Below are 113,779 nucleotides of genomic sequence, written 5' to 3'. Positions count from 1 at the left end.
ACCCTACGTTAAGTTACTCGTGGGTAACTTAGGGTGTGAGTTTCTGCATCGGTTGATCCGGTCGCGGGTGTGATATGGACAACCGCTAACGTCGGAGCAATGAGCGAGGCCGTGAGTCCTGTTGAAAACCCCACCGATCCCTTGCCTTTGACCGGTGAGCGGACGGTGCCCGGCATCGCCGAGGAGAACTACTGGTTCCGGCGGCACGAGATCGCCTACGTGCGCATGCTGGAGCACTGCACGGGCAAGGCCGTGCTCGAGGCCGGCAGCGGAGAAGGCTACGGCGCCAATATGATCGCCGACGTCGCCGCGCAGGTCACCGGCCTGGACTACGACGACAGCGCGGTCGCGCACGTGCGCGCCAAGTACCCGCGGGTGCGGATGGTGCAGGGCAATCTGGCCGCGCTGCCGCTCGACGACGCCTCGGTCGACATCGTGGTGAACTTCCAAGTGATCGAGCATCTTTGGGACCAGGCGCAGTTCCTGCGCGAATGCCTGCGGGTGCTGCGGCCCGGCGGCAAGCTGCTGATCTCCACCCCCAATCGGATCACCTTCTCCCCCGGGCGCGATACGCCGCTCAACCCTTTCCACACGCGTGAGCTGAATGCCGCCGAGATGACCGAACTTCTCGTCGAGGCCGGTTTCACCGTGGAACTGATGGCCGGCATCTTCCATGGGCCCGAACTCGTAGCGCTGGACGCGAAGTGGGGCGGGTCGATCATCGACGCGCAGATCGAGCGGGCGCTGGCGGGCGAGCCGTGGCCGGCGGAGCTGGCGGCGGACGTGGCCGCGGTGCGCATCGACGATTTCGAACTGGTCGCCGACACCGAGCGGGATATCGACGCCAGCCTGGATCTGCTGGCCATCGCGGTGAAGCCGTGACGGACCAGCTTTCCCCGGTGCCGGGCCAGTTCACGCTGGTCCTGCACTCACATCTGCCGTGGCTGGCCCACCACGGGCGCTGGCCGGTCGGCGAGGAGTGGCTGTACCAGTCGTGGGCGGCGTCCTACCTGCCCGTGGCGAAGGTGTTGAGAACCCTTGCGGCCGAGGGCCGTTCGCACCTGATCAGCCTGGGGATCACGCCGGTGCTGGCGGCGCAGCTGGATGATCCGCACTGCCTGAAGGGCATGCACCACTGGCTGGGCAACTGGCGGCTGCGCGCCGACGAGGCGTCCATGGCGGGCAATACCGCACTCGGCGGGCACGAACACCGGCTCGCCGCAACGGCTCTCGACGATTTCGAGACGCGCTGGATGCACGGGGCCTCGCCGGTGTGGCGCGAGCTCATCGACGCCGAGGCCATCGAATTGCTGGGCGGGCCGCTGTCGCATCCGTTCCAGCCGCTGCTGGATCCGCGGCTGCGCGAGTACGAACTGACCGAGGGGCTGGCCGACGCGCGGGCCCGATGGGGGCACACGCCCTCCGGCATCTGGGCCCCCGAGTGCGGGTTCACGCCCGGGATGGAACGGACCTACGACAAGGTCGGCATCTCGCACTTCATGGTGGACGGTCCCGCGCTGCGCGGCGACACCACGCTCGGGCGGCCGGTGTGGGATTCGGATGTGGTGGCCTTCGGCCGCGACCTGACGGTCAGCTACCGGGTGTGGTCGCCGAAATCCGGGTACCCGGGGCAGCCCTTCTACCGTGATTTCCATCACTACGATCACGCCACCGGACTGAAACCGGCCCGCGTCACCGGCAAGACCGTCGCGGGCCCCGACAAGGCCCCCTACGATCCCGAACTCGCCGCCGCGGCCATCGAGAAGGACGTCGCGGACTTCGTGGCGACGGTGCGGGAGCGGCTGATCTCGGAGTCGGAACGGATCGGCCGCCCGGCCCTGGTGGTGGCCGCGTTCGACACCGAACTGTTCGGGCACTGGTGGCACGAGGGCCCGCAATGGCTCGAACAGGTGCTGCGCGCACTGCCCGAGGCGGGGGTCACCGTCGGCACGCTCGCCGATGCGCGGGCCCGTGGCTACGTGGGCGAACGCGTCGAATTGGCCGACTCCTCCTGGGGTTCGGGCAAGGACTGGCGGGTGTGGGCCGGGGACCAGGTCGCCGATCTGGTCGAGCTCAACGCCGAGGTGGTGCGGCTGGCCCTGGACACCCTCGACAAGATGCGGGTGGACGCCGGATCGATGCACAACGACCGATTCGGGCTCCGCGACACGGTTGCCGACCAGCTGCTGCGGGAGGCGATCCTCGCCGTCTCCAGCGACTGGGCATTCATGGTGTCCAAGGATTCCGCGGCCGGATACGCGCGTGACCGCGCCCATGAACACGCCCACGCCGTGCGCGAGATCGCCGCGGCGGTGGCGGCCGGGCAACTCGCCAAAGCGGGGCAGTTGGCGGCAGGATGGTACGCGGCCGACGGACTCTTCCCCGCGCTCGATGCGCGCAGGCTCGGCCCCGCTTCAGAAGGACCCGCATGAAGATCTTGATGGTGTCGTGGGAGTACCCACCCGTCGTAGTCGGTGGGCTGGGCCGCCACGTGCATCACCTTGCCGTCGAACTGGCCGCCGCCGGGCACGAAGTCGTCGTGCTGGCGCGCCGTCCGATGGGCACCGACGCCACCACCCACCCGACGCACTCCTTCATCGAGGACGGCGTGCTGGTGGTGGCGGTCGCCGAGGATCCGCCGGCCTTCGATTTCGGCGAGGACATGCTGGCCTGGACGCTGGCCATGGGCCACGCCATGGTGCGGGCCGGCATCGCGCTGAACAAACCCGGCATCGGCGAGGGCTGGACACCGGACGTGGTGCACGCGCACGACTGGCTGGTCGCGCACCCGGCCATCACGCTGGCCGAGTATTACGACGTGCCACTGGTTTCCACCATTCACGCGACCGAGGCGGGCCGGCACAGCGGCTGGGTGTCGGGACGGGTGAATCGGCAGGTGCACTCGGTGGAGTGGTGGCTGGCGCACGAATCCGACGCGCTCATCACCTGTTCGGAGTCCATGAAGGACGAGGTGCACCGGCTCTACGGCGCCGAACGGGTGCCGATGACGGTGATCCGCAACGGTATCGACGTGGGCGCGTGGACCTTCCGTGAGCGCGCGCCCCGCTCCGGCCCGCCGCGGCTGCTGTACGTGGGCCGGCTGGAATACGAGAAGGGCATCCAGGACGCGATTGCCGCGCTGCCGCGCATCCGCAAGGCGCACCCGGGCACGACCCTGACGGTGGCCGGTATCGGCACCCAATTCGATTGGCTGCGTGAGCGGGCCCGCGCGCACCGGGTGGCGCGGGCGGTCAACTTCGTCGGCAAGCTCGACCACACCGATCTGCTCGGCTGGCTGCACAGCGCCGATGCCATCGTGCTGCCCAGCCGCTACGAGCCCTTCGGCATCGTCGCACTGGAGGCGGCAGCCGCGGGCACCCCGCTGGTCACCTCCACCGCCGGTGGGCTCGGCGACCTGGTCACCGACGGCGTCACCGGCGCCTCGTTCGAACCGGCCGACGTGAACGGCGTTGCGGACGCGGTGATCTCGGTGCTGGACGACCCCACCGCCGCCCAGGATCGCGCCTGGTCCGCTCGCGAGCGGCTGACCGCCGACTTCGCCTGGGACGTGGTCGCCCAGGAGACCGCCCTGGTCTACCAGTCGGCCAAGCGCCGGGTCCGGACACCGCTGGGCCGTCCCGTGATCGTGGAACGCCCGCTCCCCGAACGCGACCCGAACCAGCCGTACTGAGCCCCTCGGCTCGAATTCACCTGGGACATCCCTGCGCCCCGAATTGGAACGAGTTCTAATTCGGGGTCAGCGGACGCTCGCCCCCGGCAGCGGGTCAGTCGAACGGGCAGCCCGGATTCGGCGCATCCTCGGACAGTGGACTGCCCGCGGGCAGGACGTAGAGCACATCGAGGATCTGCGGCTCGGTGCCCAGATTCCGCTCGAGATGCACATTCCCCGCCCCGGCCCGCTCCACGAACGTGGTACCCGGCCCGCCGGTCTGATCCACCGCACAGTCCGACCCGTAATGGCTCAGCTCCCCCTGCCGCACCAGCGCGTACAACGTCCCATCGTGGTAATGCCACCCGGTGGAACCGCCTGGCGCCACGGTGATTTCGCGCAGAATGTAGTCCATACCGCCGATGGTGGTCTGCGAGAGGATCACCGCGCTGATGCCGCTGGATGGCGTCGCATGAGCATTCGCGGCGAGCGATCCCACCAGCGCGACGGACGCCACACCGGTCAGCACAGCTCGAAATCCGAGAGTCACCGGCCCACGGTATCGCGCCCCACGACGGCCCGCAGAACGAAATGTCTTAGGCGTCCATCTTTTTGAGGGCCTTCTGGACCGTCAGGAAGGTCCGGGTGGTGATGTCCTTGCCGTAGGCCTTCCCGACGACGGCCATGAAACTCGTGGTACTGGGGTCGGTGTTGTCGATGACCGAGAGCAGGGCGCGGCAGGGCTTGTCGAAGCGGACGAGGCGGACGGTGGATTCGCCCTCGGGGAATTCGGGCAGGGACTTCGGGATGTCGCGGACGAAGGTGACCGTCAGGTAGGTCTCGCGGCAGTGGGTGAGGCCGGCGAAGGGGTCGGAGTCGACGAGGGCCTGGAGCTGGGCGTGGGTCCGGATCAGGGTGCCGCCGGGAATGCCCAGTTCGGAGGTGAGGGCCTGCTGGATCTTGGCTTCCAGGGCCGGGACATCCGAGTCGTCGGACCGGAAGACGACATTGCCGCTGGTGAGCAGGGTGCTCACCTTCTCGAAGCCGAGGCCCTCGAAGACGCCGCGCAGCTTCTCACTGCGCATATTGGGGTTGGTGGGCATGATCCCGCGCAGAAAGGCGGCGTAGCGGTGCATGCGCCTGAACGTACCGGGCGGGCATGACAAAGGCCGGGCATCGCGGCCCGGCCTCGGTGCGCTGATCTATCAGGCGGTGATTTGTCAGGACGCGGTGGCGCCGCTCTTCTTGCGTTCGATATCGGCGAGGGCGGCCAGGTGGGCGGCGCGCTTCTCGGCGGCGGAGTCCCAGGCGTCCTTGCGGTTCTTGACCACCTTGGCGGGGGCGCCGACGGCGATGGAGTAGTCGGGGACGTCGCCCTTGACCACGGCGTGGGCGCCGAGCACGCAGCCGCGGCCGACCCGGGTCGAGCGCAGCACGGTGACCTTGGCGGCGATCCAGGTGTCGGGGCCGATGCGCACCGGGGACTTCACGATGCCCTGGTCCTTGATGGGCAGGTTGATGTCGTCGGTGACATGGTCGAAGTCGCAGATGTAGCACCAGTCGGCGACCAGGGTGGATTCGCCGATCTCGATATCGAGGTAGGTGTTGACGACATTGTCCTTGCCGAACACCACCTTGTCGCCGATGCGCAGCGAACCCTCGTGGCAGCGAATGGCATTCCCGTCGCCGATGTGCACCCAGCGGCCGATCTCCAGCCGGCCGAGTTCCGGGGTGGCGTGGATTTCGACCCTGCGGCCCAGGAAGACCATGCCGCGCAACACCACGTGCGGATTGGCCATCTTGAACTTGAACAGCCGGTAGTAGCGCACCAGATACCAGGGCGTGTAGGCGCGATTGGCGAGAACCCACTTGAGGGACGCAGGGGTGAGGAAACGCGCCTGCTCCGGATCACGGCGGCGCGACCCCCGCCAACGCGAGCGCAACGGTGCGCCCCACATGCTCGTCACGAACTACTCCCTGTGTTCACCGGTCGTTTCAACGAGGGTATCCGCCCCCCTCACAGGGCGTGAAAGTAGGCTGTGCTCCGGCTGTAGCGGCCCGGCGAGAAACTACAGACTTCCGTACTGGCAGAAGGGACACCAGCAGGTGCGAAACGGCAGGCGGCGGACCGGACGTGAACGACGCACCCGCACCGGGGCGAAGGTGCTGGCCCTGGCGAGCGCCGGGCTGTTCACGCTGACCGCGTGCGCGTACGGCAGCACCAAGGTCGACGATATCGGCGTAGGCCCGGGCAAGGGGTGGCCGCTGGCCTTCCGCGACGCCCACAACAGCGGGTCGAGTCCGGTCACCGGGTCGCGGAAGCTGGCGCTGAATTGGTCTCGGCCCGTGGGCGGTCCGGTCGCGCAGCCGGTGACCATCGGCGGCGACGGGCAGCTGTACGTCACGACCCGCGCCAGTGCCTGCAATATTGCCTCGTTCCAGATGCCGACCGGGCGCAAGCGGTTCTGCAATCCGATGGGTCCCAGCGCCGTCGACGGCGGCTCCGCGGTGGACGGCGTCGGCAATGTGTACGTCGGCGACGACGGCGCGGTGAACTCCTTCAACAATCTCGGGCAGCCGCGCTGGCGCACCCAGGCCGCCGGGACACCGGTGTCAGTGCAGTTCACCGGTGACGGAAATGTCCTGTCGGTGACCCAGTCCGGGCAGGTGGACGTGCTCAGCCGGCAGACCGGCGATCGGCAGGTGTCCACCTTCCAGCTGCTCGGCGAGCCCGACTTCCTCAGCAACCCGTCACTGAGCCGGCCGCCGGACCGGCAGGGCCTGGAGGACTGCGCGACCGGCGGGCCGCAGTGCCCGATCGCGAATGTGTCGGCGGTGGACCAGAAGTCGGGGCGCTTCTACGCGACGGTGTGGAAGCCGGGCGACAAGGCGGCCGCACTGATCGCACTCACCTACGGCGGCAAGGACGTTCACGTCGACTGGACCGCGCAGCTGCTCGAAGAGGGCAGCGCCACCAGCCCGGCGCTGTCGGCCGACGGGTCCACGGTGTACGTCGGCGACAACACCAACCGGCTGATGGCCGTGGACGCCGCCACCGGGCACGCCAAATGGGTGCAGGATCTGGGTTTCCCGGCGCGCGGCGGCATCTCGGTGGCCGACGGGCTGCTGGTCCCCGCCGGCGACGAGGGGCATCTGGTCGCGCTGCGCGACAGGGGGAGCAGCGCCGAGATCGCCTGGGAGCGTAAGGATCTGGAGCTGCGTGGGCGGCCGGTGCAGACGGCGGGCGGGACCGGGTACACGGTCGCGCCGATCGGCGACAAGCTGACGCTGGTCACCTTCGACACGAAGACCGGCGCCACGGTGCAGTCGAACGAGCTGCCCGGCGCGGAGGGCACGACCGTGGCCACCGCCGTGGGCGATCAGGGCGAGGTCGTGGTGACCACCCGCATCGGCGAGCTGTTCGTCTTCAAACCCGAGAAGTGACGACGCTTCGAACCCGAGAAGCCATGGCAGCGGGCGAGGTGGATACCGGCACGGTCGGCGGCAAGTTCACCGATGTGATGGACGATCAATTCGTCGACCTGCTGGACACGACCATGCTCGAGACCTCACCGGTCGCCGGACGGCTCATGGCGATCCTGGCAGAGCGGGGCTGGAAGGGCTGGACCCGGGTCGAGCGGGTGCCGCCGCACCCGTGACAGGCCGGGCTACCGCAGGGTCAGCGCGAACGCGTCGACGTTCGCCGCGACGCGCTGCAGCAGATCGAGCAGCGTGCGGTAATCGTCGGCGCTGAGGCCCTCGGTCGCCGCCGTGCGTTGAATCCCGATGCGCTCCAGCAGTTTCGCGTGCGCGCCTACGCCCTCGAGGGTGAGGGCGTAGGCGCCCGCGGCATCGCGAACGACCCAGCCGCGGTCGAGCAGTGTGCCGACATATGGTGCGGCCGTAGGGTCCTGGGCGTTCAGGAACGGCGAGAGGGCTACATCGAGCCCGGTCGCGTCGAGTGCGCCACCGGAGAGGGTGTGCATGATCTGCCAGTGGCGGCGCAGCAGGCCCTCGGTGACGAGCAGGGCGGCGAAGTTCTCCTCGAGGGTCTTGTCGATGTGCTTGAACCAGTAGCCGATCGGCTTCGGGGTGTCGGTCATGGCATTTTCCAATCAGTTGTCACATTACATATACATGTACTTTAGCAAGTAATTGTACGATGGCAAGGGTGAAGGACAACGACCCCGCGATCGTCGCCATCGAGCGCGCCATGGTGGCCATCCGACGCAGCCAGACCCGGCGTGCGCTCAATAGATTCGCGGCCCGCGGCGGCGGACCGGCCGTCGATCCGACCCTCTTCGGCGTGCTCGACGCGGTCGAGGCGCGCGACGGGGAGGCCACCGTCACCGACATCGCGACCGTGCTGGGCGTGGATCAGCCCCGCGCCAGCCGCCTGGTGGCGCGCGCGGTCACCGAGGGCCTGCTGGAACGTCGCGCCGACCAGCACGACGCGCGCCGCATCCACCTGCACCTGACGCCCGCCGCGCAGACCGCGCTGAACCGCGCCCACGCCAACCGCCAGGCCGTCTTCGCCGAGGCGACCGCGGCCTGGAGCGAGCGCGACCGCACCGAATTCGCCCGGCTGCTCACCAGATTCGTCGCCGACTTCGGCGCCGTCACCGACCGTTAGCGATCAGTCCGGCCGCACCGAATCGAGCAGGGTGGCCGCACGCTCGAGCATGGACATGAGCGCCTCGCGCTCGGCATCGGTGAACTCCGCGGCCAGCGCGCGTTCGACCGGGACCGCCCGCTTGTCGGCGGCGTGCATGACGGCGCGGCCCTCCTCGGTGAGCCGGGTCTCGAGCACATTGCGGTGCCAGGCGTGCGGCGTGCGCTCGATGAGGCCGCGCTCGCGCAGATTGGTGAGCACCGTGTTCATGGTGGGCGGCGTGACGCCACAGCGCCGGGCCAGCTCGGCCGCCGAAATGCCCGGGTTCTCACTCAGCACGTAGAGGGCCGCGTACTGCGGAATCGTCACGCCCGCGGGCTTGAGGGCGGCGTTCTTCGCACCCATCAGCGCCTGCTCGGCGCGCTTGATGAAGGTCCCCAGGCGTTCTTCGACCGGCATCGACGTCACCCCGGCATGATAGCTCATGCAGTTGTTCGAACCTTGACGATCATTAGAGTTCTAATCTATCTTCGCTCTCGCACTCGGATGTCATCTCTATCCACCGGGATCGAAAGGCACGAACCATGTCCCACCCGATTCGCCGCTGGGCCGCGCCCGCGGTGACGGCGGCGCTGCTGCTGGCGTCGGCGGCGTGCAGCACCGGCGACGCGGCGACGCCGGGCGCCGCGCCCGACCCCAACGCACCGGCGCCCGACCGCATCACCACCGCGTACGACCTGCCCGAGCGCGCGTATCCGGAGAGCATCACCGTCGATCCGCGTACCGGCGACGTGTACGCGAGCTCGTTCCTCACCGGCGCGATCTACCGGGCCACGCCGGGCACGACCGCGGCCGAGACCTTCCTGGCCGCGGGCGCGGACGGACGCCGCACCGCCAACGGCGTGAAGGTCGATGCCGCCGGGCGGCTCTGGGTGATCGACCACACGGCGGGAATCACGGTGTACGACACCGGGACTCGCGCCCTGCTCGCCCGCTTCGACGTCCCGGCCGCCGGGCAGCCGTTCGTCAACGATCTGGCCATCACCCCGGACGGCAGCGTCTATGTCACCGACAGCGTGCGGAACGTGGTCTACCGCATCGGACCGGACCAGCTCGCCGACGCGCTCGCGCACGACGGGCACGGCGGCGAACTGCGGGTCTACCTCGACCTCGGCGCGGTCAAGCACCCGGCCGCGCGGAATCCCATGACCCTCAACGGCATTGCCGCCGACGACGCGGGCCGGTATCTGATCGTGGTCGACATGACCAACGGCGACCTCTACCGGGTCTCGACCGGACCGCAGCCGACCGTGCAACGGATCGAGCGCACCGGCGGCGACGCGCTCGACGGCGACGGCCTGGAACTGCGCGGCGACACCCTGTGGGTGGTGCACAACAAGGGGAACGCCGTGTCCCGCTGGCGGCTCGGCGACGACGGCGCGAAAGCCGAACTGCAGCACCGCGTCACCGACCCCGCGCTCGACATCCCCACCTCGATCGTGCACACCGGCGGCCACGCGCTGGTCACGGTCTCCCAGTTCGACAAGAACGGCCCCTACGGCGACGGCGTCCCCGCCGGCTTCCGCATCGTCGAGATCTCCCAACTCTGAAGGAGCACACCGTGACCCACCCCGTCATTCCCGAGAAGTACACCGACCTGCTGACCCGCCCGCTGTTCGCGCACCTGGCCACCCTGAATCCGGACGGCACCCCGCAGGTCACCCCGGTCTGGCAGATCTGGGACGGCGAGTTCCTGCGCTTCACCACGACCACGACTCGCGCCAAGCACCGCAATACGTGTCGCGACCCGCACGTGGCGGTGAGCATCAACGATCCCGAGGCTCCCTACCGCTACCTCGAGGTGCGCGGCGTCATCGAGCGCATCGACGCCGACCCCGAGGGCGAGTTCTTCGACGTCCTGGCGCAGCGGTACGGCCTGGCCTACGACAAGCCGGTCGGCGACCATCCGCACCGCGTCGTCCTCGTCATGCGGCCCACCCACGTCAGCTATCAGGGCTGAAACAGCGCGAGCTACCGGGGCGGAGACGCCGCGTCAGGGCGTGGCGCAGAGGAAAACCGTTGCCGCCCGGCCGATCCGGGTGACGACCAGCGTATGTGGCTGGGAGCCTCGTGGTTTGAGCCGGGCACGGAGCGCATCCGGGTCGATATCGACCCCGCGCGCGAGGATCTCCAACGGACCGCAGTCGCGACGATGCAACTCGGCCCGTAGCGGCTTCTCCCGGAATTCCATCCGATCGAACACCCGGAACCCCCGCACACCCTCCGGAACCCGGTCACCGGTCAGGTACGCGATGCGCGGATCCAGCTGCCACAGTCCGTGTTTCGCGGCGTAGTGCCGCACCAGCCCCGCACGGACGACCGCCCCGTCCGGGTCGATGATCCACTCCCCCGGCTCACGCTCGGGGATATCGTCCGGGTCGGCATCGGTGAGTGTCCAGGGCGCGGCAGTCGACGAGAGCACGGTCGCACGACGGGTCACACCCGGCTCCGCCAAACCCGGTGACCACAGACAGGCTTCCCGCACCGCCCCGTCGAGCGAGACGACTTCGATCTCCCCCGCCCACCCGAGCTTGTCGAAATCCAGTCCGGGAGCACACTTCACGGCCAGCAGCCGCCCGGCATACGCCGCCAGCAGATCCGGCAACGGCGGCTGCAGCTTCGCCGGATCATGCGTCCGCCGCCCATCCGCCCGCCGCGCCGGATCGGCGATCACGACCTCAGCGGTACTGCACGGCACCAGCGCATCCGCCTTGACCAGCACCACATTTCGCGTATCCGCTCCGGCGCTCGCCGCAGCGGATACGCTGCCGATCGTCGACGAGGCGCCACGTCCCTGCCCAGCGACGCTTGCCTCCCCGGGGTGGATCGCATCGCCGTCCGAGCGGGAATTCACCAGCGGCACACCGAGATTGTGCCGAGCCATCGCGAGACGTACGTCGTCGAGGTCGCTGCCGATCACGGCGGGGCAGACCTCGGCCAGGGCGGCCAATTCCGCGCCGATGGAGCAGGTGACATCGTGGACCGTACGGCCGGCCAAGCGCTGTGCGCGGTGGCGAGCTACGGCCGACGGGGTGGCCTGCTGGAGGGCGTCGTCGGTGAAGAGCCACTCTCCCACGCCGTCGAGTTTGGCTGTCGCGCGGCGGCGCAGGCGGACCGTTTCCACGAGGGCGGGGGCGTGGTCGCCGTGGTCACGGCGGAGGCGCTCGAGGTCCTTCAGGAGCGAGGCGGGGGTGAGCGCGAAATCGCCTACCTCGGCCAGGGCTGCCGCGCCGGCCGGACTGGCGAGGTAGGCGATGTCAGCGCGAGAGAAGGCGTAGCCCACGGGGATTCGTGGACCGGCCTACTTGGCGGAGGCGCCGGGCTTCACGCCGGTGATCATGGCGTTGTAGAAGAACTGGCGGGGCACCACGTGGCGCAGCACCTTCTCGTCGAGGGCCGAGAACGCCAGCCACGCCTTGTACTGGGCCATGCGGTAGCGCCAGGTCAGCTTCTCGTCCGGGACGGCGGCCTCGAAGGTGCGCACCGGCCAGCCCCACAGGGCGGCGGCGAATTCCTCGGTCTTGGCCTGCACCTCGACGGCGCCGGCGCCGCGGGCCATGCGCTCGAGGTCGGACGGGTCGAAGGTGTGCAGGTCGACGACGGCCTCGAGGGCGGCGGCGCGGGAGGACTCGTCGAGCTCCTCCTGCGGACGGCGCCAGTCGCTGAGGAACGGCAGCTTGGTGATCTCGGTGGTGATCTTCCAGGTGACCTGGCCCAGCTTGCGGGCGTAGAGGTTGCCGATGGTGGTCGGCTCACCCGCGAACACGAACCGGCCGCCCGGCTTCAGCACGCGCAGGCACTCCTTGAGCGCCAGCTCCACATCCGGGATGTGGTGCAGCACGGCGTGGCCCACGACGAGGTCGAAGGTGTCGTCCTCGTAGGGGATGGTCTCGGCGTCGGCGACCCGGCCGTCCACGTCCAGGCCCAGATTCTGGCCATTGCGGGTGGCGACCTTGACCATGCCCGGGGACAGATCGGTGACCGACCCGCGCTTGGCGACGCCCGCCTGCATCAGGTTCAGCAGGAAGAAGCCGGTGCCGCAGCCGAGTTCGAGGGCCCGGTCGTAGGGCAGCTCGGCGCTCGGGGCGACGGCGTCGAAGCGGCCGCGCGCGTACTCGATGCAGCGTTCGTCGTAGGAGATGGACCACTTGTCGTCGTAGGTCTCGGCTTCCCAGTCGTGATACAGGACCTGGGCGAGCTTGTTGTCGCTATACGCGGCCTGGACCTCCGCCTCGGTGGCGTGCGGGTTCGGCGCGGGGTCTTCAGGACCAACTGTCATGCAGGGCAGCCTAATGAATACCCCGGTGAACGGTGTTATCGGGCTGCTTAACGGCCGGTGAACCGGGCCGCATCCGGACCGTCGACCAAATAAGAACGTGTTCCAACCTGCTGATCTTCGGTGCCGAACAGATCCGCCCACTCGCGACGCGCCCGATCATGGCCGTGCGTGCCCGCCTCGAACACCCGCTTGGCAGCGGCCAGGGCCGCGCGCGGACCGTCGGTGAACTGCTTCGCCCACCGCAGGGCGGCGGCGAACACGTCGTCGGGCGCGACCACCTCGTCGACCAGCCCGAGCGCCGCGGCCTCCTCCGGATCCACGAACCGGCCGCTGTATACCAGATCCTTGGCGTGCGAGGGGCCGATCAGCAGGCTCAACCGGCGGATACCGGCCAGCGGGATCAGCCCGGCCTTGATCTGCGGCAGGCCCAGCTTCACGTTGTCGCCGATGACGCGGCGGTCCGCGGCCAGGGCCAGCTCCAGCCCCGCGCCGAGGGCGTATCCGCTGATGGCGGCCACGGTCGGCTGCGGCAGCCGGGCCAGGCAGCCCAGCGCCGACTGGAAGTCGCCGGCCATGGCCTGCGCCTGCTCGGGGGTGAGCCGGGCCAGTTCGGCCAGTTCGTCACCGGCGGAGAACACCCGCTCGTCGCCGTAGACCACCACGGCCGCGATCGACGCGTCGGCCGCGAGCTCCTCGGCGGCCGCCGCCACCTCCAGCGCCACCTGGAGATCGATCAGATTCATCGGCGGGCGTGCGATGCGGAGCACGGCGACATGCTCCGCCACACCCCGGTCCACGGTCACGAATTCGGCCACAGCCGATCACCCTACTTCGGACCCCGGGCACCGGGACGCTCCGCCCGGGCAGGCACTACTCGGGTCGCTGCGAACCGCGGATACGCGAATTGTCGGGCAGCTCGGCGAAGTAGCGGTCGGCGTGCGGGAACGCCAGCGCCGGACCGCCGCCCGACGGGTCGTACACCGGCATGATCGGGGTGATGTCCCGGCCGGCCGCGAGAATCTCGGCGGTGGAGGCGAATTCGTTCAGCGCCGCGAGCTGGGTCCAGGTCGGCGGCAGCAGCACGTCCACGCCCTCGCGCCAGCGGCCGATGGCCTCGGCGGGGGTGCACCAGGCGACCACCTCGGCCTCGGAGGTGGCGCCGTCGGCGAGCTGCCCCTCCGGCAGCACCGCGACGAAGAAGCGGGTGTCGTAGCGGCGCGGCTCGATCACCGGGGTGATCCAGTTGTCCCACGGGCGCAGCAGGTCGGCGCGCAGCACCAGGTGCTCGCGGGTGAGGAATTCGGCGAACGACAGCTCGCGGCGTTCCAGCTGCCCGCGCGCTTCGGCGTAGACCGCGGTGTCGCTGACGACGCTGTCGGCGGTCGGTCCCGCCAGCAGCACCCCGCACTCCTCGAAGGTCTCGCGCACCGCCGCGCAGACCAGCGCCTGGGCCCGGCCGGCGTCGATGCCGAATCGCTCGGCCCACCAGGCGGGTTCGGGTCCGGCCCAGTCCAGCGCGATGGACGCGTCGGACGGGTCGACGCCGCCGCCGGGGAAGACGGTCATGCCGGCCGCGAAGGCCATGCCACCCACTCGACGCTGCAGGAACACCTCGGGCCCGTGCGCACCGTCGCGCACCAGCATGACCGTGGACGCGTCCTTGACGGGCGCGGCCGCGGGCTGGGATTCGGACTGGGCCATTGCTTCGCTCACCTTTCGCACCATAACCGTTGCCCCGGCTAAGCGATACCACGCGCTGCGGGTTCGCCGGTCACTCGGTCACACGGACTGATGGTCAGTCGGTCACACGAACTGATCCGGTGCGGGTTTCGATGACGGCCCGATCGGCGTCATCGCGCCGGGTCCAGGTGCCCTCCACCTTGCCGGCGCGATAGTCCTGCACCTGACTGATCACCGCGCCGGTGTCGTCGGTCCAGGTAACCAGGAAGATGCCGGCCGCAATGGGCGCGACCGCGACCGGCGTGCTCGACCGGCGCCCGGTGTCGGCGGCGATAGAGGTCAGGGTGCGCCCGTCCGCCGAGAAGACAACGGTTCCGCCCGCGCCGCTCTCATAGCTGAGCTGCACCGTCCTACCGTTCAGGTCCGACGGGACCGTGGCCCGGCCCAGGGTCTCCGCGGCGTGCGAATTCGAAACCCGCTGGGCGGCCGGTGGATCGGCCACGCAGCCGGTGGCGACGACCGCGATGGCCAGAATCGTGATGGCGCCGATGCTCCGGCCCACAGCCAGCTCCCTCCATCCGCGGCAGTTGCGGACAGTTTGCCCGGCGGTGGCGGCGGATGCAATCGCAGCGCGCCGCGGTTCGCGAGACAGGTTGCGGGAGGCAGCTTTCAGCGGTTGCGGTGCCGCCCGAAGCGCTGGCTGCGGCGCGCGAAGTAGCGCCCCTCGATACGGTCCAGCTGAATCGACTGGCGGAACGCGTCACTCAGGTTCTCGGAGGTCAGCACATCGGTGAGCAGACCCTGCGCGACCACACTGCCCTCATTGAGGAGCATGCCGTGGGTGAAGCCCGGCGGAATCTCCTCCACGTGGTGGGTGACCAGCACGGTGGCGGGCGCATCCGGATCGGCGGCCAGATCGCCGAGCCGCTCGACCAGCTCCTCACGCCCGCCCAGATCCAGTCCGGCGGCCGGTTCGTCGAGCAGCAGCAGTTCCGGATCGGTCATGAGCGCCCGGGCGATGAGCACCCGCTTGCGCTCCCCCTCCGACAGCGTCCCGTAGGCGCGATCGGAAAGGTGTTCCGCGCCCAGGCTTTCCAGAATGTCGACGGCCCGGTCGGTGTCCATGTCGTCGTAGTTCTCCCGCCAGCGGCCCATCACCGCGTACCCGGCTGAGACCACCAGGTCGGCGACCTTCTCGTCGAGCGGCACCCGGCTGGCGATGGCGGCCGAGGACAGGCCGATGCGCGGGCGGAGCTCGTTGATGTCGACCCGGCCCAGGGTCTCGCCGAGCAGGTTGGCGACCCCGGAGGTGGGGTGCATCTCGGCGGCGGCCATGCGCAGCAGCGAGGTCTTGCCGGCGCCGTTGGGGCCGAGCACGACCCAGCGCTCGTCCAGTTCCACCTGCCAGGTGACCGGACCGACCAGGGTATGTCCGGAACGTCGGACGGTGACGTCGCTGAAATCGATGAGCAGATCGGGATCCGGTTGCGGCACGGGGTCCATCTTGGCCCACCGCCCTGGACGCTCGTCAACGTGGTGGGAAAACTCGGTGCGTGTCCTCTCCGGAATTGCGATGGCGATAAGCGATTTCGTGTGCGCCACCATCGAATTCCGATGGTTCGCGCTCCGGGCCCGCCAACCCGCGGTCCCGCGCATCCGCCCGGGTGGACCGGAACATGCGCGCCAGAATGAGTGCCGCCGGGACCGAGAGCGCCGCCCACACGATGAGAACAACCAGCAGTGTTGTCATTTCGGTGGTTTCCTTTCGAGGAAACGTGAATCGATCCTTGCCGACCCGTCCCGGGAAGTCGATATGCACTGCCCATATAGGTCAGTGCGCCGACCATCCGGTTTCGCTAGTGCGACATCCGCACTACGCCACCGCGATCACGGTCGTCGACCCCGGTGCCACCTCGGTGAAACCGGCATCGCGCACCGCCACCGCGCTGCCCTCGGCCACCCCCCGCTGCAACTCCGCCCAGCGGCCCGGATCGGCCTCCGCGACGGTGCACCGGAATCCCTGTGCGGCCCACGCATACGCCCGCTGCACCGGCAGAGCGCCTGCCAGCAACATACTGGCATGCCCTACCTGCGCCGCGGCCTTCCCTACAGTCATACCCAGTTCCGCGTTCACCCATAGCACCGGAGATTCCGGATCGATTGCGATCTCCTCCTCGACGGGCAGCTCGGTGCCGCTGATCTGGAGGCGCCGGATGCGCGGATCCACCTCGCCGACCGGTCCCGGCACCAGCGCCCGCGCCTGCGCACCCGCGAAATCGACTGTGACACCGTCGACTTCCTGCGCCGCCAGCCACTGCGCCCCGCGCGCCCGCCGCGCCACCTTGCGAATACGCGAGCGTTTCCAGGTCAGATAGCGCTCCTCCCACGCCCCATCGGGCCCGACCCGCTCATCGAGGCACAGCGCCACCACCGCCGAGGCGGCGGCTGCCAGAAGTGCGCTGCGCGCCGGTGGATCGTTCTTCGGAATGTGCAGCACCATCTGCATGGCCTGTACCAGCGCCGGGTCCGCCGGATCGCCTCCGCCGCCATACCCCCGCGCCAATTCCGCGTGCCTGGCCACGAAACCGGCATCGATGGTGGATCCGACGCTCGACACAACCACTCCTACACAACTGTTCGGGCTAATGAACCGTCAGGTTCAGGGTGAAGCTCTTGGCCGGCTCCACACCCTGTTCCCAGGCTCGCTTGTATTCCAGGCTCAATCGGGTGGAACCCGCCGCGACCGCCACGAAATTCGACACCGATGTGCCGCCGACCCCGACCTTGCCGTCCGGATTCGGGTCCTGTTCGTATTCCGGCGAGCCGTTCTGCTTCACCACGTTCTGATCCAGACCGCCCAGCATCCAGGCGTATCCGGTGGTCGGGTTGGCCTCGAGGGTGACGATCAGTCCCTGACCGACCGCGAGACTCACGTCCTTGCCGTCGGAGTCGGCGCCGACGCGCACCGGCTCGTGCTCGGACGAGGTCGAATTGCCGCAGCCGGCCAGCGCCAGCGCGGCCATCACCACTGCCAGCGGCATACGCACGCGCACGGACTCTCCTTCGATCGTGACCGGACTCCCCGACCACGGTACCGAGAGCGGAGCTGCGAGTGCCGCAACCGAATTGGACGCGTTGCGGGTCTCAGCCGAGCGCCTCAGCGCGGCAGCGGCACCCGGCGGATGCCGCCGTCGCGGGCATCGGCCGCCTCGACCTCGTCGCGGGTGACGCCCAGGATGAACAGCACCGCGTCCAGGAACGGATGCGACAGCGCCGCGTCGGCGACCTCGCGCAGCGCGGGCTTGGCATTGAACGCGATGCCCAGCCCGGCGGCATTGAGCATGTCGATGTCATTGGCGCCGTCGCCGACCGCGACGGTCTGATCCATGGCCACCCCGGTCTCGGCCGCGAATCGGCGCAGCGCAACGGCTTTCGCCTCCCGGTCCACGATCTCCCCGACCACCGCGCCGGTCAGCTTGCCGTCACGGATCTCGAGGGTGTTGGCCTGTACGAAGTCCAGTTCCAGCTCGTGCGCCAGCGGCTCGATGACCTGACGGAAACCGCCGGACACCACGCCGCAGCGGAAACCCAGGCGGCGCAGGGTGCGAATGGTGGTACGGGCGCCAGGGGTCAGCTCGATCCGCTCGGCGACCTCGTCGATGACCGAGGCGTCCAGCCCGGCCAGCGTCGCCACCCGCTGACGCAGGGATTCGGAGAAGTCGATCTCGCCGCGCATGGCCGCCTCGGTGACCCTGCGGACCTCCTCCTCCACACCGGCGTGCGCGGCCAGCATCTCGATGACCTCGCCCTGGATCAGGGTGGAGTCCACGTCGAAGACGATGAGCCGCTTGGCCCGTCGCGCCAGGCCGGCCTTCTCGACGGCGACGTCCACGCTCTCCTTGGCGGCGACCGTGGCCAGCGCGGTGCGCAGCTCGGTCTCGGCGTCCGCGTCGGCGGTGGGGACGGTGACCATGAGTTCAAGGCCGGTGACCGGATAGTCGGCGATGCCGCGAATGGAGTCGATGTTCACCCGCTGCGCGGCCAGCTTGCGCGCGATGGCGCTGAAGGCACGGGCAGTGACCGGCGAACCCAGCACCACGACCGCGTGGGTGGACAGCTTGGCACCCGAGACAGCGCTCGCCCCGATCTCCACGTCGACATCCATGCCGATGGAGGCCATGGCGTCCTCGAGCTGATCCTGCAGCGCTTCGGGATCGGTGGGACACGACACCAGCACGCCCAGGGTGAGCCGGCCGCGAATCACGACCTGCTCCACATCCAGCAGACTGACCGCGCTATTGGCCAGGGCGGCCAGCAGTACCGATGTGACGCCCGGCTTGTCGGGTCCGGTGACCGTGACCAGAACCGTCGTGTCAGCGCTCCGCCTCCCCGCGCTTGCACTCAATTCGATAACTCCGTTCCATGCGACTGCCTGTCCCGCCCGGCATGCGGCGGCAGCTCATTCTGTCAGGTCGGCGCGAACGAGACAGCGCCGACCGCCGCCGACGGTGGCGGGCATCACGCCACCCGAGGTCAGCGACCGGGCCGCCGGAGGTCAGGGCGACCGCCGACCGAGAGTCGGTGCGTCAGCGACCGAGCAGGCGTGCGGCGCCGGAACACATTTCGGTCAGCACGTCGGCGACCGGGCGCACCGCGGTGACCAGGCCGACGCCCTGGCCCGCGTCGACCGGGGCGATACGCGGGTCGTCGGCGGCATTGGCGGTGGTCAGCTCGGACCGCGCGGCGGTGTCACCGGCCAGCTCGCCGAGGTGGTCGTGCCAGCGCGCGGTGAAGTCGTTGCGCAGCACCCGGGCCGGAAAGCGCTGCGGCCAGGGCAGTTCCATGCCGACGTCGAAGGTCCGGGTCACGATGGTGTCGGTGTCCTCGGCCGCGAGCAGGGCCCGCCGGCCGCCCGGCGACAGCAGCGATTCGGCACAGGCGGCCAGGGCGGTCCCCAGCCACACTCCCGAGGCTCCGGCGGCCAGCATCGCGGCGATCCCGCGCGCCGACCCGATTCCGCCGGCGGCCAGCACCGGACCCGGCACCACGTCGAGCACGGCCTCCAGCAGCGGCAGCGTCGCCAGTTCGGGAGCGCCGTGCCCACCGCCCTCCAGACCGCGTGCCACCAGGACATCGATGCCGGCATCGCGCGCACGCCAGGCATCGTCGACGGTGTAAACCTGTGTCGCCGTGCGGATTCCGGCGGCGCGAGCCCGGTCGGCCCACGACAGGTCGGACCCGAAGCTCACCGACAGCAGCGCGGGTGCGGCCGCGAGGGCGAGCTCGAACAGCCCGGGACGGGCGGCCATCACCCAATCCACCAGACCGATCCCGACGGGACCGGCAGCGTCGGCGACGTACGGCAGTTCCCGCTCGAGGGCCTCCACCGACCCACCACTCCCCATCCCGATCATGCCCAGGCCACCCGCCGCCGCGACTGCCGCCGCCAGCCTGCCACCGGCGACCCCGCCCATCGGCGCGTTCACCACCGGCAGCCGCAGCCCCAGCTCACGCGACCACTCGGTGGACAGTCCCGTTTCCGACATCGCTCCCGGATCCTCCATCAGCCAATGTTGCATCGTGGGCCTGTATAAGGAGAGTCGCCCTGCAAACAACGCGGCACCCGTCGTCAGACGGGTGCCGCGTTGGTGTTCAGGTGCCTGAGACTAGCTGGAAATCTTCTCCAGCTCCTTGACGGTGTGGGACTTGGAGCCCCAGCCGACATGGGCCTCGGCGCGCATGCGCTCGACCATGTGCGGGTAGTGCAGCTCGAACGCGGGACGCTCGGAGCGGATGCGCGGCAGCTCGTAGAAGTTGTGCCGCGGCGGCGGGCAGGAGGTCGCCCATTCGAGGGAGTTGCCGTAGCCCCACGGGTCGTCCACGGTCACGACCTCGCCGTAGCGGTAGGACTTGAAGACGTTCCAGATGAACGGCAGCATCGACGAACCCAGGATGAAGGCACCGATCGTGGAGATGGTGTTCAGGGTGGTGAAGCCGTCCGAGGGCAGGTAGTCGGCGTAGCGACGCGGCATACCCATGTTGCCCAGCCAGTGCTGCACCAGGAACGTGGTGTGGAAGCCGACGAAGGTGGCCCAGAAGTGCCACTTGCCGAGGCGCTCGTCCATCATGCGGCCGGTCATCTTCGGGAACCAGAAGTAGATGCCCGCGAAGGTGGCGAACACGATGGTGCCGAAGAGCACGTAGTGGAAGTGCGCGACCACGAAGTAGGTGTCGGACACGTGGAAGTCCAGCGGCGGCGAGGCCAGGATGACACCCGACAGACCACCGAAGAGGAAGGTCACCAGGAAGCCGACCGACCAGAGCATCGGGGTCTCGAAGGTGAGCTGACCGCGCCACATGGTGCCGATCCAGTTGAAGAACTTCACACCGGTCGGAACCGCGATGAGGAAGGTCATGAACGAGAAGTACGGCAGCAGCACGGCACCGGTGGCGTACATGTGGTGCGCCCACACCGCGATGGACAGCGCCGCGATACCCAGCGTCGCGTAGACCAGCGTGGTGTAACCGAAGATTGGCTTACGGCTGAAGACCGGGAAGATCTCCGACACGATGCCGAAGAACGGCAGCGCGATGATGTACACCTCGGGGTGGCCGAAGTACCAGAACAGGTGCTGGTAGAGCAGCACGCCGCCATTGGCCGGGTCGTAGATGTGGCCGCCCAGGTGGCGGTCGTAGGCCAGGCCGAACAGGGCCGCGGTGAGCAGCGGGAAGGCCAGCAGCACCAGCACCGAGGTGACGGCGATGTTCCAGGTGAAGATCGGCATCCGGAACATGGTCATACCCGGGCAGCGCAGGCAGACCACGGTGGTGAGCATGTTGACGCCACCGAGGATGGTGCCCAGACCGGAGACGGCCAGACCCAGGATCCACAGGTCGCCGCCGACGCCCGGGGAGTGGACGATGTCCGACAGCGGGGCGTAGGCGGTCCAGCCGAAGTCGGCCGCGCCACCGGGGGTGATGAAGCCGGCGGTCGCCATGGTGCCGCCGAACAGGTACAGCCAGTAGCTGAACGCGTTCAGACGCGGGAAGGCGACGTCAGGGGCGCCGATCTGCAGCGGCAGGATGATGTTGGCGAAGCCGAACACGATCGCGGTCGCGTAGAAGAGCAGCATGATCGTGCCGTGCATGGTGAACAGCTGGTTGAACTGCTCCGGCGACAGGAACTGCATGCCCGGGCGGGCCAGCTCGGCGCGCATGAGCAGCGCCATGATGCCGCCGACCATGAAGAAGGACATGGCCGTCACCAGGTACATGACGCCGAGAACCTTCGGGTCCGTCGTGGTGACCATCTTGTAGATGAACGATCCCTTCGGACCCGTCCTTTGAGGATAGGGCCGAGCCGCCTCCACAAGGCTGGCCGGCCGCGGTTCTACGGCAGTCACGAAACCTCCACAGGTATGCCATCGTTCGTACGCTGCTTCCGGCGTCCGGTTCGGCATATGACGAACGACGGTGGCTTGCGCTGTGACAGATCGTAAACCGTGTGCCGACAGCGCTCGCTCCGGGTCCTACTCTGTGTCGTAATTGGGAGTCGCCGGGCACGGCTGTAGGCTGCCCCGCATGCCGGTGCGCGAGTCCGCTTCCACCCGAAACACCTTCGCCTCCACCTTCTCCCCCCTGGTCGCTCCCCATTGGCGATCTTTGCGGCATTTGCGCAGTGTGGGATTGGTCTCGGCGGCCACGCTGCTGACGGTGGGCCTCGTCGCGGGATGCGGCAAGACCGATGACAACTCCGCCTCGATCGTGCGCACCACGACGAATATCGCGGGTGCGGGCGTGGTCGGGATCGAGCGCGACACCTCCAAGGCGTGCCCGCTGCCGTCCAGCCCGGACTCGGCCGCGGGCACGAAGACCGTCGCCCATGCCGCGGGCACCTCGGAGGTGCCGGCCGACCCCAAGCGCATCGTGGTGCTCGCCACGTCCGCCTTGGACGCCACCTGCGCGCTGGGGCTGTGGGAGCGCGTGGTCGGCGCGGCCACGCTGGCCGGTCCCGCGCCGCAGCCCGGTTACCTGGGCACCGGCGTCGTCGATATTCCCTCGGTCGGCCTGATGGGCAACCCGGATCCGGCGAAGATCGCGGAGCTGAAGCCGGATCTGATCATCGGCCCGGCCTCCGACAGCTCGCACTACGACGCTCTGAAGGGCATCGCCCCGACGGTGCTGGTCGGTGCGGAGAACGGCTGGCAGGCCACCTTCACCGGTTTCGCGGAGGCCATGGACCGCAAGACCGCCGGGGTCAAGGCGCTCGACGACTACCGCACGGCCGCCAAGGACGCGGGCGTCGCCGCCAATGCCGCCCTCACCCAGGCGTCGGTGATCCGCTTCGAGCCCAATGTCATTCAGGTGCAGGGCGGCAACAGCTTCGCCGCGCAGGTGCTGGGTGACGCGGGCGTGCAGCGGCCGCAGCCGCAGCGCGGGGACTCCTTCGACGTGACCAGCCTGAGCAGCCAGGACGCCCGCAACCGGATCGAGGGCGACCTCATCTTCCTCATGTTCGACGGCAAGGACGGCCTCGACTACGGCAAGTCGATCATGAAGGGCGACAACTGGAAACAGCTCGCCGCGGTGAGCGACCGCCGCGAGTTCGCCGTCGACGACACCATCTGGCACGGCAGCGGCATCACCGCCGCCCGGGCCCTGCTCGACGACGTCCGCAACAACCTCAACGGATACGTCACGGACTGAGCGCTCCCGCCTCCCCGGACCTTCAGCGCGCGGCCGAGAGCCGTGAACCGTTGGGCACGCGTGCCGGCGGTTGGGGAGCAAACCGATTCTGGCCGTACCCGACGAGTTACCCCGAACGTTGCGAAATCAGTTGCTACGGTTGGCAAACGGCTCCGAGAAACTTTCGCTCGGGGCCGTTTGCCATGTCTGCCTGTGGGGAACACCCGTGATCACGAAAAGTTCACGATCTCGCTGGTGAACTTGGCGGTCGGTGCTCGGCCGGGTGGCGACTTCCCCGCGTCATCGGGTCGAGCGCCGTGACTTGTCAGAACTCCCAGTCTTCGTCTTCGGTGTTGACGGCCTTGCCGATGACGTAGCTGGAGCCGGAGCCGGAGAAGAAGTCGTGGTTCTCGTCGGCGTTGGGCGAGAGGGCCGAGAGGATGGCCGGATTGACGTCGCACTCGTCCTTGGGGAACAGGCCCTCGTAGCCGAGGTTCATCAGGGCCTTGTTGGCGTTGTAGCGCAGGAACTTCTTGACGTCCTCGGTGAGGCCGACCTCGTCGTAGAGGTCCTGGGTGTACTCGACCTCGTTCTCGTACAGCTCGAACAGCAGCTCGAAGGTGTATGCCTTGAGCTCCTCGCGCTCGGCCTCGGAGACCAGTTCGAGGCCCTTCTGGTACTTGTAGCCGATGTAGTAGCCGTGCACGGCCTCATCGCGAATGATCAGGCGGATCATGTCGGCGGTGTTGGTGAGCTTGGCCCGCGAGGACCAGTGCATGGGCAGGTAGAAGCCGGAGTAGAAGAGGAACGACTCCAGCAGGGTGGAGGCGACCTTGCGCTTGAGCGGGTCCTCGCCGTTGTAGTACTCCAGCACGATCTCGGCCTTGCGCTGCAGGTTCCGGTTCTCCTCGGACCAGCGGAAGGCCTCGTCGATCTCGCGGGTGGAGCACAGCGTGGAGAAGATGGAGCTGTAGCTCTTGGCGTGCACCGACTCCATGAAGGCGATATTGGTGAGCACCGCCTCCTCGTGCGGGGTCAGCGCGTCCGGGATGAGGCTGACCGCGCCGACCGTGCCCTGGATGGTGTCGAGCAGGGTGAGGCCGGTGAAGACCCGCATGGTGAGTTGCTTCTCATTGGCGGTCAACGTGTTCCAGGACGGGATGTCATTGGAGACCGGGACCTTTTCCGGCAACCAGAAGTTGCCGGTGAGCCGATCCCAGACCTCGGCATCCTTCTCGTCCTGCACGCGGTTCCAGTTGATCGCCGTCACCCGATCGATCAGTTTCACGCCCGCTCACACACCCTTCTCAGCTCACCGGACCCTGCGGAATTCCCTTACCCTGAACACTACTACTGGTAGGTGACATCCCCATGCAGCACAAGAAGTTGTGTCTTCACGTGTCCTCACACTGTCCTGCGAGAATGCGAAAAGGGGATGGGCAAGCACGCCACCGACTGCAGAAAATTACAGCTGTGCAATCCGTCACAGCGACCCGGGGTCGGCGTGTCCGAACCGCCCCCGGTTTGCCGATCAGATGCCCAGCACCACTTTCGCAGTCGTGAAATAGATGACCAGCCCGGTCGCGTCCACCAGCGTGGTCACCATGGGCGCGGAGATGACGGCCGGGTCGATGCGCAGTTTCTTGGCCAGCAGCGGCATGGTTCCGCCGATGGTCGCCGCCCAGGCGCAGATGATCACCAGCGCGATGCCCACCACCACGGCGATCTTCACGCCCACGAACAGCGTGCCGATCACCATGCCGACCGCGGCCAGCATGCAGCCCAGCAGCAGCCCGACCCGGCATTCCCGCCAGATCACGGCGAACAGGTCCGAGACCCGGACCTCGCCGACCGCGAGCGCGCGCACGCAGGTGGTCGCGGCCTGGGCGCCCGCATTGCCGCCGGAGCCGATGAGCAGGGGGATGAACAGCGCCAGGTGCGCGGCCTGCTCGAGGGTCGGCTCGAAGAAGTTGGTGACGGTGACGGTCAGGGTCGCGGCGACCAGCAGCAGCATCAGCCACAGGGCGCGGTAGCGGGCCAGCTGGAACACGCCCGCGGCCATGTAGTGCCCGGACCACGGGGTGGTGCCGGCCTGCCGGGCCATGTCCTCGGAGTCGGCGGCCTCGATGACCTCGACGGCGTCGTCGATGGTGAGCAGGCCCACCAGGCGGTCCTCGCTGTCCACCACCGGCAGGTTGATCAGGTTGGCGCCCTGCATGAGCCGGGCCGCCCGCTCCGCCGAGTCGGTGGCGCGCACCGAGACCGGTTCGGCCACAACCAGATCCGCGATCATGGCGTCCGGTGAGCCGAGCACCAGATCACGCAGTTCGACCACCCCGATCAGGCGGCGGCCCGCGTCCACGACCGGCAGCGTGTAGACGGTCTCGGCGGTGCCGCCCTTGGTCCGGACGGTCTGCAGCGCCTCGGTGACGGGCAGATTCCGCGGCAGCGCAACGACTTCCGGCGTCATGTAGAACCCGACCGACCCCTCCGGGTAGCCGAGCAGGGTGGCGGTCATCCGCCGCTCGCGCGGGCTGAGCCCCGCCAGTACCTTCTTGGCCACCTTGGCCGGCGCCTCGCGCAGCATGCGGGCGCGGTCATCGGGGTCCATGTCCTCGACGAGGTCCCGGAAGCTCTGATCGCGCAGGCCGGACAGGATCTGCTGCTGGTCGACGGGCTCGAGTTCCTCGAAAACGGCCAGCGCGCGGTCCTTGTCGAGCAGCCGGAAGGCCATACCGGCGGTGACCGCGTCCATGCGGGCCAGCTGCTCGGCGATGACGTGCGGCGGGTGGTTGTCGAGCCACTCCACGGCGGGGGTGAGGTGGCGGCGGTCGACGATGTCGCACAGCGAATCCCCTTCGGGGCGGCGCACATCGGAGACGACAGGGTGCAGGTCGGTCTGCGTCATGGCGGAGTCCTCGGCCGGACGGCGAGTAAAAGAGTGGATGGGAGGCACCGGGGCACACCGCGGGCACCGCACCCACCGCCGCAGCGAAGCTAAGGACGAATTCGGGGGGCGATGCCACACGGCCTTCGACTGGGAGGTTCGCCGCGCATGCACCTCACCCCCTCTCGGTAGCCGCTGACAGAAACAACCGCGTTCAGGATACAGCGGGTTGCCTGCGGCCCTCGACCTGGCGGGCGGTTCCGTGAGAGGGTCGGAAGCCGGTGGTAGCGCGCCGGTTTGCCGTCGGATCATTTTCCGATCATTTTTCGCCGATCCGGTCGCCGCAGCCGTTGGGCAGGCGTCCGAGATGCCCTACTCTCTGCCTCTGTGCGTGTTTTGGTGCTAGAGGACGACCACCAGCTCTGCCGTGAGGTGACCGATGGGTTGCGCTCGGCCGGGTTCGCGGTGGACCTCGCCCAGAGCATCGCCGACGCGGATTTCAAGATCGCCATCAATCGCTACGACTGCCTGGTGGTGGATCGCGGACTGCCCGATGGCGACGGCCTGGACCTGGTCGCCGGGGCGCGCAGCGCCGGGCACACGGTGCCCGCGCTCATGCTCACCGGCCGCGACGGGCTCGACGATCGGCTGGCCGGTTTCGAGCACGGCGCCGACGACTACCTGACCAAACCCTTCGCGCTGCCGGAGCTGGTGATGCGGGTGCGGGCGCTGTGCCGCCGCCGCGAACAGCCCACTGCGTCGCGAATCGCGGTGGCGGACATCGATATCGACCTGATGCGCCGCCGGGTCACCCGCGCCGGCATCATGCTGATGCTCACCCCCAAGGAGTTCGCGGTGCTCGAGCTCATGGCGACCCGGCGCGGCAGCGTGGTGACCCGCACCGATCTCATCGAGTGCTGCTGGGACGAAATGGCCGAGCCCGCTTCGAATGTGGTGGACGCGGTGGTGGCGAAGCTGCGCCGCAAGCTCGGCGAGCCGAGCGTGATCGAGACCGTGCGGGGTACGGGATTCCTCATCGGCGGCGGGATCTCGTGAGCGCGCACCGCTCCCCCGCCGTGGCCCGGCTGAAACGGGCCCGCTGGATCATGACCGCACTGGTCACCGTGATCACCGCGACGGCTGTACTGGTGTTCGGCTTCGTGGCCGCCTCCATCGACGCGCACGCGCGCCAGACCCGCGCGCAGGATCAGGCCGAGCAGGTGGCGGGTGGGCTGGCCCGGGCCATTCAGCACGACGACAAGCAGGTGCTGGACCTGTCCACCGTCATCGACGACGAGCTGGCCAAGGGGTCGACGGCGGTCGTGGTGACGGTGCGCAAACCGGGCGAGCCGTGGAAGCAGGCGCACACCTATCAGCGTTCGCTCATGCCCGACGACACCCAGATTTCCACGCTCGCAACGCAAACCGAGGATCACGCCGACGGCCTGCTCTATCAGGGCAGCCGGTTCGCGGGCACCGACATCACCGGCCGCTCGGTGACGGTGGCGGGCGCCCCGGTGTTCTGGAACGACTGGGACAGCATCGTGGTCATCCTGGCTGGGACCGAGTCCATGGCAGACGCCGGGGCGCATCGAATCCTGGTGTGGGAGTTGATCGCCGGCGGTGGCCTGCTGGTCCTGCTGTCGGCGGCGGCCACCTTCCTGCTGTCGGGGCGCAGCCAGCGGCAGGCGTTGCGCATGCTGGACGAGCACGAGCAGTTCCTCGGCGATGCCGCGCACGAATTGCGTACGCCGCTCACCACATTGAAGCTGCTCACCGAATCCCGGCCCAAGCCCGAGGAGGTGCAGCAGACGCTGGCCGAGGCGCGCCGGCTCGCGGATCGGATGGCGCGCCTGGTGACCGGGCTGCTGGCCCGCGCCCGCATGCAGTCCGGCATCGCCGAACCCGAGCGCACCCTGCTGCGGCTGGACCAGCTGGCCGAGGCGGTGGCCGAGGAGGCCGCCGACGAGCGCATCGTGGTGACCGCGCACCCGAGCGTGGTGGTGGGCGATCCGCAGCTGCTGAGCCTGGCGATCCGGAACATGCTGGAGAACGGGCTGACCCACGGCGCGGTGAACCGGGCCGCGCCGGTCGAGGTGCACGTGGCGGAGGGGCGGGTCAGCATTCGCGACCATGGCCCGGGCGTCGATCCGGTCATGTCGGCCAGCCCGTTCAACCGCGGCGCGGCCGGGCGCAGCGGGCGCAATGGCATCGGGCTGGCGCTGGTCGCCTGGGTGGCGCAGGCGCACGGCGGCAATGCCTCCATCGAGCCCGCCGTCGGCGGCGGCACCATCGCCACGCTGTGGCTGCCGCCCGCCGACATCACGGTGGGCAGTCCGGTCGCCGCACACCGGTAGCGAAACCCGGTGCGCGGACGGGGTTCACTCGGCGTCGAGCGGCTTGCGACCGCTGATCGGACGCCAGAGGCCGATGAGCGCGACCATGATCACCAGGGCCACGGTGATGACGGTGAACACCGCGCCGGGCCCGCGGCGGTCCAGCAGCGGCAGCAGCAGGAACGGCTGCACGGCCGTGCCCAGCTTGGACAGTGAACAGGTGGTGCCCGACGCGGTGCCGCGCACGCTGGTCGGGAAGGACTCCGGCAGACAGGCGTGGATGGCGTCGGAGAACACATTGCCGGCCAGCGTGAACAACCTGCCCGATACCAGGATCAGCGGCACGGCGGTGGCGAAACCGAAGACCAGGCCGAACACCGCCATCAGGGCGGCGCTGCCCATCACCAGGTATTTCCGTTCCCCGCGCTCCATCAGCGGAATGGCCGGCAGCGAGCCCAGCACGGGACCCAGCGGCAGTTCGTCCAGTCGCACCGGCGGACCGGTCCGGGCATCGCGGGCGTCACCGAATGTGGTCATTGCCCACACTCAACATTTCACCGGGCGGACGGCCATGGTTGCGCGCACGATATATGGGTGGACGTGACGGGAGCGGGACTGCAATCACTGACCATGGTGCGGCACGGCCAGAGCACCGTCAATGCGGCGCCGTACACCGGGGCGGAGGAATTCATCACGGGCACACGGGATGCCGACGTGCCGCTGACCGAGCTGGGCGCGGCGCAGGCGGCGGCGGCCGGGAGACGGCTGGCCGGGTTCGATCCTGGCTTCGACCTGGTGCTCTGCTCGCCGTATCTGCGCACCCGCGAGACGGCCCGCATCGCGCTCGTTTTCCTGTCGACGCTGCCCGTGCACTTCGACGAGCGGATCCGGGACCGGGAGCCCGGGGTGCTGTTCGGGCTCACCAGAATCGGCATTCAGCGCCGCTACCCGGACGAATTCCGGGAGATGCAGCGCTCGGGCGGCTTCTACCATCGCCCGCCGGGCGGCGAATCCTGGCCCGACGTCGCACTGCGGCTGCGGGCCGTGCTCCGCGAAATGCACGGCCATGTACTGGTTTTCACCCATGACATCGCAATCGTGCTGACCCGCTACATCTTCGGGGATCTGAGCGAGGCCGAGATCAGCGCCCAGACCAGTGCCCAGGTCCGCAATGCGTCCATAACCCGTTGGGAGCGGGGCGATTCCGGGATGCGGCTCACCTCGTACAACGACACCAGTCACCTGGGCTGATCACCGCCCCGGGCATGTCCACCCGGGCTGACAGGATTCCGTGCCGAGGTGGAGTCGGATAGATCACCCCGGTGGCGCTCTCACGCCTCGGGCGTGCGCCCGTTTCACCCGCGTATCCACGCGAATTGCCCCGCGTCGACGCTGCCCGGCAGTCATGCGGAGCCGGCCTGGCGCATGTGAGAAGTCACAAGAGCGCCGAAAGCGCATTACTGTGCCTCACAGGAGGGATCGATCCAGCCGCTGGTATCCGCGGCATGCGTTAGCGTTTCAGGTCCCGGAAGGGGCACAACCCGGGGGTGGAAGGGAGTCACGGATGTCCGTGGGAATTCCGGCCCAGGCGGGGCTCACCGTGTCGGGCAACCCGATATCGTCGCCGCTCAAGGATGTGCGCGGGCTCGCGCAGCACATGGTGGGGCATTTCGTCGAAACCGTCGCGCCGTGCGGGACGCTGCCCGGCGACGCCATTCACGGCGACGTCACCGCCATCACCCGCACCTGCCTGGAGCTGGCGGTGGGCATGCTGGACGGGCGCGACATTCCGGAGAAGACCAAGCGTTTGGAGGAGGCCGCCGCGCAGTGGGCGCGGGAGGGCATTCCGATCGACACCATCCACCACGCCATCCACGAGGGCTTCAAGATCGGGTCGGAGCTGGTGATGGCCAATGCGATGGCCGGGCACGTGCGCCGCGAGGACGACGCCGGCGATGTCACGCTGGTCATCGCGGCCGCCGACATGGACAGCATCATGGGCGGGGCCAAACTCGTGGTGGAACTGCTGGACCGGATGACCTCCGCGGTGGCCATGGCCTATGTGCGGGAGCTGCGGTCGGTGGTGAGCGAACACCACACCGCCGTGCACACGCTCACCTCCGCGCTGCTGGGCGGGCACAGCACCTCCACCATGGCGCGCGAATGCGGGATCGAGATCGCCGAGACGTATCACGTACTGGCGCTGGCGATTCCCGAACATCCCGAGGAGCACTCCACCACCGTGGACGGTGCGGTGGTGGCACGGCGCAAGCTGCGCCGGGTACAGGCCGAACTGGCCCACCGGTATCCCGACCGGGTGCTGTCGCTGCTGAGCGTGGACGGCGGCACGCTACTGGTGCCGGTCACGGCACTCGCGGACGAGCAGCTGGACGAACTGGTCGAGCAACTGTCGCGGGCAGCCCGGGTGCCGATCACCGCGACGCTGGTTTCCGCTGCGCCGCAACAGATTCCGGATGCGGCCGACCATGCGCACGAGCTGCTCGACATCGTGCACCGGCTGCGGCTGGTGCGCGGGCTGTTCCGGTTCGACGAACTGGCGCTGGAATATCAGCTCACCCGGCCGGGACCGGGCCGCGATCATCTGGGGTCGCTGCTGGATCCGCTCGACGAGCACGCCGAGCTGCTGGAGACGCTGCAGTCGCACATCAGCAACAACCTGAACCGGCAGCGCACGGCGCGCATGCTGCACGTGCACACCAATACCGTGGACTACCGGCTCAAGCGGATAGGACAGCTGACCGGGTTCGATCCCACCCAGGCGTCGGGGCTGTGGTACCTGCGCTCGGCGCTGGTGGCCCGCACCTATCAGGCGGCGGGCTGCTGACCTGCGGCGGTCGGCCGGCCCGCCGGTAATCGGCCGGAGGGTTCATCGCCGGGCTGGTGGTCGGCGGGGGCGACGTAGAAGGGGTCCGGATCCACAATGGGCACCGTGATCGTTTGTGACCGCGTGTCCAGTCTGGGGTGCCGACATTTCTGTTCCAACGCGTAACAACTACCCTCGCGCGGCGCTTGTGACATTTCCAAGGTCGAACCGGAACACGTTCCCGTGCAAAACAATCCGGTTACTTTCGGTTACAGAGACGCGCAGCCGCCGCAGGTGTCGGCTCGCGCGTCTCCCCGCCACTATTCGAGGAGCAGCACGCATGGCCGGCATCACCGAAGGCAAGGTTCTGTTCGACAGCAGCGGGGAGGCGCTCACCCATCGTGTCACCGTGTACCTGGGCGGGCCCGACGAAGGGGCCGAGCTCACCATGGAATACGCGGCCACCTGGAAAGAGGCGTCGGACTTCACCGTGGCGGCCGTGCACGCCGGACTCGCCGTGACGGTGGACAGCCGGATCCGGCCGGGACTGCGCCGACTGCCACGCTACGGATTCCGGCACTGAGATACCGTGCGCCCCACATGCATTCGGGCGGTGCGATTACCGCCCGGAGGGCGGGGCGAACGCGGTGGCGAGGGTATCCCAGGCCGGGCCCAGCTCGGCGGAGAAGTCCTCCCAGGCGTGAATTCCGGTCGGCTCGTAGTGCACGGTGGCGGGAATTCGCAAGTCGCTCAGTCGATTCGCGAAATGCTCGGTGCAGACGCGGGCGCCGGCCTCCAGCACCACGCCGCCCCCGGCGGCCTCCAGGGCGGCCGGGATGTCGGGCGACTTCAGCACCTGGGCCAGATCGGGCAGGCCCGGGAGACCGGAGGCGGCCGACAGGTAGATCACGGTGCCGCGCAGGGCTTCCGCCCAGACGGTGCTGTCGTGGATCAGCCAGTCGAAGGTGCCGGGCGGGCCCCACAGGTTCATGATGTTGCCGCCGCGTGAGGCGACGGTGAGCGCGGTGATCGCACTGCCGGAAGGGTCGATGGTCGAGTAGCAGCCGCTCAATCCGGCGACGGCGCGGTAGAAGCCGGGGTGACGGTGGGCGAGCATCATCGCGCCCTGCGCACCCATCGAGACGCCCGCGATGGCCCGGCGGCCGTCGGAGTGCAGATAGGGCTCGATGGCGCCGGGTAGCTCGGCGGTCAGGAAGGTCTCCCAGCGGTTCCAGCCGAGCGCGGCGTCGGCATGCAGCCAGTCGGTGTACATGCTGCCGGTCGCGCCCGCGGGCAGGACCACGTCGACGGGCTTGTCCGCGAAGAATTCCGCCGCATGCCCCTTGGTCAGCCAGTCGGATACGCCCTCGGCGTCCACCCCGTCCAGCAGATAGAGGGTGGGCCGGGGGCCCGCGCCGGAGCCGTGCAGCACATCGAGGGCGACGTTGCGGCCCATGGCAGCCGAGGTGACCTCCACCCGCTCCCAGTTCGGGCCGAACTGATGCACCCGGGTCACATCGGCCGGGGACGCGGCCCGGTACGGCATTCCGGCATGGGCGGTCACGCCCAGCGGCGGGCACGCGAGTATCGCCAGCGCCACCGCGACCCCGGCGGCGGCCCGGGACCTCACGACTCCGCTCCCATATCGGGATTCATCCGAATCATGTTGTGCGACAAGCTAACTCCTCACGCAGGGCGTGATATCCGAAGAACCCACCGAGCGGGTGCGAGGTTGGCCGCTCGGTGGGTCTTCATCCGATGGGAGTGCAGTTACGACTGCACCGGCAGTACATGTCTCGAACAAGCAGTCCTCGGCATGCGGGGGCAGGAGAGGACTTCTTACTCACCTCCAAAAACGGGAGTCCTGATGCGATTCCGATTCCGGCATCGACCGCGCAGTTCGGTGATTCGATACCCGAATCACGGCGAGCCTAACCAGGCTCGAACCGTGATCGGCAGGGCGCGAGCCACGTTCTGGAGAGTTCACAACACTGGGCGGCGCGGTCGTGGGATCGGCCACAGCAGCGGTTATCCCCGCCGCGTCGCCTGCTCGTCAATCCCCCGAAACGCGTTGTCAACCAGCCGTTTTCACCTCGAGAATCACGTTGACCAGCACATTGCCGCCGGGCTAGGTTCGTACCGGATTGTTTGGTCTAGACCATATGGACCGCTACCCGAGCCGGCTTCGATGCAATCGAGAGGAAGATCACGCGTGCAGTCGATGGGATATCCGATCCTGGCGGTCTCCGTCTTCCTGCACGCGGGCTGGAACGTCGCCCTGGGCCGGCTCCGCCGTAGCGACCGGCCCATCTCCTCCACCGCCGACATGCTCATCGCGGGCGGCCTGCTCTTCCTCCCGATCGCCGTGGCCACCTGGCACTTCGAGCTCTACGCCCTCCCCTTCGCCGCCGCCTCGATCTGCTTCAGCACCATCTACTTCGCACTGCTCGAGCAGGCCTACGCCACCGCCCCGGTCGGCGAGGTCTACCCGATCGTGCGCGGCAGTTCCCCGGTCCTGGTCGTCACCGCCTCCGCCATCCTCGGGACGACCATCGGATGGACCCGCTGGCTGGGCGTGGCCTTCATCGCCTCCGGCGTCCTGCTGATCGCTCTCTCCCGAGCCCGGCCGGCCGCTCCGGGCATCACCGGCGGCCGCCGATCCGTCTTGTGGGGTCTCACAATCGGCTGCTGCGTAGCCTCCTACACACTCTTCGACGGTGTGGGCGTTCATCACGCCGCACCCATTCCCTACCTCGTCACGGTCATGGGCGGCTCCGGAATTGCCCTGAAGGTCAAGGACATAGCCCGCGGCGACCACGCCGGCTCGCTCTCCCTGCGCTCGCTTCCCCTCACCGCCATGGGTGGTGCGGCAATGCTCGGAGCCTTCGGTCTGACACTGATCGCCATGACCCAGCTGCCGGTGGCGGTCGTGGCCAGCGTTCGAGAATCCAGCATTGTCGTTGGCGCGATTCTCAGCCGAATCCTGCTCGACGAAAGGATTTCTCGACAAGGTGCGATCGGGATCGCAAGTGTATTAACAGGAACGGTGGTCATTGGATTACCGGCTTGAAAATAGGCGCCGGGGGTTTAACGAATTATATTGCGATACTGGATAATTCGGATTCTTTGAATGATCTTCGGGCGGTAGAATGGGGGTATGGATTGGGGCGGGCAGATCATCGACGACATCACCGCGGTGGACGCGGTCGGTGTGGTGGGTGACGCGCTCGATGTGCTGATTCAGGATCCGCTGGGACCGATCGGTGACGACGACCTGCTGGATGTGATGCGGGAATGGGAAAGCCACCGCCGTCGCATGGCCGCGTTCGAACACAAACTGATTCGTGAGGTCGAGAACCGGAACCTGCCAGAAAAAGCGGGCGTGAGGCCGACTTCGACATTCCTGGCTCAAACCCTGCGCCTGGGACACGCCGAAGCCCGCGCACGGTGCAACGCCGCGCAGTTGCTGGGTGTGCGCCAAGAAGCCGGTCGGGTGTTGGAGCCGTCGCTGACCTGGACCGCTGCCATGCAGGAAATCGGTTTGGTGTCGGTGGATTCGGCACGCATGATCGGCAAGATCATGGACCGGATCCCCGAGAGTGTCGACGCCGACCTGCGCGACCGCGCCGAGTTCCAGCTGGCACACTTCGCAACCCAATCCACCGTCGACGACCTGCCCAAGATCGGGGACCGCATCCTGGGCTACCTCGACCCCGACGGCGCCCTCACCAAAGACCTCGACCGGCAACGCCGCCGCGGCATCACCCTGTCCAAGCAGGGCGTGGACGGCATGTCCACCATGACCGCCGACCTCACCCCCACCGCACGAGCCTTGCTCGATCCGATCTTCGCCGACCTGGCCCGGCCCGGCATGTGCAACCCCGCCGACCCCGAAAGCCCCTGGAACACCAACGAACTCGACACGGACGCGTTGGAAGCGGCCGCCAAGCGTGACACCCGCACCCCCGCGCAACGCAACCATGACGCGCTGGTGGCGTTCCTGCGCCCGGAAATGGGCCCGACCAAACTCGGCAAGCACCGCGGCCTACCGGGCGAGTTCAAGGGGTCGTCGCAACACCGGCTTGTTGTAGTGAGAGTAGCTGTTGGTCAAGGGCTTCGGCGGGAGTCTTCCAGCCGAGTGTCTTGCGGGGTCGGCTGTTGAGGGCTGCGGCGACAGCAGCGAGATCGCCGGCGGTGTGTCTGCTCAGGTCGGTTCCCTTCGGGAAGTATTGGCGCAGAATCCCATTGGTGTTTTCGTTGGTGCCGCGCTGCCAGGGGCTGTGCGGACCGACGTAAAGGTTCAAAATGGTGGGGGCTGGAACGGGAGTTCGGCCTCGCAAGCTCGGCCCCCTCTCCCCTCCAGGCATCTTTGTCGTTTGTCTCTTTGGGTTTTGGTTCTTTGGCTTTGTCTTCTGGTCCTTTGTCTTTCAGCACTTCCCGAACCAGTCGAGGCTCTGCCCGTGCGGGCGCGTATACGCCATCGGAACGCCGTTCGATGCAAGTACTAAATGCACGTCTGCCGGTCCAGCCGGGAGCACATCGGTGCCGAAATCAACAACTCCCGGCGGCTCATTGGTAATCCACTCACATGGAAGCTCTCGCATCATGGCCGGGAAAGCCGCACGATCGGCGCGGGCCAGATAGAGCAGGACAGCACTACCGAAAACGATGACGGGTATATCGGAGGGAGCCTCGTGGACCAGGTCCGCCAGGGCATTGCTGAGATCGCCCCGCACCAGATGCGGCGGGTTCTCCCGAGCGATGGCGGCGGCATTGCGCAAGCGGTCCAGGCGGTTTCGCTGTTCGGGCCAGACTAGAGATTCCAGCCAACGCATGTCCTCGGGATCCCGGACATCGAGCGGGTTGAGGTCGATACCCGCGCGGTGCACGACGTTCGGTAGTTCGGTGGGCAGTGGCGGGTTGCCGGTGGTGGCGCATGGCAGGACGACGGTGGAGCGCCCGTCTCGAGGGTCGAGGGTGGGGCGGTCGTCGTAGGTGTAGCTGTACCGGTCGGGGTACAGGCACAGTCCGGCAGAGGCACCGAATTCTATGAGCGCCACTGGATCCGAGCCATGCCGGGCGAGCAGCGGCAGCAGCGTCGCGGTCCGGCCCACCTCGTTGGTCTGGGTGCGACGGGCCATGGCGACATCCCGGACCCCGGGCCAGTTGGTGATCAGGAAGTCCTTGAACTCCTCGAACGGCCCCACCGTCACGCCCAGGTAGCGGGCCGCGCCGAGGATCAGGTTGGGCTGGCGCTTGTGCACGGGCAGGGTGTCGATGAGGGCGAGAAGCTCGGTATCCCCGGCGATTCCGAGGCACCAGTGCTCGTAGCAGGGCGAGTAGCCCCGCACCTCCTTCTCTGCGAATGCCCGGTATCGATCGGCGGTTTCCATTCGGCCTCCCCCACATCGGCTTTCACGAAAAAGGGCGTCCGCGGCAGTTGCCGGGACGCCCTTATCGATAGCACCTGTCAGAGCATGCAGCTCACGCAGCCCTCGACTTCGGTTCCTTCCAGGGCCATCTGGCGGATGCGGATGTAGTACAGGGTCTTGATGCCCTTGCGCCAGGCGTAGATCTGGGCCCGGTTGACGTCGCGGGTGGTGGCGCTGTCCTTGAAGAACAGGGTCAGGGACAGGCCCTGGTCGACGTGCTGCGTCGCCGCGGCATAGGTGTCGATGATCTTCTCGTAGCCGATGTCGTAGGCGTCCTCGAAGTATTCGAGGTTGTCGTTGGTCAGGTAGGGGGCCGGGTAGTAGACGCGGCCGATCTTGCCTTCCTTGCGGATCTCGATCTTGGACGCCACCGGGTGGATGGAGCTGGTGGAGTGGTTGATGTAGGAGATCGAGCCGGTCGGCGGGACCGCCTGCAGGTTCTGGTTGTAGATGCCGTGCTCCATGACCGACGCCTTCAGCGCGCGCCAGTCGTCCTGGGTGGGGATGTGGACGCCGGCGTCGGCGAAGATCTGGGCGACGCGGTCGGTCTTGGGCTCCCACGCCTGGTCGGTGTACTTGTCGAAGAACTCGCCGCTGGCGTACTTCGAGTCGGCGAAACCGCCGAACGCCGAACCCCGCTCCATCGCAATCAGATTCGAGGCGCGGATCGCGTGGTAGGCGATCGTGTAGAAGTAGATATTGGTGAAGTCCACGCCCTCTTCGGAGCCGTAGTGGACCCGCTCGCGCGCCAGGTAGCCGTGCAGGTTCATCTGGCCCAGGCCGATGGCGTGGGACTCGTTGTTGCCCTGCTCGATCGAGGGCACCGAATAGATGTGGGTCTGGTCCGACACCGCGGTCAGCGCGCGAATCGCGACCTCGACCGACTTGCCGAGGTCCGGCGAGTCCATGGTCTTGGCGATGTTCAGCGAACCCAGGTTGCACGAGATGTCCTTGCCCACCTTGGCGTAGGACAGATCGTCGTTGAACTCCGACGCGGTGGAGACCTGCAGGATCTCCGAGCACAGGTTGGAGTGGGTGATCTTGCCCGCGATCGGGTTGGCCCGGTTCACGGTGTCCTCGTACATGATGTACGGGTAGCCCGACTCGAACTGCAGCTCGGCGATGGTCTGGAAGAACTCGCGAGCCTTGATCTTGGACTTGCGGATCCGCTTGTCGTCGACCATCTCGTAGTACTTCTCGGTCACATTGATGTCGGCGAACGGCACGCCGTAGATGCGCTCCACGTCGTACGGCGAGAACAGGTACATGTCCTCGTTCTTCTTCGCCAGCTCGAAGGTGATGTCCGGAATCACCACACCCAGCGACAGCGTCTTGATACGGATCTTCTCGTCCGCATTCTCCCGCTTGGTGTCCAGGAACCGGTAGATGTCGGGGTGGTGCGCGTGCAGGTACACCGCGCCCGCGCCCTGCCGCGCACCCAACTGGTTGGCGTAGGAGAACGAGTCCTCCAGCAGCTTCATGATCGGGATGACACCGGAGGACTGGTTCTCGATCTTCTTGATCGGCGCACCGGCCTCACGAATATTGCTGAGCAACAGGGCAACACCGCCGCCGCGCTTGGACAGCTGCAGGGCGGAGTTGATGGAGCGGCCGATCGACTCCATATTGTCTTCGATGCGGAGCAGGAAACAGGACACCGGCTCGCCGCGCTGCTGCTTGCCCGAGTTGAGGAAGGTGGGGGTGGCCGGCTGGAAGCGGCCGTCCATGATCTCCTCGACCAGCTCGCGCGCCAGGGTCTCGTCACCGGCGGCCAGGGCCAGGGCCACCATGCACACGCGGTCCTCGAAACGCTCCAGGTAGCGCTTGCCGTCGAAGGTCTTCAGCGTGTACGAGGTGTAGTACTTGAACGCGCCGAGGAAGGTCGGGAACCGGAACTTCTTGGCGTACGCCTGCTTGAACAGCTGCTTGACGAACTCACGGGAGTACTGGTCGAGCACCTCGGTCTCGTAGTAGTTCTCGCGCACCAGGTAGTCGAGCTTCTCCTCCAGATTGTGGAAGAAGACCGTGTTCTGGTTGACGTGCTGCAGGAAGTACTGGTGCGCGGCTTCCCGGTCCTTGTCGAATTGGATCTCGCCGTTGGGGCCGTACAGGTTCAGCATCGCGTTGAGGGCGTGATAGTCCAGTCCCTCGGTCGCGGAGTCGCCGCTGACCGGGCGCTCTACGCGGGCAGTCTTTCCGACCGGTGCTGTTGTCGTTGCCAAAACAATCCCAATCCCTCTCGGACGCGCTCGACGTCCTCGGCAGTTCCCATGAGTTCGAAGCGATACAGGTACGGGACCCCTGCCTTACGTGAGATCACTTCTCCCGCATAGCAGTACGTATCGCCGAAGTTCGTGTTGCCGCTCGCGATCACGCCGCGCAGCAGGGCGCGGTTGTGCGGGTCGTTGAGGAACTTGGCCACCTGGCGCGGCACGAATTCCCTGTCGGATCGCTGCCCACCCAAAACGTGCCGACCACCCCCGTAGGTGGGGACGATCAGCACGAAGGGTTGGTCGACGCGAAGCGAGTCGGCGGTGTGAAGCGGTATGCGAACGGCGGGCAGGCCCAGTCGTTCGACAAAGCGGTGCGTGTTCTCCGAAGCGCTCGAGAAGTAGACCAGATTCGGTGTCGCGCTGGACATCTCGGCCATCTCCCCTCCTTTCGATTCGGACGAACCTGCAGGAGGCCGCCGGCCCTGACCGGCGGCGCGGCGTCAGGCGACGGCGACGATGTCGGCCAGAGCCTTGATGCGGTCCGGACGGAAGCCGGACCAGTGATCGTCACCGGCGACGACGACGGGGGCCTGCAGGTAGCCCAGGGCCATGACGTAGTCGCGGGCTTCGGGGTTCTCGGAGATGTCGATGACGCTGTAGTCGACACCAGCCTTGTCGAGGGCGCGGTACGTGGCGTTGCACTGGACACAAGCGGGCTTGGTGTAAACGGTGATGGTCATTGGTATCCCCTTCTCCTTAGCCTTTGATCTGTCTGCAGTGCACGGCTCAAACAAGATCCACGTAGTAAGTGCGCAAACCCCTGGAAGTGGAACCGAAGCCCCTGGTCGCTCGGTGAACTTCGAGGTGTTCACCTAGTGGCCTTCCAGCTCCCAAGACACTACACCTAGTGGCCGACAGATTCATACAACACGACATGTTGCGACTCACAAAGGTGAAATTCCGGTGTCGTAAGTACCTGGACACTCGATTCGCAACTCGACACGACTGCGACGCACATCACAATTTCGGCATTCAGTTCATTTCCAGCAAACACACCATCACCGCTGATCAACACCCATCCCACGAGTCACAGCAGACTCGACGACCACCCGGTTTGCCACCCCGCCGAGTCCTGCCCCCAACTCCAGGGTCCCCCGGTCCGCTCGGCATGTCGCGGCGTTTCGCCCGCTCTACCGGATGGTGAAGGACGTGCCGTCGATCGGACCGGGCGTCAGCAACCGATTGGTGGCCGCGATCCCGTAGGCCTCGGCGTCGTAGGCCGCCAGGGGCAGACCGTCGATGGTGATGTCGGTGAAGGTGATCGGTTCGAAACCGGGCAACGCGCCGCTGAGATGGCCCTCGACGATGATCTCCGCGGTGTGGGCGGGCACGGAAGAGGCGGAGACCGTGGTGCGGGACCACTTCGCGGTGCGGTTCTCCAACGTCATGACGTAGCGCCCGTTGTCCCAGCTGACCACCGAATGCATGATGTCGCCCGGCCGGACCACCACGTCGTCGTAACTCACCGGCGCGTCGGGGTAGCGCTCCCACCAGCCGTCGACCTGCGTATCGGGGGTGCAGGAACCACCGAAGAGACCGAGCGAGCACAGGCCGTCCGCGGCCGCGCCCAGCAGGTCGGACAGCTTGCCCCCGGCGTTCATGACCGTCCCGGCCAGATCCGGATCGGCGTACGCCAGGCCCGCGGCGGCGGATTCGACCTGCAGACCCGGCAGGGCCGCGTACACGGCCACGTCACTGGCGCACAGGGATTCGACGCCGGTCTGCACGAGCGGGAGTGCGACCTGGCCGTCGAGCCCGGCGGCGCCGTTCAATCCCACCCAGGGCACCACGCGCTGCAGGATGCCCGGATCGAGACAGTCCACCCGCGGCTGCACCCAGGTGGCGCTCACCTCCCGGAACTCCCCCCGCACCACGTATCCGGCCCAGTTGCCGAGGTAGAGACGGACATACGACTCGGCCGCCGCGTCGGCCGCATTGACCACCACCGAGGCGGCGGAGACGGCCAGGGTAACCGCCATGAAACAACGGCCTAACAGAGTGTTGCCCGTTGATAGCTTCATGGTGTGACGGTAGCCCGATTTGTCCGGGAAAAGCTATAGGCCACGGCTGAAAAGCCGTGGCCTTGCGCTGAATTCAGCGAGTAATCACTGCGTGTGCCGGGCGTTTGCCCAAACTGTCAGGCGTTCACCCGCGCCTGAGCGGTCTCCGCCAGCAGGTGCACGGTGGCGGCCAGCTGGGTCAGGGCCTCCGCATCGTCGGCCGGGTGGGTCTCACCGAAGCGCTGGCCGATGACGCCGAAGTTCAGCGACGCCTCCTCGACCACCTTCGCACCGGCCACGCCGAGCGCCTTGACGGCGTCGTCGTGCGACCACTTGGCGGCGTTCGGGCTGATGGACGCGGAGATGACCGCGGCCGGGAAATCCTTGAGCGCGCCGGCGCCGTACGGACGGGAGGCCCAGTCGATGGCGTTCTTCAGCACGGCCGGCAGGGTGCCGTTGTATTCGGGGGTCACCAGCAGCAGGGCGTCGGCGGCGCCGACGGCGTCACGCAGCGCCTGCGCAGTCGCCGGGACCTTGCCCTCGGCGTCGATGTCCTCGTTGTAGAAAGGAATCTCACCGAGGCCCTCGTAGATCGCGAGCTCGACGCCCTCCGGGGCGGCCTTCGCGGCGGCCTCGGCGAGGCGGCGGTTGATCGACGCGGCGCGGAGGCTGCCGACCAGAACGAGAATGCGGGTCTGCGACATGATGATCACTCCAAGGGTTACTGATTCAGCAGCGGAACTTTCGATAGACTGTAACCGGACTGCAGTCCGCTTACATTCCCGGGTAGGAGCAGACAGCTTGTGACACGCGACACCTCACCGGATGAGGTCGTTCCGGCCCTGCCGAGCATCGCGCTGCCGATCGAACCCGTCGGCACGCAGCGGCCTCCCGCGCACTCGGTGCCGCTGCTCATGCCCGGCAGCAGCCATGAGCGCAGCGACGCCGCCCGCAACCGTCAGCTGCTGCTCGACGCCGCCGAACAGCTGGTCCGCCAGTGCGGCGCGGACGGCGTCACCATGGACGCGGTCGCCAAGCTGGCCGGCGTCGGCAAGGGCACGGTGTTCCGGCGCTTCGGCAATCGGGCCGGGCTCATGCTGGCACTGCTCGACCAATCCGATCAGAAACTCCAGTGGGCCTACATGTTCGGGCCACCGCCGCTGGGCCCGGGCGCGCCGCCCGTGGAGCGGCTGATCGCCTTCGGGCGCGCGCGCCTGGCCCTGGTCGAGGTGGAGGGCGACGTGCGCAAGAACGCCGACATCGGCGGGCAGTACTCCGGCCCGCCCTACAACATCGCGAAAACCCATGTCGCCCTGCTGCTCCGGCAGGCCGGCGCGCCCGGCGACATCTCGCTGACCGCCGACACGCTGCTGGCCAGCCTGGACGCCGGGCTGGTGCTGCACCAGATCCGCGAACTGCGCTACACCCTGGACCAGGTGGGCGATCACTGGGAACACCTGGTCCGGCAGGTGACCGCTCCCGTCGGTCAATAGAGCCGCCGGCCGTTCAGTACAGTGTGGCCATGGGGAACCTGCGCGCACAGATCATCGCCGAATTGGGCGTCCTGCCGGACATCGAACCGAAAACCGAAGTGCGGCGGCGCATCGACTTCCTCAAGGATTATCTGCGCTCCACGCCCGCGACCGGTTTCGTGCTCGGCATCAGCGGCGGCCAGGACTCCACTCTCACCGGCCGCCTGTGCCAACTGGCCGCCGAGGAGCTGCGCGCCGAGGGCCACGACGCCACTTTCGTGGCCGCGCGCCTGCCCTACGGTATCCAGTTCGACGAGGAAGACGCCCAGATCGCCCTGCGGTTCATTCAGCCCGATCGGTCGGTCGTGGTGAACGTCAAGCCCAGCGCGGACGCCGCCGCCGGAGAAGCCGCCCTCGGCATCGTGGAACTGCACGAGGAGCCCCGCCTGCGAGACTTCGTGCGCGGCAATATCAAAGCCCGCGAACGCATGCTGCTGCAGTACGCCATCGCGGGTCAGCTCAATATGCTGGTCGTCGGCACCGACCACGCCGCCGAAGCGGTCACCGGCTTCTTCACCAAGTACGGCGACGGCGGCGTCGACATCACCCCGCTGACCGGTCTCACCAAGCGTCAGGGCGCGGCACTGCTCCAGGAACTCGGCGCACCGCCGAGCGTCTGGCAGAAGGTTCCGACGGCCGACCTCGAGGACGATCGCCCCTCCCTTCCCGACGAGGAAGCCCTGGGCCTCGCGTACTCCCAGATCGACGACTACCTCGAGGGCAAGCCCGTCGCCCCCGAGGTCTCCGAGCGGGTCGAGACCATCTTCCGGAACACCCGCCACAAGCGCACCGTCCCGGTGACCCCGCTCGACACCTGGTGGAAGTAGCCCACTCCGGACCTCGTGCCCGCCGCGCTCAGGCGCCGCGGGCACATCTGTGAATCGAGCAGCGGGCGCTGCTCATTTCTGATCCGCGTCCTCGATGAGGCGGCGGTGCAGTTCGGCCGTCATGGCGTGAATGGCCCGGGTCAGTTCGGTATTGGTCTTGAGCTCGAGTTCCTGTTCCCGGAAATCGTGATCGGCCTTGGCCTGCTGGAAATCGGCCTGGCGGTTCTGGCCGATCATGACGAAGGTGGACAGGAAGATCGCTTCCAGGGAGACCACCAGGGTCAGGGTGGGCCAGGGGCTCTTCTCCATGAAGATCATCCACACCGCGAAGCCGATCGCGTGGATGTAGACGAAGGGCATCGAGCCCGCGAACTTCGTGATCCAGTCGGCAACGCGCAGCTGGAGACTGGCGGCACGATCCTGCCGCACTTTCGCGACGGCGGGGTGCTGGGGCCGGGGGGCGTGCGTCATTCGGATCGGTCTCCTGGCGAGGGCGTGCGGGGACCGGCGAATGTTAGCGCCCGGCAGTGAAATTCACGGAGGCGCGGCGCCGCGCCACAGGTCAGCCGCCCGCGAACGGGGGCAGCACGTCCACGCGCGGGGAGAGCGGGGTGGCGGCGTCGCGGGTGAGTTCGTCGCCGATGAGGTAGGCGCAGACCTTCAGCATGGGGTCCAGCTTCGGGCCGTAGACCGCCGAGAGGGTGGTGCGCAGGTCGGCGACGGTGGCCCCGGACGGCAGGTCCAGGGTTTCCTTCTCCTTGCCGACCGCATCGGCGATCGCGGCGAAATAGCGGACCTCAACCACCGATGGCTCCCATCGTTCGTTCGGGCGGGACGAAGCCGGCGGCGTCGATGCCGTGCCCGGCCGATTTGTTCCACATGGCGCCACGCCACAGTCCGGCGATATCGGCGTCGGTCGCACCGGACCGCAGCGCGGCGCGAATGTCGTACTCCTGATCGCTGAACAGGCAGGAGCGGATCCGGCCGTCGGCGGTCAGGCGGGTGCGGTCGCAGTCGGCGCAGAACTTGCGGGTCACCGAGGCGATGATGCCGACGGTGGCCGGGCCGCCGTCGACCAGCCAGCGTTCGGCGGGCGCGGACGGATCCTCGCGGCCGGTCTCGGTCAGCCCGAAGCGGGTGCCGAGCACATCGAGGAGTTCGGCGGCGGTGATCATATTGGCGCGCGCCCACTCGTGGTCGGCGTCCAGCGGCATCTCCTCGATGAACCGCAGCTCCGCGCCCTCGTCCAGGCACCACTGCAGCAGATCGGCCGCGCCGTCCAGGGTTTCGCGCATGAGCACCGCGTTCACCTTGAGCGGGGCGAGCCCGGCCGCGATGGCGGCGCGGATCCCGGCCAGCACCGAATCGAGGCGATCCCGGCGGGTGAGCCGGTGGAAGCCGTCGCGGTCCACGGTGTCGAGCGAGACATTGATGCGCCGCAGCCCGGCCGCGGCCAGCCCGCGCGCCCGATGCTCGAGCCCGACGCCATTGGTGGTCATGGCGAGCGGCGTATCCGGCAGTGCCGCATGGCAACCGGCGATGATGCTTTCCAGATCGCGCCGCATGAGCGGTTCGCCGCCGGTGAATCGCACCTCGTGCACGCCCAGTTCGCGGACCGCGAGCGTCACCAGGCGCACGATCTCCTCGGTGGAGAGCAGCTCGTCGGCGGGGATGGGCGGCAGGCCCTCCTCCGGCATGCAGTAGGTGCAGCGCAGCGAGCACTTCTCGGTGATGGATACCCGCAGGTCCCGCGCGACCCGGCCGAAACGGTCCAGTAGCAGGGGCGTGTCCGGGCGTCCGTCCATCGCGGGCCGCCCGGTTCGCACAGCGGGCATACCCATCGCGACCACGGTCATTGCACCATTATTGCCGGGACCGCAAGTGTTCGTAGATTCCTACGAGGCGAGCCCGGCGAACAGCCGGTCACGGCCTGGAGGATCCACCCGCGTATAGGCTCACCGGCATGAGTTCCCGGCACGCGCTAGCCCCGGCCCGACCCGTCGACGACCACCGCCGACGCATCGAGGATGTGCTCCGGCCGCTGGCCGGACGCGCTGCCGAGACGGTGCCGATGGACCGGGCGCTGGGACGGCGGCTGGCCGTGGATGTGTACGCGCCCCTGGATCTGCCGGTGTTCCGGAACTCGGCCATGGACGGGTACGCGGTGCTCGCGGAGTCGGTGGCCATCGTCCCCGCGACCCTGCCGCTGGTCGGCGTGGTGGCGGCCGGGCACACCGAGCAGCTGACGCTGCCCGCGGGCAGCGCCGTCAAGGTGATGACCGGCGCACCCGTGCCGCCCGGGGCGGACTGCGTGGTGCCGGTGGAGCACACCGAGTCCGACGGCGTCACCGTGACGATCCGAACCAGCCGTGCCAGTGGCGATTTCGTGCGCGAGCCGGGCACCGACGTGCGCGCCGGGCAGTTGCTGGCGGCCGCGGGCACCCTGCTGCGGCCCCGGCACATCGCGGCGCTGGCGGCGGTCGGGCTGGGCGAACTGCCGGTGCGGCGACCCGTGTACGCGGCGGTCCTCACCACCGGTGACGAACTGCGGCCCGCCGGGGCGACCCTGCTGCCCGGCCAGATCTTCAACTCGAACGGCATCGCACTGGCCGCGGCCCTCACCGACAACGGGGTCGAGGTGGTGTCGGTGGCGCATTCGACCGACGACCACGAGGAGTTCCGGGTCCGGCTGGCCGAGGCCGTGGCGCAGGCCGATGTGGTGTTCACCTCCGGCGGCGTCTCCATGGGCGACTTCGAGGTCGTCAAGGAGGTGCTGTCGGCGCGGGGCGGCGAATTCGGCTCGGTGGCAATGCAACCCGGCGGCCCGCAGGGGCTGAGCATGGTGGATGGGGTGCCGGTGCTGAGCTTCCCGGGCAATCCGGTGAGCACCATGGTGTCCTTCGAGGTCTTCGCCCGTCCCATCCTGCGCGAGCTGGCGGGCCTGCCCGCGCTGCCGATTTCCGAACTGCCGCTGCTGGAACCGGTCCGCTCCCCCGCCGGGAAGCGGCAGTTCCTGCGCGGCAAGCTCGCCGAGGGCGGGGTGGCGCTGGTGTCGGGTCAGGGCTCGCATCTGATCGCCGCCATGGCCCACGCCGATGTCCTCATCGATGTTCCGGCGACCGCGACCGAGCTGCCGGCGGGCACGATTGTCGAGGTCCGGCCGCTGTGAACGACACGTTCTGCCTGTGCCAAGGTGGTTGTCATGAGTGAGTTGTCGCATGTCGACCGTGAAGGTCGCGCCCGCATGGTCGATGTGAGCGCGAAGGCCGACACCGCGCGCATCGCGGTCGCCGCGGGCGAGCTGCAGACCACCGCCGAGGTCGTCCGGCTGGTCCGCGCCGACGACATGCCCAAGGCCGATGTGCTCAGCACCGCGCGCATCGCCGGGATCAACGGCGCGAAGAAGACCGCAGAGCTGATTCCGCTGTGCCATCAGCTGGCGCTGTCGTCGGTGACCGTGAACTTCGGTTTCACCGACACCACCATCACCATCGAGGCGAGCGCCAAGACCAAGGGGCCGACCGGCGTCGAGATGGAGGCGCTGACCGCGGTCGCGGTCGCGGGCCTCACGCTGCACGACATGGTGAAGGCGGTGGATCCGGCGGCCACCCTGAACGGGGTGCGGCTGATCACCAAAGAGGGTGGGAAGCACGGACATTGGGTGCGGCCGGAGGCCGAGATCCACCACGGCGAGCACCGTCACCGGCACGAGAAGCACGAAAAGACCGCTGCCGCAACGTCTCCGCTCGCGGGCGTGGGCCGGACGGCCACCGTCGTGGTCGCTTCGACCGGGGTCGCCGCCGGTAGCCGCGAGGACACCACCGGCCCCGCCCTGACCGAATGGCTGGGCGCGCAGGGCTTCTCGGTGCGCGGGCCGCTGGTATTCGCGGACGCGGATATCGCCTTCGGCCTCGCGGACGCACTGTCCACCGAGCCGGATCTGGTCATCAGCACCGGCGGCACGGGGGCCTCCCCCACCGACGCCACCCCGGAGGCGACGCTGGCCCTGCTCGATCGGGAGCTGCCGGGCGTGGCCGACGCCATCCGCCAGGCGGGCACCGCCAAGTTCCCGCTCGCCGCGCTCAGCCGGGGTGTGGCCGGCCTGGCCGGACGCACCGTGATCGTCAATCTGCCCGGTTCGCCGGGCGGGGTGAAGGACGGCATGGCCGTACTGACACCGCTTCTCGAACATCTGCTGGCCCAGGTGGCCGGAGGAGGCAGCCATGAGTGAACTGCTGGCCCGGATCAGCGATCAGCCGCTGGACCCGGCCGAGGTGGAGCAGGCGGTGAGCGGGCCGGAGCACGGCGGCATCGTGGTGTTCACCGGCAAGGTGCGCGATCACGATGGCGGGCAATCGGTTTCGGCGCTGGAGTACTCGGCGCACCCGCAGGCCGAGGAGTTCCTGCGCAAGGTGTGCACGGAAGTCGCCGAGTCCTCGGGACTGCCGGTGGCGGCCGTGCACCGCGTCGGCCCCCTGACCATCGGAGACCTCGCGATCGTCGTCGCCGTCGCCGCGCCCCACCGCGCCGAAGCCTTCACCACCTGCGCCGCACTGGTCGACCGCATCAAGCACGAGGTCCCCATCTGGAAGCGCCAGCTGTTCACCGACGGCCTCTCGGAATGGGTCAACGCCTGCGGCTGATCGGGCCGGCAAACCGAAGCCGCGGATCCGGACGGAATCCACGGCTTCGGTCTCCCCGATGAGGAGGGGGCTCAGGTGGCGGGTACCGCGTCAGGGGCATCGGGGTCGGCGATCGCCGGCGCGGGATTCCATGCGCCCCGCGCCATTTCGCCGAGTCCGGTGTGGTTGAAGACGAGGTTCAGGGTGAAAGCCGTTGCGGCGGCGAGGCTGATGCCGCTGTTGAGCAGGATCTGGGCCGAGGACGGGAATTTGTCGAACATCCCCTTGGTCAGGACCGGGACCAGGCCGACGCCGACCGAGACGGCAATGAGGGTGAGGTTCACGCGATCGGAGAGGTCGGCCTTGCGAAGGGTGTCCACGCCGATCACCGCGATGGTCGCGAACAGCACCAGGCCGACACCGCCGACGACCGGCTGGGGGACGGCGGCGACCAGCGCGCCGAAGCGCGGAACCAGGCCCAGGACAACCAGAATCGCACCGCTGACCGCCGTCACGTAGCGGCTGTGCACGCGGGTGTTGGCGACCGCGCCGACATTCTGGTTGAAGATGGTGTCCACGAACGAGTTCAGGACACCGGCCAAAACCGCCGAGAGTCCGTCGCCGATCAGGCCGCGCGCCAGATCGGCGCGGGTCAACGGCTTTCCGGTGATCTCGCCGATGGCCAGCATGCTCGCGGTGGATTCGGCGAAGACGACGGCCATCACGATGGTCATGGCCACCACCGCCGTGACCGGGAACTGCGGCGCGCCGAAGTGGAAGGGATGGGGTGCGCCGAGCCATGCCGCCCGGGAGACGCCGTCGAGTTCGATCAGACCCATGGGGACGGCGATGACGATGCCGACGATCAACGCGATCAGCACACCCAGCTGCGACCACACTCCCCGCCCGAGCACCGTGCACACCAGCGCGACGATCAGCACCGCCGCGGCCAGTGCGATATGTGAGGGCGCTGCGAAGGTGGACGCCTTGGGATCACTGCCCACGATCAGGCCGCCCGCCACTCCGATCAGTGAAATGCCGACCACGGTCAGCACGGTCCCGCTCACCAGCGGCGGGAAGAACCGCACGATCGAGGCGAACGGCCACGCCAGGGCCATCCCGATCACGCCGCCCAGCAGCATGGATCCGTACATCGCCTGGAGCCCGTAATCCTTGGTGATCAGGATCATCGGGCTCATGGCCACGAAGGTCGCGCCGGTGACGATCGGCAGCCGCGCGCCGGCGAACCGGCCCAGCCCGAGGCTCTGCACCATGGTGATGACGCCCGCCACCAGCAGGTCCGCGCTGATCAGCAGGGCGACGGTGGACGTGTCGAGCCCGGCGGCCGCACCGAAAACCAAAGGCACCGTGACACACCCGGTGTACATGATCAGCACGTGCTGAATTCCGAACGCCAGCAGCCGATGCCACGGCAGCCGGGTGTCGACGGCATGGGGCGAAGTCGTGTCGACGGGATCGAGCGAAGGCATGGCCCTGTCTTCCTTCCGGGTCGGTTGATCGTCAGGCTAGGCAGCGCCGGCACCGCGGGGCTTTGTCCGATTTGCCCAAACGTCCCGGGTGCGGAGTACGGCGTTTTGTCCTCCGAACCAGCGTGTGCGGCGGCTCCCGTCCGTCACAGTGGGGCACAGTGATCAGCGACGACGGGAGGCGACCATGAGCGAAGCCGGCGGCCGGATCGTGCTCGGCCCGCACCAGTACGGCAAGGCCGAGAACCGGGTGGTGCGCATCTACCGCGACACCGCCCGGCACGAGATCCGGGACCTGAACGTGTCCTCGTGCCTGCGTGGCGCGTTCGACGACGCGCACACCGTCGGCGATCAGGGCACGGTGCTGCCGACGGATTCGCAGAAGCAGACCATCTACACCTACGCCAAGAGCCACGGCGACGGCAGCATCGAGGAGTACGGGCTGGCACTGGCCCGGCATTTCGTCGACGACATCGAGCCCGTGGATTCGGCGCGTCTCGAGATCGAAGAGTATGCGTGGCAACGGGTTCCGGTCGGCGGCAGCGGGCACGACCACACCTGGACGCGGGTGGGGCCGGAGGTGCGGATCGCGGCGGTCACCGTGAGCGGGACCGGTACGGACCGCCGCGAGTGGGTGATCGGGGGCGTCAAGGATCTGGTGATCCTCAAGTCCACGGGTTCGGAGTTCGCGGGTTTCCTCGAAGACCCGTTCACCGTCCTCGAACCCGCCTACGACCGGATCCTGGCCACCAGCCTGATCGCCCGCTGGCGCTTCGCCACCCCACCCTCGGACTGGGATGCCGCCTACCACGGGATCCGCGCCGTCATGGTCGAGACCTTCGCGACCCTGCACTCGAAAGCCTTGCAGCAGACCCTGTTCGAGATGGGCCGGGCGGCGCTGACGGCGTATCCGTGCCTGGCGGAGCTCCGCATGTCGGCCCCCAACAAACACCACTTCGCCTATGACACAGACCGTTTCGGGGTCCCGAACCAGGGCGAGGTCTTCCACGCCGACGACCGCCCCTACGGCCTGATCCAGGCGAGTGTGCTGCGCGAGGGCGCCCCGGACGCCGGAACCGCCTGGGATCCCTACACCGGCGCGGTCTGACCGGCCAGCGTGCGCACCGCCAGATACAGATCCAGCCGATCGTCGAGCCGCCCGAGATCGCGCCCGGTGAGCTCCTCGATCCGGCCGATCCGATAGCGAACGGTATTGAGGTGCAGGTGCATTCGATCGGCCGCCTGCCGCCACGAGCCTTCGCACCCGAGAAACACCGCCAGCGTCTCCAGCAGTCCGGCCCCGTGCCGCCGGTCGTACTCCAGCACCGGACCCAGTACCCGTTCGGCGAATCGCCGCTGGAGGCCGCCGGGCACCGCGGTGAGCAGGCCGACGGCCGAATCGATATCGGCCACCCGCAGGCTGACCGGGGCCGTGTCGTCGCGGGCCGCGGTGGCGGCGGCGGCCGCCGCGCCGATCGCACCCGCCAGGGTCTCGTCCGGCTGCCGGGCGCTCACGCCGACCGCGAGCCGAATCTCGGTGAGCGCCGGTGCGATTCGCCCGAGACGGCGGACCACGGTGGCCGCGATGCCGTCCTGGGTTCCGGCCGTCACGCCGACCAGCCTGCCTTCGCGGTCGATCGATGTGGCGATATCCGGCAGGGCGTCGTGCAGAGCCGCACGTACGGCCAGCAGTCCGGCGGACGAATCGGCCCAGCTCGAAACCTGCCGCGGTGCCACAGGTCCCGCAGCGTGAGCCGGTGCTCCCGCCCGTTCGATGGCGCCCGCGACACCCCCGGACAGCGATCGGCGCTGCGGCACATCCGGTTTCGATCCCGGGCCGGTCAGCCCGTCGGTGGCGTGGACCTCGCAGACGAGGGCCACCTCGCACCGGTCCGCCCGTTCGGCGAACGGCACCGGGAAGCGATCGGCCAGTTCCCAATCCAGGTGCTGCCGGTCGGCGCGACGCTGCCGATACAGCTCCGCCACGGCCGCCAGATCCGCGCCGAACGGGTCGAGTTCCGGGGCTGACGGGCGGATCACCAGGTACCAGGCGGTAATGCGGTCGCCCGCACCGACCTGGAGGACTCGCATCGCGCCGGTGGTGACCGCGGGCAGGCGCGGCGCGGTGAGCGCAGTGGCGACGATGCGATCGATGTCCGGCTCGACCAGGTCCTCGGTGCCGGCGATGACCGTCCCGGTCGAGGTCAGGATCCAGGCCGAAACCCGCTGTTCCGCCGCGAAATCCGCGACCAGGGTCTCGATGCTCGTCCCGGCGGCGACCGCGGTCAGCAGTCTGCGCTGCCGGTCGGCGCGCGATTGCACCCGCCGCCAGCGCACCTCCGCCGCCTGCTCGGCCAGGTATTCGATGATCCGGCTGAACGGCACGCTCTGCGGTGCGGACAGCAGCGGCAAACCGTGCCGGCGGCAGGCCTCGACCACATCCTCGGGCACGTGCCCGTGCAGCGCCTGCCCGGCCACCACGCCGGCGACCCCGGCTCCCGCCAGCAGGCCCACATAGCGGTCCGCGTCCGTCGCCTGCTGCCGCCACACCAATCCGGTACACACCAGCGCACCCGGTGTCACGAAGGGCCGAGGGTCGGGCATGTCCGTCGCACAGACCCTGGCGACCGGCCGATCCAGTTCCCCCGCGTCCCCGTGCAGCAGCCGCATCCGCAACTGCGGCGCATCGAGAATGTCGCGCACCCGCACAGCGCACCTCCCGTGGTCGGTCCGGATAGTCCGTCACGGTAGGAGGCTGTTATTTCCACGCGGTTTCCGACATGCTGCGGCGGGCTCACAGCCGGTCGGTAGGGTGGTCGCCGTGAGCCGCCGCATTCCAGTCCTGATCGTGGCCGGATTCCTCGGCGCCGGGAAGACGACGCTGCTCAACCGGCTGCTGCGGACCCGGAGCACGCGAATCGGGGTGGTGGTCAACGACTTCGGCGCGGTCAATATCGACGCCATGCTGGTGGCCGGGCAGGTCGACGCCATGGTCTCGCTGGGCAACGGGTGCGTGTGCTGCGCGGTGGATGTCAGCGAACTGGACGACCTGTTCGACCGGCTGGCACATCCCAGGCAGAGGATCGACGTCATCGTGGTGGAGGCCAGCGGACTGGCGGAGCCGCGCAATCTCATTCGCATGGTGGTGAACAGCGACAATCCGCGCATCCGCTACGGCGGGCTGGTCGAGGTGGTCGACGCCGAGCACTTCCCCGCGAGCCGCGAACTGCACCCGGAACTCGCGACCCATCTGCGCATGGCGGATCTGGTCGTACTCAACAAGGCCGACCGCGTCGAGCCGGCCGCGCTGGAGCGGCTGCGGTCGGAGATCACCGGCCTGGTCGGTCAGGTCCCGGTGTATCCGACCAGCCACGGACGCGTCGACCCGGGCCTGCTGTTCGACGTCCCCACCCGCGAACCGAACCGGCCGCGCGTCGGTGAACAGCTGAGCTTCGACGAGCTACTGCTCGACGAGCACACGGATGACGGGCACGGAGACCACCACCAGCACCGAGACCACTGCCACGAGCCCGGCGGGGACTGCCGCGACCACCGGCACCTGCACGACGACTACGACAGCGTCTCCTTCACCTCCGACACGGACCTGAACCCGCGCGAACTCATTGCGCTACTGGAGGATCCGCCCGCCGGCCTGTTCCGCGCCAAGGGCGTGCTGGCCTTCGCCGTCCCCGACGACCCGCGAAAGTTCGTGCTGCACATGGTCGGCCGCCACATCACCATCGAGCCCACCGCCTGGACCCGCCACGAACCCCGGGTCAGCAACCTGGTCCTGATCGGCTCCGGTCTCGACGCCGGCGACGTCACCGCCCGCCTCCGCGCCACCGCCCATCTCGCCGGCGACCCCCTCGACGACCACGCCCTCCTCCCCGTCTGGCGCTACGTCGCCGATGACGACGCGCTTGTCGGCGAGGGCTGATTCCGCCTCGAGTTCCGCCCGCAGCTCCGCGACCTCGGCCGCCAGCTCGTCCCGCATCTGCTCGCGTTCGGCGAGGGCGGCCCGCATGGTCTCGACACTGTCGTTCATGGCGGCCAGCCGCTGGTCGGCGCCCCTGAGCAGCCACTCCACCACGTCCCGCCGGCCGACGGCGGCGCTGGCGGCCTGGACCCACCCGACCACGTAGTCCACCCACTCCTGCGGCTTGGGCATGTCCTTGGGCGCGTCCCAGCCCTTGCGCTGGGCGGCCTTGGTGGACAGCACCAGCTCCGCCCGCTTCCCGCGCCCGGGCGAATTCAGTTCCGCCAGGGACAGTTTCCCGGCGCTGGTCACCACCGCCGTGAACCGGTACTTCCCCGCCAGGTGCATGCGCAGCTCGGCGGTCCCCCGCCCATCGGAATCCATGGCCCCCAGCCACGGCCCGTCCGCCGCCTCGATGATGGCCGCCAGGATTTCCAGCTGCCCCACCCCGCGCCGCAGCCGCGCCGCGGCCGTCCGCAGCGCACCCGGCGTGGCCGTCATCTGATCCCAATGCATGCCCCGAACATAGCCCCCGCCGGCCTCGCCGCCATGTTCGACTGGCCCGGTGAGTGATATGCCCGACCATCCGAATATCGAGCTGGCCGTCCGTTATCACCGAGCCGTCGCGGCCGGCGCCACCGGAGCGGCCCTGGCCGCCTACTTCCACCCGGACGTCGTGCAGCGGGAGCTGCCGAACGCGCTGGTCCCGCAGGGTGCGACCCGGAATCTGGACGAGATCCTGGCCGCGACCGAACGCGGGCAGCAGGTGATTCGCCAGCAGCGGTTCGAGTTTCACCACGCCGCGGCCACCGGCGATCAGGTGGCTCTGGAGGTCACCTGGATCGGGGTACTGGCCGTGCCGGTGGGCGCGCGGGCCGCGGGTTCGGAGATGCGGGCGGAGATCGCCACCTTTCTCACCATCCGGGACGGATTGATCGTCGAGCAACGCAACTACGACTGCTACGTCACGAAGTTCTGACCGTTCCGGGTGATTCGTGCCATAGCCTGGCGGCGTGCGAGTTGTGGAGCCTGGCGGCGTGCGAGTTGTGGTGGCGAATCGTGGTGAGGTCGCGGTCCGGGTGGTGCGGACGGCCCGGGACCTCGGGTATGTGACGGAGGTGCTGCACACCGCCGAGGACAGCGGAAGTCTGGCGGTCCGGCTGGCCGACCGGGCGCTCGTACTGCCGGGCAGCGGTGCGGCGGGATACCTCGATGTCGAATCCGTGGTGCGGGCCGCGGCGGCCTGCGGACCGGGCGCGCTCGTGCACCCGGGGTACGGATTCCTCAGCGAGAGTGCGGAGTTCGCGGCGGCCTGCGCGGCGGCGGGGCTGACCTTCGTCGGGCCCGCACCGGACACGCTGCGGATCTTCGGGGACAAGGTCGCGGCGCGCGACGCGGCCGCGCGGGCCGGGGCGGCGGTGCTGCCCGCGACCCGGGCCGGAGCCGGAACGGACGAGATCGCCGCGCTGCTCGCCGCACATCCCGGCGGCATCATGGTGAAGGCCGCGGCGGGCGGCGGCGGCCGCGGCATGCGGCCCGTGACCGAGGCGGCGCTGCTGGCGGAGGCCGTCGAACGCTGCCGGGCCGAGGCCCTTGCCGGGTTCGGCGACGACAGCGTCTACGCCGAGGCCCTGGTCGACCGGGCGCGGCACATCGAGGTGCAGGTGGTGGCCGACGGGCTCGGCGCGCTGGCGCTGGGCGACCGCGATTGCAGCGTGCAGCGGCGGCGGCAGAAGCTCATCGAGATCGCGCCCGCGCCGGAACTGCCCGCGGCCGTGCGGGATCGGGTGCACCGGGAGGCGGTGCTGATCGCCGAGGCGGTGGGCTGCCGGGGCGTCATCACCGTGGAGTTCCTGGTGGACGGCACGAATGTCTGGTTCTTGGAGGTGAATCCGCGCCTGCAGGTCGAGCACACCGTGACCGAGGCGGTGACCGGCGTGGATCTGGTCGCGCTGCAACTGGATCTGGCACAGGGCCGCACGCTGGCCGAACTCGACCTGCCCAAGAACGAGACCCGCGGCTACGCCGTGCAGGCGCGGGTCAATGCCGAACTGCTCGCGGCCGACGGCACGGTGCTGCCCAGCACCGGCGTGATCAGCCGCTTCGACGTCCCGACCGGCGCGGGCGTGCGGGTCGACACCGCCGCCCAGGTCGGGACGCGGCAAGGGGTGCAGTTCGATTCGCTGCTCGCGAAGATCATCGCGTCCGCGCCGTCGTACCGCGCCGTGCTGCAACGGTGTGCGGACGCGCTGGCCGAAACCGTGATCAGCGGCGTCGACACCAACCTGCACCTGCTGCGCGCCGTGCTGGCCGAGCTCGGCGACGCGGGCCCGGTGACCACGGCCTGGTTCGAGCAGCGCCTCGACGACCTGCGCTCCCGGGCAGAGGGTTTCGAGGATCCGACCGGACCGCAGCCGGTACGGCAGGCCGCTGCCGCCGAGCTCGATCTGGACGAAAACGAACAGGCCCTGCGCTCCCCGATGGGCGCCACCGTCGTCTCGCTCTGCGAGCCCGGAACGGTTCTCGCCGCCGGAGCCGAGGTCGCGGTCCTGGAGGCCATGAAGATGCAGCACGTGCTGCGCGCGACCGAACCGCTGCGGGTGCTGCGGCACGCGGTCGCACCGGGTGACGTGGTCGACCCGCACGCCATCCTGGTCACCTGGGTGGCCGCCGATCACGACGGCCCGGCCACGGAATCGACCGTGGTGGACCTGGATTCGGTGCGCGCCGACCTCGCCGAGGTGCTGGACCGCCACGCCATCACCCTCGACGCCCGGCGCGAGACCGCGGTCGCCAAGCGGCATCGGCTCGGCCGCCGCACCGCCCGCGCGAACATCACCGACCTGGTCGACCCCGGCAGCTTCGTCGAATACGGCGCCCTGGCGGTCGCCGCCCAGCGCAGCCGCCGCAGCCTCGAGGACCTGATCGCCAACACCCCCGCCGACGGCCTGATCGCGGGCGTGGCGACCATCGATGCCGGCCGCTTCGGCCCGGACCGCACCCGCGCGCTGGTCATGTCCTACGACTACACCGTGCTCGCCGGCACCCAGGGCATGCGCAATCACGCCAAGACCGACCGCATGCTGGAACTGGCTCGCGAGCAACGGCTTCCGGTGGTCTTCTTCACCGAGGGCGGCGGCGGCCGGCCCGGCGACACCGACCACGGCGGCATCTCCGGCCTGGACGTCACCACCTTCCGCGCCATGGGCGCGCTGTCGGGCACCGTACCGCTCATCGGCATCGCCTCCGGCCGCTGCTTCGCCGGCAACGCAGCCCTGCTGGGCATGTGCGATGTCGTGATCGCCACCCCCGACGCCAATATCGGCATGGGCGGCCCCGCCATGATCGAGGGCGGCGGACTGGGCGTGTACGCGCCCGAGGACATCGGCCCGATCGAGGTGCAGCGCCGCAATGGCGTGGTCCACATCGTCGCCGCCGACGAAGCCGAGGCGGTCGATCTCGCCCGCCGCTACCTTTCGTACTTCCAAGGGGCGGACGCGGAGTGGGAAGCACCCGACCCGCGCCTGGCCCGGCACGTGGTACCCGAGAACCGGCTGCGCGCCTTCGACATTCGCGCCGCCATCGACGCCATCGTGGATGTCGGGTCGGTGCTGGAACTGCGCCGGGACTGGGGTGTCGGCATCGTCACCGCCCTGGTCCGGGTCGAGGGCCGCCCCTTCGGCCTGATCGCCAACGACTGCCACCACCTGGGCGGCGCCATCGACGCACCGGCGGCCGACAAACTGTCCGCCTTCCTGCAGCTCTGCGGCGCTCACGGCCTGCCCATCCTGTCCCTCTGCGACACACCGGGTTTCATGGTCGGCCCCGAGGCCGAGGAGCACGCCACCGTCACCAAGTTCAGCCGCCTGTTCATCGACGCCGCCGCCCTCGACGTGCCGTTCGGCACCGTCATCCTGCGCAAGGGCTACGGCCTGGGCGCACAGGCCATGGCGGCGGGCTCCTTCCGCGCACCCCGCTTCGTGATCGCCTGGCCCACAGGCGAGATCGGCGGCATGGGCCTGGAGGGCGCGGTCCGCCTGGGCTTCGCCAAGGAGCTGGCCGCCATCGAGGATCCGGCGCAGCGGCAGGCCGCCTTCGACGCACTGGTCCAGGCGGCCTACGACAGCGGCAAGGCCCTCACCGCCGCAACGGTTCTCGAACTCGACGACGTCATCGACCCGGCCGACACCCGGCGCTGGGTGCGGACCCTGCGCTGAGAGAACTCCGCGCGGTGATCCGGCACCGCTACGCCCACCGGTCCCGGATCCTCCGGTAACAGGCATAGGCCATGGTGAGCGCCGCGACTCCGCCGAGGGAACCGCCGGCGCTCACGTACCGGCGACGGCGCGACCCGGACGTCCGGGCCCGCAGGCGTTCCTCGGTGAGATCGGCGTACCGGCCGGGTAGCAGGGTGTCGAAGTACTCGGTGACGAAGTTGTCGGTACGCCGGGTGGGCAGACCCATGTCGCCCATCAGCTCGTCGATGTGGTGCGTCAGGTACGGGCCGAGGTAGTAGCCCTCGGGCCGTTCCGGCATGACCTCGCCCAGCCACGTCCCGACACGCGCTATCTCCCTGTGCATGTTGTCGACGCCCGGCAGCGCGAGCTCACCCAGGAAATGCTGGGACAGCCAGTGCGCCGACACCTCCGCGGTGAGCTGGCAGGCGTCGGAGGAGCCGTATCCGATGAAGCCGAGCCGCGGCAGCGTCGGCGGCAGGATGTGCCGGTAGAGCTGGAACCGGCCCTCGACCCGGACGGTCTTGGCCAGCTCGGGCGCCAGGAATTCCAGCTCCTGCCGCCAGCCGGTGGCGAAGACGACGACATCGGCCTCGAGCCGATCACCCCCGGCCAGTTGAACCGTGGTGCCGCCGGGGAAGGCCGCGATGGTGTCGCGCCGCAAGGCGATTCGCCCGCGCCGGGCCATCCGGAAGAACTCGTCGCTGACACCCAGATTCTCGATCCCCGCCGGTAGCGGCGCGTCCGGCACCATGCCCTTCGGAGCCCGCAGCAGCAACCGCATCGAGGCCGAGACCGCCCGCCAATAGCGTTCGGTGAACTTCTTGCCCCGCCCGTGCAGGAACCGCTCGATCAGGGTCTGGCGGTGATAGCGGAAGAACGCTTCGGTGCTGCGGTTCAGGATGATCCGGTCCGAGGGCACCCCGCCCGGCAGAAACCGCGGCAGCATCGGATGTGCCCGGCGGAACACCAGCGTGCACTGCCGCGCATGCTCCCCCGCCCAGGCCGCGCAGTCCAGCGCCGACTTCCCGGCCCCGACCACCACCACCCGCCGGCCGGTGAACAGCCGCGGATCGGTGGCCCGGCTGGAATGCAGCCGCACGCCCTCGAACTCGTCCTCGCCCTCGATGACCGGGAGCTGCGGGGTGGAGAACACGCCCGCGCACACCACCACGAAGTCGAACCGCAGCTCCTCGACCCCGTCCGGGCCGCAGATCTTCAGCTCGAAGCCCGCGTCCACCTCGGACACCCGGATCACCTCGGTCGACAGCCGCAGCAGCGGCGACAACCCGAAGCGCTCCACATAGGACGCCAGGTAATCCCGCACCTGCGCGGCCGTCGGAAACACCTCGGCCGACTCCGGATACGGGTGATCGGAGTAGGCGTAGGTATCGCGGGAGTTGTTGGTGCGCAGGCCCGGATAGGTCCGTGCCTCGATCCACACCCCGCCCGCTGCGCCCTCCTTTTCGAAGATGACGACCTCGAATCCGTCGTCCCGCAGCACTTTCGCGGTAACCAGCCCCGCGATACCGGCCCCGATGATCCCGGCCCGTTTTCCACCCGTACTCGTCACGTCCACTGTTTCCCCTTTGGACCTGCACGTTTCGAGGCTCACGCTACTTCAGCACGAGACCCGGCGTACCTGCGTCGGGGCAACTCGCCAATCGGTGGATCAAATTGGGCGTGTCGTGACTTCTCACCGAAATCGCTTAAACGGAACTAACTTACGAGACCGGAAGCTCCGGGATCTGGGTGGCACGGGCGTACACGGTTTCGCCCTCTGCCAGGTGCAACGCAGCGGCGTCACCACGTGTCACCTGCGCGGTGAACAGATCACCGGTGGCCGCGTTGCGCAGCTCCACCCGCACCTCGAACCCGAGCTGCACGACCCGCTCCACCGTCGCGCGGGTGACACCGGCGGATTGCGCGGTGCCCTCGTGCGCCGCCAGCGCCATGCTCGGATCCCGGCCGACGCGAATATCGTGCGGCCGCACCAGATGCCCGTTCAGCTTGGCCACCGCGCCCAGGAACGACATGACGAATTCATTGGCGGGCCGGTCGTACACGTCCTCCGGAGTGCCGACCTGCTCGATGCGGCCCTTGTTCATGACCGCGATGCGGTCGGCCACATCCAGCGCCTCCTCCTGGTCGTGGGTGACCAGCACGGTGGTGACGTGCACCTCCTCGTGCAGCCGCCGCAGCCAGGTGCGCAGGTCCGCACGGACTTTCGCGTCCAGCGCGCCGAACGGCTCGTCCAGCAGCAGCACCTGCGGGTCCACCGCGAGCGCCCGGGCCAGGGCCATGCGCTGACGCTGACCACCCGACAGCTGCGCCGGATACCGGTGCTGGAAGCCGTCCAGGCCGACGATCTCGAGCAGGTCGTCGACCTTCTTCTTGATCTCCGCCTTGGGCCGCTTGCGGATCTTGAGCCCGAAGGCCACATTGTCGCGCACGGTCATGTGCTTGAACGCGGCGTAATGCTGGAAGACGAAACCGATATCGCGCTTCTGCGGCGACACATTGGTGACGTCGCGGCCCGCGATGGTGACCAGGCCGTTGTCGAGCGTCTCCAGTCCCGCGATCGAGCGCAGCAGCGTCGACTTGCCCGAACCGGACGGGCCCAGCAGCGCGGTCAGCTCCCCCGACGGGATGTCGATGCTGACATCGTCGAGAGCGGCGAAGGTGCCGTACCGCTTGTTCGCATTGGTCACGGTGATCATTTGGCAGTGCCCCGCTTGCGTTCGAGGAGGGTCATGAGCAGAAGGACGACGAGGGCGATGCCCATGAGCAGCGTCGCCGCACAGTACGCGCCGAAGGTGTTGTGATCGTTCACGTATCGCCCGTTCACCAGCAGGGTGAGCGTCTGTGACTTTCCGGGCAGGCCCGTGGACACCATGATCACCGCGCCGAATTCACCCAGCGCCCGCGCCACGGTCAGCACGATGCCGTAGGTCAGACCCCAGCGGATGGCCGGCAGCGTGATGCGCCAGAACGTCTGCCAGCCCGATGCGCCCAGGGTGGCCGCGGCCTGTTCCTGATCGTCGCCGATCTCGTGCAGCACCGGCTCCACCTCGCGCACCACGAACGGCAGCGTCACGAAGATGGTGGCGATCACCATGCCCGGCAGGTTGAAGATGATCTTCAACCCGTGGTGGTCCAGCCCGCCGAACCAGCCGTTGGCGCCCCACAGCAGGATCAGCGAAACACCCACCACCACCGGCGAAGTCGCCATCGGCAGATCCACCACGGCCTGCAGCAGATTGCGGCCGGGGAACTTCCCGCGCACCAGGGCGAGCGCGATGATCACACCGAAGATCACGTTCACCGGCACGACGATCGCCACGATCGTCAAGGTCAGATTGAACGCCGAGATCGCCGCGGGTGTGGAGATCGACTCGTAGAACGCGCCGAAACCGCGTTCGAAGGTGCGCCACAGGATGATGCCCAGTGGCACCAGCAACAGCACGAACAGATACGCCAGCGCCACCGTGCGCAGCGAGATCCTGGTCCAGAAGCCGAGTTTCATCTACGCCTCCCGTTCCTTGCGCGCCAAGCGGTCCGAGGTGACCCGCAGGACGAACAGGGTGACCAGCGAGATGGCCAGCAGCGCCACGGAGACCGCGGCGGCGTTCACCGGGCGGTCCACCTCGATCTGCTGCTGGATGTACTGCGAGGCCATCTGCGTCTTCTTCGGGATGCCGCCGCCGATCAGCACCACCGACCCGTACTCGCCGATGGCGCGCGCGAACGCCAGGCCCGAGCCGCTCACGATGGCGGGCGCCAGCGTCGGCAGGATGATGGTCCGGAAGGTGGTCCAGTTGTCCGCGCCCAGCGACGCGGCCGCCTGCTCCACATCCTGGTCGGCCTCGATGAGGACCGGCTGCACCGACCGCACCACGAACGGCAGCGTCACGAACGCCAGCGCCACCACCAGACCCGGCTGGGTGGCGTTGAGATGAATATCGAACGGCGACTGCGGCCCGTACAGCGCCAGCAGCACGATGCTGGCCACGATGGTGGGCAGGGCGAACGGCAGATCGATGAGCCCGTTCACGAAGCCCTTGCCCGGGAACTCGTCCCGCACCAGCACCCAGGCGATGAGCGTGCCCATCACCACATTGATCAGCGTCACGACGATCGACACGAAGACGGTCACCTTCAGCGCGTCCAGCGCGCCGGGCGCGGTGACCGCGTCCCAGAACCCGGACCAGCCGTCCTCGAAGGACTTGACGGTCAGCACGGCCAGCGGCAGCAGCACGATGATGCTGAGCCACAGCACGGAGGTGCCGATGCCGAGCGGGCCCACCGACCCGCTGACCCGGAACCAGGAACGGATCCGGCCCGGACCCGCCGCCTTACGCGGGGTGTCGTCTACCGAAACGCCGGGATCATGATCGATCCCGGCGTTCGAACTGCTGTCACTCACGGTTTCGAGTATCGCTTGTGTCGCAGGTCACCCGGCTACTTGGTGGCCTTGTCGTAGATCTGGGCCACCGTGCCGGTGTTCGGCGTGAACAGATCCTTGTCCACGACCTTCCAGCCACCCAGATCGTCGATGGTGTACAGCTTCTGCGGGGTCGGGAAGTCCTTGGCGTGGTCCGCGCGCACCTGCGGATCGACCGGGCGGAAGCCCGCCTCGGCGAACGCCTGCTGCGCGTCCTTGGTGTAGAGGAAGTCGCGGAAGGCGATGGCCTGCTTGAGGTTCTTGGCGTTCTTCAGCACCGCGACCGGGTTGTCGATCCGGAACGTGGTGTCGGGCACGATGTGCTCGATCGGATCGCCCTTGGTCTCGGAGAAGATGGCCTCGTTCTCGTAGCTGATCAGCACGTCACCGGTGCCCTGCAGGAAGGCGTCGGTGGCCTCGCGGCCCGACTTCGGCTGCACGTGCACGTGGGTGAGCAGCTGGCTCAGGTAGTCCAGACCGGCCTGCGGGTTCTTGCCGCCCTCGCTCTTGGCGGCGTACGGGGCCAGCAGGTTCCACTTGGCCGAGCCCGAGCTGAACGGGTTGGGGGTGACCACCTCGATGCCCGGCTTGAGCAGGTCGTCCCAGTTCTTGATGCCCTTCGGATTGCCCTTGCGGACCGCGATGGCCACCACCGAACCGAACGGAACACCCTTGTTGGCGTCGGAGTTCCAGCCCGCGTCGATCTGACCGGAGTCCACCAGGCGGGTGATGTCGGGCTCGACGGAGAAGCTCACCACATCCGCCTCGGCGCCGTCCTTCACCTTGCGGGACTGATCACCGGAGGGACCGTAGGAGGCCTGGAACTGGGTGCCCTTGCCGGCGTCGGTCTTGTTGAAGACCGGAATCACCTTGTCGTAGGCGGCCTTCGCCACCGAGTAGGCGTAGAGGTTGATATTGCCGCCGCCTCCGCTGGCCGGACCGCTGTCCTTGGTGTCGCTCGCGCCGCCGCTGCAGGCGGTGAGCACGGTGGCCGCGACCGCGGTGAGGGCGACGGCGAACGTAGATCGGCGGGAGAGACGAATATTGCGCGACATCGGCGTGGACCTTTCGGGGCACCCGCCGGTGGGACGTCGACCGGCGGGATTGAACGTACTGCCGTAGACCCGTCGCGTGGGATGCCGCGACGGTGGCGCTCCGGCCCGAGGGCCGCCGGGGGACGAACACGAACTGCGAAAAATGCGCGCGCCAAGTCTACTCAGACGTGCAGCAGTGCCCGATCGGCCATCAGCGACAGTGAATGTCCGCGACCGCGAGGCAACCCACAGCGATCAACGCCAATTCATGGCGGACCTGGGGCACAACACTCGAAGACACCCGGCGACTTTAGCAGAGCAGCACGTCAGGTGGCGAATTTCGGACGGCGGTTGGAATCGGCTCGAGCACAACCCTGGACGGACACGGCAGACTGTATCGAGCGGCCCGATACCGCGTCGCCTGCTGAGAACACATGGGGGATCGATGACCACACCCGCTCGTCTCCGCCGGGAGTTCCCCGGCATCTCCACTCGCGCCTGGGAGCATCCCGCCGACCGCACCGCACTGGTCGGGCTGCGGCAGCTGAGTGGATTCGACACCCTGCTGCGCACGCTGTCCGGGTTGTTGCAGGAGCGACAGCACCGGCTCATGTACCTGGCGACCGCGGTACGGGTCGACGAGCGGCAGTTCAAGAACATCCATCAGCTGCGCCAGGACGCGGTGAAGATCCTCGACGCGCAGCGCACGCCGGAGATGTTCGTGTTGCAGCAGCCGGAGGCCAATGCCTTCACCATCGGCATGGACCGGCCGTTCATCGTGCTGACCACCGGGCTGCTGGATCTGCTCGATCACGAGGAACTGCGATTCGTGGTCGGCCACGAGCTCGGGCACGCCCTGTCGGGGCACGCGGTCTACCGGACCATGCTGATGCACCTGATGCGGCTGGCGGCCAATGTCGGCTGGATGCCGGTGGGCGGCTGGGCTTTACGCGCCATCGTGGCGGCGCTGCTGGAGTGGAGCCGCAAGTCCGAACTGTCCGGCGACCGGGCCGGGCTGCTGGTCGGACAGGACGTGGACGCGTCGGTCCGGGTGCACATGAAGCTGGCGGGCGGATCGCGGGTGGACCAGATGAGCCATGCCGCCTTCCTGGCCCAGGCCGATGACTACGACCGGGCCGGCGACCTGCGCGACGGTGTGCTCAAACTCCTCAATCTGGAGCTGCAGACCCATCCGTTCTCGGTGCTGCGGGCCGCCGAACTGCGACGCTGGATCGCGAGCGGCGACTACGACCGGATTCTCGACGGCCAGTACCCGCGCCGGGACCAGGACAAGAACGCCCGCATCGGCGAGGAGATCAAACACGCCGCCCGGTCCTACCGGGAGAACTTCGACCAGTCCGAGGACCCGCTGATCCGCACCGTGCGCAACCTCGGCCGCGATGTCGGGGCCGCGGTCGGCACGGTGGGTCAGGAAGTCAGCGACACACTGTCGAAGCTGGGCAAGCGAATCCGCGGATCCGACGACTGACAAGCAAATGGGGTGCGGGAGCCGAGCGCCCGCACCCCCATTCGAGTCGAAGCTCGGTAACCCGCCGGGTTACTCGTCGCCCTCGACCACGGGCGGGGTCTCGAGGATGTCGAGGATCCACTCCTCGGTGGCGCTCTCGGCATCCTCCTCGTCGGGACGGATGCGGTTGGTGAGGCGCACGCCCAGGCCCAGCAGCTGGGCGGCCTTCACCATGTCGATGGCCTCGTCGGGGCCGCAGAAGTGGGTGGCGATCAGACGGGGCTCGTCCTCGAAGTCTTCTTCGGACAGCACCAGTTCCAGGCCTTCATCGGTTGACATGGGTCTGCACAGTACGCCGAGAATTCGCCCAAGTGGTACCGAAACTCGCTCAGCGAGTGAACAACCAGGCGACGACTACGAGAACAAGAAGTGCGATCAGGGCGAGCTGGACACGAGAGCGAGGCATCTCAGGCGGCTTCCTTCCGGATGCGGCGCGACGGCGCGGCGGGGATCGCGGCCTCCCGGGCGGCGATCCGATCACGGCCGAGCACGTGCAGCACCGCCCGCAGCGTCCGGTCGAGCAGGTAGGCGATGGCCAGGCAGACCGGCACCATGGCGGCCAGCACCACCGCGAACTGGGGAACGAAGGGCAGGCCGGCCACCCAGAGTTCGACGCCGTCCCACCATCCTGCAATCGCATGCACGACCCCAGCCTAGGCCGACTACGCCATGGTGGACGATTCGGGCCGTTCAGACCGATCATGGTGGTATGGATGTGTACGACGAACCCGAATCCGCCGACCGTCCGCTCGGCAGCGAGACAGGCATCGATCCCGACGAGGACTTCGACGATCCGTCCGAGATCGATGCCCCGCGGGACCCCCTCTCGCCCGAGGACCCCACCCTGGCGGACGCCTTCCTGCCCACCTCGACCGGTGGGATGCATCATTCCGTGTTTCCCCCCATCGACGATTACGCCTTCCTGTCGGACTGCGAGACCAACTGCCTCATCGCCCGCAATGGCTCGGTGGAGTGGATGTGCATCCCGCGGCCGGACTCCCCGAGCCTCTTCGGGGCCATGCTGGACCGCAGCGCGGGCCACTTCCGCATCGGCCCCTACGGCCGCAAGGTGCCGGCCGCCCGCCGGTATCTGCCCGGCGGTCTGATCGTGGAGACCACCTGGCAGACCGAGACCGGCTGGCTCATCGTGCGTGATGCGCTGGTGCTGGGTCCGTGGCACAACAACCGGTCCCGCAGCCGCAGCCACAAGCGCACGCCCATGGACTGGGACGCCGAGCACATGCTGCTGCGCACGGTGAAGTGTGTGAACGGCGTGGTCGAGCTGGAGATGAGCTGCGAACCCGCCTTCGACTACCACCGTGGCCCGGCCACCTGGCACTACAGCGGCGACGTCTACGAAAGGGCCAGTGCCACCTGCGATATCGAGGGCGCCCCGAGCCTCACGCTGACCACGGATCTGCGGCTGGGGATCGAGGGCCGCGAGGCCCGCGCCCGCACTCGCATGAAGGAGGGCGACGAGGTGTTCGTGGCCCTGTCCTGGTCGGACCTGCCGCCGCCGCGCACTTTCGCCGAGGCGGCGGACAAGATGTGGCAGACCACCGAGTGCTGGCGGCAGTGGATCACGCTGGGGCGCTTCCCCGATCACCCGTGGCGCGGCTACCTGCAGCGCAGCGCGCTGACCCTGAAGGGCCTCACCTACGCGCCCACCGGCGCGCTGCTGGCGGCGGCCACCACCTCGCTGCCGGAAACCCCCGGCGGCGAACGCAATTGGGACTACCGCTACACCTGGGTGCGCGACTCCACCTTCGCCCTGTGGGGTCTGTACACCCTCGGCCTGGATCGGGAGGCCGACGACTTCTTCGCCTTCCTGCACGATGTCGCCACCGACGACAACGGCAAACCGGTGTCGCTGCAGGTGCTCTACGGCATCGGCGGGGAACGCCGGATCACCGAGTCCGAACTCCCCCACCTGTCCGGTTACGACGGGGCGCGGCCGGTGCGCATCGGCAACGGCGCCTACAACCAGGACCAGCACGACATCTGGGGCACCATCCTGGATTCCGTGTACCTGCACGTGAAGTCGCGTCAGCAGGTGCCGGAAACATTGTGGCCCATGCTCGAACGACAGGTGCAGGCGGCAATCGAGAACTGGCGCAGCCCCGATCGCGGTATCTGGGAGGTCCGCGGCGAGCCGCAGCACTTCACCTCCTCGAAGGTCATGTGCTGGGTGGCGCTGGACCGTGGCGCGAAACTGGCGGAGCTGCACGGGGAATTCGACTATGCCCGGAAGTGGCACGAGATCGGCGAGGAGATCCGCGCCGACATCCTCGACAACGGCGTCAACTCCGAAGGCGTGTTCACCCAGAGCTACGGCAGCGACACCCTGGATGCCTCACTGTTGCTGGTGGTGCTGCTCCGCTTCCTGCCGCCCACCGATCACCGGGTGCGGGCCACCGTGCTGGCCATCGCCGACGACCTGACCGAGAACGGCCTGGTGCTGCGCTACCGCACCGAGACCACCGACGACGGCCTGTCCGGCGAGGAGGGTTCGTTCACCATCTGCTCGTTCTGGCTGGTGTCGGCGCTGGTGGAAATCGGTGAGCTGCACCGCGCCCGGCAGCTGTGCGAGCGGCTGCTCGGCTATGCCAGCCCGCTCAAGCTGTATGCCGAGGAGATCGACTCGCGGACCGGACGGCACCTGGGCAACTTCCCGCAGGCCTTCACCCACCTGGCCTTGATCAACGCGGTCATGCACGTGATCCGGGCCGAGGAATCCCATCACGTGGGCCAGTTCCATCCGGCGCACCCGGGGCGCTGACACCACAACCGGGACACACTGAAAAGACAGCCGGGAAAAAGGAATCGGCCGCTCTCGCGGCCGATTCCTTTCGGTACCAGGGGTTCTCGTCAGTACGAGGGGTTCTCGCCGATCGCGTCCGCGTGCTCGCGGATATCACGCAACCGGACCAGCGAGCGCTCGATCTCGGTCAGCCGCGCCTCTCGCCCCGCACCCGAGTGCACGGTGGCCGCCTCCTCGGCGGCGCGCAGCGAGGCGTCCACCGAACGCAGTGTGGCCGTGGCGATCTCGGTGAAGTGATCGCGCAGGCTGCGCTGCACCGCGCGCAGCCGGTAGCGGGACTCCTTGCTCACCTGGAAGATCACATCGTCCATGAGCCGGGCCACCGCCATCTTGGCCTCGGCCTGGCGGCGCTGGCGGCGGGCCTTGCGGTCGTCCCACAGCGCGTTCACGCCCAGCAGCACGGCCGCGCCGCCGGAGTACCAGTTCACCAGCGACATGTGCAGCAGGCTGGTGATCAGGCCGACCATGAGCAGGCCGCCGTAGGAGCCGCGCAGGGCGGTCAGCACCTGCTGGGTGATGCCGTGCTTGGCGCTGTCCAGATTGTCCAGCGCGGCAACGGGTTCCAGCACCGCGCCGACATCGCCCGGATTGTCGAGCTTGAGATCGGGGGTGGGGATGCCGCTGTCGGGGAACTTCGCCGCCACCTGCTCGGCCAGCTCCACCGACCGGTAGTGGGCGATGACGAAGTTCTCCTCCACCGCCTCACAGATCTTGGCGTCCAGATCCGCGCCGAAATCCGCCCAGCGCCGGGCCGGATCGCCCTTCATGATGTCGGCCTCGGCGTCGCGGATCAGGCTGCGCAGCCGGTGCCGCAGATCGTGTTCGGTGTCGGCCATCAGCTCGCCCGCGCCATCGGCCAGGGTGACCTGCCAGTTGGCCGAGCGCTGGCGGAGCTGCTCGGCCTCCTCGCGGGTGCGGCGCAGCTGCTCGGTGATGACGGTCAGCCGGCGCGGATCCCGCAGCGTCTCGGCCTCACTGCGCAGGGCCAGCGACAGATGGTCGGTGATGAGCCGGATGTCGCGCACCGCGGCCTCCACCGCGACGGCGTCCGCGCGGCCCAGCACATAGGAGCGCAGATGGTCGAGCAGTTGCGGCACACCGGATTCCAGATCCAGCTGCGTGTCCCTCGCGGCGGCGGCGTGCTCGTGCAGCCGCGCCGAGGCCGGGGCCACCGCGAAGGCCAGCCCGGCGTCGTCGAGCAGCTGCCGGTCGTGCTGCTGCACCTGCGGCCACTGCGGACACTGGTCGATCTTGTTGAGCACGCAGACGACCGTCGGGCAGACCTGCTGAATCCGCTGCAGCTGCTCGATCTGCGCCGGGGTGAACGGCGCCCGGGCATCGGCCACGTACAGCACCGCGTCCGCGGCGGCGATCAGCGACCAGGTCGCCGGCGCCTCGGCGGGCGCGCCGGGTGCGTCCAGCACCACGAAGCCCTCCGCCAGCAGCGGGCTGGGCTGGGTGAACTCGGCCCGGATGACGTCCCCGGAATCCAGCTCGGCCAGCGCCGCCTGCGGATCCACGGCGGTGCGCTGGGCGGTGCCGCCCGGGCTCGCCTTCACCAGGGTGGCGCTGGGCTGCGGACCGTACTCGGCGATCACCGGGACGCTGGCCTGGCCCTCGGTGGCGCTCACCGCGGCCCCGACCAGGCTGTTGACCAGCGTGCTCATCCCGCTCTTGGATTCGCCCACCACGACCAGCCGCACCCGCGGGTCGGCCAGGCGCGCACGCGCGATGCCCAGCCGCCCGGACAGATCGAGCCGGCCGGAGGCGTGGGTCAGTTCGAGCAGCCGGTCGAGCAGGTCGACCAGCGGACCCAGCGCATCGGGATTCTTCACCGCTACCTGATGACCGGCGGCGCTCACAGCAGCAGCATGTGATCGCCCGGACCCTGCACCGGGGAGTGGGCGTCGATGAACGAGGCATCGGGACCGAGGCCGGAGAACAGCCCGGCATCGTGCACCAGCAGACCGCCGTCGTGCACCGAGAGCGGGTGCAGCGCGGAGTCGTCGGCGATCGGCAGCACGTGGTTACCCGAATCGAACTGGTCCGCTATGGGTTTCACCGGCTGCGGCGGGTCGATGTGCGGCGGCGTGGTGATCGGCTGCGGCACGGTCGGCGCCGGGGCAACGGTCGGCACGGGCGCGACCGAAACACTGGGCTGCCCACTGTGATCGGGCACAGTCGGCACGGTCGGCTGCGCGGTCGGGTGCGGCGGGTTGGTGACGGTCGGCTGATGGGTCGGCACGGGCGCGTCGGTCGGCACCGTGACGGTCGGCGTGCTGCCGTGGGTACCGGAATCGTCGACCGGCTTCTGCGGCTTGACGGTGACGTCGGTGTCGCCACCGGAGGTCACCGGCGGAGTCACCACCGGGGTGCTGCCGACCTTGGTGAGATCGGGGTCCAGGCCCGGGATCTTGGTGGTCGGAATCGGCGGCACGGTGGTGAGCACCGGCGCGGGATCGGTCTTGGCCGGCACGCTGACGTGCGGGGCGGGTGCCGGCGTGGCCACCGGCTGGACCGGCTTGTCCGTCAGCGGCGCTGAATGTACGGGCGCGGTGGGCTCACCACTGGCCAGCACCGGCTGGCGACCATGATCGAACAGTGTGGGGGCCACGGCCGCGGGCGCGGTCAGCGGCGACGGACCGCCGTGTGTCGACAGCAGATTCGCGATCGGCTGATTGGCGGCATCGGGCTGAATGGTGGTCTGCAACGGCGTCACCGCGACCGGCTGCGCCATGGACACCGGCGCGACCGGGACGGGCGCGGCGGCCACAGGCACCACCGGTGCGGCGACCGGCGTCGAGACCGGAGTGACGGCGGCGGGCGCGACCGGAGCAGTCTGCGCGGCCGGAATGGTGGTCAGCGAGATCGGGTTCGACGGCGCCGCGGCGGCACCCGGCAGCGTGAACGCGCCGCCCGGCGAACCCGCCCCCGGAAGCTGCGAATTCGTACCGGGCACAGCGGAAGTGGGGGCTCCGGCTCCGCCCGCCGGGGAATCGGCCGGGCCGTGTCCCTGCCCCGGAAGGGCTGGGGTGCCGGTGGTGGCCGACGAGTTCGAGGAGCCGAATGGCTGGCCCATATTGTTGGGCTTGTCCGCACCCGGCAAGCTGGGCGCGCCGCCGTTGTTGGGCAGTGTGGTGTTCGCCGGGATGTGCGAAATCCCCTGTCCCAGTTGCTGACCGAAGGCGTCGAGCTGATGCCCGACCGCACCGACACCCACGTTCACCGACAGATTCGAGTGCACCCACGCGCCGTCCAGCCCGACATGGGCGTCGAACGACCAGTCGGTGCCGACGAAGACACCGTTGCCCTGGCCGGCCGTGCCGCCGATGCCGTCGAACGCGCCGGAGTGGTCGGCGAGACCGGTGTCGGCACCGGGCGCGAAGGACGCGCCGTTCATCCCGGGCAGGTGCATCCCGGTGGCGCCGGGCAGCCCGAAACCGGGCAGGCCCTGCTGGAAGCCGGGCAGACCCTGCAGGAAGTTCGGCTGCTGCTGGTCGAGGGTCGGCAAATGCGGCTGGGCCGGAGCCGAATCCGCCTGCTGGTCAGTGGAACTGTCGAGCGGCAGACCCCAGCCGGGACGCGGGCCGTAGGTCGGCAGGCCGGACGCGCCGGTGTCGGTGTCGGGCAGGCCGAGGCCGTGGAAGCCGGAGATCGCCGGGTCGTTGGCCGGGATCGCGTCGAGCGACGGGAACAGGCCCGCGTCGGTGCCGTGCTGGTAGTCACCGAGCGGGCCGAAGTGCCCGTTCACCGGCGCGGCGGCCGCCGGACCGTGGTGCGGGAGCACCGAATCCGCGGTCAGGTCGGGGAAGGTGATGGTCGGGCTCGGCACATTCGGCTGCGGGTCCTCGACCTGCGACCAGCCCACGTTCTTGCTGTCGTGGTTGATGGCCGGGGTGCCGCCGTGATTGCCGCCGGCGGCGATCAGCGCGCCACCGGTGACGTACGCGCCTGCCCTGGCCACCCGCGCGACTCCATTGGCAATGCGGTAGGCGGCGTCTCCGTCGTCGTCACCGGCACCGGCAGCATCGTCGAAGGGCAGATCACGCGTCATGTGGGCTCCGCTCTCAAGGCTTCGGCGACCCGCCGCGCGGGCCGCCGAACCGAACTCGTTTCACACCCTATTTCCGGATAACCGGTCTGTCACATCCACCAGGTCGCAGGCGGTGTGCTCAGCGGTGCGTGACATAGCTTGTCACCCGGCATATCAGTACGGAAGACCCATTTTCCGGTTGCATACCGAACCTTGCGCCTGACCGGGAATCTGCTACTTCTTCTTGTCCGTGGCGGAATCGGTGGACAGTGCGGCCACGAAGGCTTCCTGCGGCACCTCGACGCGACCGATCGTCTTCATGCGCTTCTTGCCTTCCTTCTGCTTCTCGAGCAGCTTGCGCTTACGGCTGATGTCACCGCCGTAGCACTTGGCGAGCACGTCCTTGCGGATCGCCCGAATGTTCTCGCGCGCAATGACCTTCGAGCCGATGGCGGCCTGGATCGGCACCTCGAACTGCTGGCGCGGGATGAGCTCGCGCAGCTTGGTGGTCATCTTGTGGCCGTAGGCCTGGGCGGCGTCCTTGTGCACGATGGCCGAGAACGCGTCGACGGCCTCGCCCTGCAGCAGGATGTCCACCTTGACCAATGCGGACTGCTGTTCGCCGGCCTCCTCGTAGTCGAGCGAGGCGTAGCCGCGGGTGCGCGACTTCAGCGAGTCGAAGAAGTCGAAGATGATCTCGGCCATGGGCAGGGTGTACCGCATCTCGACGCGGGTCTCCGACAGGTAGTCCATGCCCAGCAGTTCGCCGCGGCGGGACTGGCACAGCTCCATGATGGTGCCGATGAACTCGCTCGGCGCGATCACGGTGCACCGGGTGATGGGCTCGTAGATCTCGCGTACCTTGCCCTCGGGCCAGTACGACGGGTTGGTGACGACGTGCTCGGTGCCGTCCTCCATGACCACGCGGTAGATCACGTTCGGGGCGGTGGAGATCAGGTCGAGGCCGAACTCGCGCTCGAGCCGCTCGCGGGTGATCTCCATGTGCAGCAGGCCGAGGAAGCCGCAGCGGAAGCCGAAGCCCAGGGCGACCGAGGTTTCCGGCACATAGGTCAGCGCGGCATCGTTGAGCTGCAGCTTGTCCAGCGCGTCGCGCAGGTTCGGGTAGTCCGACCCGTCGACCGGGTACAGCCCGGAGTAGACCATCGGCCGCGGTTCGCGGTAGCCGGTCAGCGCCTCGGTCGCGCCGTCGCGGGCGGTGGTGATGGTGTCACCGACCTTGGACTGACGCACGTCCTTCACACCGGTGATGAGGTAGCCGACCTCGCCGACGCCGAGGCCCTGGGTGGGCTTGGGTTCGGGTGAGACGATGCCGATTTCGAGTAGTTCGTGCGTCGCGCCGGTGGACATCATCTTGATCTTCTGGCGCGGGACGAGCTTGCCGTCCACCACACGCACATAGGTGACGACGCCGCGGTAGGTGTCGTAGACCGAGTCGAAGATCATGGCGCGGGCCGGGGCGTCGGCCTGTCCGACTGGCGGCGGCACCACGCGGACCGCCTCATTGAGCAGTTCGGCCACGCCGACACCGGTCTTGCCGGAAACGCGCAGCACGTCCTCGGGCTCGCAGCCCACGATGTGGGCGAGCTCGGCGGCGTAGCGGTCCGGATCGGCCGCCGGGAGGTCGATCTTGTTCAGGACCGGAATGATGGTCAGGTCCTTGTCCATGGCCAGATAGAGATTGGCCAGGGTCTGCGCCTCGATGCCCTGCGCCGCGTCGACGAGCAGGATCGCGCCCTCACACGCCTCCAGCGCGCGCGACACCTCGTAGGTGAAGTCGACGTGTCCCGGGGTGTCGATCAGGTGCAGGACGTAGTCTTCGCCGTCGACCTGCCACGGCAGCCGCACGTTCTGGGCCTTGATGGTGATGCCGCGCTCACGCTCGATATCCATGCGGTCCAGGTACTGGGCGCGCATGGCCCGCTCCTCGACCACTCCGGTGAGTTGCAGCATGCGGTCGGCCAGGGTCGATTTCCCGTGGTCGATGTGCGCGATGATGCAGAAGTTCCTGATCCGGCTGGGATCGGTGAACGTCTTGTCGGCGAAGCTGCTAATCGGAGTCACTCCTCGGCATGGCGAAACAGCGGCATGTCAACCCCGAAGTCTACGGTGCTGCATTCTTGGCCTCCGCTCCGCTCCGGCGAGTTCGCGGCCCCGAGGTCTCGATTCTTCCCTCCTCCGCTCCTCCGTTTCGCTCCCCCGCTCCGTCGGTCCAGAATCGAGACGGCCGCGAACCCGCAGGTGAGCTACCTTCAGGCGCAGGCGAATCCAGTACAGGTGAGAATCCCGTTGTCCGCCGTTAGGCTGCCGGACATGGCCGGCAGGTGGAACGCTCTGGGGAAGCAGTTGGGGATCGTGGCTAAGGAGCAGGGCGCCCAGCTCGTCACGCAGCAGGCCCCGAAGTTGATCGGGCGGGTGCGGCAGTCGACGATGTGGGACCGTGCGCTGAAGGCGGTGGGGACGCCGCGCCAGGGTCCGGGCGTCAATGTCCGGCCGACCTCGTCGGCGGGAGTGCCGTCGCACGAACGCGCGCGCCGCATCGTCTACAGCCCGCAGCTCGACGGCCGGGCCGATCCCGGCGAGATCGTGTGGACCTGGGTCCCCTACGAGGAGGACCCGGACAACGGCAAGGACCGCCCGGTGCTGGTGGTCGGCCGCGAGGGCGACACGCTGCTCGGGCTCATGCTGTCCTCGAATTCCGAACACGCGCACCATCCCAACTGGGTGGGCATCGGCTCCGGCCCGTGGGACAGCGCCGAGCGCGACAGCTGGGTGCGGCTGGATCGTGTCCTGGACGTCCCGGAGATGGGCATTCGCCGCGAGGGTGCGATCCTCCCCCGCAAGACATTCGACCGGGTGGCGCACCGGCTCTGCGCCGAATACCACTGGCACTAGCGCCTTCCCGATACGACCGGCCCCTGTTCCGGAACGAGGCAGGGGCCGGGATCGTCAGCTCTCCATAGTGCGGGAACGGCCGTACAGCATCCCGTAGACCAGGGCCCCCAGAACGCCGCCGATCAGCGGGAACACGATGAACACCCACAGCTGCGCGGGCGCGCCGTCCTGATAGAACGCGACGGCCAGGCTGCGGGCCGGATTCACCGAGGTGTTGTCGACCGGGATCGAGACCAGGTGCACAACGGCCAGCGTGAAGCCGATCGAGAGCCCGGCGAACGGGATGTCCGACAGCTGGTCGGTGGAGGCCAGCACCACGAAGACCAGCAACCCGGTCAGGATCACCTCGACCGTGATGGCCGCCGCCAGGCCGTACCCATTCGTGGTGACGTCACCGAGCACCAGCTTCGATGGGGAGTGCTCGCCCCAACCGTTCGCTCCCAGACCGTCTTTGGCCCGGTCGTAGGAGGGCAGGTTCTTGGCGACGGCGTAGATGACCACGCCCGCGAGCAGGCCGCCGATGAACTGCGCGATCCAATAGACCGCCGCGACAACGATGGTGATCCGTCCCAGCAGCAGATGCCCCACCGTGACCGCGGGATTCACGTGGCAACCCGAGATCGGCCCGATCGAGTACACCAGGAACAGCAACGTCAGGCCGAAAGCCACCGCCACGCCGAGCGGACCGACCCGGCTGCCCGCCAGTACCGCGGTACCGACGCCACCGAGGACCAGCACGAAGGTGCCCAATGTCTCGGCGTATGCCTTGCGCCCGAGGGCGGGCGGTTGCGCCTCGACCTGATCCTCGGCGACTTCCTGAGCTGTGGGGGACATCGGCTACCTTCCGCTGGCATGGACAACGCACCGACAAGAACCGGCGGCGCGAGCCGAAAACGCCTCAGGCCAGGCGAGTTATCTCCACTACGACCTCGAGATCGGTCGAGCCGCTCCCGCTGAAGATACCTTTGAGAGGGGGCACATCCGCGTAATCACGCCCCACCCCGACTGATACGTGTTGCTCGGTGACCGGGATGTTGTTGGTCGGGTCGTAGCCCCACCACTGCCCGGTCCAGGCCTCCACCCAGGCGTGCATCTGACCGGCGACGGTGTGGCCGACCTCGGCGGACGGGTCCGGATGCAGGTAGCCCGAGACGTAGCGGCTGGGAATCCCCATGCCGCGCAACAGCAGCAGCGTGAGGTGCGCGTAATCCTGGCACACGCCTTGCCGTTCGGCGAAGGCCTGCACCGCCGAGGTGTGCACCGAGGTGGTCCCGGCCAGGTAGTTCATCTCCCGGTGCACCCATTCCGCGGCCCGGACAACCGCTTTCGCCGGCGACACGCCGCGCGCCAGCTGCCGGGCCACCGGGGCCAGCCGCCGCTTCTCGCGCGGCACGTAGACGGTGGGTTCGAGCAGTTCGTCGAAGCGGTCGGCAATGGCGTCGGCGCGCAGCTCCTCCCAGGCCAGCTCCTCGGGCGGCCCGGCGAACGGCTCGGTCTCGACGACCGAGGCGCTGGTGACCTCCAGCTCGGTGTGCGGAGCGTGCAGGTCGAAGGCGGTCACCGCCGTTCCCCAGTAGTCGATGTAGCGGTAGGACCGGGTGGACGGCACGGTGTCGACCCGATTGAGGATCACGGTCTGCCGGCTGTCGGCGCGCGGGGTGAGCCGGGCCTCGTTGAACGACCGCGTGACCGGCGCGTCGTACACATATCCGGTGGTGTGCACCACCCGCATCCGCCAGCTCATGCCATCTCCTCGACCAGGTCCGCGCCGCGACCGTGCAGCCCCGTCCACGCCACCCATGATTCGGCGTGGAAGTACTGCAGCGCCACGGCCTCCCCCACCTCGCGGCAGGTCTGCTGCAGCCACAGCAGCCGGCTGGGCAGATCCTCCAGCAGCACCGACGAGGGCAGGAATTCCAGTTCGCTGCGCGCCCGGCCGAGCAGGCGATGCGCTTCGTGGCGCGCCGCGAACCGGCTGTTGGGGCGCTGATCCAATTCCTGCAGACAGGTTTCGGCCACCCGCAGCGAATGGAATACCGAGCGCGGAAAGAGGCGGTCGAGCAGGATGAATTCCGCGATCTGATTGGCGTCGAGGACGCCGCGATGGGTACGCAGATACGGGTCGTGGGCCCCCGCCGAACGCAGCACCGTCACCCAGGCCGGCGAGGAGGTGCGGTCACCGGCGCGCGAATGCAACAGGCGCACAGTCATATCCACGCGTTCGATGGATCTGCCCAGCAGCAGGAATCGATAGCCGTCGTCGCGGCTCAGGGTGGAATCGGAGAGTCCGGCGAACATGGCGGCGCGATCGGTGATGTAGTGGCAGAACTCGTGCGGCCCCAGCGCCCGTGCCGCCCGCTCGGCCGCCGCCAGCCCGTTGAAGGTGGCATTGAGGCACTCCCACATCTCGGTGGAGGTGACTTCCCGTGCGCCCCGGGCATTCTCACGCGCCCGGCTGATGGAATCGACGATGGAGCCGCCGTCGCGGCCGAAGGCCACCAGTTCGGTCACCGACCACACATCCAGTTCCCGGTCCTCATCGGGCGGCTCGATGCCCAGTACCCGCAGCAGCACCCGCGAGGTTCGGTCCGGATCGACCGTGGCGTCCTCCAGCAGCTGATGGACCGCGACATCGAGAATGCGCGCCGTATATTCGGCTCGCTCGACGTAGCGTCCGATCCAGAAGAGGGATTCGGCATTGCGCGCCAACATGATGCTCTGCCCTATCTGCCTCCGCTTCGCTCCGGCGGGTTCGCGGCCCTGAAGGTCTCGTTCTTCCCTCCTCCGCTCCTCCGCTTCGCTCCCCCGCTCCGACAGTCCAGAACGAGCGCTCCATCGACCTGTGCTCGGGCCGCGAACCAAAAGAGTTGAGCCTCAGCGAATGCTGTTTGTTGTTGTTACTGCTGTTGTTGGTTGGCCCGCATCGCCGAGGGCTCTCTGGATTGGTCTCTCTCCGGGGCGATCTGCAGTTCGCCGACCAGCTGCGAACCCGACAATTCCCGTTGCGCCACTGAGGTTCTCGGTGCGAGCACCCAGGTGTCCTTGCTCCCGCCCCCTTGACTGGAATTCACCACCAGCGAGTTCGCGGGCAGCGCCACCCGGGTCAGCCCGCCGGGCAGCACCCAGATGTCGTCGCCGTCGTTGACCGCGAACGGCCGCAGGTCCACGTGCCGGGGCGCGAGCCGCCCGTCGATCTTGCTCGGCACCGTGGACAGCTGCACCACCGGCTGCGCGATCCAGCCGCGCGGATTGGCCCGCACCTTGCGCCGGGTCGCCTCGAGCTCCCGGGCGCCGGCCGCCGGGCCGATCACGATGCCGTAGCCGCCGGACCCCTCCACCGGCTTGACCACCAGTTCCGCCACCCGGTCCAGCACCTCGTCGCGTTCGGCCGGTTCCCAGCAGCGGTAGGAGTCCACATTGGGCAGGATCGGTTTCTCACCCAGGTAGTACTCGATGAACGCGGGCACATAGGTATAGACGAGTTTGTCGTCGCCGACCCCGTTGCCGACGGCATTGGCCAGCACCACCGTGCCCGCGCGGGCCGCGTTCAGGATCCCGGCCACCCCGAGCATGGAGTCCGGGCGGAACTGCATGGGATCGAGGAAGTCGTCGTCGATGCGCCGGTAGATGACATCCACCTGCCGCTCCCCCGCGGTGGTGCGCATATAGACGACATTGTCGCGGCAGAACAGGTCCCGGCCCTCGACCAGTTCCACCCCCATCTGCCGGGCCAGCAGCGAATGCTCGAAGTAGGCGGAGTTGTGGACGCCGGGGGTGAGCACCACCACGGTCGGGTCGGCCTCGTTGGGCGCGGCGGCGGCGCGCAGGGCGCGCAGCAGGTGGGCTGGATAGTCGCCGACGGCGCGCACCCGGTGCGAGGCGAACAGGTCGGGGAACACGCGCGCCATGGTGCGCCGGTTCTCCATGACGTAGGACACGCCCGAGGGCGAGCGCAGATTGTCTTCCAGCACACGGAAATCCCCGTGCTCGTCGCGCACCAGGTCGATCCCGGCCACGTGGATGCGCACGCCATTGGGCGGCACCAGGCCGGCGGCCTCGCGGTGGAAGTGCGCGCAGGAGGTCACCAGCCGTTTCGGGATCACGCGGTCGCGCAGGATGGTCTGCTCGCCGTAGACGTCGGCGAGGAAGGCCTCGAGCGCGCGCACCCGCTGCCTGATGCCGCGTTCGAGTTTGGTCCATTCGCCGGCGGCGATCACCCGCGGCACCAGGTCGAGCGGGAACGGCCGCTCCTGACCGGAGAGCGAGAAGGTGATGCCCTGATCGACGAATGCGCGGTCCAGCGCCTCGGCGCGGGCGGCCAGGTCCTCGGCGTCGATGGTGGCCAGGGCGTTGAATATCCCCCGGTAGGGCGCCCGCGGGCGGCCCGCGGAATCGAACATCTCGTCATAGGCACGGTCGTAGCGGCCCGGTTGATACCCCGCGAAGACGCCTGATTTATCCGATTTTTCACGTTCCAATCCGGAAGGAGAGAGCGCGGCGGAGGCTGACGCGGTGGATCTGTCTACTCTGGAGAGACCCGGTGCGGGTGCTGCGGGGGTCATGCAAAAATAGTCCATCACGCAGGGGCAACGCGCAGTTGGACGGCGATAAATTTCTGGTTTCGGCCAGATAGCCAACAGGCTCGATTTCATACCTCGCGGCGTCGCCTGGTAGCCTCGACTGTCGGCGCTGCAACTGCCCCTCTCGTAGTGCGCGCCCGAAGACTTTGCATCCCGCATACACCACCAAGTGAAGGAACACGAGGAAACCGGCGTGGCCAACATCAAGTCCCAGATGAAGCGGATCCGCACCAACGAGCTTGCGCGCCAGCGCAACCAGTCGGTGAAGTCCGCGCTGCGCACCTCGATCCGCAAGTTCCGCGAGGCCGCTGCGGCGGGCGAGAAGGACAAGGCGCTCGAGCTGATGCAGTCCGCGAGCAAGAGCCTGGACAAGGCCGCCTCCAAGGGCGTCATCCACGGCAACCAGGCCGCCAACAAGAAGTCGGCGCTGTCGCTGGCTTTCAACAAGCTCGGCTGATCCTGCCCGGTACGCCTACCGGCATCATGCTTCTCACAGCCGCCGTGGCCACGAAGACCACGGCGGCTTTTGTCGTGTCCGGAGCTGGCGACTTGCGCGAGCGCGCAGTTGGCAGCAGGATGGCCGCGAACCGTCGGGGGCTACCTGTAAACCTGCACTGGGAGAGATCTCTTGGCAACGCTGCGTCGTGACAACCGTTCGTCCTGGACCCGGGGCACGCTGGCCGTCAGCGTGGCCGCGGTCGCGCTGACCACCGGAATGGGTGTGGCAGCCGCGCGTCCCATCGGCCCGTTCGAGGTGGGCGGGGCCATCGAGGTCGAATACGACGGGGCGGGCGGACCGGACTTCTTCGGTGATCCCACCATTCCGGAGACCGACGCCGCGGGCGGCGGCAAGAAGCAGGACTTCGTCAACAACGTCTCCATCTACTGGACCCCGGCTACCGACGCGCATGCCATCGGCGGCGCCATCCGCGACAAGTGGAAGGGCGCGGGCGCGGAGTCGGGCGCGCTGAAGTACCCGGTGGTGGACGAGGGGCAGACCTCGAAACCCGGCCGCTTCCAGCACTTCCAGGGCGGCTCGATCTACTGGTCGGTGGGTGCCGGCACCCATGTGGTGAGCGGCGTGATCCGCGACAAGTACTCCGCGGTCGGCTGGGAGAGCAGCCCGCTGGGCTTCCCCATCGCCGATGAGAACAAGACCAACAGCGCCACCACCCATGAGCAGCTGTTCGAGGGCGGGGCCGTCTACTCCACCCAGAAGACCGGGACCCACGTCGTGTGGGGCTCGATCCGCGACGAGTGGGTGCGCAATGGCGCCGAGAACGGCCGCTACGGCTACCCGACCAGCGACGAGTACGACTACCAGGGCGGCAAGGCCCAGGAGTTCCAGGGCGGCAAGATCACCTGGAAGCCGGAGTAGTCCCGGGCCTTCCCGCTACGAGGCGCTCTCGCGCAGATCAAGAATGCGCGAGAGTGCGTGCTCGAGTGCGTAATCCGCGTCGGCCGCCTGCCCCTTGACGTCGGCATTGAGCGCGGCGACCACCTGCAGCGCCGCCCCGATGGACGCGCCGGTCCAGCCGCGCGCCTGGCCCTGCGCCTTCTTCACCTTCCACGGCGGCATCCCCAGATCACCCGCCATCTTGAACGGGTCGCCGCGCCCGGCCGAGCCGACGCGGGCGATGGTGTGCACCGAATCCGCGAGGGCGTCCGCGAGCAGGACCGCCGGGACGCCGCGATCGATGGCCCAGCGCAGCGCCTCCATGGCGGCGGGCCGATCCCCCGACACGGCCAGATCGGCGACATCGAACCCGGTCACCTCCGCCTTGCCCGAGTAGTACTGCCGCACCGCCGCGAGATCCACCTTGCCGCCGGTGTCGGCCGCCAATTGCGAACTGGCGGCGGCGAGTTCGCGCAGATCCGAGCCCACGGCCTCGATGATGGCCTGCACCACGTCCGCCGGTACCCGCACATTGGCGGCCCGGAACTCGTTGCGCACGAACTCGACCCGCTCCCCCGCCTTGGTCAGCTTCGCGCAGTCGTGCACCACCGCGCCCAGCTTCTGCAGGGCCGGCGCCAGCGCCTTGGCGCGCCCGCCCCCGCTGTGCAGCACCACCAGCACCACGCCCTCCGGTGGTGCGGACGCCGCATCCTGGATGACCGCGACCGCATCCTTGCCCGCCTCGGCCGCCGACTCCAGCACGATCACCCGGTCCTCGGCGAACAGCGAAGGACTCAGCAGCTCGGCCAATTCCGCCGTGCTGGCATCCCCCGCCCGGAGCCGATCCACCGGCAGCGCCCCAGCGTCCGCCGAGCCGGCCCGGGCCTGCGCGGTAATTCCCGCCACCGCCCGCTCGATCAGCAATTCCTCTTCACCGAGCACGAGATGCAGGGGCGCGGGTCGCTGGTTCACGCCCCGATCCTACGAGTCCGCTCCGACAACCCCTGCATCCTGCACCCGGCCAGCACTGGTACACAAATGTGTGACACGATCGTCTTATTCATACGTCTTGCACAAATGTCTAACCATCGGTTAGGGTCGAGCTCAGCACACCGGAACAAGGATCGGAGCAGACAATGACCGCACGCACCGCCACCCGCAGCAGCTTCGACATCGACGGCCGCGGACTGTCCTACGTGGATTTCGGGGGTACCGGCCGGACCGTCATCGCGCTGCACGGGCACATGTCCGACGGCGAGAGCTTCGCCGGCCTGGCGGCACGGCTGTCCGCGGGGTGGCGGCTCGTCGCGCTCGACCAGCGCGGCCACGGCCACTCCGATCGCGCCGCCGACTACACCCGCGACGGCTACCTCGCCGACATCCTGGCCCTGCTCGACCACCTCGGCCTGGAACGCGCTGTGCTGCTGGGTCATTCGCTCGGCGGCATCAACGCCTACCAGTTCGCGGCCCGCCACCCGGAGCGGGTGGCGGCGATCATCGATATCGACGCACCCGCCGCGCTCGGCCTCGACGGCCACAACCCGCTGGGCTTCGTGGCCGGCCTCCCCTACGAGGCGGCGACCCGTGAGCAGCTGATCGAGGCCATGGGCCCGATGGCCGCGCACTTCGGCGCGCTGGTTCGCGAGCGTGCCGACGGTTCCTGGAGCCTGCCCTTCCACCCCCTCGACATCGTCGCCTCCGAGGACCTGGTGCACGGCGACCACTGGTCGGACTGGGTCGCCGGCACCTGCCCGGCCCTGCTCATCCGTGCCGCGCACGGCGTCATCCCCGCCGACATGGCCGTGGCCATGCGCGACCGGCGCCCGGGCACCCGCATGGTCGAACTCGATACCGACCACTTCGTCTACACCAACGACCCCGCCGGTTTCGCCGACGCCGTCAACGAGTTCCTGAGCTCCCGCTAGCCGGATGGCGAGTCCTCGTCTCGACCCGGCCGAGGCGGCACCGATCCCGGCACGGCGTCCGGATCCGCCCGTGAGCGGCCAGGGTGCAGAGCCGCGATCACCAAGGCGCACACCACCGTTGCGACCAGACCTGAACGCAGACCGGTCGGTAGCGAGACCGAGGCTCCCAGGGCGGCGGCTCGGTCGGAGACCGTGAGCAGCCACCACAGTGGCGGTGCGGTGCAGTGCATGACCGCCGCGGCGAGGGGCGACCACACGCAGGCGAGCAGCGCACCCAGCGCACCCAGGATGGTGATGGGCGCGATCACCGGTTCGACCAGCATGTTCACCACGATCGCGACCAGGCTGAGGTGGCCGGTCATGGCGATGACCAGCGGCGTGGTGACCACGAAGGCCGCGGCGGCCACCGCGAAGGAGTCGGCGGGGATCCGCCACCAGCCATGGGCGCGAAGCCAATCCGACCAGCCCGGGGCGATCACGATCAGTCCCGCGGTGGCCAGCACCGACAGGGCGAATCCGGCATCCACCGCGAGACCCGGTGACCAGGCCAGCAATCCGATGATGGCGGCGCACAGGGCGGGTAGGGCCTGCTTACGGCGTCCAGTGCAGAGAGCCAGCAGCGCAATGGCTCCCATGACGGCGGCACGCAGGACACTGGGCGAGGGGCGGGCCAGGATCACGAACATGACCAGAGCCGCACCCGCGGCCACCGCGCCGACCCGTGGATCCACCGTGAGGGTGCGCATCGAAACCAGCACGGCCCCAAGCAAAATCGTGACATTCGCCCCGCTGACAGCCGTCAAATGCGTCAAATCGGACTCGCGGAAGTTCTCCTGGACGTGGTCGGTGAGGGTCGAGGTGTCGCCGATGACCAGGCCCGGGAGCAGGCCGGCGGCATCGTCGGAGAGCGCGCGGTGGGCGGAGGTCGCGAAGTCGCCGCGCACCTGCCCGGCGAGGCGCTGCCACCAGGGCGGGGTGCTCACCGAGGTGGGAGCGGCCTCCGCCCGCAGGATGGCGACCGTCATGTCCGGACGCCACGGACGGGCCACGCGGGCGGGGAATTCCACCCGCTGGCCGGGCAACAGGGTCCGCCACCCCGCCGCCGGCGCCATCACCAGCACCGATCCGCCGGAATGCACAATCCGTCCACCCAACCGGTAATCCACCAGCCCGGCCCGCACCATCACCTTCGGCCCGCCGAACGGCCGGGCGGACACCCGCTTCGGATCATCGGTCAGCTCCACCACCGCCACCAGCCGCTGCCCGGCCCGCACCGCCCGCAACGGATGCGTCTGCACCCGATGCGCATGCCACGCCCCCGCCACCCCGAACCCCGCCCCGATCACCAAGGCCCCCAGCACCACCCACGCCACCCCACTCCCCCGCCCCGCCCGCACCCGCCGAATCACCCACGCCGCCACACACATCCCCACCAGCCCACACCCGGCCGCCACCCCGACCCCGGCCCGCCAGCCCACCACCAACGGCGCCACCGTCGCGCCCCAACCACAGACCGCCGCCGGAACCAGCCGCGCATCCAGCACCTCGGGTATTTCGACGGGCCCGCGATCCCCGGCATCGACGCGGTCGGTCGCCCCCGTTGTCATCGCCACCGCCCCGGCTCTGACCGCAGCTTCGCTACCGGAGCCATTCCACTTCCGGGCGCCGACCGTCCACCGGCGGCGCAATCGTTGCGCCCCAACAACTCTGCGCGACTGCCCTGCTCGGCGTGGGCCGTCGCCTGCCGGCCCCGATGAGCGCCCGCACGCCTCGCTGTCCGAGTCGTGCTCGCGCCCTCCGACTCGGCTTTCCGGCAACCGGTGCGACTGTACTGGTGCGCAACAGGGCAATTCGCGGTGGTCATATCGTCACCCGATCGCGGATGCGGGTGAGGCGGGAGTGGCCTATGCCCTCGATTTCGGAGAGCTGGTCGATGGAGGTGAAGCGGCCGTGGCGGGTGCGCCAGGTGAGGATGGCGCGGGCGGTGACGGGCCCTATGCCGGGGAGGGTGTCGAGGTCGGATTCGGTGGCGGTGTTGAGGTTCACCTTCGCGGGGAGGGCGGTGGAGCGGGGTGGGCCGGAGGATGGGGGTGAGTTCGCCGGGGGGTGGGCGGAATTCACGACGGTGGTGCCGACCTGCTGGGTGGTGGGGCGGGGTGTGGTGCGGCCGACGATGATCTGGTCACCGTCGATGAGGGGCTGGGCGAGGTTGAGGGTGGAGAGGTCGGCTTCGGGGCGGGGAGCGGCGACGCGGAGGGCGTCGGCTATCCGGGCTCCGGCGGGGAAGCGGCGGAGCCCGCCGTGCTCGACGAGACCGACGACACTGACGACGAGCTCGCCGGGGGTGACGGCGCCGCCCGGGGCAACAGAGCCGCCCGGAGCGCCGGTTGCCGTGGTAGCGAGCGGGATTCGATCCGGCTGCGAGGCGGCGGGCCGCGACGCGGGCGGCTGGGCCGCGCCCGGCACGGGCGTGGCTGTGACCGTCACGGCGGAAGCGGCGGCTTCGGGTGCGGCATCCTCCCGGTCGGCGGGTGCGGTTTCGCTGAGTGCGGCGATGGGCGGGACCGGTTGGGAGGCAGGCTTTTCGCGCAGGGTGACGTAGCCGGCGAAGAGGATGGCCACGATGCCGAGGGCGGCGATGACGAGGACACCGCGCGGGCCCGGATCCCAGCGAGTGCCGCGGAAACGTTCGGGGACCAGGCGTTCGTGCCACAGGGACACGCTGCCGCAGGGCTCGGACAGCCAGTCGAGCGAGAATCCGTCAGGCTGCCGATCAGCGCTCCGGCGATCGGGTTCGACGAGCTGGTCGAGCGAGTCCTCGTCCCAGCGGCCGGGATGTGGACGGCCGGAGGCGAATTCCGCCGGGTCGGCGGTGGCCTCGGCCGGGGCGGGGCGGGGGTCGGCGGCGGTGCGGGCGTTGAGGCGCTGCAGCGGGGTACGTTCGTCGAGTCGTGGCATGCAACTCACGGTACGAGCGACGACGACCCCGGCCGCCCACGCGACCTGGGCCTTCAGCCGACCTGTGGATAGCGAATTACGTTGTGGACAACGCCGTTTCCGCTAGCCGCAGCCGCCCGGCAGCACCAGCGCCCCGACCGCGCCCACGCCCAGGTGCACCCCCAGGGTAGGGCCGAATTCGGCGATGATGACCTCCCGGATACCGGGAATCAGATCCCGCAGCTGACCCGCGATGGTGTTGGCGGCCTCCTCGGCCCCCAGATGCTGGACCGCGACCGCCGCCCCGTCCTCGCCCGCCGCATCCACCACGGCCGCAACGAGTTTGGTGAACGCCTTGGAGCGCGTGCGGGCCTTCTCGCGCAGTTCCAGCCGCCCGTTCACGATCTGGATGATCGGCTTGGTGACCAGCTCGGTGCCGAAGAACGCCGCGGCCGTGCTCAGCCGCCCGCCGCGCCGCAGCTGCTCGGTCCGGTTGACGACGATGAACGCGCGTCCGCGGCTGGCCGCCGCCACCGCCGAGTCGTACACGACATCGAGCGGCTCGCCCGCCCGTGCCCGGCGCGCCGCCGCCAGCACCGGCAGCCCGGTACCCAGCCCGGCGCTCAGCGAGTCCACCAGCCGGATCCGATCGGCGGCATCCATGTCCCGCACGGCCTGCCGCCCGGCCTCCCAGGTGCCCGACAGCTGCCGCGAGATGTGCACGGCCACTACGCCGTCGCCGTCGGACAACTCCAGCGCCCGCTCGTAGACGCTGCGCAGATCACCGGGCGAGGCGGCCGAGGTGGTGACCTGGGAGGAGCCGTAGTCGATGTCGCAGTCGTCGATCCCCTCCCGAATCTCGCGATCGTCGACCAGCACGTGCAGCGGCACGGCCAGCACACCAAGATCAGCCGTGAGGCCGGCCGGCAGGCTGGCCGACGAGTCGGTCACCACCACCACGGTCATGCAGTGTGTACCTCGTCGGCCGTGGCCTCGGTCAGCACCTTCACCATGGCCCGAGCGACGGCGCTGTGGCCCTCCCAGCCCCAGTGGATGCCGTCCGGGTTGGCGGGGCCGTTGAACACGTTGTCGCGCACGGCGTCCCCGAGATCCACCAGCGGCACCGCGTGCTCGGCGGCCCAGGCCGACACGGCCCGCACCATGGGCTCGCGCCCGGTGTGCACCCCGGCGTAGGCCTCGCACTTGTGCACCGAGGGCAGCACCGCCACGAACGGCAGCTCGGGCCGCAGCTGGGCCAGCGAGTGCCGCGACTGCTCCAGGTAGTCGACGCTCACCGCGGGCGGCAGCGCCACCGGCCAGCCCAGCGGCGACAGCCTGGGCTGCACCCAGTTGTAGGCCTCGCGCACCCGCCGGCGCACCGAGGCCGGCCGCACATAGCGGATCAGCTCGCGCAGCGCGGTCGGCAGCGGCGAGGGCAGCGAGTCCATGCCGGCGGTCGCGAACACCACGGCCCCGGCCCGCGGCACCGCGGCCCAGATGCGCGGGTCGCCGATCAGCGCCCAGTACGCGTCACGGCAGGTCCAGCCGATGCGGGCCACCAGTTCGACGTCCCAGTCCAGCTCGGCGGCAACCAGATTGGGCCAGATGCCGGGATGGTCGGCGGGCAGCCCGCCCTTGGGACCGAAGTAGGACAGCGAGTCCGCCACCACCACCAGCACCTTGCGCTGCGGTGAACCGTCCTGCGCCGGTTGGGCGTTCGGACTCTCAGAGGACATCAGGGGCTACCTTCGCGACCGCGTTCCACACATCCAGGCGCCAGCCGGGCTTGTCGATGCAGGGACCGTGGTTGGTCAGCTGCACCCAGCTGGTATTGGCCAGGCCGCCCAGGGCCGGCCAGTTCGCCTCGGGCAGGTCGAGCAGGGCCGCGGTCAGCGCCGCGATCAGCCCGCCGTGCGCAACCAGCATGACGGTACGGCCAGGCCAGTCCTCGCGCGCGGCCAAGAGTTCCTTCACCACGGGCAGCGCTCGCGCCCCCACCTCGAGCTTGGATTCGCCGCCGGGCGGGGTGAAGCGGGCATCGAGCCGCCACGCCTTGCGGGCGCCCGGGTACTCGGCGTCGACCTGGTGGTGGTCCAGGCCCTCCCAGTCCCCGAGGTTGGTCTCGCGCAGGCGCTCGTCGGTGACGACCGGCATGGCCGCGCATTCGGCGACGGCGAGCGCGGTGTCGTGGGCGCGCTTGAGATCGGAGGAAACGATGGCGATCAGGTCGCTGGTCGCCATGTCGGGCGCGCAGTCCTTGGCCTGGCGTCTGCCGATGTCATCGAGTTCGGTGTCGATCTGGCCCTGCATGCGGTCGCCGGCGTTCCATTCGGTCTGTCCGTGCCGCAGCAGAATCAACCGGCGGACGCCGGCCATCTTGCTCACTCGTCGTCCCCGCCCTTGTCTTCCTCGGTCGTCGCGCGCGGATCGCCGATACCGTCGACCGGCACCGCCGGGCAGTCCTTCCACAGGCGCTCGAGGCCGTAGAAGTCGCGTTCGTCCTCGTGCTGGACGTGGACCACGATCTCGACGTAGTCCAGCAGCGCCCAGCGGCCCTCGCGGGTGCCCTCGCGGCGCACCGGCTTGTATCCGGCCTCGCGCAGCTTGTCCTCGATATTGTCGACGATCGCGTTGACCTGGCGCTCGTTGGGCGCGGACGCGATGACGAAGCAGTCGGTGATGACCAGCTGCTCGGAGACATCCAGCACGACCACGTCGGCGGCCAGCTTCTCGTCTGCGGCCCGTGCGGCCACCGTCGCCATCGAGACGGCTTCTGCCGATGCTGTCACCCTGCTACCTCTTCCCTGCGCACTTTCACGATGCACTGTCTTGCGGCACGTACAGGTGCCGCTTCGATATGTATTGGACGACCCCGTCCGGGACGAGGTACCAGACCGGCCGGCCCTCCCCCGCCCGCCGCCGGCATTCGCTCGACGAGATGGCCAGGGCCGGAATCTCGACCATCGTGACCGTGCCCTCCGGGTAGTCGCGGAGGTGGTCGGCGAGATGGTCGATATTCAATTCGTACCCCGGACGGGTCACGCCGACGAATTTCGCCAGCTCGAACAGTTCCGACCAATCCTGCCACGTCAGGATGCTGGCCAGCGCGTCCGCTCCGGTGATGAAGTACAGATCCGCGTCCGGGTGGAGTTCGGCCAGGTCGCGCAGGGTGTCGACGGTGTAGGTCTCCTTGCCGCGGTCCACGTCGACGCGGCTCACCTGGAACCGGGGATTGGACGCGGTCGCGATGACCGTCATCAGATACCGGTCCTCGGCCGGGCTGACCGCGCGATCGCCCTTCTGCCACGGCTGACCGGTCGGTACGAAAATCACCTCGTCGAGGTCGAACCGATTCGCGACCTCACTGGCCGCGACCAGGTGCCCGTGGTGGATGGGGTCGAAGGTGCCGCCCATCACGCCCAGCTTGCGGCGGCCGTTCGTCTGCACGAAAAGCGAGCTTACCGGGGGCGATTGCGCCGCCCCCGCACCGGCGGGGCTCAGCCGGCCGGCCATCCGGATTCAGACCGGCAGCAGGCGGCCCACGAGGGCGGTCAGCTGGCGCGCCGAACGGCATTCGTGCATCTCGATGATGTCGGCGTAGCGGTCGGCGGCGGAATCGCCGGTGCCCCACATCTTCTCGGCCTCGGGGTTGAGCCAGTAGGCGTGCTTGGCGGTGTCGACCAGCTGCCGGAGGGTGTCCAGCGCCGGGTCGCGGTAGTTGGTGCGGGCGTCGCCGAGAATGAGCAGGGAGGTACGGCTGGTGACGGCGTCGGGGAACCGCTCGGCGAAACCCTCCAGGGCCGAGCCGTAGTCGGAGTGGCCCTCGATGCCGACGACCTCGGCTTCGGTGAAGATGCGGCGGGTCAGCTGATCCAGCGGGGTGGCCGCGTCGAACAGCTGGGTGACCTCGTCGACGCGGTCCACGAAGGCGAAGATGCGGACCCGGGAGAACTGCTCGCGCAGGGCGTTCACCAGCAGCATGGTGAAGCTGGAGAAGCCCGCGACCGAGCCCGAGATGTCGCACAGCAGGACGAGATCGGGGCGGCCGGGCCGCGGCTTGCGGGTGACGAGATTCACTGGGACGCCGCCGGTGGACATCGATTTGCGCATGGTCTTGCGCAGATCGATCTCGCCGCGGCGGCCGCGCCGGCGGCGCGCGGCCAGGCGGGAGGCCAGGACCCGGGCCAGGCGCTGGCTGCTACGGCGCAGTTCGTCGAGTTCGGCCTGGGAGATGCGCAGGAAGTCGGCGTCCTCGGCCTGCCGGGCGACGCCGTAGGTGGCGACGCGCTCGCGGCCGATGCGCTCGGCCACCCGGCGGCGGGTCTCGGCTTCGACGGTGCTGCGGAAGTCCTTGATGCGGCCGCGGGCCGTGCGGCGGGCGACCTCGGTGTCGAAGTCGGAATTGTCCATGCCCTGGGCGAGGCCGGCGAGAATCCTGCTCACCAGCAGTTCCGGCTGGAGATCCTTCAACGTCTGGTAGGCGGAGAAGGACGGCCCGCCCGCCGCCTGGTACTGGCCCATCTGGTCGACCATCTGCGCGGCCAGCGCCTGCAATTGCTGCGCCTGCTCGCCCGACGGGTCCTGGATCAGCAACTCCGCCAGCATCTTCCGCAGTTCGAGGATGTCGACCGAGCCGTCCGGTTTGATCGGCAGCTCCACCTCTTCGGCCCCGGCCCGCTCCCCCAGCGCGGCCGGGAACCACAGGTCGAACATGCCGTCGAAGGTGGCGCGCTGGGTGGTGCGGCGCAGCAGCGCGCAGGCCAGACCCTCACGCAGCGCCTCCCGGTCCATGAGGTCCAGGACGGTGAGAACCTGTCCGGCGTCCACGGTTTCGGACGGCCCGACCGGAATCCCCCGGCCGCGCAACGCCTCCACGAAGCCGACCAGATGCCCCGGCAGGCCGTGTTCGGCCGTCGGTCCCGGCACCTGCACCGGCTTGGCCGGCGTACCGCCCGAGATCGCCCGCATGGCGGCGGAAACCAGCCCGCGCGGCGAGTTCTCTTTGCCCTTCGAGGGCTCCGAAGCCCCGGCCACGATCAGGCCAGCTTCAGCTCGGACTGCGCACGCACGTGATCGGCCTGGTGCTTCAGCACCACTCCGAGCGTGGCCCGCACGGTCTTGTCGTCGAGATCCTTTGCGCCCAAGGCCAGGAGCGTGCGCGCCCAGTCGATGGACTCCGCGACCGACGGCAGCTTCTTGAGCTGCATGCCGCGCAGCACGTGCACGATCCGCACCAGCTGCGCCGCCACCGCGGGCTTCAGCTCCGGCACCCGGCTGGCCAGGATGCGGCGCTCGAGCTCCTCGTCCGGGAAGTCGATGTGCAGGTAGAGGCAGCGCCGCTTGAGCGCCTCGGACAGCTCGCGGGTGGCATTGGAGGTGAGCACCACGAACGGCTTGCGGGTCGCGCTGATGGTGCCCAGTTCCGGCACGGTGACCGAGAAGTCGCTCAGTACCTCGAGCAGCAGGCCCTCGATCTCGACATCGGCCTTGTCGGTCTCGTCGATGAGCAGCACGGTCGGCTCGTCGCGTCGGATCGCGGTGAGCAGCGGGCGTTCCAGCAGGAACTCTTCGGTGAAGACGTCGGCCTTGGTTTCGGCCCAGTCGTTCTCCGAGGAGGCCTGGATGCGCAGGATCTGCTTGGCGTGGTTCCACTCGTAGAGCGCCCGCGCCTCGTCCACGCCCTCGTAGCACTGCAGCCGCACCAGTTCCGCACCCGCGACCTGCGCGACGGCCTTGGACAGCTCGGTCTTGCCGACACCGGCAGGTCCCTCGATGAGCAGCGGCTTGCCGAGCCGGTCGGCGAGGAAAACCGAAGTGGCGGTGGCCTTGTCGGCCAGGTAGCCGGTGCGGGCCAGCCGCTCGATCACATCGTCGACCGACGAGAAGATCGGCTCCTGGTTGGGTGCGGTGGTGGGAGCCACGGCGGTCCTTTCGTATCCAGCGGGTGCTAGACGGGGCGAATCTGCCCGTCGCCCCACACAATCCACTTGGTGGAGGTTAGTTCGGGCAGACCCATGGGTCCGCGGGCGTGCAGCTTCTGGGTCGAAATGCCGATCTCCGCACCGAATCCGAACTGCTCGCCGTCGGTGAAGGCGGTCGAGGCGTTGACCATGACGGCGGCGGCGTCGACGCGAGCGGTGAACTCGCGGGCGGCCTTCAGGTCGGCGGTCACGATGGCCTCGGTGTGGCCGGTGCCCCACTCGTTGATGTGCTCGACGGCCGCGTCGAGATCGTCGACGACCTTCAAAGCGATGTCCAGGGAGAGGTATTCGTCGGCCCAGTCGGTGTCGGTGGCGGGCACCAGGCCCGGCAGGTCACCGTGAATGGTGACGCCCTTGTCCTCGAGGGCCTTGATCATGCGCGGCACCGCGGTCTCGGCGATGGCCCGGTCGATCAGCACCGTCTCGGCGGTATTGCACACCGAGGGCCGGCGGGTCTTGGCGTTGATCAGGATGGACTCGGCCATATCCAGATCGGCGTCCCGGTGGACGAATACGTGGCAGTTGCCGGTGCCGGTCTCGATGGTCGGCACCAGCGCGTCGCGGACCACCGCATTGATCAGGCCCGCGCCGCCGCGCGGGATCACCACGTCCACCAGGCCGCGTGCCTGGATCAGGTGGGTGACGCTGGAGCGGTCCTCCGCCGGGAGCAGCTGCACCGCGTCGGCCGGAAGCCCCTGCGCTGCAAGCGCTTCCCGCAGCACCCGGACCAATGCCGCATTGGACTTCGCCGCCGAGGACGAGCCGCGCAGCAGCGCCGCATTGCCCGACTTCAGCGCCAGCCCGAAGGCGTCGACGGTGACATTCGGCCGCGCCTCGTACACCATGCCCACCACACCCAGCGGCACCCGCACCTGGCGGATTTCGAGACCGTTGGGCAGCGTCGACCCGCGCACCACGTCGCCGACCGGATCCGGCAGCCCGGCCACCTGCCGCAGCCCCGAGGCGATGCCGTCGACGCGGGCCTCGGTCAGCCGCAGCCGATCCAGCAGCGACTCGGCGGTGCCACCCGCCCGGGCGATCTCGATGTCCTCGGCGTTGGCGGCGAGTACCGCGTCCTTGGCCGCGAGCAGCGCGTCGGCCGCGGCGTGCAGCGCGGCGTCCTTCTGCGCGGTGGTGAGCTGAGCGAGCGTCCGCGACGCCACCCGAGCCCGGCGCGCCGACTCGTGCACCACCTCGCGGACGGCGTCCCGATCTGTGGTCGTGGGAGCAGTCATAAGGACAGATTACTGATGACGATCTGCCGCCGGTCGGGGGCAGGTTGTTACCGTGAGCGCATGACCGCGAGCATCCGGTTGTCCTCGGGCACCGGCCGATGGGTTCTACTGGCCACCGTCCTCGGTTCGGGGATGGCCATGCTGGACGCGACCGTCGTGAATGTGGCACTGCCGCGGATCGGTGACGAGTTCGGCGCATCGATGGCGGGACTGCAGTGGACGGTCAACGCGTACACGCTGACGCTGGCCGGATTGATCCTGCTGGGCGGGTCGCTGGGTGACCGGTACGGGCGGCGGCGGGTGTTCCTGATCGGGGTGGCGTGGTTCGCCATCGCCTCCGCATTGTGCGGTGCGGCGCAAGACATTTCGATGCTCATCGCGGCCCGGGCCCTGCAGGGTGTGGGCGGTGCGCTGCTGACGCCCGGCTCACTGGCCATCATTCAGGCCTCGTTCCGGCCCGAGGAGCGGGCGCGCGCGGTCGGAGCCTGGTCCGGGCTGGGTGGCGTGGCCGGCGCCATCGGGCCGTTCCTGGGCGGGTGGCTGGTGGAGGCGGCCGGCTGGCGGTGGGTGTTCCTGCTCAATATCCCGCTGGCCGCGGTGGTAGTGGCGGTGACGGCCCGGCATGTGCCCGAGACCCGCGATGCCGAGGCGCACGGGAGGTTCGACGTGCTCGGCGCGGTGCTGGCGGCCTTGTGCCTGGCCGGGATCACCTACGCCCTGACCATGGCGCCCGAGCACGGTACGAGTCGAATCCTGGTGTGGGGCAGCGCGATCGCGGGCGTCGCCGCGGGTACGGGATTCGTGGTGGTGGAGCGGCGGCGGTCACGCGACGGCCAGGATCCCGCGGCCATGCTGCCCGTCGCCGTGTTCGCCGCCAAGCAGTTCACCGCGATCAATCTGGTCACCTTCGTCATGTACGGGGCCATGAGCGTGGTCTTCTTCCTGCTGGTGCTGACCCTGCAGGTGGTGGCCGGATTCACGCCGATCGCCGCGGGCACGGCCATGCTGCCGGTCACCGTTCTGATGCTGCTGTTCTCGGCCCGCTCCGGCGCGCTGGCCCAGCGCATCGGACCCCGCTGGCCGATCACCGTCGGTGTGCTGCTCGCCGCGACGGGCATGCTGCTGATGACCCGTATCGGCATCCACACCTCCTACCTGGTCGATGTGCTGCCCGCCGCACTGGTTTTCGGCTTGGGCCTGACGCTGGCGGTGGCGCCGCTGACCGCGACCGTCCTCGCCACCGCCGACGAACGCCATGCGGGCGTGGCCAGCGGTGTCAACAATGCGGTCGCCCGCGCCGCGGGTCTGCTGGGCGTGGCGGCCATTCCGCCCCTGGCCGGACTCACCGGTGCGGCGTACACCAATCCGCCCGACTTCGCCCACGGCTTCCACCTGGCCATCCTCACCTGCGCCATCCTCATGATCGCGGCCGCCGCCCTGGCCTACTTCACCGTCCGCGACGACGCCCTCCGCGCCGCCCCGCCCTCGTGTGAACCGGAGTGCCGCACCTTCTCCGCCGTCGCCAGCCCGCCCCTCGAACCCGACCACCACACCGCCCCGACCGGAAGCGAGCCCTCATGACCGCGCCCGAGCCGACCATCACCCAGGTCACCGACACCGTCCCCCAGTACTTCGCCATCAAGGTCGGCGATACCCGCGCCGGCCTGACCGCCTACGTCGATCACGGCCGCCAGCGCATCTTCTTCCACACCGAGATCGACGAGGCCTTTGCCGGTCAGGGCCTGGCCTCCAAACTCATCGGCGCCGCCCTCACCGCCACCCGAGCCGCCGGCAAACGCATCGTCCCCATTTGCCCCTTCGTCAAGGCCTACGTCGAAAAACACCACGACTTCGACGACATCCTCGACCCCGTCACTCCGCAGGCGACGTCCATCGTCGAATCCGCCCTCGGCTGAGCCGCCTGAACTACGGTCCGGACCATGGCGCGAATTGCGGTGGTGGGCAGCATCAATATGGATCTGGTGACGACCGTGGGGCGGCGGCCCGAGGCCGGAGAGACGGTGGCCGGGGACGGGTTCGCACTGGTTCCGGGTGGGAAGGGGTCGAATCAGGCGATCGCGGCGCGACGGGCGGGGGCCGAGGTCGAGTTCGTGGGGGCGGTCGGCGGGGATGTGTTCGCCGGCGCGCTGCGGAAGGTGTTGCATGAGGCGGGGGTTGGGGTCTCACGACTGCGCGAGGTCGAGGGGCCCAGTGGGATCGCGACGATCGTGGTGGACCGGAACGGCGAGAACACCATCATCGTGGTGGCGGGGGCCAATGGGCGGATGACGGAACTGACTACGGCGGACCTGGATACGATCGCCGCCGCGGATGTGCTCATGTGCCAGTTGGAGATTCCGATTCCCACGGTGCTCGCGGCCGCCCGGCACGCGCGGGCCGCTGGCACCACGGTGGTGCTGAATCCCTCACCGGTGCAAGAGTTTCCGGGCGAGTTGTGGGCCGAGGTCGATGTCGCGGTCGTCAATGAAGGTGAGGCGGCTCGACTGGCCTCCGCGCTCGCCGGCGTGCCGCACGTCATCACAACGCTGGGTGGCGCGGGGGCGAGCTATCGCGGTCCCGACGGTGCCGAGCTCTCCCATCCGGGGATTCGCGTGCAGGTCGTGGACACCACCGGTGCGGGCGACACCTTCACCGGGGCGCTGGCTGCCCACTGGCACGAAGGCCCCGCCACCGCGCTGGCCTGGGCCTGTACCGCGGGGGCGCTGGCCACGACGAAACTGGGTGCCAGTGCCTCGATTCCGGAGTCGGCGGAGGTCGAGCGCGTGCTCGCGGGGCCGGGGCGCGATAGCCGGGTGTGATGATGTGGTGAGGGTCTACGAAAGGGTGTGGCATGTCGCTGCGGCACGGGTTGCTGGGGTTGCTCGCGGAGGGGCCGGCCAGCGGGTACGACCTGGCCCAGCGGTTCCAGGAGGCGCTGGGGCCGGTGTGGCCGGCGCGGCATCCGAAGATCTATGCCGAGCTCGGGCGGCTGGCGGAGGCCGGAATGATCGAGCTGGACAGCGAAGGGGCGCGGGGGCGCAAGGCGTACCGGATCACCGAGGCCGGGCTGGCCGAGGTGCGGCGGTGGCTGGTCGAGGACGAGGTCGATCACACCCTGCGGTTGGAACCGCTGCTGCGGTCGTTCTTCTTCTGGCTGATGGAGCCGAAGGATCTCGGCGAGCACCTGGATCGCGAGGGGCGGTTCTTCAGCGATACCGCGGCCATGTACCGCGAACTGGCCATGGCCAAGGACCGCGGCGAGTTCGGCACCGATCCGCACGACAGGTCCAAGCGGATCGCGGTCGAGGCGGGCATCCGGTTGTACGAGGCGCTGGCCGAATGGGCCGAATGGGCGCGCGACGAGATCGACGAGGATCGGTAAACACCTAGGCCGCACCGGGATTCGAATTGATCGGGATATTCGCGACCGTTGACATGTACCTTGGGACATGTACTCTTGTTCATATACCCGGGTATGCGTATCAACCGCGATTCGATCCGAGCCTTCACATGACAACAGCCACTTCGGCGTGCGCGGCGTCCGGTTCCTCGGCCCCATCGGCGCGAGCAAGGCGGCGCTGCAGTCGTATTCGAACCGCCGCCGCGACGGCGTAGCGGGCACCGGGAACAGATGGCGGCGATCCGCCATTTCCACCGACGTGGACATTCGACCAAAAAGTTGAACCCGACGAATGTCCGCACCGTTTGACATCGGCATCGCACACCAGAATCAGGAGATGGGCCAATGGATTTGAGACTGGGCGGCAGAACCGCGCTCGTGACCGGCGCGTCGGCGGGCATCGGCGCGGAGATCGCGCGGGCACTCGCCGCCGAGGGCTGCCATCTGCATCTGGCCGCCCGCAACAAGGAGCGACTGGACGAGATCGGCGAGCAACTGCGCGCCGAGTACGGGGTGCAGGTGCGCTCCCACCCGGTGGACCTGCGGTCGGCCGAGGATCTCACCGGGCTGGCGGACGCGGTCGGCGCTCCGGACATCCTGGTCAACAATGCCGGCGACATTCCGGCCGGACCCCTGGCGGCGGTCGACGCCGAAACCTGGCGGCACGCATGGGAGCTCAAGGTCTTCGGCTACATCGACCTGAGCCGCCGCGTCTACGCGGACATGAAGCAGCGCGCCGGCGGCGTCATCGTGAACGTCATCGGTTCGGCGGGCGAGCGGCCCGATGCCGAGTACATCGCGGGCAGCACCGGCAATGCGGCGCTCATGGCGTTCACCCGCGCGCTGGGCAGCCGCAGCTGGCGCGACGGCATCCGGGTGGTCGGCATCAATCCGGGCCCGGTGGCCACCTCGCGCATCACCACACTCATCGAGACCAATGCCCGCTTCGCCGAGATGGCGGCGGACTTCCCCTTCGGCCGCCCGGCCCATCCGCGTGAAATCGCCGATATGGCAGCGTTTCTCGCCTCGGATCGGTCCGGCTACACCACCGGCACCATCGTCACCATCGACGGCGGCCTGAGCCTGATCTGAGGCTCAGGCGACCGAGGTCGTTTTGCCCGTATGCAGGGCGACCAGGTCGGCCATCTGCTGGCCGGCCCGTTCCAGGGGTGCGGTCGAGCGGGTCGCCAGCGACATGACGACCGCGCCCTCGACCGCCGCGATGATGGTGGTCGCCAGGGAGCGGGCGGTGGCGGGTTCCACGGCCTCGGCCTCGAGCCGGTCGGCGAGGATGCCCTCCCACTCGCCGAAGGTCTCCCCCGCCACGTCGGCCGCCTCGGGCGATTCCGAGCGGCCGAGCGCCGCGGCCACGATCGGGCAGCCCGCGGTGAAGTCGCTCGCAACCAGCACGTCCCGCCACAGGGCCGGGAAGGCGGCGATGGCGCCGGCCAGATCGGTGCCGGCGGTGACGGTTCGGATGAGTGCGCTGGTGGCCTGTCCGGCGGTCCGGGTGGCCTCGGCGACCAGTTCGGATTTGCCGCCCGGGAAGTTCAGGTAGATCGACCGGCGGGAGATGCCGCTGTGCTCGAGCAGCTGCGCGATGCCGGTCCCGGCGATGCCATTGCACCGCATCAGGGCGATGGCGCTGTCGATGAGGCGGTCGCGGGCACCCATGGACGGTTCCTCCTTGCTCTATACCGATCGGTGTACTACCGTTTTCGGATATACCGATTGGTCTACTCAGTGTAGTCCGCCGCTCAACTCTTCGACGAGGAATCGGGGCCACACCATGCCGTCAGCATCCACCGCGCGACAGTCGACACTGCACGATCCCCTGCCGCTGGCCAGCGGTCAGGTGCTACCCAACCGGATCATGAAATCCGCCCTCAGCGAAGGGCTCGCCAACGGCGACAACGCCCCCGACTCGCGACTGGAACGACTGTACGGCCGCTGGAGCCGTGGCGGCTACGGCCTCATCGTCACCGGCAATGTCATGGTCGACCGCCGGCACTGCGGCGAACCCGGCAATGTGGCCATCGAGGACGAGCGGCATCTGGCGGCCCTCACCCGCTGGGCCAAGGTCGCCAAGGACGGCGGCGCCAAGGTCTGGGTGCAGCTGAATCATCCCGGACGGCAGGCCAATCCGATCGTCACCCGCACCCGCACGGTCGCACCCTCGGCCATTGCCATGGGCATCCCCGGCGTGCCCGCCCCGCGCGAGCTGACCGAGGACGAGATCCTCGACATCATCGCCCGCTTCGGCCGCGCCGCCCGGGTCGCCGAGGCCGCCGGATTCGACGGCGTCCAGATCCACGGCGCGCACGGCTATCTGGTCTCGCAGTTCCTGTCCCCGCTGTCGAATCAGCGCACCGACGCCTGGGGCGGCGATGCCGCGCGGCGGCGGCAATTCGTGGTCGAGGTGGCGCGCAGCATCCGCGCGGCGGTGAGCCCGGGCTTCGGGCTGGGCATCAAACTCAATTCGGCCGACTTCCAGCGCGGCGGCTTCACCGAGGACGAGTCGCGCACCGTCATCGAGGAGCTGTCCGGCGAGCAGGTGGACCTGTTCGAAATCAGCGGCGGCAGTTACGAATCCCCCGCCATGATGGGCCGGCCGCGCACGGCCTCGGCCAGCACCCGCGCCCGCGAGGCGTACTTCCTGGACTACGCCGAGACCGCCCGGCAGGCCGCGGGCTCGGTCCCGATCGCGGTGACCGGCGGTTTCCGCTCCCGCGCCGCCATGTCCGACGCACTGGCCGGCGGCACCTGTGACCTGGTCGGCCTGGGCCGCCCCACGGCCGTGATCCCCAGCGCCGCAGCCGATCTGCTCACCGAGCGCACCGACGCCCTACGCCCGCCGCACATCTCGCTGGGCCTGCCCCCGCGTCTGGCCGCCAATGGCGGCCTGAAGTCCTTCGACGGCGCGCTCGACCTGCAGTGGCACACCGATCAGCTGCACCGGCTCGGCGCGGGCAAGGATCCTGATCCGGACCGCTCACCCTGGCTGACGGCGGTGACCATGCTGCGCCGCAACGGCTTCGACGCCTTCCGCAGCAAGCGATCCGCTGCCCCGCGCACCACCGCCGACCGGGCGGCCCGCAAGTTCCGCGCCGAGCGCGCCATGGGCCGCTACGTGATGAACCCGACCATCCGCGCCCTGGACCGGATCGGCATCCGCACCGCCTTTGCCAGCGAGATCGAAACCGTCGGCCGCAAGTCCGGGCAGCCGCATCGCGTGCCGGTGTCGCTGCTGTTCGACGACGAGGGCGCGTGGGCCATCTGCCAGCACGGCCTGCGGTCGGGCTGGGGCCTGAACCTCACGGCCAACCCGAATGTCCGTGTCCGCCAGGGTGATAGCTGGCGCACCGGCACCGCCGTGCTGCTCCCCGACGACGATGTGGTGGCCCGCGCCCGCACCTTCGCCCCACATCCGGCACTGGCCCCGTTCACCCGCGGCTTCTTCGCGGCGCTGGAGAGCGATCCGGTGACGGTCCGGATCACCTTCACCGATCGATAGTCCGGCGGCATTTCACCGTAATCGGGAATTTATTTCCGTGTGATATGGTGAAAGCGAAATCGAATTCTCCTGTCTACCATCGGGTCTCGCGGTTGCGATTACCGATATTGGGCTGCCGCGCATCCTTACGTGGAGGGAGAATTCCATGGACAACGGCTCGACGGACAACAGGGGCCCGAGCCGGACCGCGATGATAGCGGCGGCCGGGCGCGCGGCGCATCTGATCGTGGATCGCCCACCGCATCTGTTCCAGGACACCGTGGCCGAGACGCTGCTGGGCGAGCGGGCCGCCGAACTCGTCTCCTATCACCGGGAGTTCGGCGATCACCCGGTACTCAGCGGCACCAGATCCCAGGTCAGCGCCCGCAGTCACTACACCGAGGCCCGGCTGGCGGCCGGCGAGTTCGAGCAGTACGTGATCCTCGGCGCGGGCCTGGACACCTTCGCCTACCGCTCGCCCCTGGCGGGGCGGGTCGCGGTCTACGAGGTGGACCATCCCGCCACCCAGGCGTGGAAGCGAGAATTGCTCGCCGCCGCCGGAATCGGCGTCGCCACGGCCGAATTCGTCGGCGTCGATTTCGAACGCGACGACCTGGCGGCGGAATTGACCGCCCACGGCTTCGACCCGAATCGGCCCGCCCTGGTGAGCTGGCTGGGCGTCACCATGTATCTGACCGAATCGGCGATCGGCGCCACCCTGGGCACGCTGTCGGGCTGGGCGCCCGGTACCGAATTGGTGATGGAGTACGCGCTGTTACCGGAGCTGCGCGACGAATCCGGCCGTGTCTTCGCCGAATTCGCGCTCGCCGCCACCGCCGAACAGGGTGAGCCGCTGCTCAGCTTCTTCTCACCCGAGTCCGTGACAGCGCTGCTCGATCGGCACGGATTCACTGTGGCCGAACACATTTCGCAGCGCGCCGCCGTCGACGCCGCCCTGTGGCAGCGCGCGGACGGCCTGCACCCGGTCGACTTCTGCCGGCTGGTGCGCGCTCACATTCCGGGACGGACCAGGATCTGAATGTGATCGTCGGGATTGCGCAGTGACTCGATGGCGCCCGCGACCCCGTCCAGCCCCACCTGATCGGTGATGAGCGAGGCGGCGTCCACGGTGCCATCGGCGATGCGGCGCAGGGTCTTCGCGTACTCCTCGTGCGGGTACACCATGCACATCTGGAGCGAGATGTCCTTGTAGATGCCGACGATGGGCCGGATGACGTCGTCGGTCATGACCGCGCCGATCTGCAGGATGGCCGTCTCGCGCGGGACCTTGTACATGAGGTCGTTGAGCAGTCCCGGCACCGAGGCGCACACCCACACGTGCAGCTGCTGCCCCGGCGCGGACAGCTCCTGCCACACCTCGACCGGATCCTCGACGGCCGGATCCACCACCCGGTGCGCGCCCAGCCGCTGCGCGGCCTCCCGGCGCAGCTTCGACGGATCCGAGGCCACGATGGGTGCGACGCCGCGCTCGGCCAGCGCGGCCACCGCACCCAGACCGACCGGCCCGCAACCGATCACGATCCCGGTCCCGTCCGGCCCGATGCCGGTGCGCGCCACATTGCCGAACCCGACCGCCAGCGGCTCGGTCAGGGCGGCGACATGCGGCGGCACATGCTCGGGAATGGGCTCGAGCGCCATGGCCTGCAACACCATGCGCTCGCCGAAGCCGCCCGGGAACTCGTTGGAGTATCCGATGCCGTGGATCCCGCCCGCGGCGTCCAGCGCCCAGGGCAGCGCGACCACGTGCTGCCCCGCCACGAACGGCGTGTCCGGTCCGGCGCCGATGACCCGGGCGGCCAGCTCGTGGCCCAGCACCAGGTCCCGGTGCGGATCGAACAGGAAGGTCGGCACGCCGCTGTCGCGCGAAGCCTGCAGGAACTCGTCGGTGTGGTCGAGCGCCTGCTTGTCGGATCCGCAGATCCCGCAGGCAATGGTCTCGACCAGCACCTGCCCGGGTCCGGGGACCGGTTCGGGCACCTCGTCGACCACGAGTTTCCGATTCCGCATGACGACCGCACGCATGTCACTGTCCTTCCGTGCCGGGAGCGCGGGTGCGGGTGGGTCAGCCCCTAGCCCACTCGTGACCCCAGTAGCTGTCGGCGGTCATCTCCTCGGCGACGTAGTCGTCGTCGACGAGCATGCCCTCGCAACCGAATTCGAGATCCCAGCCGCCCGGCGTCCGGACGTAGAAGGAGATCATCTTGTCGTTGGTGTGGCGGCCCAGCGTGGAGGACAGGTGGTAGCCCGCCTTGTTCACGCGGTCCAGGGCGCGGCCCACATCGTCGAGCGAGTCCACCTCGACCATGACGTGCACGATGCCCGGGCCGTCCGGCCGCGAGCCCGGGATGAGCGCCAGGCTGTGATGGCGGGCATTGACGCCCATGAAGCGGATCCAGATCGGATGCTCGGGCGGGCCCACCCGGAACGAGCCGCGGGAGGCGAAGCCCAGCACCTCGGTGTAGAACTTGCGCGCCTCCTCGATATCGCGCACCGGCAGCACCACGTGGCCCAGACCCAGGTCCCCGGTGACGAACCGGTTGCCGAACTTGCCGACCACCGGGCTGTGGTCCAGCAGCGGGCCGTGGAAGACCTCGATGGTGAATCCGGACGGATCGACGAAGGCGATGGCCTCCTCGACGTGCCGGTTGGCGGCCTCGGCGAGCGTCAGCGTGGTGACCGCGACGCCGGCCTTCTCCAGGATCTCGCGCACCAGCTCCAGCGAGCGCCGGTCGGCGACCTGCCAGCCGACGGCGATGACCGCGTCGCGGTCGCCGGGCACCAGCTCGAGCCGGTAGGTGTGCTCGTCGACGCGCAGATACACCGAATCGGCGTTCGGGCCGGAGCCCTCGGCGAAACCGATGGTGTCGAAGGCGAATGCGCGCCAGGCGTCCACATCGGCGATCTGGGCACGCACGTAGCCGAGCGAGGCGAAGGCAGCCATGGTGATACTCCTCGGGAGATTCGGGATATCAGGAATAGGTGACGGTGACGTCGTCGGTGACCGGAACGGCCTGGCAGGCGAGCACATAGCCGTCGGCGATGTCCTCCTCCTCCAGGATTTCATTGCGGCGCATGCTCACCTCGCCGGAGACCACCCGGCACACGCAGGCGCTGCACGCGCCCTCCTTGCACGAGTACGGGGCGTCCAGGCCCTTGGCGAGCATGGTGTCGAGCAGGGTCTGCTGCCGCGGCCAGGTCAGCTCGTGGTTCTCGCCGTCGAGCTCGACCCGCGCGAGGGCGGCGTCACCGTCGTCGGCCACCACCTCGGTTGCGGCCGTGTCGATCTCGAACGGGTTGCCCGACAGCGAGACGAACTTCTCCGAGTGGACGCGCTTGCGGTCCGCGCCGAGCTCGGCCATCGCCGCCGCGACCGCGTCCATGAACGGACCGGGACCGCAGACGAAAACCTCCCGGCCCGCCCATGGACGCGCCATCGCGGCCAGACCGGCCACGCTCGGCAAGCCCTGCACCGACTGCAGCCAGTGCAGCACCAGGAGTCGATCCGGGTGCGCGGCAGCCAGTTCCGCGAGCTCCTCGGCGAAGATAACCGAATTCTCGTGCTGGTTGGCGTAAATCAGCGTGCAGTGGCCGGAGCCCTGTGCCAGCACGGATTTCAGGATGGACAGCACCGGCGTGACGCCGCTGCCGCCGGCGAACAACAGCAGGTCGGTGTCCAGCGAGTCCGGGGTGAAGATGCCGGCGGGCGGCAGCACGTCCAGGGTCAGGCCCTCGGTGGCGTTGTCGCACAGCCAGTTCGAGCCGTAGCCGTCGACGGTCCGCTTCACGGTGACCTTCAGCGGACCGCCCTCGTGCGGCGCGCTCGACAGCGAGTAGCAGCGGCTCACCGACCCGGTGAGATCGCTGGGGATGCGCAGGGTCAGGAACTGTCCCGGACGATACGAGAACCGATCGGCGTGCGCGGCGTCCGGCGCCAGCTCGAGCGACACCGCGTCGGCCGTCTCGCGCACCACGCGCACGATCCGCACCGATGTGATCCCGCTCACCTGCGCGGCTTCCACAGCCGAGTCCACCTCGAAGTCCGTGACCGTCATCCGTTCCACCAGTTCCATTCCTGTGCTGTCAGTTTCGACCCCGTCCCGGAGGGGTACCCGCTACTCGGGGCCGACCGCCGACGATGTCGGGAGGCCCACCCGGAGGCCGCCGACCGCAGCCGGCGACTCCACTCAGGCCAGAGTTCGCCCGCGAGTGCGCACGTCCACGTCACGCGTGCTGACGGTCAACGCACCCGAGGCGACGGCCTCGTCGATGCTGGCCCGCAGCGCCGGGCACGTGTGAGCTCGCAGTCCGGTGTCCGCGAGTTCCGTGCAGGCGGCCTGCGCGTCCCTGTTCCACTGCACGCTGGTGTGCTGGTCGCTGTACTTCTCCACCAGCACGCAGGTCCCGCAGGACCGGCACGAAACCTTGTCCATGGCAGCGTCTCTCAGCCCTGCGCCACGGCGTCCGAGACGTTGCTCGCAACGGCGGCTTCGCGCTTGGCGATATTGTCGGCGACCTCGGCCTCCCACGCGGTGACCGCGCGGGTGGTGTCCACCTCGTACTCGAAGCGGTCGGTCATCTCGTCCTTGACCTCGGCCGTGTCCACGTAGAACTGCTCGTACCAGCGACGCAGCTGGTAGACCGGCCCGTCCTCCTCGCACAGCAGCGGATTGTTGATGCGCGACTTGCGCTTCCAGATGGCCGCGTCCTGCTCGAAGCCCTTGCCCAGGCCGCCCACGAACTTCTCGGCGATCTCCTGCGCCTGCGCGGCGGGCACGCCCGCCGGCTTCTTGGCGATCGCGCCGTACATGAGCACGAACTGGTTCTCGTTGATCGGGTAGTGGCAGTTGATCAGATAACCCTCGACGACCAGCCCGTTCGGGCTCTCGCTCTTCAGGTAGTCGATCATGTAGGAAGGCCCGTAGTAGGAGGCCTCCGACTGCAGGACGTTCTTGCCACCCAGCGCCTTGGCGGTCTCGCCCATCATGTCCTCACGCGACACGGAGGTCATGTACTGGCTGGCGGTGTGGCCCTCGAAGACGTTCTTGAAGAAGGTCGGGAAGCCGTAGTGCACGTAGAAGAAGTGCGCCATGTCCACGACATTGTCGACGACCTCGCGGCAGTTGGCGTCGACGATCATCGAGTTCCAGGTCCAGTCGGTCCACTCGTCGTCGAAGGCGGCGTCGATGCGCGGGATCGCCAGCTCGGCCGGCGGCTGCTTGCCCTCCGGGTCGTTCCAGACGAACAGCATCTTGTTCTCGACCATGGTCGGCCACGCCTTGGTGCGGGCCAGCGGGGGCACGCGGCGCGCGTACGGGATGCCGGTGCACTTGCCCTTGCCGTTCCAGCGCCAGTCGTGGAACGGGCAGGCGATGGAGTCGCCCTTGACGGTGCCGTCGGCCAGGTTGCCGCCCATGTGGGGGCAGTACGCGTTGAGCACGTTGAGGGTGCCGTCCTCGGCCGCGAACACCACGATCTCGGTGCCGAAAGCCTTGACGGTGTGCGGCTTTCCATCGCGGAAGGAGTCGGCCAGGCCCAGGCAGTGCCAGCCGCGCGCGAATCGCGCCGGGGGCTTGCCCGCGTCGATGACCCGCACCTCACCGTCCATGGTGGTCATGTGAATTCCTCTCCCTTGCCTTGCTTCGATGGTTGCGGCCGATGTGACGGCGACGACAGCGCAGTCTCACTGGCCGGGCTGTGACTACTGATGGACGAGACGACCGCGCCGGCCGATGGCCGGGACGACTACGCCCACTGGTGCTCGGGACGACCGTGCCTACTGCGTGTCGAGACGACCGAACGCCGCCCGGTAGAACAGCAGCGGCTTCGCCTCGGAATGCTCATTCAAGCAGGTCACGCGGCCGATGACGATGGTGTGGTCGCCGCCGTCGGCTTCGTCGTACAGTTCGCAGTCGATGGAGGCCATGGCCCCGGCGAGCAAGGGCGAGCCGTTCTCCGAGGCGGTCCACTCCACGCCCGCGAACTTGTCGGCGCCCGGACGCCCGAGCTGACGGCAGATCTCGGCCTGATCGTCGGCCAGGATGTTCACGCAGAACCGGCCCACCTCACGGATCCTCGGCCAGGTGCTCGAGGTCCGCGCCGGGAAGAAGCTCACCAGAGGCGGGTCGATGGACAGCGATGCGAACGACTGGCACGCGAAGCCGAGGGGTTCGTCCTCGGCAAGGGCGGTGATCACGGTGACTCCCGAGCAGAACCTGCCGAGAACGGTCTTGAATGCCGTCGCGTCGATGGCCGGTGTCCGGCCGCCGGGCACATTGACACCAGTAAGCACCGGCGCCTCCTTATTTCGATCCGAAATATAGCTAGCAGTCATGACAGCAGGTCGCGCGCAGGAGGCGTCAACTCCGTGGTTCGGTGATCGGGACATGGATGCGTAGGTTTTACGTAGTTCTCCCGATTCCGCAGGTTGTGGCACGAGGCACTGTGATGGGTAGCACAAGCTCCGAACTAGGTACATGCCTAATCGGAATAGTCCTAGACTGGATATGAACCAACGGAGGTACATATGTCCGTCACCATGCTGCCCCCGGCGGAGACTCGACACCCACACAACCCCATGCGCGCCAAGGAATCTCGCGCCAGCGCTGAAGTTCCCGTCTCGATGATCGAGCGGATGACCTTGATCCTGGACGCATTCGACGCATCCACCCCCACCCTCACGCTGCTCGGCCTGGTCGAGCGCACCGGGCTGCCGCGGTCCACCGTGCACCGGATCCTCGACCAGATGATCAAGCTGCGCTGGCTGGCCCACACCTCGGGCGGCTACCGGCTGGGCATGCGCGCACTCGAGCTCGGCGGACTCACCGCCGACCACAACGAGATTCGTGATGCCGTGTCCCCGCTGCTGCACGAGCTGAGCCAGCGCACCGGCATGGTCGGACACCTGGCCGTCCTCGACGGCCGCGACGTGGTCTACCTGGACAAGGCCGGCGGCCGCTTCGCCGCCAGCCTGCCCACCCGACTGGGTGGCCGGATGCCCGCGCACGCCACCGCGCTCGGCAAGGCGATGCTCGCCTGCCTGGAGCCGAACATCGCCGAGGCCGCACTGCGTACCCGGCTGCCACGCCTGACCCCGCGCACCATCTGTGAGCCCGAGGCGCTCTCGCGCGAGCTGCAGCAGATCCGCATGCGGCAGGGCGTGGCCATCGACCGCGAGGAGGCCGTCGCCGGAATCGCCTGTGTCGCAGCGCCGCTGCGGGGCCGCGGCACCGCGCCCGCCGCGCTGTCGCTGTCCGGGCGCGCCGACGGCATGAGCTACGACCGGCTGGCCCGCGTCGTGCTCGAGGTCGCGCACGAGGCCGGCCGCACCCTGTTCCCGCGTCGCGCCCACTGGCGTTGAGCGGAGCCAGGGCATGCGGGGGCGATACAGTTCGATCATGACCGATGGCGTGCCTGCCGAAGAGGCGCAGGCGATTCCGGAACTTCCCACAACGGCGTGGGCGGTTCTCGGAATGCTCTCGCACGCCGAAGAACTGTCCGGATATGACCTGAAGAAATGGGCCGACTGGAGTCTGCAGTTCTTCTATTGGAGTCCGTCGTTCAGCCAGATCTACGCCGAGCTCAAGCGTTTGGAAAAGCACGGTTACGCGACCTCCCGGACCGTGGTGTCCGAGGACGGCATGCGTGGCAAACGCATGTACGCCATTACCGAGAGCGGGCGTGAGGCGGCGTCGAACTGGGTCAACCACTCCCCTGTCGAGGCCCCCGTTCTCAAGCACAGCGTGATGCTGCGGGCCTGGCTGGGGCACCTGGCCGAGCCCGAGCGCATGCGCGAGATCCTCACCCAGCACATCGAATACACCGAGACCATGCGGCGGCGCGCACAGGCCGACGCCGAGGGCGCGGATGTGAATCCGGACTGGGCATATCCCAGCGCGGTATTGCGCTGGTGCGTCAAGCATTACGAGGCCGAAAAGGAATTCGCCGAGGACCTGCTGGCGGATTTGGACAAATTGGCGAGACAGCGTAGCCGCCGGAAGCCTGCGAAGAAGCAGAATTCCAGCGATTCCCACTGAACGGACTTGGTGATAGTCGGCGCCCAGCGGCCGTGACACGGTTCACACGATCGTGTTACTACCCACCCTGGAGGACGCCACATGTCCACCTCCGTCGACACCGCGGTGCCACCGAGTCCCGCGCCTGACGAATCCGGGCGCCTCGACGGCGCCTCCAATCTGAGGATCTGGTCGGTCCTCGCGGTCATCGTGCTGTTCACCGAGGTCTCCCCGATGCAGTACGTCATGGTCGCGTCGGCACTGCGACAGATCGCGCCCACCTTCCCCGACCAGGGCGCGAACATCAACTGGGCCATCATCGTCTTCGGCATCTTCGGCGCCGCCGTGTCCCCGCTGATCGGAAAGCTCAGCGACATCTGGGGCAAGAAGAAGATGTTCCTGGTCTGCGGTGTGCTGTTCCTCATCGGCACGGCCCTGTGCGCCGTCACCAGCAACTGGGCGGTGTTCCTCGTGGGCCGCGCGCTGGAGGCCACGGCCATCGCGACGACCGTGGTGTCCTACGGACTGATCCGGGACCTGATGCCGCGCAGGCTGGTTCCCGTCGGCCTCGGCATCGCCTCCACGGGTCTGGGCGTGTCCGCCCTCGCCGGTCCGCTGATCGGCGGCTACATCACCGATCACTACAGCTGGCGCGGACTGTTCTGGTTCCTGTTCGTCTTCACCGTGATCATGATTCCGCTGCTGATCATCGTGGTGCCGGAGTCGAAGCTGCGCACCCCGCAGCGCCTGGACATCATCGGCGCGGTGCTGCTCGGCGCGGGCGCCACTCTCACCCTGCTGTACCTGGACAAGGGCCAGGACTGGGGCTGGACCAAGCCCTCCACACTGGCGTGGCTGATCGGCGGCCTGGTGCTGCTCGCCCTGTTCCCGATCGTGGAAATGCGTGCCAAGCAACCGATCATGGACATGAAGCTGCTGTTCAACCCGCGCGTCAGCGTGGTGCTGTTCATCGGTCTGCTGGCCTCGTTCATGATCGGCTACCAGTCCTACGCGACCGGCTACATGACCCAGTCGCCGCCGTCCGATCAGGTTGTGGCGCAGGTCAAGGACGCCACCTGGGATCAGGTGAAGGCCGGTGCCCTGGCCCAGGCACAGGCACAGGCTCTCACTCAGGCGCGAGCACAGGGTCTCGCCGCGGCCGAGGCACAGGCCAAGGCTGCGCTGCCGCCCGGCATGGACCTGCCGCCGGATGTGGTCAAGAAGCTGACGGACACGGTGAATGCGCAGGTGACACCCGAGGTCGTGAACGCGCAGGTGCCGCCGGAGATGGTGTACCAGCACTTGCCGCCGGACATGGTCAAGGTGGATCTGCAGCCGGGCTACAGCTACGGCGACAACTTCTCGCTGCTGAAGTACGCCACCCACGTGACCCTCGCACAATCGTTGATCGCCATGATCTTCGGCTTCCTGGGCGGCCTGTGGATCCGGCGCTCGGGCGCCCGCTGGCCACTGGTGACGGCACTGGTCATCTTCGTCGGCAGCGGCCTGGCCTATGCGGGGCTCTCGCACGGCTGGCAGACGCAGGCGCTGATCAGCGCGGTGTACGGCATCGCCTTCGCGCTGTACTACGCATCCACGCCGAACCTGATCGTGGAAGGCGTGCCGGCGAAACAGCAGGGCATCAGTGCGGGCATGCTGGGCGTCATGCAGGCCATGGGCGCCGGTATCGGCCTCGCGGTGGCCACCGCATTCCTGACCGCGAATCCGGTCAAGGCCGTGGTGTCGGTGGCGGGCCAGGCGCCGGTCACCAAGGACATCCCGCTGCTCTACGCCGACAAGGGCTACGAGATCAGCTTCTACTTCGTGGCCATCTCGGCCGCGGTGGCACTGATCGGAACGCTCATCATGAAGCACGGCCGGACTCCGGCCACCGGTGGTGCCGCGCACTGACACTCGTGTGAGGCACTGACAACCGAATGAACAACGGCCCGGAGGCGATTCGCCTCCGGGCCGTTGTGGCGTACTGGAAAACTCCGTCACCACTATGGCCCGAGGCGTGCACTGACCGCACTTTCCTGACCGCTGAGCGGGACCTCACCTCGTTGTTCCGCACTCGTCATATTTCGATTGGAAATAGGTCGCCAGCCCGTGCGGCCGGAGGAGGTGGTCGACGATGACCGGTGAACTCGACTCGATCGCAGCCGCGGTGGCGGCGGTGGCCCGCGGTGGCATGGTGCTGGTCGTGGACGACGAGAACCGCGAGAACGAAGGCGATCTGATCCTTGCCGCCGAGCACGCGACCGCGGAGAACATCGCGTTCCTGGTGCGGCACACCAGCGGGGTGCTCTGCGTGCCGATGGCCGGCGAGGACTGCGACCGTCTCCAACTGCCGCCGATGACCTCGATCAACGAGGATCCCAAGGGCACCGCCTACACCGTCTCGGTGGACGCCGTCTCCGGTGTCAGCACCGGCATTTCGGCCGCCGACCGCGCCTGCACCATGCGCCTGCTGGCCGACCCGCGCACCACCGCGGCCCAGCTCTCCCGGCCCGGGCACGTGTTCCCGCTGCGCGCGAATCCCCGTGGCGTGCTGGGCCGTCCGGGCCACACCGAGGCCGCCGTCGATCTGATGCGGCTGGCCGGGCTGCGTCCGGCCGGTGTCATCGCCGAGGTCGTCGATGATGACGGCAGCATGGCGCGGCTGCCCGAGCTGCTGGTCATGGCGCGCGAATGGGGTATCCCGCTCGTCTCCATCGCCGACCTGATCGCACATCGGAAACAGCTGGAGCACGGCATCATCCGCGAGGTCGAGACGCGGCTGCCCACCCGCTTCGGCGACTTCCGCGTCTACGGCTACTCCGACGCCCACACCGGCGCCGAACACCTCGCCCTCGTCCACGGCGACCCGTCGGGCGAGAACACGCTCGCCCGAGTGCATTCCGAATGCCTCACCGGCGACGCCTTCGGCTCGCTGCGCTGCGACTGCGGCGAGCAACTCGACGCCGCTCTGGAGGCCGTCGCCGAGGCCGGGCGCGGCGTCATCGTCTACCTGCGCGGCCAGGAGGGCCGGGGCATCGGCCTGCTCAACAAGCTCCGCGCCTACGAACTCCAGGACGCGGGCGCGGACACCGTGGATGCGAACGTCCGCCTGGGCCTGCCCATCGACGCCCGCGACTACGGTGCCGCCGCCCGCATCCTCGCCGATCTGGGGGTACGGTCCGTGCGCCTGCTCAGCAACAACCCGGCGAAGCAGTCGGGCTTGCAGGCCAATGGCATCGCGGTGCACGCGCGGATCCCCCTGCAGACCCAGCCGACCGAGCACAATGTGCACTACCTCGCGACCAAGCGCGATCGGATGAGCCATCAGCTCCCCCATATCCCCGCGGTCGGGTAGCCGTATCCCGGGGTAGCGCGGGCGTCAGGTGTCCTCCGGTTCCCGCTCGTCCCACTGCAATCCGAGCCGGAAGGCCTCCAACCCCGGCTTCGAGGGCGACAGCCACGCCTGAAACCGCAAGTCCGACGGATATTTCGCGCCCGACCGGCGGATCGCCGCCTTCGTCTCCGCCGCGATCTGCCGGGCCGAGGCGACACCGTGGTTGAACATCTGGCCGCGCACCCCGCCGTCTTCGCGCACCTCCAGGCGGGACTGGGCGTTGGAGGCGAAGAAGCCCTGCGCCACCCACTCCGGCTCGTCGGCCAGGGTGAGAACCCAGATCGCGTGCGGCACCAGGGGATGCAGGACCGGGAGATCCACCGCCAGGGAGAGGAACAACCGGTCGATGTGGTCGTCGAGTTCGTCGAGGGTCAGTGCGTCGGGCTCCTTGTAGCCGAGGGCGCCGACCTCGGTGCGGCGCGCCTCGTCCGGCCACGCCAGCCAGCACTCGGTGGACTGGTGGTCTTCGTCGTATTCCCAGTCGAATTCGCGCTCGACCGTACGCGGCCCGCGCGGCTCGATTCGCAGGCTCACCTCGATCGGGCGGATCGATCGGCCCAGCGTCACGATGTCGTCGGGACGCAGCCAGATCGCCAGAGCGCCCGGGCCGCCCACCAGATCCGGTTCGCCGAGGACGCCGATGCACTCGGCCAGCGCGGTCGTGAACACGTGATCGACGAGCGCGGGCGGACAGGGGTACGACAGCAGAAGCTGTTTGATCTCCCCGTATCCGAAGCCCGGCGCCGTGATCGAGCGCGGGGTCTCGACCGCGACGAGCGCCGCGCCTTCCGCAGTCAGCGCAGCTGCGTCGCCGGTCGATTCCCACCCCAATTTCGCGTAGACGCCGTCGATCTCGGTCCGGGACCACGTATCGAGTTCGGCGGCCAGCAATACCGACATGGCCTGACCGAAGCTACCGAGTTCCACGCGGCGTCCGTAGTTCCGCGCCCACCACTGGTTGGCCTCCGCATTGCGTTGCCGCCGTTGCTCTTCCGTCGGGCGCCGGACGTCTGCACTCAGGTCATCGCTCACCGCGGCAGCGTATGTGACGGGGACGCATCGGATGGCCGTGGGATTCACGGCAGCCAGTGGACCGGGGTCACCTCCCGGATGTGGACGAGAATGTCGAAGGCCTTCGACAGGTCGCGAATCGCCAAGTGCTCGTCCGCATCCCGGACCGGGTCGTAGACGCCGCTGATCACGCGCATCTTGGCGGGAGCCGCGATCGGGCCAGTGCGCATGTCGAGCCAGAGTTGCGGAAGGCCCATCTCACCCAGCGCCGCGTCCAGGAAATCCGGTGCGGGGGCGGGGATCTCGGCCACACCGACATTGCCGTGGTGGAAGCCGATGGCCACCGGGGCATAGTCGCGGCCGAAATGCTGACGCAGAACGCTGCCGACACTGGATTTGGCGACCTGGTCCCCGGCCAGACCCAGGGCCGCATCATCGGCGGAGACGTGCGATATGCCGTCCCAGTACACGGTCCGCAGTCCGGTGCGCTGGTAGTGGCCGATGATCGAGGAGGCCCACAGTTCGGCTTCACCCGCGTAGCTGCCGCGGCCCGCGACGCTGTGGCGGTGGAAGTCCTCGATCAGAGCCATTCGGGCCCGGACGGTTTCACTGATGTCCGGGATCGAGGCGAGGAGCGTCGAGGCGTCGCGGGCGTGGTCGAGGAACGGGCGGCCGGGGTGGACGCCTCGGGCACGTTGGACGTGCTCGTCCAGCGTGTGGGCGGTGCGGATGGGCTCCAGGTGAGCAGCGAGGTCGGCCACACGATCCGGAGCCTGGATTCGGACCGCATCGAGCACGGCGTCGTAATCCTCCGGCTTGGCCTGAGCCGGCTTGACGCCGATGACGCGCACTTCATCCCCGGGATGGGCCTCGTTGAACTCACGAATCCAGCTCAGTGCCGCAGCCATCTCCGCGGTACGCCAGGGACGCCAGGCCAGTTCGAGAGCCGACACCGCCGTCCCCCTGCCCTCCCGCACGTAGGCATCCAGGGTCTCGCCGACATCGGCACTGTCCTGGACAGCGAGCGTACGGAATCCGTGGTGCACAACCAGATTCCGGAACAACTCGTCGCGAAGCGCGAACGTCTCCTGAGCGAACCGCGTGGACTCCCCGATCCCGACCACGGTCGCGGCTGACAGTGAGTGCGCGAGCGTGTCGATCGTAGTGGCATCGAAAGGGGCTGCACTGAATGTGGTTTCGGTCGGCATGACCCTACTCTCCAACCTCGACCAAGGTTCAGGTCAAGCCCGAAGGGACAAAACCCAAAAACCAAAGACAAAGGACCAAAAGATCAAAGACGCCCGGAGAAGGGAGGGGCCGGGGTCACGGGCGCACCTACACCTACCAGCGCCCTCACCTTTGAAGCCGCATGTGGGGTTACTGCAGGAGGTATTCCCTCAGATCACGGGGTTGGGGTCGCCACATGATGTTTGTCGGCATCATGGTGGCGACGGCAGTGGCGGTTGAGATCGGAGAAACCGTGGCAGGAATGTCAGTGCGGGCGTATGTCGCTCGACCAGAGCCGGTGAGCCGGCGGGCCGGGCTCGTCGTCAGCGGTCAGGTTGCGGACGCGGTGGTGATCGCGGCCGGAATCGGGGTCGCCACATGTTGGATGTCGGGTTCGTGGTGGTGGTGGCAGTGGGGTTGGGATCGGAGAAGCAGTGGCAGGAATGTCGGTGCGGGCGTTCAGCGTTGGGCGAGAACCGGTGAGCCAGAGGGGGCGGGGGTCAGTGGCGGTCATGGTCGCGGCAATGATGGCGGTCGGAGTCGCGGTCGCGGGATTCGACCGCAGTGGCGATGGCCGTGCCGAGCCTGGCGGGGGGTATATCGCTGTGGGCGTTGGCAGTTCGGTGATCAGCGGTGAAGTAGCGGTGAGTGTGTCTGAAGAAGTGATGCGTGCGGTTCGTGGGCCGGGATCGGCGGGAGAGCTCCCAACCTGGCGTCAGCTCGAGTCCGGTAGGGCAGGCGAGGTGACCACACTTCCTCGTCCCTGCGCACGCCGGCAGGACACGAGCAGCCGGGAATCATGCCGCCCGTGAACCCCACCTCCGGCAACTGGAATCGATCACATCGGCGACCCACTCACCGACGTGATGTCTGTCGTTCACCCGAGGAATGCCAGTCGGGTCAAGACGTTTCGGGGCAATCCACCCGGTGCGACCCCGATACGGGGAATCCTTGCCCATGACAACGGTTTTCCAACC

Annotated in this window: 108 protein-coding genes and 1 pseudogene; 42 read left to right on the top strand and 67 right to left on the bottom strand. The window is 68.6% G+C overall.

The features are described 5' to 3' along the window. Positions 1-99 precede the first annotated feature (99 nt). The 3 genes from ACWEQQ_RS29240 to ACWEQQ_RS29230 are packed head-to-tail and all read left to right on the top strand — an operon-like array spanning position 100 to position 3,691. The gene (locus tag ACWEQQ_RS29240) at positions 100-882 is read left to right on the top strand and encodes a class I SAM-dependent methyltransferase (protein WP_452338708.1); all 783 of its coding nucleotides are present in this window, start codon (positions 100-102) and stop codon (positions 880-882) included. Beyond that, positions 879-2,432, top strand: coding sequence for a 1,4-alpha-glucan branching protein domain-containing protein (locus ACWEQQ_RS29235; protein ID WP_452338707.1), 1,554 nt, complete (start codon positions 879-881; stop codon positions 2,430-2,432). Before ACWEQQ_RS29240 ends, ACWEQQ_RS29235 begins: the two co-directional genes overlap by 4 nt. Continuing rightward, positions 2,429-3,691, top strand: coding sequence for a glycosyltransferase family 4 protein (locus ACWEQQ_RS29230; protein WP_452350510.1), 1,263 nt, complete (start codon positions 2,429-2,431; stop codon positions 3,689-3,691). Before ACWEQQ_RS29235 ends, ACWEQQ_RS29230 begins: the two co-directional genes overlap by 4 nt. A 94-nt stretch (positions 3,692-3,785) precedes the next feature. Here ACWEQQ_RS29230 and ACWEQQ_RS29225 read toward each other — a convergent pair whose 3' ends face one another. The 3 genes from ACWEQQ_RS29225 to ACWEQQ_RS29215 form a co-directional block, all read right to left on the bottom strand. After that, complete coding sequence (locus tag ACWEQQ_RS29225) at positions 3,786-4,220, bottom strand: cupin (RefSeq protein WP_452350509.1); 435 nt, start codon at positions 4,218-4,220, stop codon at positions 3,786-3,788. A 46-nt stretch (positions 4,221-4,266) separates the two neighbouring features. Then, the gene (locus ACWEQQ_RS29220; RefSeq protein ID WP_452350508.1) at positions 4,267-4,806 is read right to left on the bottom strand and encodes a DUF1697 domain-containing protein; all 540 of its coding nucleotides are present in this window, start codon (positions 4,804-4,806) and stop codon (positions 4,267-4,269) included. Positions 4,807-4,890: 84 nt separating this feature from the next. Beyond that, the gene (locus tag ACWEQQ_RS29215; RefSeq protein WP_379382245.1) at positions 4,891-5,637 is read right to left on the bottom strand and encodes an acyltransferase; all 747 of its coding nucleotides are present in this window, start codon (positions 5,635-5,637) and stop codon (positions 4,891-4,893) included. 139 nt (positions 5,638-5,776) lie between these two features. On the opposite strand from ACWEQQ_RS29215, the gene ACWEQQ_RS29210 reads away from it, so the two are divergent. Beyond that, entirely contained in the window at positions 5,777-7,114 is a 1,338-nt protein-coding gene (locus tag ACWEQQ_RS29210; protein ID WP_452350507.1) for an outer membrane protein assembly factor BamB family protein, read from the top strand. Then, positions 7,111-7,329, top strand: a complete 219-nt coding sequence (locus ACWEQQ_RS29205) for a hypothetical protein (RefSeq protein WP_452350506.1) — start codon at positions 7,111-7,113, stop codon at positions 7,327-7,329. Before ACWEQQ_RS29210 ends, ACWEQQ_RS29205 begins: the two co-directional genes overlap by 4 nt. A 9-nt stretch (positions 7,330-7,338) precedes the next feature. On the opposite strand, the gene ACWEQQ_RS29200 is transcribed toward ACWEQQ_RS29205, so the two are convergent. Next, a complete protein-coding gene (locus tag ACWEQQ_RS29200; RefSeq protein ID WP_452350505.1) occupies positions 7,339-7,773 on the bottom strand; it encodes a hypothetical protein in 435 nt (144 codons plus the stop codon). Between the two features lie 68 nt (positions 7,774-7,841). Between ACWEQQ_RS29200 and ACWEQQ_RS29195 the strand changes: the two genes are divergently transcribed. Beyond that, positions 7,842-8,303, top strand: a complete 462-nt coding sequence (locus ACWEQQ_RS29195; RefSeq protein ID WP_452350504.1) for a MarR family winged helix-turn-helix transcriptional regulator — start codon at positions 7,842-7,844, stop codon at positions 8,301-8,303. Between the two features lie 3 nt (positions 8,304-8,306). Here the strand turns inward: ACWEQQ_RS29195 and ACWEQQ_RS29190 are convergent, their stop codons facing one another. After that, the gene (locus ACWEQQ_RS29190) at positions 8,307-8,768 is read right to left on the bottom strand and encodes a MarR family winged helix-turn-helix transcriptional regulator (RefSeq protein WP_364613262.1); all 462 of its coding nucleotides are present in this window, start codon (positions 8,766-8,768) and stop codon (positions 8,307-8,309) included. A 98-nt stretch (positions 8,769-8,866) separates the two neighbouring features. On the opposite strand from ACWEQQ_RS29190, the gene ACWEQQ_RS29185 reads away from it, so the two are divergent. Continuing rightward, a complete protein-coding gene (locus ACWEQQ_RS29185; protein ID WP_452350503.1) occupies positions 8,867-9,892 on the top strand; it encodes an SMP-30/gluconolactonase/LRE family protein in 1,026 nt (341 codons plus the stop codon). Between the two features lie 11 nt (positions 9,893-9,903). Continuing rightward, the gene (locus ACWEQQ_RS29180; RefSeq protein WP_452350502.1) at positions 9,904-10,302 is read left to right on the top strand and encodes a PPOX class F420-dependent oxidoreductase; all 399 of its coding nucleotides are present in this window, start codon (positions 9,904-9,906) and stop codon (positions 10,300-10,302) included. Positions 10,303-10,335: 33 nt separating this feature from the next. Here ACWEQQ_RS29180 and ACWEQQ_RS29175 read toward each other — a convergent pair whose 3' ends face one another. The 11 genes from ACWEQQ_RS29175 to ctaD all read right to left on the bottom strand — a co-directional run bounded on the left by ACWEQQ_RS29175 (position 10,336) and on the right by ctaD (position 21,704). After that, positions 10,336-11,625 carry a THUMP-like domain-containing protein gene (locus ACWEQQ_RS29175; protein WP_452350501.1) on the bottom strand — a complete coding sequence of 430 codons (1,290 nt, stop codon included), beginning with the start codon at positions 11,623-11,625 and terminating at the stop codon, positions 10,336-10,338. 18 nt (positions 11,626-11,643) lie between these two features. After that, complete coding sequence (locus ACWEQQ_RS29170) at positions 11,644-12,621, bottom strand: class I SAM-dependent methyltransferase (RefSeq protein ID WP_402769586.1); 978 nt, start codon at positions 12,619-12,621, stop codon at positions 11,644-11,646. A gap of 47 nt (positions 12,622-12,668) precedes the next feature. After that, positions 12,669-13,436, bottom strand: a complete 768-nt coding sequence (locus ACWEQQ_RS29165) for an enoyl-CoA hydratase-related protein (RefSeq protein WP_452350500.1) — start codon at positions 13,434-13,436, stop codon at positions 12,669-12,671. A 55-nt stretch (positions 13,437-13,491) separates the two neighbouring features. After that, entirely contained in the window at positions 13,492-14,346 is an 855-nt protein-coding gene (locus ACWEQQ_RS29160) for an NUDIX hydrolase (protein ID WP_452338694.1), read from the bottom strand. 70 nt (positions 14,347-14,416) lie between these two features. Beyond that, positions 14,417-14,863 (bottom strand): MoaF-related domain-containing protein, encoded by a 447-nt coding sequence (locus ACWEQQ_RS29155; RefSeq protein ID WP_452350499.1) that lies wholly within the window; start codon positions 14,861-14,863, stop codon positions 14,417-14,419. A gap of 107 nt (positions 14,864-14,970) precedes the next feature. Beyond that, positions 14,971-15,804: an ABC transporter ATP-binding protein gene (locus tag ACWEQQ_RS29150; RefSeq protein ID WP_452338692.1), complete on the bottom strand. Its 834-nt coding sequence runs from the start codon at positions 15,802-15,804 to the stop codon at positions 14,971-14,973. A 370-nt stretch (positions 15,805-16,174) separates the two neighbouring features. Continuing rightward, positions 16,175-16,918 carry an aminoacyl-tRNA hydrolase gene (locus tag ACWEQQ_RS29145; RefSeq protein ID WP_452338691.1) on the bottom strand — a complete coding sequence of 248 codons (744 nt, stop codon included), beginning with the start codon at positions 16,916-16,918 and terminating at the stop codon, positions 16,175-16,177. Between the two features lie 25 nt (positions 16,919-16,943). Next, on the bottom strand, positions 16,944-17,354 hold the full coding sequence (locus ACWEQQ_RS29140) for a protease inhibitor I42 family protein (protein WP_452350498.1): 411 nt from the start codon (positions 17,352-17,354) through the stop codon (positions 16,944-16,946). 104 nt (positions 17,355-17,458) lie between these two features. Further along, positions 17,459-18,706, bottom strand: coding sequence for a phosphoserine phosphatase SerB (serB, locus tag ACWEQQ_RS29135; protein ID WP_452338689.1), 1,248 nt, complete (start codon positions 18,704-18,706; stop codon positions 17,459-17,461). A 181-nt stretch (positions 18,707-18,887) separates the two neighbouring features. Continuing rightward, positions 18,888-19,847 (bottom strand): NAD(P)H-dependent flavin oxidoreductase, encoded by a 960-nt coding sequence (locus ACWEQQ_RS29130; RefSeq protein WP_452350497.1) that lies wholly within the window; start codon positions 19,845-19,847, stop codon positions 18,888-18,890. 120 nt (positions 19,848-19,967) lie between these two features. Next, positions 19,968-21,704, bottom strand: a complete 1,737-nt coding sequence (ctaD, locus tag ACWEQQ_RS29125) for an aa3-type cytochrome oxidase subunit I (protein ID WP_452338687.1) — start codon at positions 21,702-21,704, stop codon at positions 19,968-19,970. A 178-nt stretch (positions 21,705-21,882) separates the two neighbouring features. On the opposite strand from ctaD, the gene ACWEQQ_RS29120 reads away from it, so the two are divergent. Continuing rightward, complete coding sequence (locus ACWEQQ_RS29120; RefSeq protein ID WP_452350496.1) at positions 21,883-23,007, top strand: ABC transporter substrate-binding protein; 1,125 nt, start codon at positions 21,883-21,885, stop codon at positions 23,005-23,007. A 304-nt stretch (positions 23,008-23,311) separates the two neighbouring features. Here the strand turns inward: ACWEQQ_RS29120 and nrdF are convergent, their stop codons facing one another. Together nrdF and mgtE are read right to left on the bottom strand one after the other, a co-directional pair. Then, the gene (nrdF, locus tag ACWEQQ_RS29115; RefSeq protein ID WP_354835114.1) at positions 23,312-24,274 is read right to left on the bottom strand and encodes a class 1b ribonucleoside-diphosphate reductase subunit beta; all 963 of its coding nucleotides are present in this window, start codon (positions 24,272-24,274) and stop codon (positions 23,312-23,314) included. Between the two features lie 243 nt (positions 24,275-24,517). Next, the gene (gene mgtE / locus ACWEQQ_RS29110; RefSeq protein WP_354835112.1) at positions 24,518-25,894 is read right to left on the bottom strand and encodes a magnesium transporter; all 1,377 of its coding nucleotides are present in this window, start codon (positions 25,892-25,894) and stop codon (positions 24,518-24,520) included. A 366-nt stretch (positions 25,895-26,260) separates the two neighbouring features. On the opposite strand from mgtE, the gene ACWEQQ_RS29105 reads away from it, so the two are divergent. Both ACWEQQ_RS29105 and ACWEQQ_RS29100 read left to right on the top strand, forming a co-directional pair. Beyond that, positions 26,261-26,929, top strand: coding sequence for a response regulator transcription factor (locus ACWEQQ_RS29105; protein WP_354835110.1), 669 nt, complete (start codon positions 26,261-26,263; stop codon positions 26,927-26,929). Beyond that, positions 26,926-28,230, top strand: coding sequence for a sensor histidine kinase (locus ACWEQQ_RS29100; protein WP_379437695.1), 1,305 nt, complete (start codon positions 26,926-26,928; stop codon positions 28,228-28,230). Before ACWEQQ_RS29105 ends, ACWEQQ_RS29100 begins: the two co-directional genes overlap by 4 nt. 24 nt (positions 28,231-28,254) lie before the next feature. Here the strand turns inward: ACWEQQ_RS29100 and ACWEQQ_RS29095 are convergent, their stop codons facing one another. Beyond that, on the bottom strand, positions 28,255-28,746 hold the full coding sequence (locus ACWEQQ_RS29095; RefSeq protein WP_452350495.1) for an MFS transporter: 492 nt from the start codon (positions 28,744-28,746) through the stop codon (positions 28,255-28,257). Between the two features lie 57 nt (positions 28,747-28,803). Here ACWEQQ_RS29095 and ACWEQQ_RS29090 point away from each other — a divergent pair, with 57 nt between their 5' ends. The 3 genes from ACWEQQ_RS29090 to ACWEQQ_RS29080 all read left to right on the top strand — a co-directional run bounded on the left by ACWEQQ_RS29090 (position 28,804) and on the right by ACWEQQ_RS29080 (position 31,616). After that, positions 28,804-29,460, top strand: a complete 657-nt coding sequence (locus ACWEQQ_RS29090; protein WP_452350494.1) for a histidine phosphatase family protein — start codon at positions 28,804-28,806, stop codon at positions 29,458-29,460. Between the two features lie 313 nt (positions 29,461-29,773). Continuing rightward, the gene (locus ACWEQQ_RS29085; protein WP_452350493.1) at positions 29,774-31,054 is read left to right on the top strand and encodes a PucR family transcriptional regulator; all 1,281 of its coding nucleotides are present in this window, start codon (positions 29,774-29,776) and stop codon (positions 31,052-31,054) included. A gap of 319 nt (positions 31,055-31,373) precedes the next feature. Next, positions 31,374-31,616, top strand: a complete 243-nt coding sequence (locus tag ACWEQQ_RS29080) for a hypothetical protein (RefSeq protein WP_452338680.1) — start codon at positions 31,374-31,376, stop codon at positions 31,614-31,616. Between the two features lie 36 nt (positions 31,617-31,652). On the opposite strand, the gene ACWEQQ_RS29075 is transcribed toward ACWEQQ_RS29080, so the two are convergent. Further along, entirely contained in the window at positions 31,653-32,663 is a 1,011-nt protein-coding gene (locus ACWEQQ_RS29075) for an alpha/beta hydrolase (RefSeq protein WP_452350492.1), read from the bottom strand. Positions 32,664-33,254: 591 nt separating this feature from the next. Here ACWEQQ_RS29075 and ACWEQQ_RS29070 point away from each other — a divergent pair. Further along, on the top strand, positions 33,255-34,103 hold the full coding sequence (locus tag ACWEQQ_RS29070) for an EamA family transporter (RefSeq protein ID WP_452350554.1): 849 nt from the start codon (positions 33,255-33,257) through the stop codon (positions 34,101-34,103). Between the two features lie 87 nt (positions 34,104-34,190). Beyond that, positions 34,191-35,195, top strand: coding sequence for a DUF222 domain-containing protein (locus ACWEQQ_RS29065; protein ID WP_452350491.1), 1,005 nt, complete (start codon positions 34,191-34,193; stop codon positions 35,193-35,195). Here ACWEQQ_RS29065 and ACWEQQ_RS29060 read toward each other — a convergent pair. From ACWEQQ_RS29060 to ACWEQQ_RS29030, 7 genes and pseudogenes are all read right to left on the bottom strand, one after another. After that, positions 35,092-35,328: pseudogene (locus tag ACWEQQ_RS29060) on the bottom strand (transposase); the annotation flags it as partial. The gene ACWEQQ_RS29065 and the pseudogene ACWEQQ_RS29060 sit on opposite strands and share 104 nt — an antisense overlap. 132 nt (positions 35,329-35,460) lie before the next feature. Further along, a complete protein-coding gene (locus ACWEQQ_RS29055; protein ID WP_452350490.1) occupies positions 35,461-36,426 on the bottom strand; it encodes a DUF2332 domain-containing protein in 966 nt (321 codons plus the stop codon). Between the two features lie 77 nt (positions 36,427-36,503). After that, the gene (gene nrdE / locus ACWEQQ_RS29050) at positions 36,504-38,585 is read right to left on the bottom strand and encodes a class 1b ribonucleoside-diphosphate reductase subunit alpha (RefSeq protein WP_452350553.1); all 2,082 of its coding nucleotides are present in this window, start codon (positions 38,583-38,585) and stop codon (positions 36,504-36,506) included. Positions 38,586-38,644: 59 nt separating this feature from the next. Beyond that, on the bottom strand, positions 38,645-39,115 hold the full coding sequence (gene nrdI / locus ACWEQQ_RS29045) for a class Ib ribonucleoside-diphosphate reductase assembly flavoprotein NrdI (protein WP_452338676.1): 471 nt from the start codon (positions 39,113-39,115) through the stop codon (positions 38,645-38,647). 63 nt (positions 39,116-39,178) lie between these two features. After that, positions 39,179-39,418, bottom strand: coding sequence for a redoxin NrdH (locus tag ACWEQQ_RS29040; RefSeq protein WP_040860114.1), 240 nt, complete (start codon positions 39,416-39,418; stop codon positions 39,179-39,181). Positions 39,419-39,868: 450 nt separating this feature from the next. Then, entirely contained in the window at positions 39,869-40,717 is an 849-nt protein-coding gene (locus ACWEQQ_RS29035; RefSeq protein WP_452338675.1) for a G1 family glutamic endopeptidase, read from the bottom strand. A gap of 158 nt (positions 40,718-40,875) precedes the next feature. Continuing rightward, positions 40,876-41,442 carry an NAD(P)H-dependent oxidoreductase gene (locus tag ACWEQQ_RS29030; RefSeq protein WP_452350489.1) on the bottom strand — a complete coding sequence of 189 codons (567 nt, stop codon included), beginning with the start codon at positions 41,440-41,442 and terminating at the stop codon, positions 40,876-40,878. A gap of 210 nt (positions 41,443-41,652) precedes the next feature. Here ACWEQQ_RS29030 and ACWEQQ_RS29025 point away from each other — a divergent pair, with 210 nt between their 5' ends. Continuing rightward, complete coding sequence (locus ACWEQQ_RS29025) at positions 41,653-42,231, top strand: TetR/AcrR family transcriptional regulator (RefSeq protein WP_354835348.1); 579 nt, start codon at positions 41,653-41,655, stop codon at positions 42,229-42,231. Positions 42,232-42,260: 29 nt separating this feature from the next. After that, positions 42,261-43,097 (top strand): ammonia-dependent NAD(+) synthetase, encoded by an 837-nt coding sequence (nadE, locus tag ACWEQQ_RS29020; protein ID WP_452338673.1) that lies wholly within the window; start codon positions 42,261-42,263, stop codon positions 43,095-43,097. 72 nt (positions 43,098-43,169) lie between these two features. Here the strand turns inward: nadE and ACWEQQ_RS29015 are convergent, their stop codons facing one another. The 3 genes from ACWEQQ_RS29015 to moaA all read right to left on the bottom strand — a co-directional run bounded on the left by ACWEQQ_RS29015 (position 43,170) and on the right by moaA (position 44,953). After that, positions 43,170-43,568: a DUF1003 domain-containing protein gene (locus ACWEQQ_RS29015; protein WP_452350488.1), complete on the bottom strand. Its 399-nt coding sequence runs from the start codon at positions 43,566-43,568 to the stop codon at positions 43,170-43,172. Between the two features lie 91 nt (positions 43,569-43,659). After that, complete coding sequence (locus ACWEQQ_RS29010; RefSeq protein WP_354835084.1) at positions 43,660-43,902, bottom strand: MoaD/ThiS family protein; 243 nt, start codon at positions 43,900-43,902, stop codon at positions 43,660-43,662. Then, complete coding sequence (gene moaA, locus ACWEQQ_RS29005; protein WP_452350487.1) at positions 43,895-44,953, bottom strand: GTP 3',8-cyclase MoaA; 1,059 nt, start codon at positions 44,951-44,953, stop codon at positions 43,895-43,897. The genes ACWEQQ_RS29010 and moaA overlap by 8 nt, the downstream gene beginning before the upstream one ends. Positions 44,954-45,060: 107 nt before the next feature. Between moaA and ACWEQQ_RS29000 the strand changes: the two genes are divergently transcribed. From ACWEQQ_RS29000 to ACWEQQ_RS28990, 3 genes are read left to right on the top strand one after another with little or no spacing between them, the layout of a single operon-like run. Further along, positions 45,061-46,266: a molybdopterin molybdotransferase MoeA gene (locus tag ACWEQQ_RS29000; RefSeq protein WP_452350486.1), complete on the top strand. Its 1,206-nt coding sequence runs from the start codon at positions 45,061-45,063 to the stop codon at positions 46,264-46,266. 33 nt (positions 46,267-46,299) lie between these two features. Beyond that, a complete protein-coding gene (gene moaCB / locus ACWEQQ_RS28995) occupies positions 46,300-47,328 on the top strand; it encodes a bifunctional molybdenum cofactor biosynthesis protein MoaC/MoaB (RefSeq protein ID WP_452350485.1) in 1,029 nt (342 codons plus the stop codon). Next, on the top strand, positions 47,321-47,740 hold the full coding sequence (locus ACWEQQ_RS28990; protein ID WP_452350484.1) for a molybdenum cofactor biosynthesis protein MoaE: 420 nt from the start codon (positions 47,321-47,323) through the stop codon (positions 47,738-47,740). Before moaCB ends, ACWEQQ_RS28990 begins: the two co-directional genes overlap by 8 nt. Positions 47,741-47,811: 71 nt before the next feature. Here ACWEQQ_RS28990 and ACWEQQ_RS28985 read toward each other — a convergent pair whose 3' ends face one another. Then, positions 47,812-49,209: a uracil-xanthine permease family protein gene (locus ACWEQQ_RS28985; protein ID WP_452350483.1), complete on the bottom strand. Its 1,398-nt coding sequence runs from the start codon at positions 49,207-49,209 to the stop codon at positions 47,812-47,814. Between the two features lie 184 nt (positions 49,210-49,393). On the opposite strand from ACWEQQ_RS28985, the gene pucL reads away from it, so the two are divergent. Next, positions 49,394-50,314 (top strand): factor-independent urate hydroxylase, encoded by a 921-nt coding sequence (gene pucL, locus ACWEQQ_RS28980; protein ID WP_452350482.1) that lies wholly within the window; start codon positions 49,394-49,396, stop codon positions 50,312-50,314. On the opposite strand, the gene ACWEQQ_RS28975 is transcribed toward pucL, so the two are convergent. Further along, positions 50,296-51,909, bottom strand: a complete 1,614-nt coding sequence (locus ACWEQQ_RS28975) for a helix-turn-helix domain-containing protein (protein ID WP_452350481.1) — start codon at positions 51,907-51,909, stop codon at positions 50,296-50,298. The two genes, pucL and ACWEQQ_RS28975, sit on opposite strands and share 19 nt — an antisense overlap. A 118-nt stretch (positions 51,910-52,027) precedes the next feature. Here ACWEQQ_RS28975 and ACWEQQ_RS28970 point away from each other — a divergent pair, with 118 nt between their 5' ends. The 3 genes from ACWEQQ_RS28970 to ACWEQQ_RS28960 all read left to right on the top strand — a co-directional run bounded on the left by ACWEQQ_RS28970 (position 52,028) and on the right by ACWEQQ_RS28960 (position 57,399). After that, positions 52,028-53,143 carry a CobW family GTP-binding protein gene (locus tag ACWEQQ_RS28970; RefSeq protein ID WP_452350480.1) on the top strand — a complete coding sequence of 372 codons (1,116 nt, stop codon included), beginning with the start codon at positions 52,028-52,030 and terminating at the stop codon, positions 53,141-53,143. Between the two features lie 613 nt (positions 53,144-53,756). Next, positions 53,757-54,161 (top strand): nuclear transport factor 2 family protein, encoded by a 405-nt coding sequence (locus tag ACWEQQ_RS28965; RefSeq protein ID WP_452350552.1) that lies wholly within the window; start codon positions 53,757-53,759, stop codon positions 54,159-54,161. A gap of 34 nt (positions 54,162-54,195) precedes the next feature. After that, positions 54,196-57,399 (top strand): carboxyl transferase domain-containing protein, encoded by a 3,204-nt coding sequence (locus ACWEQQ_RS28960; protein ID WP_452350479.1) that lies wholly within the window; start codon positions 54,196-54,198, stop codon positions 57,397-57,399. Positions 57,400-57,427: 28 nt separating this feature from the next. On the opposite strand, the gene ACWEQQ_RS28955 is transcribed toward ACWEQQ_RS28960, so the two are convergent. The 6 genes from ACWEQQ_RS28955 to ACWEQQ_RS28930 all read right to left on the bottom strand — a co-directional run bounded on the left by ACWEQQ_RS28955 (position 57,428) and on the right by ACWEQQ_RS28930 (position 63,196). Beyond that, positions 57,428-58,990, bottom strand: a complete 1,563-nt coding sequence (locus tag ACWEQQ_RS28955) for a flavin-containing monooxygenase (protein ID WP_452350478.1) — start codon at positions 58,988-58,990, stop codon at positions 57,428-57,430. A gap of 151 nt (positions 58,991-59,141) precedes the next feature. Further along, positions 59,142-60,137, bottom strand: coding sequence for a sulfate/molybdate ABC transporter ATP-binding protein (locus ACWEQQ_RS28950; protein ID WP_379398814.1), 996 nt, complete (start codon positions 60,135-60,137; stop codon positions 59,142-59,144). After that, complete coding sequence (gene cysW, locus ACWEQQ_RS28945) at positions 60,134-60,943, bottom strand: sulfate ABC transporter permease subunit CysW (protein WP_452338661.1); 810 nt, start codon at positions 60,941-60,943, stop codon at positions 60,134-60,136. Before cysW ends, ACWEQQ_RS28950 begins: the two co-directional genes overlap by 4 nt. Next, entirely contained in the window at positions 60,944-61,753 is an 810-nt protein-coding gene (cysT, locus tag ACWEQQ_RS28940; RefSeq protein WP_452350551.1) for a sulfate ABC transporter permease subunit CysT, read from the bottom strand. It abuts the gene before it with no gap. Between the two features lie 125 nt (positions 61,754-61,878). Beyond that, positions 61,879-62,916, bottom strand: a complete 1,038-nt coding sequence (locus ACWEQQ_RS28935; protein ID WP_452338660.1) for a sulfate ABC transporter substrate-binding protein — start codon at positions 62,914-62,916, stop codon at positions 61,879-61,881. A gap of 190 nt (positions 62,917-63,106) precedes the next feature. Continuing rightward, positions 63,107-63,196: an Ms4533A family Cys-rich leader peptide gene (locus tag ACWEQQ_RS28930; RefSeq protein ID WP_328601465.1), complete on the bottom strand. Its 90-nt coding sequence runs from the start codon at positions 63,194-63,196 to the stop codon at positions 63,107-63,109. 144 nt (positions 63,197-63,340) lie between these two features. Here ACWEQQ_RS28930 and ACWEQQ_RS28925 point away from each other — a divergent pair, with 144 nt between their 5' ends. Next, positions 63,341-64,384, top strand: coding sequence for a M48 family metallopeptidase (locus ACWEQQ_RS28925; RefSeq protein ID WP_452338658.1), 1,044 nt, complete (start codon positions 63,341-63,343; stop codon positions 64,382-64,384). A gap of 69 nt (positions 64,385-64,453) precedes the next feature. Here ACWEQQ_RS28925 and ACWEQQ_RS28920 read toward each other — a convergent pair whose 3' ends face one another. Then, the gene (locus tag ACWEQQ_RS28920) at positions 64,454-64,702 is read right to left on the bottom strand and encodes a hypothetical protein (RefSeq protein ID WP_379382328.1); all 249 of its coding nucleotides are present in this window, start codon (positions 64,700-64,702) and stop codon (positions 64,454-64,456) included. A 128-nt stretch (positions 64,703-64,830) separates the two neighbouring features. Beyond that, the gene (locus ACWEQQ_RS28915; protein ID WP_452338657.1) at positions 64,831-65,067 is read right to left on the bottom strand and encodes a hypothetical protein; all 237 of its coding nucleotides are present in this window, start codon (positions 65,065-65,067) and stop codon (positions 64,831-64,833) included. A gap of 236 nt (positions 65,068-65,303) precedes the next feature. Here ACWEQQ_RS28915 and ACWEQQ_RS28910 point away from each other — a divergent pair, with 236 nt between their 5' ends. Further along, positions 65,304-67,202: a glycoside hydrolase family 15 protein gene (locus ACWEQQ_RS28910; protein WP_452338776.1), complete on the top strand. Its 1,899-nt coding sequence runs from the start codon at positions 65,304-65,306 to the stop codon at positions 67,200-67,202. Between the two features lie 89 nt (positions 67,203-67,291). Here the strand turns inward: ACWEQQ_RS28910 and ACWEQQ_RS28905 are convergent, their stop codons facing one another. From ACWEQQ_RS28905 to lepA, 3 genes are all read right to left on the bottom strand, one after another. Then, positions 67,292-69,106 (bottom strand): hypothetical protein, encoded by a 1,815-nt coding sequence (locus tag ACWEQQ_RS28905; protein ID WP_452350477.1) that lies wholly within the window; start codon positions 69,104-69,106, stop codon positions 67,292-67,294. Continuing rightward, entirely contained in the window at positions 69,103-71,298 is a 2,196-nt protein-coding gene (locus tag ACWEQQ_RS28900; RefSeq protein WP_452350476.1) for a hypothetical protein, read from the bottom strand. The genes ACWEQQ_RS28905 and ACWEQQ_RS28900 overlap by 4 nt, the downstream gene beginning before the upstream one ends. 213 nt (positions 71,299-71,511) lie before the next feature. Next, positions 71,512-73,359: a translation elongation factor 4 gene (gene lepA / locus ACWEQQ_RS28895; RefSeq protein ID WP_379382335.1), complete on the bottom strand. Its 1,848-nt coding sequence runs from the start codon at positions 73,357-73,359 to the stop codon at positions 71,512-71,514. A 249-nt stretch (positions 73,360-73,608) separates the two neighbouring features. Here lepA and ACWEQQ_RS28890 point away from each other — a divergent pair, with 249 nt between their 5' ends. Beyond that, a complete protein-coding gene (locus ACWEQQ_RS28890) occupies positions 73,609-74,190 on the top strand; it encodes a type II toxin-antitoxin system PemK/MazF family toxin (RefSeq protein WP_452338654.1) in 582 nt (193 codons plus the stop codon). Between the two features lie 54 nt (positions 74,191-74,244). Here the strand turns inward: ACWEQQ_RS28890 and ACWEQQ_RS28885 are convergent, their stop codons facing one another. The 4 genes from ACWEQQ_RS28885 to ACWEQQ_RS28870 form a co-directional block, all read right to left on the bottom strand. Beyond that, complete coding sequence (locus ACWEQQ_RS28885; RefSeq protein WP_452350475.1) at positions 74,245-75,024, bottom strand: aquaporin; 780 nt, start codon at positions 75,022-75,024, stop codon at positions 74,245-74,247. Between the two features lie 64 nt (positions 75,025-75,088). Continuing rightward, positions 75,089-75,934, bottom strand: a complete 846-nt coding sequence (locus tag ACWEQQ_RS28880; RefSeq protein ID WP_452350474.1) for a transglutaminase family protein — start codon at positions 75,932-75,934, stop codon at positions 75,089-75,091. Then, entirely contained in the window at positions 75,931-76,902 is a 972-nt protein-coding gene (locus ACWEQQ_RS28875) for an alpha-E domain-containing protein (protein ID WP_354835040.1), read from the bottom strand. The genes ACWEQQ_RS28880 and ACWEQQ_RS28875 overlap by 4 nt, the downstream gene beginning before the upstream one ends. Before the next feature lie 185 nt (positions 76,903-77,087). Then, complete coding sequence (locus ACWEQQ_RS28870) at positions 77,088-78,752, bottom strand: circularly permuted type 2 ATP-grasp protein (RefSeq protein WP_452350473.1); 1,665 nt, start codon at positions 78,750-78,752, stop codon at positions 77,088-77,090. Between the two features lie 211 nt (positions 78,753-78,963). On the opposite strand from ACWEQQ_RS28870, the gene rpsT reads away from it, so the two are divergent. Both rpsT and ACWEQQ_RS28860 read left to right on the top strand, forming a co-directional pair. Continuing rightward, positions 78,964-79,227 carry a 30S ribosomal protein S20 gene (gene rpsT / locus ACWEQQ_RS28865; protein ID WP_452338775.1) on the top strand — a complete coding sequence of 88 codons (264 nt, stop codon included), beginning with the start codon at positions 78,964-78,966 and terminating at the stop codon, positions 79,225-79,227. 171 nt (positions 79,228-79,398) lie between these two features. Continuing rightward, positions 79,399-80,148, top strand: a complete 750-nt coding sequence (locus ACWEQQ_RS28860; protein ID WP_452350472.1) for an LGFP repeat-containing protein — start codon at positions 79,399-79,401, stop codon at positions 80,146-80,148. A gap of 15 nt (positions 80,149-80,163) precedes the next feature. Here ACWEQQ_RS28860 and holA read toward each other — a convergent pair whose 3' ends face one another. Next, positions 80,164-81,138 carry a DNA polymerase III subunit delta gene (holA, locus tag ACWEQQ_RS28855; protein ID WP_452350471.1) on the bottom strand — a complete coding sequence of 325 codons (975 nt, stop codon included), beginning with the start codon at positions 81,136-81,138 and terminating at the stop codon, positions 80,164-80,166. 164 nt (positions 81,139-81,302) lie between these two features. Here holA and ACWEQQ_RS28850 point away from each other — a divergent pair, with 164 nt between their 5' ends. After that, on the top strand, positions 81,303-82,091 hold the full coding sequence (locus tag ACWEQQ_RS28850; protein ID WP_452350470.1) for an alpha/beta fold hydrolase: 789 nt from the start codon (positions 81,303-81,305) through the stop codon (positions 82,089-82,091). On the opposite strand, the gene ACWEQQ_RS28845 is transcribed toward ACWEQQ_RS28850, so the two are convergent. The 10 genes from ACWEQQ_RS28845 to ACWEQQ_RS28800 all read right to left on the bottom strand — a co-directional run bounded on the left by ACWEQQ_RS28845 (position 82,088) and on the right by ACWEQQ_RS28800 (position 92,244). Beyond that, the gene (locus ACWEQQ_RS28845; RefSeq protein ID WP_452350469.1) at positions 82,088-83,698 is read right to left on the bottom strand and encodes a ComEC/Rec2 family competence protein; all 1,611 of its coding nucleotides are present in this window, start codon (positions 83,696-83,698) and stop codon (positions 82,088-82,090) included. The genes ACWEQQ_RS28850 and ACWEQQ_RS28845 overlap by 4 nt on opposite strands. 253 nt (positions 83,699-83,951) lie before the next feature. Continuing rightward, the gene (locus tag ACWEQQ_RS28840) at positions 83,952-85,049 is read right to left on the bottom strand and encodes a ComEA family DNA-binding protein (RefSeq protein ID WP_452350468.1); all 1,098 of its coding nucleotides are present in this window, start codon (positions 85,047-85,049) and stop codon (positions 83,952-83,954) included. Between the two features lie 102 nt (positions 85,050-85,151). Continuing rightward, positions 85,152-85,994, bottom strand: a complete 843-nt coding sequence (locus tag ACWEQQ_RS28835; protein WP_452350467.1) for a DegV family protein — start codon at positions 85,992-85,994, stop codon at positions 85,152-85,154. Continuing rightward, positions 85,991-86,764 (bottom strand): diglucosylglycerate octanoyltransferase, encoded by a 774-nt coding sequence (octT, locus tag ACWEQQ_RS28830; protein ID WP_452338643.1) that lies wholly within the window; start codon positions 86,762-86,764, stop codon positions 85,991-85,993. Before octT ends, ACWEQQ_RS28835 begins: the two co-directional genes overlap by 4 nt. Then, on the bottom strand, positions 86,754-87,404 hold the full coding sequence (locus ACWEQQ_RS28825; RefSeq protein WP_452350550.1) for a histidine phosphatase family protein: 651 nt from the start codon (positions 87,402-87,404) through the stop codon (positions 86,754-86,756). The genes octT and ACWEQQ_RS28825 overlap by 11 nt, the downstream gene beginning before the upstream one ends. Before the next feature lie 5 nt (positions 87,405-87,409). Next, complete coding sequence (gene rsfS / locus ACWEQQ_RS28820; RefSeq protein WP_379382356.1) at positions 87,410-87,817, bottom strand: ribosome silencing factor; 408 nt, start codon at positions 87,815-87,817, stop codon at positions 87,410-87,412. A 25-nt stretch (positions 87,818-87,842) separates the two neighbouring features. Further along, positions 87,843-88,475, bottom strand: coding sequence for a nicotinate-nucleotide adenylyltransferase (gene nadD / locus ACWEQQ_RS28815; RefSeq protein WP_452338642.1), 633 nt, complete (start codon positions 88,473-88,475; stop codon positions 87,843-87,845). Between the two features lie 72 nt (positions 88,476-88,547). After that, on the bottom strand, positions 88,548-89,996 hold the full coding sequence (locus ACWEQQ_RS28810) for a vWA domain-containing protein (RefSeq protein ID WP_452338773.1): 1,449 nt from the start codon (positions 89,994-89,996) through the stop codon (positions 88,548-88,550). A 68-nt stretch (positions 89,997-90,064) separates the two neighbouring features. After that, positions 90,065-90,949: an AAA family ATPase gene (locus ACWEQQ_RS28805; RefSeq protein ID WP_379382360.1), complete on the bottom strand. Its 885-nt coding sequence runs from the start codon at positions 90,947-90,949 to the stop codon at positions 90,065-90,067. A gap of 26 nt (positions 90,950-90,975) precedes the next feature. Next, positions 90,976-92,244 carry a glutamate-5-semialdehyde dehydrogenase gene (locus ACWEQQ_RS28800; protein WP_452350466.1) on the bottom strand — a complete coding sequence of 423 codons (1,269 nt, stop codon included), beginning with the start codon at positions 92,242-92,244 and terminating at the stop codon, positions 90,976-90,978. A 60-nt stretch (positions 92,245-92,304) separates the two neighbouring features. Between ACWEQQ_RS28800 and ACWEQQ_RS28795 the strand changes: the two genes are divergently transcribed. The 5 genes from ACWEQQ_RS28795 to ACWEQQ_RS28775 all read left to right on the top strand — a co-directional run bounded on the left by ACWEQQ_RS28795 (position 92,305) and on the right by ACWEQQ_RS28775 (position 96,736). Further along, positions 92,305-93,825: an MFS transporter gene (locus tag ACWEQQ_RS28795; RefSeq protein WP_452350465.1), complete on the top strand. Its 1,521-nt coding sequence runs from the start codon at positions 92,305-92,307 to the stop codon at positions 93,823-93,825. Continuing rightward, the gene (locus tag ACWEQQ_RS28790) at positions 93,822-94,160 is read left to right on the top strand and encodes a GNAT family N-acetyltransferase (protein ID WP_452350464.1); all 339 of its coding nucleotides are present in this window, start codon (positions 93,822-93,824) and stop codon (positions 94,158-94,160) included. The genes ACWEQQ_RS28795 and ACWEQQ_RS28790 overlap by 4 nt, the downstream gene beginning before the upstream one ends. A 24-nt stretch (positions 94,161-94,184) precedes the next feature. Next, positions 94,185-95,063 (top strand): ribokinase, encoded by an 879-nt coding sequence (locus ACWEQQ_RS28785; protein WP_452350463.1) that lies wholly within the window; start codon positions 94,185-94,187, stop codon positions 95,061-95,063. A 32-nt stretch (positions 95,064-95,095) separates the two neighbouring features. Beyond that, positions 95,096-95,626 (top strand): PadR family transcriptional regulator, encoded by a 531-nt coding sequence (locus ACWEQQ_RS28780; protein WP_354835006.1) that lies wholly within the window; start codon positions 95,096-95,098, stop codon positions 95,624-95,626. 363 nt (positions 95,627-95,989) lie between these two features. Beyond that, complete coding sequence (locus tag ACWEQQ_RS28775) at positions 95,990-96,736, top strand: short-chain dehydrogenase/reductase (RefSeq protein ID WP_452350462.1); 747 nt, start codon at positions 95,990-95,992, stop codon at positions 96,734-96,736. A gap of 3 nt (positions 96,737-96,739) precedes the next feature. On the opposite strand, the gene ACWEQQ_RS28770 is transcribed toward ACWEQQ_RS28775, so the two are convergent. Continuing rightward, positions 96,740-97,318, bottom strand: coding sequence for a TetR/AcrR family transcriptional regulator (locus tag ACWEQQ_RS28770; RefSeq protein ID WP_452350461.1), 579 nt, complete (start codon positions 97,316-97,318; stop codon positions 96,740-96,742). Between the two features lie 115 nt (positions 97,319-97,433). Between ACWEQQ_RS28770 and ACWEQQ_RS28765 the strand changes: the two genes are divergently transcribed. Together ACWEQQ_RS28765 and ACWEQQ_RS28760 are read left to right on the top strand one after the other, a co-directional pair. Beyond that, a complete protein-coding gene (locus ACWEQQ_RS28765; RefSeq protein ID WP_452350460.1) occupies positions 97,434-99,158 on the top strand; it encodes a nitroreductase family deazaflavin-dependent oxidoreductase in 1,725 nt (574 codons plus the stop codon). Positions 99,159-99,303: 145 nt separating this feature from the next. Beyond that, entirely contained in the window at positions 99,304-100,176 is an 873-nt protein-coding gene (locus tag ACWEQQ_RS28760; RefSeq protein WP_452350459.1) for a class I SAM-dependent methyltransferase, read from the top strand. On the opposite strand, the gene ACWEQQ_RS28755 is transcribed toward ACWEQQ_RS28760, so the two are convergent. From ACWEQQ_RS28755 to ACWEQQ_RS28730, 6 genes are all read right to left on the bottom strand, one after another. Continuing rightward, positions 100,149-101,180 (bottom strand): zinc-binding dehydrogenase, encoded by a 1,032-nt coding sequence (locus ACWEQQ_RS28755; protein WP_452350458.1) that lies wholly within the window; start codon positions 101,178-101,180, stop codon positions 100,149-100,151. The genes ACWEQQ_RS28760 and ACWEQQ_RS28755 overlap by 28 nt on opposite strands. 40 nt (positions 101,181-101,220) lie before the next feature. Continuing rightward, a complete protein-coding gene (locus ACWEQQ_RS28750; RefSeq protein ID WP_452350457.1) occupies positions 101,221-102,099 on the bottom strand; it encodes a VOC family protein in 879 nt (292 codons plus the stop codon). Between the two features lie 28 nt (positions 102,100-102,127). Continuing rightward, complete coding sequence (locus ACWEQQ_RS28745) at positions 102,128-103,210, bottom strand: 2Fe-2S iron-sulfur cluster-binding protein (protein ID WP_452350456.1); 1,083 nt, start codon at positions 103,208-103,210, stop codon at positions 102,128-102,130. A gap of 132 nt (positions 103,211-103,342) precedes the next feature. Further along, positions 103,343-103,588, bottom strand: coding sequence for a hypothetical protein (locus ACWEQQ_RS28740; RefSeq protein ID WP_354834988.1), 246 nt, complete (start codon positions 103,586-103,588; stop codon positions 103,343-103,345). Positions 103,589-103,599: 11 nt separating this feature from the next. Continuing rightward, on the bottom strand, positions 103,600-104,772 hold the full coding sequence (locus tag ACWEQQ_RS28735) for a Rieske 2Fe-2S domain-containing protein (RefSeq protein ID WP_452350455.1): 1,173 nt from the start codon (positions 104,770-104,772) through the stop codon (positions 103,600-103,602). A gap of 159 nt (positions 104,773-104,931) precedes the next feature. Then, positions 104,932-105,447 (bottom strand): flavin reductase family protein, encoded by a 516-nt coding sequence (locus ACWEQQ_RS28730; protein ID WP_452338628.1) that lies wholly within the window; start codon positions 105,445-105,447, stop codon positions 104,932-104,934. A gap of 234 nt (positions 105,448-105,681) precedes the next feature. On the opposite strand from ACWEQQ_RS28730, the gene ACWEQQ_RS28725 reads away from it, so the two are divergent. The 4 genes from ACWEQQ_RS28725 (at position 105,682) to ACWEQQ_RS28710 (ending at position 110,525) form a co-directional block, all read left to right on the top strand. Continuing rightward, a complete protein-coding gene (locus ACWEQQ_RS28725; RefSeq protein WP_354834982.1) occupies positions 105,682-106,515 on the top strand; it encodes an IclR family transcriptional regulator in 834 nt (277 codons plus the stop codon). 37 nt (positions 106,516-106,552) lie between these two features. Further along, the gene (locus ACWEQQ_RS28720; protein WP_452338627.1) at positions 106,553-107,191 is read left to right on the top strand and encodes a PadR family transcriptional regulator; all 639 of its coding nucleotides are present in this window, start codon (positions 106,553-106,555) and stop codon (positions 107,189-107,191) included. An 81-nt stretch (positions 107,192-107,272) separates the two neighbouring features. After that, positions 107,273-109,081, top strand: a complete 1,809-nt coding sequence (locus ACWEQQ_RS28715) for an MFS transporter (protein ID WP_452338626.1) — start codon at positions 107,273-107,275, stop codon at positions 109,079-109,081. 223 nt (positions 109,082-109,304) lie between these two features. Beyond that, positions 109,305-110,525: a bifunctional 3,4-dihydroxy-2-butanone-4-phosphate synthase/GTP cyclohydrolase II gene (locus tag ACWEQQ_RS28710; protein WP_452338625.1), complete on the top strand. Its 1,221-nt coding sequence runs from the start codon at positions 109,305-109,307 to the stop codon at positions 110,523-110,525. A gap of 24 nt (positions 110,526-110,549) precedes the next feature. On the opposite strand, the gene ACWEQQ_RS28705 is transcribed toward ACWEQQ_RS28710, so the two are convergent. Then, positions 110,550-111,596 carry a hypothetical protein gene (locus ACWEQQ_RS28705; protein ID WP_452350454.1) on the bottom strand — a complete coding sequence of 349 codons (1,047 nt, stop codon included), beginning with the start codon at positions 111,594-111,596 and terminating at the stop codon, positions 110,550-110,552. 44 nt (positions 111,597-111,640) lie between these two features. Continuing rightward, positions 111,641-112,783 carry an erythromycin esterase family protein gene (locus tag ACWEQQ_RS28700; protein ID WP_452350453.1) on the bottom strand — a complete coding sequence of 381 codons (1,143 nt, stop codon included), beginning with the start codon at positions 112,781-112,783 and terminating at the stop codon, positions 111,641-111,643. Between the last annotated feature and the right edge of the window lie 996 nt (positions 112,784-113,779).

It is taken from the genome of Nocardia sp. NPDC004123 (assembly GCF_053603795.1).
Note: the sequence above shows the minus strand (reverse complement) of the source record. Positions and strands in the feature narration are given on the sequence as shown.

Coding starts and splice junctions, on each gene's coding strand:
- ACWEQQ_RS29070 (WP_452350554.1), top strand. CDS start 33,255: ATGGGATATCCGATCCTGGCGGTCTCCGTCTTCCTGCACGCGGGCTGG.
- ACWEQQ_RS28810 (WP_452338773.1), bottom strand. CDS start 89,996: ATGCGGGCGATCTCGGGCGGTACGCCGGCCAAGCCGGTGCAGGTGCCG.
- moaCB (WP_452350485.1), top strand. CDS start 46,300: ATGAGTGAGTTGTCGCATGTCGACCGTGAAGGTCGCGCCCGCATGGTC.
- nrdI (WP_452338676.1), bottom strand. CDS start 39,115: ATGGCCGAGATGTCCAGCGCGACACCGAATCTGGTCTACTTCTCGAGC.
- ACWEQQ_RS28780 (WP_354835006.1), top strand. CDS start 95,096: ATGTCGCTGCGGCACGGGTTGCTGGGGTTGCTCGCGGAGGGGCCGGCC.
- moaA (WP_452350487.1), bottom strand. CDS start 44,953: ATGACCGTGGTCGCGATGGGTATGCCCGCTGTGCGAACCGGGCGGCCC.
- ACWEQQ_RS29150 (WP_452338692.1), bottom strand. CDS start 15,804: ATGGACCCCGTGCCGCAACCGGATCCCGATCTGCTCATCGATTTCAGC.
- ACWEQQ_RS29095 (WP_452350495.1), bottom strand. CDS start 28,746: ATGACCACATTCGGTGACGCCCGCGATGCCCGGACCGGTCCGCCGGTG.
- ACWEQQ_RS28790 (WP_452350464.1), top strand. CDS start 93,822: ATGACCGCGCCCGAGCCGACCATCACCCAGGTCACCGACACCGTCCCC.
- ACWEQQ_RS29185 (WP_452350503.1), top strand. CDS start 8,867: ATGTCCCACCCGATTCGCCGCTGGGCCGCGCCCGCGGTGACGGCGGCG.
- ACWEQQ_RS29000 (WP_452350486.1), top strand. CDS start 45,061: ATGAGTTCCCGGCACGCGCTAGCCCCGGCCCGACCCGTCGACGACCAC.
- ACWEQQ_RS28725 (WP_354834982.1), top strand. CDS start 105,682: ATGTCCGTCACCATGCTGCCCCCGGCGGAGACTCGACACCCACACAAC.
- ACWEQQ_RS28900 (WP_452350476.1), bottom strand. CDS start 71,298: ATGACGCGTGATCTGCCCTTCGACGATGCTGCCGGTGCCGGTGACGAC.
- nrdE (WP_452350553.1), bottom strand. CDS start 38,585: ATGCTGAACCTGTACGGCCCCAACGGCGAGATCCAATTCGACAAGGAC.
- octT (WP_452338643.1), bottom strand. CDS start 86,764: ATGTCCTCTGAGAGTCCGAACGCCCAACCGGCGCAGGACGGTTCACCG.
- ACWEQQ_RS28935 (WP_452338660.1), bottom strand. CDS start 62,916: ATGTCGCGCAATATTCGTCTCTCCCGCCGATCTACGTTCGCCGTCGCC.
- ACWEQQ_RS28890 (WP_452338654.1), top strand. CDS start 73,609: ATGGCCGGCAGGTGGAACGCTCTGGGGAAGCAGTTGGGGATCGTGGCT.
- ACWEQQ_RS29055 (WP_452350490.1), bottom strand. CDS start 36,426: ATGGAAACCGCCGATCGATACCGGGCATTCGCAGAGAAGGAGGTGCGG.
- ACWEQQ_RS28825 (WP_452350550.1), bottom strand. CDS start 87,404: ATGGCCGGCGTCCGCCGGTTGATTCTGCTGCGGCACGGACAGACCGAA.
- ACWEQQ_RS28700 (WP_452350453.1), bottom strand. CDS start 112,783: ATGCCGACCGAAACCACATTCAGTGCAGCCCCTTTCGATGCCACTACG.
- ACWEQQ_RS29220 (WP_452350508.1), bottom strand. CDS start 4,806: ATGCACCGCTACGCCGCCTTTCTGCGCGGGATCATGCCCACCAACCCC.
- ACWEQQ_RS29025 (WP_354835348.1), top strand. CDS start 41,653: ATGCCCGGCAGCAGCCATGAGCGCAGCGACGCCGCCCGCAACCGTCAG.
- ACWEQQ_RS28770 (WP_452350461.1), bottom strand. CDS start 97,318: ATGGGTGCCCGCGACCGCCTCATCGACAGCGCCATCGCCCTGATGCGG.
- ACWEQQ_RS29200 (WP_452350505.1), bottom strand. CDS start 7,773: ATGACCGACACCCCGAAGCCGATCGGCTACTGGTTCAAGCACATCGAC.
- ACWEQQ_RS28910 (WP_452338776.1), top strand. CDS start 65,304: ATGCATCATTCCGTGTTTCCCCCCATCGACGATTACGCCTTCCTGTCG.
- ACWEQQ_RS28880 (WP_452350474.1), bottom strand. CDS start 75,934: ATGAGCTGGCGGATGCGGGTGGTGCACACCACCGGATATGTGTACGAC.
- ACWEQQ_RS28845 (WP_452350469.1), bottom strand. CDS start 83,698: ATGACAACGGGGGCGACCGACCGCGTCGATGCCGGGGATCGCGGGCCC.
- ACWEQQ_RS28990 (WP_452350484.1), top strand. CDS start 47,321: ATGAGTGAACTGCTGGCCCGGATCAGCGATCAGCCGCTGGACCCGGCC.
- ACWEQQ_RS28800 (WP_452350466.1), bottom strand. CDS start 92,244: ATGACTGCTCCCACGACCACAGATCGGGACGCCGTCCGCGAGGTGGTG.
- ACWEQQ_RS29065 (WP_452350491.1), top strand. CDS start 34,191: ATGGATTGGGGCGGGCAGATCATCGACGACATCACCGCGGTGGACGCG.
- ACWEQQ_RS28715 (WP_452338626.1), top strand. CDS start 107,273: ATGTCCACCTCCGTCGACACCGCGGTGCCACCGAGTCCCGCGCCTGAC.
- ACWEQQ_RS28740 (WP_354834988.1), bottom strand. CDS start 103,588: ATGGACAAGGTTTCGTGCCGGTCCTGCGGGACCTGCGTGCTGGTGGAG.
- ACWEQQ_RS28875 (WP_354835040.1), bottom strand. CDS start 76,902: ATGTTGGCGCGCAATGCCGAATCCCTCTTCTGGATCGGACGCTACGTC.
- ACWEQQ_RS28925 (WP_452338658.1), top strand. CDS start 63,341: ATGACCACACCCGCTCGTCTCCGCCGGGAGTTCCCCGGCATCTCCACT.
- ACWEQQ_RS29080 (WP_452338680.1), top strand. CDS start 31,374: ATGGCCGGCATCACCGAAGGCAAGGTTCTGTTCGACAGCAGCGGGGAG.
- ACWEQQ_RS28710 (WP_452338625.1), top strand. CDS start 109,305: ATGACCGGTGAACTCGACTCGATCGCAGCCGCGGTGGCGGCGGTGGCC.
- mgtE (WP_354835112.1), bottom strand. CDS start 25,894: ATGACGCAGACCGACCTGCACCCTGTCGTCTCCGATGTGCGCCGCCCC.
- ACWEQQ_RS29030 (WP_452350489.1), bottom strand. CDS start 41,442: ATGTCGCAGACCCGCATTCTCGTTCTGGTCGGCAGCCTCCGCGCCGCG.
- ACWEQQ_RS28760 (WP_452350459.1), top strand. CDS start 99,304: ATGGACAACGGCTCGACGGACAACAGGGGCCCGAGCCGGACCGCGATG.
- ACWEQQ_RS28755 (WP_452350458.1), bottom strand. CDS start 101,180: ATGCGTGCGGTCGTCATGCGGAATCGGAAACTCGTGGTCGACGAGGTG.
- ACWEQQ_RS28750 (WP_452350457.1), bottom strand. CDS start 102,099: ATGGCTGCCTTCGCCTCGCTCGGCTACGTGCGTGCCCAGATCGCCGAT.
- ACWEQQ_RS29120 (WP_452350496.1), top strand. CDS start 21,883: ATGCCGGTGCGCGAGTCCGCTTCCACCCGAAACACCTTCGCCTCCACC.
- ACWEQQ_RS28775 (WP_452350462.1), top strand. CDS start 95,990: ATGGATTTGAGACTGGGCGGCAGAACCGCGCTCGTGACCGGCGCGTCG.
- ACWEQQ_RS28835 (WP_452350467.1), bottom strand. CDS start 85,994: ATGACCGTGGTGGTGGTGACCGACTCGTCGGCCAGCCTGCCGGCCGGC.
- ACWEQQ_RS28950 (WP_379398814.1), bottom strand. CDS start 60,137: ATGATCACCGTGACCAATGCGAACAAGCGGTACGGCACCTTCGCCGCT.
- ACWEQQ_RS28870 (WP_452350473.1), bottom strand. CDS start 78,752: ATGACCCCCGCAGCACCCGCACCGGGTCTCTCCAGAGTAGACAGATCC.
- ACWEQQ_RS28745 (WP_452350456.1), bottom strand. CDS start 103,210: ATGACGGTCACGGACTTCGAGGTGGACTCGGCTGTGGAAGCCGCGCAG.
- ACWEQQ_RS28850 (WP_452350470.1), top strand. CDS start 81,303: ATGACCGCACGCACCGCCACCCGCAGCAGCTTCGACATCGACGGCCGC.
- ACWEQQ_RS29230 (WP_452350510.1), top strand. CDS start 2,429: ATGAAGATCTTGATGGTGTCGTGGGAGTACCCACCCGTCGTAGTCGGT.
- nadE (WP_452338673.1), top strand. CDS start 42,261: ATGGGGAACCTGCGCGCACAGATCATCGCCGAATTGGGCGTCCTGCCG.
- ACWEQQ_RS29130 (WP_452350497.1), bottom strand. CDS start 19,847: ATGTCGGAAACGGGACTGTCCACCGAGTGGTCGCGTGAGCTGGGGCTG.
- ACWEQQ_RS29240 (WP_452338708.1), top strand. CDS start 100: ATGAGCGAGGCCGTGAGTCCTGTTGAAAACCCCACCGATCCCTTGCCT.
- ACWEQQ_RS29160 (WP_452338694.1), bottom strand. CDS start 14,346: ATGGTGCGAAAGGTGAGCGAAGCAATGGCCCAGTCCGAATCCCAGCCC.
- ACWEQQ_RS28795 (WP_452350465.1), top strand. CDS start 92,305: ATGACCGCGAGCATCCGGTTGTCCTCGGGCACCGGCCGATGGGTTCTA.
- ACWEQQ_RS28765 (WP_452350460.1), top strand. CDS start 97,434: ATGCCGTCAGCATCCACCGCGCGACAGTCGACACTGCACGATCCCCTG.
- ACWEQQ_RS28785 (WP_452350463.1), top strand. CDS start 94,185: ATGGCGCGAATTGCGGTGGTGGGCAGCATCAATATGGATCTGGTGACG.
- ACWEQQ_RS29015 (WP_452350488.1), bottom strand. CDS start 43,568: ATGACGCACGCCCCCCGGCCCCAGCACCCCGCCGTCGCGAAAGTGCGG.
- ACWEQQ_RS28885 (WP_452350475.1), bottom strand. CDS start 75,024: ATGTCCCCCACAGCTCAGGAAGTCGCCGAGGATCAGGTCGAGGCGCAA.
- ACWEQQ_RS28965 (WP_452350552.1), top strand. CDS start 53,757: ATGCCCGACCATCCGAATATCGAGCTGGCCGTCCGTTATCACCGAGCC.
- ACWEQQ_RS29170 (WP_402769586.1), bottom strand. CDS start 12,621: ATGACAGTTGGTCCTGAAGACCCCGCGCCGAACCCGCACGCCACCGAG.
- ACWEQQ_RS28920 (WP_379382328.1), bottom strand. CDS start 64,702: ATGTCAACCGATGAAGGCCTGGAACTGGTGCTGTCCGAAGAAGACTTC.
- ACWEQQ_RS29040 (WP_040860114.1), bottom strand. CDS start 39,418: ATGACCATCACCGTTTACACCAAGCCCGCTTGTGTCCAGTGCAACGCC.
- ACWEQQ_RS29190 (WP_364613262.1), bottom strand. CDS start 8,768: ATGAGCTATCATGCCGGGGTGACGTCGATGCCGGTCGAAGAACGCCTG.
- ACWEQQ_RS28985 (WP_452350483.1), bottom strand. CDS start 49,209: ATGCCTTCGCTCGATCCCGTCGACACGACTTCGCCCCATGCCGTCGAC.
- ACWEQQ_RS28840 (WP_452350468.1), bottom strand. CDS start 85,049: ATGCCACGACTCGACGAACGTACCCCGCTGCAGCGCCTCAACGCCCGC.
- pucL (WP_452350482.1), top strand. CDS start 49,394: ATGAGCGAAGCCGGCGGCCGGATCGTGCTCGGCCCGCACCAGTACGGC.
- ACWEQQ_RS28720 (WP_452338627.1), top strand. CDS start 106,553: ATGACCGATGGCGTGCCTGCCGAAGAGGCGCAGGCGATTCCGGAACTT.
- ACWEQQ_RS29035 (WP_452338675.1), bottom strand. CDS start 40,717: ATGGCGGTTACCCTGGCCGTCTCCGCCGCCTCGGTGGTGGTCAATGCG.
- cysW (WP_452338661.1), bottom strand. CDS start 60,943: ATGAAACTCGGCTTCTGGACCAGGATCTCGCTGCGCACGGTGGCGCTG.
- ACWEQQ_RS28735 (WP_452350455.1), bottom strand. CDS start 104,772: ATGACCACCATGGACGGTGAGGTGCGGGTCATCGACGCGGGCAAGCCC.
- ACWEQQ_RS29085 (WP_452350493.1), top strand. CDS start 29,774: ATGTCCGTGGGAATTCCGGCCCAGGCGGGGCTCACCGTGTCGGGCAAC.